108 protein-coding genes (2 of these 108 cut by a window edge) are annotated in these 112,729 nt (G+C 61.7%); 46 read left to right on the forward strand and 62 right to left on the reverse strand.

Annotated features, from left to right (window positions below; genetic code table 11):
- Together AC1Q6C_RS05955 and AC1Q6C_RS05960 are read right to left on the reverse strand one after the other, a co-directional pair.
- Positions 1-140, reverse strand: the 5' end (the start) of a protein-coding gene (locus tag AC1Q6C_RS05955; RefSeq protein WP_003940102.1) for a CoA transferase subunit B. 508 nt of this gene lie to the left of the window's left edge; the window shows 140 of its 648 coding nt (coding positions 1-140); the start codon lies at positions 138-140; the stop codon falls past the left edge of the window.
- Positions 137-883 carry a CoA transferase subunit A gene (locus tag AC1Q6C_RS05960; protein ID WP_007730016.1) on the reverse strand — a complete coding sequence of 249 codons (747 nt, stop codon included), beginning with the start codon at positions 881-883 and terminating at the stop codon, positions 137-139. The genes AC1Q6C_RS05955 and AC1Q6C_RS05960 overlap by 4 nt, the downstream gene beginning before the upstream one ends.
- A gap of 171 nt (positions 884-1,054) precedes the next feature.
- Between AC1Q6C_RS05960 and pcaH the strand changes: the two genes are divergently transcribed.
- From pcaH to AC1Q6C_RS05990, 6 genes are read left to right on the forward strand one after another with little or no spacing between them, the layout of a single operon-like run.
- Positions 1,055-1,774: a protocatechuate 3,4-dioxygenase subunit beta gene (pcaH, locus tag AC1Q6C_RS05965; RefSeq protein WP_007730015.1), complete on the forward strand. Its 720-nt coding sequence runs from the start codon at positions 1,055-1,057 to the stop codon at positions 1,772-1,774.
- Positions 1,767-2,408, forward strand: a complete 642-nt coding sequence (pcaG, locus tag AC1Q6C_RS05970; RefSeq protein WP_030536553.1) for a protocatechuate 3,4-dioxygenase subunit alpha — start codon at positions 1,767-1,769, stop codon at positions 2,406-2,408. Before pcaH ends, pcaG begins: the two co-directional genes overlap by 8 nt.
- A gap of 11 nt (positions 2,409-2,419) precedes the next feature.
- A complete protein-coding gene (gene pcaB / locus AC1Q6C_RS05975; protein WP_030536552.1) occupies positions 2,420-3,748 on the forward strand; it encodes a 3-carboxy-cis,cis-muconate cycloisomerase in 1,329 nt (442 codons plus the stop codon).
- Positions 3,745-4,926 carry a bifunctional 3-oxoadipate enol-lactonase/4-carboxymuconolactone decarboxylase PcaDC gene (gene pcaDC / locus AC1Q6C_RS05980; protein WP_231782582.1) on the forward strand — a complete coding sequence of 394 codons (1,182 nt, stop codon included), beginning with the start codon at positions 3,745-3,747 and terminating at the stop codon, positions 4,924-4,926. Before pcaB ends, pcaDC begins: the two co-directional genes overlap by 4 nt.
- Positions 4,923-5,747, forward strand: coding sequence for an IclR family transcriptional regulator domain-containing protein (locus AC1Q6C_RS05985; RefSeq protein ID WP_007730008.1), 825 nt, complete (start codon positions 4,923-4,925; stop codon positions 5,745-5,747). Before pcaDC ends, AC1Q6C_RS05985 begins: the two co-directional genes overlap by 4 nt.
- 24 nt (positions 5,748-5,771) lie before the next feature.
- Positions 5,772-6,983 carry an acetyl-CoA C-acetyltransferase gene (locus tag AC1Q6C_RS05990; RefSeq protein ID WP_030536550.1) on the forward strand — a complete coding sequence of 404 codons (1,212 nt, stop codon included), beginning with the start codon at positions 5,772-5,774 and terminating at the stop codon, positions 6,981-6,983.
- On the opposite strand, the gene AC1Q6C_RS05995 is transcribed toward AC1Q6C_RS05990, so the two are convergent.
- Positions 6,984-7,523: a MarR family winged helix-turn-helix transcriptional regulator gene (locus AC1Q6C_RS05995; RefSeq protein WP_225320148.1), complete on the reverse strand. Its 540-nt coding sequence runs from the start codon at positions 7,521-7,523 to the stop codon at positions 6,984-6,986.
- 72 nt (positions 7,524-7,595) lie between these two features.
- On the opposite strand from AC1Q6C_RS05995, the gene AC1Q6C_RS06000 reads away from it, so the two are divergent.
- Entirely contained in the window at positions 7,596-8,321 is a 726-nt protein-coding gene (locus tag AC1Q6C_RS06000) for an SDR family NAD(P)-dependent oxidoreductase (protein WP_230359119.1), read from the forward strand.
- On the opposite strand, the gene AC1Q6C_RS06005 is transcribed toward AC1Q6C_RS06000, so the two are convergent.
- Positions 8,322-9,041, reverse strand: coding sequence for a dienelactone hydrolase family protein (locus AC1Q6C_RS06005; RefSeq protein WP_030536547.1), 720 nt, complete (start codon positions 9,039-9,041; stop codon positions 8,322-8,324).
- 46 nt (positions 9,042-9,087) lie between these two features.
- A complete protein-coding gene (locus tag AC1Q6C_RS06010) occupies positions 9,088-10,092 on the reverse strand; it encodes an ABC transporter substrate-binding protein (protein WP_230359120.1) in 1,005 nt (334 codons plus the stop codon).
- Positions 10,093-10,469: 377 nt separating this feature from the next.
- Here AC1Q6C_RS06010 and AC1Q6C_RS06015 point away from each other — a divergent pair, with 377 nt between their 5' ends.
- Positions 10,470-10,673, forward strand: a complete 204-nt coding sequence (locus tag AC1Q6C_RS06015) for a cold-shock protein (protein ID WP_003939930.1) — start codon at positions 10,470-10,472, stop codon at positions 10,671-10,673.
- 58 nt (positions 10,674-10,731) lie between these two features.
- On the opposite strand, the gene AC1Q6C_RS06020 is transcribed toward AC1Q6C_RS06015, so the two are convergent.
- Complete coding sequence (locus AC1Q6C_RS06020) at positions 10,732-11,640, reverse strand: LysR substrate-binding domain-containing protein (RefSeq protein ID WP_042447004.1); 909 nt, start codon at positions 11,638-11,640, stop codon at positions 10,732-10,734.
- A gap of 95 nt (positions 11,641-11,735) precedes the next feature.
- On the opposite strand from AC1Q6C_RS06020, the gene mqo reads away from it, so the two are divergent.
- Positions 11,736-13,178, forward strand: a complete 1,443-nt coding sequence (gene mqo, locus AC1Q6C_RS06025) for a malate dehydrogenase (quinone) (RefSeq protein ID WP_050654569.1) — start codon at positions 11,736-11,738, stop codon at positions 13,176-13,178.
- Here mqo and AC1Q6C_RS06030 read toward each other — a convergent pair.
- From AC1Q6C_RS06030 to AC1Q6C_RS06045, 4 genes are all read right to left on the reverse strand, one after another.
- Positions 13,162-13,890, reverse strand: coding sequence for a Clp protease N-terminal domain-containing protein (locus AC1Q6C_RS06030; RefSeq protein ID WP_080552754.1), 729 nt, complete (start codon positions 13,888-13,890; stop codon positions 13,162-13,164). The two genes, mqo and AC1Q6C_RS06030, sit on opposite strands and share 17 nt — an antisense overlap.
- 70 nt (positions 13,891-13,960) lie before the next feature.
- Complete coding sequence (locus AC1Q6C_RS06035) at positions 13,961-14,746, reverse strand: alpha/beta fold hydrolase (RefSeq protein WP_064687776.1); 786 nt, start codon at positions 14,744-14,746, stop codon at positions 13,961-13,963.
- 83 nt (positions 14,747-14,829) lie between these two features.
- Positions 14,830-15,822 carry an ABC transporter substrate-binding protein gene (locus AC1Q6C_RS06040; protein WP_007729992.1) on the reverse strand — a complete coding sequence of 331 codons (993 nt, stop codon included), beginning with the start codon at positions 15,820-15,822 and terminating at the stop codon, positions 14,830-14,832.
- 428 nt (positions 15,823-16,250) lie between these two features.
- Positions 16,251-16,889 (reverse strand): DUF2461 domain-containing protein, encoded by a 639-nt coding sequence (locus tag AC1Q6C_RS06045; protein WP_003939783.1) that lies wholly within the window; start codon positions 16,887-16,889, stop codon positions 16,251-16,253.
- Positions 16,890-16,969: 80 nt separating this feature from the next.
- Here AC1Q6C_RS06045 and AC1Q6C_RS06050 point away from each other — a divergent pair, with 80 nt between their 5' ends.
- Positions 16,970-17,821 (forward strand): mechanosensitive ion channel family protein, encoded by an 852-nt coding sequence (locus tag AC1Q6C_RS06050; protein ID WP_007729990.1) that lies wholly within the window; start codon positions 16,970-16,972, stop codon positions 17,819-17,821.
- A 94-nt stretch (positions 17,822-17,915) separates the two neighbouring features.
- Here AC1Q6C_RS06050 and codB read toward each other — a convergent pair whose 3' ends face one another.
- Both codB and AC1Q6C_RS06060 read right to left on the reverse strand, forming a co-directional pair.
- Positions 17,916-19,247 carry a cytosine permease gene (gene codB, locus AC1Q6C_RS06055; protein WP_162114564.1) on the reverse strand — a complete coding sequence of 444 codons (1,332 nt, stop codon included), beginning with the start codon at positions 19,245-19,247 and terminating at the stop codon, positions 17,916-17,918.
- The gene (locus tag AC1Q6C_RS06060) at positions 19,244-19,708 is read right to left on the reverse strand and encodes a nucleoside deaminase (protein WP_003940577.1); all 465 of its coding nucleotides are present in this window, start codon (positions 19,706-19,708) and stop codon (positions 19,244-19,246) included. The genes codB and AC1Q6C_RS06060 overlap by 4 nt, the downstream gene beginning before the upstream one ends.
- A gap of 175 nt (positions 19,709-19,883) precedes the next feature.
- Between AC1Q6C_RS06060 and AC1Q6C_RS06065 the strand changes: the two genes are divergently transcribed.
- Positions 19,884-21,404, forward strand: a complete 1,521-nt coding sequence (locus AC1Q6C_RS06065) for a PucR family transcriptional regulator (protein ID WP_492666424.1) — start codon at positions 19,884-19,886, stop codon at positions 21,402-21,404.
- Between the two features lie 224 nt (positions 21,405-21,628).
- Positions 21,629-22,075, forward strand: coding sequence for a formylglycine-generating enzyme family protein (locus AC1Q6C_RS06070; protein WP_370334014.1), 447 nt, complete (start codon positions 21,629-21,631; stop codon positions 22,073-22,075).
- Here AC1Q6C_RS06070 and AC1Q6C_RS06075 read toward each other — a convergent pair.
- Positions 22,058-22,633: a P-loop NTPase family protein gene (locus AC1Q6C_RS06075; RefSeq protein WP_492666425.1), complete on the reverse strand. Its 576-nt coding sequence runs from the start codon at positions 22,631-22,633 to the stop codon at positions 22,058-22,060. The genes AC1Q6C_RS06070 and AC1Q6C_RS06075 overlap by 18 nt on opposite strands.
- Positions 22,634-22,651: 18 nt before the next feature.
- A complete protein-coding gene (locus tag AC1Q6C_RS06080) occupies positions 22,652-23,761 on the reverse strand; it encodes a DUF6670 family protein (RefSeq protein WP_256519990.1) in 1,110 nt (369 codons plus the stop codon).
- Between the two features lie 146 nt (positions 23,762-23,907).
- On the opposite strand from AC1Q6C_RS06080, the gene AC1Q6C_RS06085 reads away from it, so the two are divergent.
- Genes AC1Q6C_RS06085 through AC1Q6C_RS06095 form a run of 3 tightly spaced genes read left to right on the forward strand, consistent with a single transcriptional unit; the run spans position 23,908 to position 26,181 of the window.
- A complete protein-coding gene (locus AC1Q6C_RS06085) occupies positions 23,908-24,750 on the forward strand; it encodes an alpha/beta hydrolase (protein ID WP_019745522.1) in 843 nt (280 codons plus the stop codon).
- Between the two features lie 2 nt (positions 24,751-24,752).
- The gene (locus AC1Q6C_RS06090; protein ID WP_058037946.1) at positions 24,753-25,319 is read left to right on the forward strand and encodes a nucleotidyltransferase family protein; all 567 of its coding nucleotides are present in this window, start codon (positions 24,753-24,755) and stop codon (positions 25,317-25,319) included.
- A 58-nt stretch (positions 25,320-25,377) separates the two neighbouring features.
- Positions 25,378-26,181 (forward strand): transglutaminase-like domain-containing protein, encoded by an 804-nt coding sequence (locus tag AC1Q6C_RS06095; protein WP_030536536.1) that lies wholly within the window; start codon positions 25,378-25,380, stop codon positions 26,179-26,181.
- 6 nt (positions 26,182-26,187) lie between these two features.
- On the opposite strand, the gene AC1Q6C_RS06100 is transcribed toward AC1Q6C_RS06095, so the two are convergent.
- The 4 genes from AC1Q6C_RS06100 to AC1Q6C_RS06115 all read right to left on the reverse strand — a co-directional run bounded on the left by AC1Q6C_RS06100 (position 26,188) and on the right by AC1Q6C_RS06115 (position 29,748).
- Positions 26,188-27,159 (reverse strand): alpha/beta hydrolase, encoded by a 972-nt coding sequence (locus AC1Q6C_RS06100; protein WP_003939690.1) that lies wholly within the window; start codon positions 27,157-27,159, stop codon positions 26,188-26,190.
- A 143-nt stretch (positions 27,160-27,302) separates the two neighbouring features.
- Positions 27,303-27,740 (reverse strand): SRPBCC family protein, encoded by a 438-nt coding sequence (locus AC1Q6C_RS06105; protein WP_007729979.1) that lies wholly within the window; start codon positions 27,738-27,740, stop codon positions 27,303-27,305.
- A gap of 76 nt (positions 27,741-27,816) precedes the next feature.
- Positions 27,817-28,347, reverse strand: coding sequence for a gluconokinase (locus AC1Q6C_RS06110; RefSeq protein ID WP_007729978.1), 531 nt, complete (start codon positions 28,345-28,347; stop codon positions 27,817-27,819).
- Between the two features lie 12 nt (positions 28,348-28,359).
- A complete protein-coding gene (locus AC1Q6C_RS06115; RefSeq protein ID WP_003939838.1) occupies positions 28,360-29,748 on the reverse strand; it encodes a GntP family permease in 1,389 nt (462 codons plus the stop codon).
- A 133-nt stretch (positions 29,749-29,881) separates the two neighbouring features.
- Between AC1Q6C_RS06115 and AC1Q6C_RS06120 the strand changes: the two genes are divergently transcribed.
- Positions 29,882-30,610 (forward strand): FadR/GntR family transcriptional regulator, encoded by a 729-nt coding sequence (locus AC1Q6C_RS06120; protein ID WP_030536531.1) that lies wholly within the window; start codon positions 29,882-29,884, stop codon positions 30,608-30,610.
- Between the two features lie 97 nt (positions 30,611-30,707).
- Complete coding sequence (locus AC1Q6C_RS06125) at positions 30,708-31,715, forward strand: NAD(P)H-dependent glycerol-3-phosphate dehydrogenase (RefSeq protein ID WP_003940093.1); 1,008 nt, start codon at positions 30,708-30,710, stop codon at positions 31,713-31,715.
- Positions 31,716-31,769: 54 nt separating this feature from the next.
- Here the strand turns inward: AC1Q6C_RS06125 and AC1Q6C_RS06130 are convergent, their stop codons facing one another.
- From AC1Q6C_RS06130 to AC1Q6C_RS06145, 4 genes are all read right to left on the reverse strand, one after another.
- Entirely contained in the window at positions 31,770-32,606 is an 837-nt protein-coding gene (locus AC1Q6C_RS06130; protein ID WP_492666426.1) for an SDR family oxidoreductase, read from the reverse strand.
- Between the two features lie 173 nt (positions 32,607-32,779).
- Positions 32,780-33,499, reverse strand: a complete 720-nt coding sequence (locus AC1Q6C_RS06135) for a M50 family metallopeptidase (protein ID WP_003940327.1) — start codon at positions 33,497-33,499, stop codon at positions 32,780-32,782.
- A complete protein-coding gene (locus tag AC1Q6C_RS06140; protein ID WP_007729973.1) occupies positions 33,496-34,683 on the reverse strand; it encodes an ATP-binding protein in 1,188 nt (395 codons plus the stop codon). Before AC1Q6C_RS06140 ends, AC1Q6C_RS06135 begins: the two co-directional genes overlap by 4 nt.
- 118 nt (positions 34,684-34,801) lie before the next feature.
- Positions 34,802-35,863 (reverse strand): NAD(P)/FAD-dependent oxidoreductase, encoded by a 1,062-nt coding sequence (locus tag AC1Q6C_RS06145; protein WP_492666427.1) that lies wholly within the window; start codon positions 35,861-35,863, stop codon positions 34,802-34,804.
- Positions 35,864-36,525: 662 nt separating this feature from the next.
- On the opposite strand from AC1Q6C_RS06145, the gene AC1Q6C_RS06150 reads away from it, so the two are divergent.
- Genes AC1Q6C_RS06150 through AC1Q6C_RS06165 form a run of 4 tightly spaced genes read left to right on the forward strand, consistent with a single transcriptional unit; the run spans position 36,526 to position 41,920 of the window.
- Positions 36,526-38,163, forward strand: a complete 1,638-nt coding sequence (locus AC1Q6C_RS06150; protein WP_134929666.1) for an ABC transporter substrate-binding protein — start codon at positions 36,526-36,528, stop codon at positions 38,161-38,163.
- A 36-nt stretch (positions 38,164-38,199) separates the two neighbouring features.
- Complete coding sequence (locus AC1Q6C_RS06155; protein ID WP_492666428.1) at positions 38,200-39,153, forward strand: ABC transporter permease; 954 nt, start codon at positions 38,200-38,202, stop codon at positions 39,151-39,153.
- Position 39,154: 1 nt separating this feature from the next.
- Positions 39,155-40,006: an ABC transporter permease gene (locus AC1Q6C_RS06160; protein WP_047272016.1), complete on the forward strand. Its 852-nt coding sequence runs from the start codon at positions 39,155-39,157 to the stop codon at positions 40,004-40,006.
- Positions 40,007-41,920: a dipeptide ABC transporter ATP-binding protein gene (locus tag AC1Q6C_RS06165; RefSeq protein WP_492666429.1), complete on the forward strand. Its 1,914-nt coding sequence runs from the start codon at positions 40,007-40,009 to the stop codon at positions 41,918-41,920. It begins immediately after the preceding gene.
- 775 nt (positions 41,921-42,695) lie between these two features.
- Here the strand turns inward: AC1Q6C_RS06165 and AC1Q6C_RS06170 are convergent.
- The 6 genes from AC1Q6C_RS06170 to AC1Q6C_RS06195 all read right to left on the reverse strand — a co-directional run bounded on the left by AC1Q6C_RS06170 (position 42,696) and on the right by AC1Q6C_RS06195 (position 49,887).
- Complete coding sequence (locus AC1Q6C_RS06170; RefSeq protein ID WP_054827042.1) at positions 42,696-43,019, reverse strand: putative quinol monooxygenase; 324 nt, start codon at positions 43,017-43,019, stop codon at positions 42,696-42,698.
- A 122-nt stretch (positions 43,020-43,141) separates the two neighbouring features.
- Complete coding sequence (locus AC1Q6C_RS06175) at positions 43,142-44,608, reverse strand: NAD-dependent succinate-semialdehyde dehydrogenase (RefSeq protein ID WP_054827041.1); 1,467 nt, start codon at positions 44,606-44,608, stop codon at positions 43,142-43,144.
- Complete coding sequence (gene gabT / locus AC1Q6C_RS06180; RefSeq protein ID WP_134929664.1) at positions 44,605-45,993, reverse strand: 4-aminobutyrate--2-oxoglutarate transaminase; 1,389 nt, start codon at positions 45,991-45,993, stop codon at positions 44,605-44,607. Before gabT ends, AC1Q6C_RS06175 begins: the two co-directional genes overlap by 4 nt.
- 23 nt (positions 45,994-46,016) lie before the next feature.
- Positions 46,017-46,778: a maleylpyruvate isomerase family mycothiol-dependent enzyme gene (locus AC1Q6C_RS06185; protein ID WP_065352774.1), complete on the reverse strand. Its 762-nt coding sequence runs from the start codon at positions 46,776-46,778 to the stop codon at positions 46,017-46,019.
- Positions 46,779-46,820: 42 nt separating this feature from the next.
- Positions 46,821-48,470, reverse strand: a complete 1,650-nt coding sequence (locus AC1Q6C_RS06190) for an amidohydrolase (protein ID WP_492666430.1) — start codon at positions 48,468-48,470, stop codon at positions 46,821-46,823.
- Between the two features lie 88 nt (positions 48,471-48,558).
- A complete protein-coding gene (locus AC1Q6C_RS06195) occupies positions 48,559-49,887 on the reverse strand; it encodes an MFS transporter (protein WP_492666431.1) in 1,329 nt (442 codons plus the stop codon).
- Between the two features lie 150 nt (positions 49,888-50,037).
- Here AC1Q6C_RS06195 and AC1Q6C_RS06200 point away from each other — a divergent pair, with 150 nt between their 5' ends.
- The gene (locus AC1Q6C_RS06200; protein WP_492666432.1) at positions 50,038-51,213 is read left to right on the forward strand and encodes a PucR family transcriptional regulator; all 1,176 of its coding nucleotides are present in this window, start codon (positions 50,038-50,040) and stop codon (positions 51,211-51,213) included.
- 54 nt (positions 51,214-51,267) lie between these two features.
- On the opposite strand, the gene AC1Q6C_RS06205 is transcribed toward AC1Q6C_RS06200, so the two are convergent.
- Positions 51,268-52,281, reverse strand: coding sequence for an AraC family transcriptional regulator (locus tag AC1Q6C_RS06205; RefSeq protein ID WP_492666433.1), 1,014 nt, complete (start codon positions 52,279-52,281; stop codon positions 51,268-51,270).
- Between the two features lie 69 nt (positions 52,282-52,350).
- On the opposite strand from AC1Q6C_RS06205, the gene AC1Q6C_RS06210 reads away from it, so the two are divergent.
- The gene (locus tag AC1Q6C_RS06210) at positions 52,351-53,586 is read left to right on the forward strand and encodes an MFS transporter (RefSeq protein ID WP_492666434.1); all 1,236 of its coding nucleotides are present in this window, start codon (positions 52,351-52,353) and stop codon (positions 53,584-53,586) included.
- An 87-nt stretch (positions 53,587-53,673) separates the two neighbouring features.
- Here AC1Q6C_RS06210 and AC1Q6C_RS06215 read toward each other — a convergent pair whose 3' ends face one another.
- The 8 genes from AC1Q6C_RS06215 to AC1Q6C_RS06250 form a co-directional block, all read right to left on the reverse strand.
- Complete coding sequence (locus tag AC1Q6C_RS06215) at positions 53,674-55,050, reverse strand: amidase (RefSeq protein WP_492666435.1); 1,377 nt, start codon at positions 55,048-55,050, stop codon at positions 53,674-53,676.
- A complete protein-coding gene (locus AC1Q6C_RS06220; protein WP_158170424.1) occupies positions 55,047-56,261 on the reverse strand; it encodes a YlbE family protein in 1,215 nt (404 codons plus the stop codon). The genes AC1Q6C_RS06215 and AC1Q6C_RS06220 overlap by 4 nt, the downstream gene beginning before the upstream one ends.
- 71 nt (positions 56,262-56,332) lie before the next feature.
- Complete coding sequence (locus AC1Q6C_RS06225) at positions 56,333-57,220, reverse strand: alpha/beta fold hydrolase (RefSeq protein WP_047271999.1); 888 nt, start codon at positions 57,218-57,220, stop codon at positions 56,333-56,335.
- Between the two features lie 42 nt (positions 57,221-57,262).
- Positions 57,263-58,813, reverse strand: coding sequence for a sodium:solute symporter family protein (locus AC1Q6C_RS06230; RefSeq protein WP_492666436.1), 1,551 nt, complete (start codon positions 58,811-58,813; stop codon positions 57,263-57,265).
- A complete protein-coding gene (locus AC1Q6C_RS06235; protein ID WP_257233137.1) occupies positions 58,813-58,944 on the reverse strand; it encodes a hypothetical protein in 132 nt (43 codons plus the stop codon). Before AC1Q6C_RS06235 ends, AC1Q6C_RS06230 begins: the two co-directional genes overlap by 1 nt.
- Before the next feature lie 483 nt (positions 58,945-59,427).
- Positions 59,428-60,432 (reverse strand): helix-turn-helix transcriptional regulator, encoded by a 1,005-nt coding sequence (locus AC1Q6C_RS06240; RefSeq protein ID WP_047271994.1) that lies wholly within the window; start codon positions 60,430-60,432, stop codon positions 59,428-59,430.
- A 517-nt stretch (positions 60,433-60,949) separates the two neighbouring features.
- Positions 60,950-61,975: a hypothetical protein gene (locus AC1Q6C_RS06245; protein ID WP_054827031.1), complete on the reverse strand. Its 1,026-nt coding sequence runs from the start codon at positions 61,973-61,975 to the stop codon at positions 60,950-60,952.
- A gap of 106 nt (positions 61,976-62,081) precedes the next feature.
- A complete protein-coding gene (locus tag AC1Q6C_RS06250; RefSeq protein ID WP_134929656.1) occupies positions 62,082-63,410 on the reverse strand; it encodes a hypothetical protein in 1,329 nt (442 codons plus the stop codon).
- A 350-nt stretch (positions 63,411-63,760) separates the two neighbouring features.
- On the opposite strand from AC1Q6C_RS06250, the gene AC1Q6C_RS06255 reads away from it, so the two are divergent.
- Positions 63,761-65,716 (forward strand): ABC1 kinase family protein, encoded by a 1,956-nt coding sequence (locus AC1Q6C_RS06255; protein ID WP_492666437.1) that lies wholly within the window; start codon positions 63,761-63,763, stop codon positions 65,714-65,716.
- 14 nt (positions 65,717-65,730) lie between these two features.
- Here the strand turns inward: AC1Q6C_RS06255 and AC1Q6C_RS06260 are convergent, their stop codons facing one another.
- The 4 genes from AC1Q6C_RS06260 to AC1Q6C_RS06275 form a co-directional block, all read right to left on the reverse strand.
- Entirely contained in the window at positions 65,731-66,462 is a 732-nt protein-coding gene (locus tag AC1Q6C_RS06260; protein WP_492666438.1) for a hypothetical protein, read from the reverse strand.
- Between the two features lie 38 nt (positions 66,463-66,500).
- The gene (locus tag AC1Q6C_RS06265) at positions 66,501-66,785 is read right to left on the reverse strand and encodes a hypothetical protein (RefSeq protein ID WP_003939785.1); all 285 of its coding nucleotides are present in this window, start codon (positions 66,783-66,785) and stop codon (positions 66,501-66,503) included.
- A gap of 127 nt (positions 66,786-66,912) precedes the next feature.
- Positions 66,913-68,520, reverse strand: a complete 1,608-nt coding sequence (locus tag AC1Q6C_RS06270; protein WP_162114574.1) for an AMP-binding protein — start codon at positions 68,518-68,520, stop codon at positions 66,913-66,915.
- 103 nt (positions 68,521-68,623) lie between these two features.
- Positions 68,624-68,815, reverse strand: a complete 192-nt coding sequence (locus tag AC1Q6C_RS06275; RefSeq protein WP_039973125.1) for a hypothetical protein — start codon at positions 68,813-68,815, stop codon at positions 68,624-68,626.
- A gap of 25 nt (positions 68,816-68,840) precedes the next feature.
- Here AC1Q6C_RS06275 and AC1Q6C_RS06280 point away from each other — a divergent pair, with 25 nt between their 5' ends.
- Positions 68,841-69,356 (forward strand): CGNR zinc finger domain-containing protein, encoded by a 516-nt coding sequence (locus AC1Q6C_RS06280; protein ID WP_003940315.1) that lies wholly within the window; start codon positions 68,841-68,843, stop codon positions 69,354-69,356.
- Between the two features lie 10 nt (positions 69,357-69,366).
- Here AC1Q6C_RS06280 and AC1Q6C_RS06285 read toward each other — a convergent pair whose 3' ends face one another.
- The 3 genes from AC1Q6C_RS06285 to AC1Q6C_RS06295 form a co-directional block, all read right to left on the reverse strand.
- Positions 69,367-69,999, reverse strand: coding sequence for a hypothetical protein (locus AC1Q6C_RS06285; protein WP_492666439.1), 633 nt, complete (start codon positions 69,997-69,999; stop codon positions 69,367-69,369).
- Positions 70,000-70,086: 87 nt separating this feature from the next.
- Complete coding sequence (locus AC1Q6C_RS06290; RefSeq protein ID WP_492666440.1) at positions 70,087-70,617, reverse strand: hypothetical protein; 531 nt, start codon at positions 70,615-70,617, stop codon at positions 70,087-70,089.
- Positions 70,618-70,772: 155 nt separating this feature from the next.
- Positions 70,773-71,936, reverse strand: coding sequence for an LLM class flavin-dependent oxidoreductase (locus tag AC1Q6C_RS06295; protein ID WP_003940457.1), 1,164 nt, complete (start codon positions 71,934-71,936; stop codon positions 70,773-70,775).
- Positions 71,937-72,093: 157 nt separating this feature from the next.
- Here AC1Q6C_RS06295 and AC1Q6C_RS06300 point away from each other — a divergent pair, with 157 nt between their 5' ends.
- The 3 genes from AC1Q6C_RS06300 (at position 72,094) to AC1Q6C_RS06310 (ending at position 75,884) form a co-directional block, all read left to right on the forward strand.
- Entirely contained in the window at positions 72,094-73,425 is a 1,332-nt protein-coding gene (locus tag AC1Q6C_RS06300; RefSeq protein WP_492666441.1) for an MFS transporter, read from the forward strand.
- Positions 73,426-73,566: 141 nt separating this feature from the next.
- Positions 73,567-74,232, forward strand: coding sequence for a TetR/AcrR family transcriptional regulator (locus tag AC1Q6C_RS06305; RefSeq protein WP_003939987.1), 666 nt, complete (start codon positions 73,567-73,569; stop codon positions 74,230-74,232).
- Positions 74,229-75,884: an FAD-binding dehydrogenase gene (locus AC1Q6C_RS06310; RefSeq protein ID WP_161121048.1), complete on the forward strand. Its 1,656-nt coding sequence runs from the start codon at positions 74,229-74,231 to the stop codon at positions 75,882-75,884. Before AC1Q6C_RS06305 ends, AC1Q6C_RS06310 begins: the two co-directional genes overlap by 4 nt.
- An 8-nt stretch (positions 75,885-75,892) precedes the next feature.
- Here AC1Q6C_RS06310 and AC1Q6C_RS06315 read toward each other — a convergent pair whose 3' ends face one another.
- Positions 75,893-76,030 carry a hypothetical protein gene (locus tag AC1Q6C_RS06315; RefSeq protein ID WP_153211511.1) on the reverse strand — a complete coding sequence of 46 codons (138 nt, stop codon included), beginning with the start codon at positions 76,028-76,030 and terminating at the stop codon, positions 75,893-75,895.
- 47 nt (positions 76,031-76,077) lie between these two features.
- Positions 76,078-78,444 (reverse strand): arylsulfatase, encoded by a 2,367-nt coding sequence (locus tag AC1Q6C_RS06320; RefSeq protein WP_492666442.1) that lies wholly within the window; start codon positions 78,442-78,444, stop codon positions 76,078-76,080.
- A 117-nt stretch (positions 78,445-78,561) separates the two neighbouring features.
- Here AC1Q6C_RS06320 and AC1Q6C_RS06325 point away from each other — a divergent pair, with 117 nt between their 5' ends.
- Together AC1Q6C_RS06325 and AC1Q6C_RS06330 are read left to right on the forward strand one after the other, a co-directional pair.
- Positions 78,562-79,773: a DUF2254 family protein gene (locus AC1Q6C_RS06325; protein WP_064443662.1), complete on the forward strand. Its 1,212-nt coding sequence runs from the start codon at positions 78,562-78,564 to the stop codon at positions 79,771-79,773.
- A 94-nt stretch (positions 79,774-79,867) separates the two neighbouring features.
- Entirely contained in the window at positions 79,868-81,700 is a 1,833-nt protein-coding gene (locus AC1Q6C_RS06330; RefSeq protein WP_492666515.1) for an APC family permease, read from the forward strand.
- A gap of 8 nt (positions 81,701-81,708) precedes the next feature.
- Here AC1Q6C_RS06330 and AC1Q6C_RS06335 read toward each other — a convergent pair whose 3' ends face one another.
- Positions 81,709-82,782, reverse strand: coding sequence for a VIT1/CCC1 transporter family protein (locus tag AC1Q6C_RS06335; protein WP_007729922.1), 1,074 nt, complete (start codon positions 82,780-82,782; stop codon positions 81,709-81,711).
- A gap of 25 nt (positions 82,783-82,807) precedes the next feature.
- Positions 82,808-83,653, reverse strand: a complete 846-nt coding sequence (locus tag AC1Q6C_RS06340) for an alpha/beta hydrolase (protein WP_492666443.1) — start codon at positions 83,651-83,653, stop codon at positions 82,808-82,810.
- A 190-nt stretch (positions 83,654-83,843) separates the two neighbouring features.
- On the opposite strand from AC1Q6C_RS06340, the gene AC1Q6C_RS06345 reads away from it, so the two are divergent.
- Complete coding sequence (locus AC1Q6C_RS06345; RefSeq protein ID WP_492666444.1) at positions 83,844-84,485, forward strand: DUF4232 domain-containing protein; 642 nt, start codon at positions 83,844-83,846, stop codon at positions 84,483-84,485.
- Position 84,486: 1 nt separating this feature from the next.
- On the opposite strand, the gene AC1Q6C_RS06350 is transcribed toward AC1Q6C_RS06345, so the two are convergent.
- Genes AC1Q6C_RS06350 through AC1Q6C_RS06360 form a run of 3 tightly spaced genes read right to left on the reverse strand, consistent with a single transcriptional unit; the run spans position 84,487 to position 86,836 of the window.
- On the reverse strand, positions 84,487-85,557 hold the full coding sequence (locus AC1Q6C_RS06350; RefSeq protein ID WP_228401389.1) for an ABC-2 membrane transporter-related protein: 1,071 nt from the start codon (positions 85,555-85,557) through the stop codon (positions 84,487-84,489).
- Positions 85,554-86,423 carry an ABC transporter ATP-binding protein gene (locus AC1Q6C_RS06355; RefSeq protein WP_492666445.1) on the reverse strand — a complete coding sequence of 290 codons (870 nt, stop codon included), beginning with the start codon at positions 86,421-86,423 and terminating at the stop codon, positions 85,554-85,556. Before AC1Q6C_RS06355 ends, AC1Q6C_RS06350 begins: the two co-directional genes overlap by 4 nt.
- On the reverse strand, positions 86,420-86,836 hold the full coding sequence (locus AC1Q6C_RS06360; RefSeq protein WP_007729675.1) for a GntR family transcriptional regulator: 417 nt from the start codon (positions 86,834-86,836) through the stop codon (positions 86,420-86,422). Before AC1Q6C_RS06360 ends, AC1Q6C_RS06355 begins: the two co-directional genes overlap by 4 nt.
- Before the next feature lie 308 nt (positions 86,837-87,144).
- Here AC1Q6C_RS06360 and AC1Q6C_RS06365 point away from each other — a divergent pair, with 308 nt between their 5' ends.
- From AC1Q6C_RS06365 to cobU, 4 genes are read left to right on the forward strand one after another with little or no spacing between them, the layout of a single operon-like run.
- Positions 87,145-88,104, forward strand: coding sequence for an ABC transporter substrate-binding protein (locus AC1Q6C_RS06365; RefSeq protein WP_020970983.1), 960 nt, complete (start codon positions 87,145-87,147; stop codon positions 88,102-88,104).
- A gap of 7 nt (positions 88,105-88,111) precedes the next feature.
- On the forward strand, positions 88,112-89,146 hold the full coding sequence (locus tag AC1Q6C_RS06370) for a FecCD family ABC transporter permease (RefSeq protein WP_019745569.1): 1,035 nt from the start codon (positions 88,112-88,114) through the stop codon (positions 89,144-89,146).
- On the forward strand, positions 89,143-89,931 hold the full coding sequence (locus AC1Q6C_RS06375) for an ABC transporter ATP-binding protein (protein ID WP_492666446.1): 789 nt from the start codon (positions 89,143-89,145) through the stop codon (positions 89,929-89,931). Before AC1Q6C_RS06370 ends, AC1Q6C_RS06375 begins: the two co-directional genes overlap by 4 nt.
- Positions 89,931-91,253, forward strand: a complete 1,323-nt coding sequence (gene cobU, locus AC1Q6C_RS06380) for a bifunctional adenosylcobinamide kinase/adenosylcobinamide-phosphate guanylyltransferase (RefSeq protein WP_492666447.1) — start codon at positions 89,931-89,933, stop codon at positions 91,251-91,253. The genes AC1Q6C_RS06375 and cobU overlap by 1 nt, the downstream gene beginning before the upstream one ends.
- A 2-nt stretch (positions 91,254-91,255) precedes the next feature.
- On the opposite strand, the gene AC1Q6C_RS06385 is transcribed toward cobU, so the two are convergent.
- Both AC1Q6C_RS06385 and AC1Q6C_RS06390 read right to left on the reverse strand, forming a co-directional pair.
- A complete protein-coding gene (locus tag AC1Q6C_RS06385; protein WP_020909339.1) occupies positions 91,256-92,041 on the reverse strand; it encodes an IclR family transcriptional regulator in 786 nt (261 codons plus the stop codon).
- Positions 92,038-93,576, reverse strand: coding sequence for an APC family permease (locus AC1Q6C_RS06390; protein WP_047271947.1), 1,539 nt, complete (start codon positions 93,574-93,576; stop codon positions 92,038-92,040). The genes AC1Q6C_RS06385 and AC1Q6C_RS06390 overlap by 4 nt, the downstream gene beginning before the upstream one ends.
- A gap of 348 nt (positions 93,577-93,924) precedes the next feature.
- Between AC1Q6C_RS06390 and AC1Q6C_RS06395 the strand changes: the two genes are divergently transcribed.
- The 8 genes from AC1Q6C_RS06395 to AC1Q6C_RS06430 all read left to right on the forward strand — a co-directional run bounded on the left by AC1Q6C_RS06395 (position 93,925) and on the right by AC1Q6C_RS06430 (position 100,426).
- Positions 93,925-94,515 carry a MauE/DoxX family redox-associated membrane protein gene (locus AC1Q6C_RS06395; RefSeq protein WP_007729691.1) on the forward strand — a complete coding sequence of 197 codons (591 nt, stop codon included), beginning with the start codon at positions 93,925-93,927 and terminating at the stop codon, positions 94,513-94,515.
- 44 nt (positions 94,516-94,559) lie between these two features.
- Positions 94,560-95,168, forward strand: coding sequence for a redoxin domain-containing protein (locus AC1Q6C_RS06400; protein WP_007729693.1), 609 nt, complete (start codon positions 94,560-94,562; stop codon positions 95,166-95,168).
- 75 nt (positions 95,169-95,243) lie between these two features.
- Positions 95,244-95,915 (forward strand): methylamine dehydrogenase light chain, encoded by a 672-nt coding sequence (locus AC1Q6C_RS06405; RefSeq protein ID WP_029256402.1) that lies wholly within the window; start codon positions 95,244-95,246, stop codon positions 95,913-95,915.
- The gene (locus AC1Q6C_RS06410) at positions 95,912-97,231 is read left to right on the forward strand and encodes a hypothetical protein (RefSeq protein WP_042925925.1); all 1,320 of its coding nucleotides are present in this window, start codon (positions 95,912-95,914) and stop codon (positions 97,229-97,231) included. Before AC1Q6C_RS06405 ends, AC1Q6C_RS06410 begins: the two co-directional genes overlap by 4 nt.
- Positions 97,228-98,817, forward strand: coding sequence for a multicopper oxidase family protein (locus AC1Q6C_RS06415; protein WP_047271941.1), 1,590 nt, complete (start codon positions 97,228-97,230; stop codon positions 98,815-98,817). Before AC1Q6C_RS06410 ends, AC1Q6C_RS06415 begins: the two co-directional genes overlap by 4 nt.
- Positions 98,818-98,844: 27 nt before the next feature.
- Positions 98,845-99,192: a plastocyanin/azurin family copper-binding protein gene (locus AC1Q6C_RS06420; RefSeq protein WP_003940240.1), complete on the forward strand. Its 348-nt coding sequence runs from the start codon at positions 98,845-98,847 to the stop codon at positions 99,190-99,192.
- The gene (locus tag AC1Q6C_RS06425; RefSeq protein WP_080712742.1) at positions 99,192-99,515 is read left to right on the forward strand and encodes a cupredoxin domain-containing protein; all 324 of its coding nucleotides are present in this window, start codon (positions 99,192-99,194) and stop codon (positions 99,513-99,515) included. The genes AC1Q6C_RS06420 and AC1Q6C_RS06425 overlap by 1 nt, the downstream gene beginning before the upstream one ends.
- Before the next feature lie 74 nt (positions 99,516-99,589).
- Positions 99,590-100,426 carry a hypothetical protein gene (locus AC1Q6C_RS06430; RefSeq protein ID WP_042447112.1) on the forward strand — a complete coding sequence of 279 codons (837 nt, stop codon included), beginning with the start codon at positions 99,590-99,592 and terminating at the stop codon, positions 100,424-100,426.
- A 95-nt stretch (positions 100,427-100,521) separates the two neighbouring features.
- Here the strand turns inward: AC1Q6C_RS06430 and AC1Q6C_RS06435 are convergent, their stop codons facing one another.
- Genes AC1Q6C_RS06435 through AC1Q6C_RS06460 form a run of 6 tightly spaced genes read right to left on the reverse strand, consistent with a single transcriptional unit; the run spans position 100,522 to position 107,717 of the window.
- Positions 100,522-101,211, reverse strand: a complete 690-nt coding sequence (locus AC1Q6C_RS06435) for a SanA/YdcF family protein (protein WP_037128722.1) — start codon at positions 101,209-101,211, stop codon at positions 100,522-100,524.
- A 25-nt stretch (positions 101,212-101,236) separates the two neighbouring features.
- Positions 101,237-102,970, reverse strand: a complete 1,734-nt coding sequence (locus AC1Q6C_RS06440; protein ID WP_492666448.1) for an ABC transporter ATP-binding protein — start codon at positions 102,968-102,970, stop codon at positions 101,237-101,239.
- The gene (locus AC1Q6C_RS06445) at positions 102,967-104,781 is read right to left on the reverse strand and encodes an ABC transporter ATP-binding protein (RefSeq protein ID WP_492666449.1); all 1,815 of its coding nucleotides are present in this window, start codon (positions 104,779-104,781) and stop codon (positions 102,967-102,969) included. Before AC1Q6C_RS06445 ends, AC1Q6C_RS06440 begins: the two co-directional genes overlap by 4 nt.
- Entirely contained in the window at positions 104,778-105,125 is a 348-nt protein-coding gene (locus tag AC1Q6C_RS06450; protein WP_003940254.1) for a plastocyanin/azurin family copper-binding protein, read from the reverse strand. The genes AC1Q6C_RS06445 and AC1Q6C_RS06450 overlap by 4 nt, the downstream gene beginning before the upstream one ends.
- Before the next feature lie 10 nt (positions 105,126-105,135).
- Positions 105,136-106,698, reverse strand: a complete 1,563-nt coding sequence (locus AC1Q6C_RS06455) for a multicopper oxidase family protein (RefSeq protein WP_064112405.1) — start codon at positions 106,696-106,698, stop codon at positions 105,136-105,138.
- The gene (locus AC1Q6C_RS06460; protein WP_492666450.1) at positions 106,695-107,717 is read right to left on the reverse strand and encodes an ABC transporter substrate-binding protein; all 1,023 of its coding nucleotides are present in this window, start codon (positions 107,715-107,717) and stop codon (positions 106,695-106,697) included. Before AC1Q6C_RS06460 ends, AC1Q6C_RS06455 begins: the two co-directional genes overlap by 4 nt.
- 146 nt (positions 107,718-107,863) lie before the next feature.
- Between AC1Q6C_RS06460 and AC1Q6C_RS06465 the strand changes: the two genes are divergently transcribed.
- A complete protein-coding gene (locus tag AC1Q6C_RS06465; RefSeq protein ID WP_064112403.1) occupies positions 107,864-108,595 on the forward strand; it encodes a TetR/AcrR family transcriptional regulator in 732 nt (243 codons plus the stop codon).
- 63 nt (positions 108,596-108,658) lie between these two features.
- On the opposite strand, the gene AC1Q6C_RS06470 is transcribed toward AC1Q6C_RS06465, so the two are convergent.
- Positions 108,659-109,822: an alpha/beta hydrolase family protein gene (locus AC1Q6C_RS06470; protein WP_007729711.1), complete on the reverse strand. Its 1,164-nt coding sequence runs from the start codon at positions 109,820-109,822 to the stop codon at positions 108,659-108,661.
- 174 nt (positions 109,823-109,996) lie between these two features.
- Between AC1Q6C_RS06470 and AC1Q6C_RS06475 the strand changes: the two genes are divergently transcribed.
- Positions 109,997-110,437 carry a VOC family protein gene (locus AC1Q6C_RS06475; protein ID WP_007729713.1) on the forward strand — a complete coding sequence of 147 codons (441 nt, stop codon included), beginning with the start codon at positions 109,997-109,999 and terminating at the stop codon, positions 110,435-110,437.
- 21 nt (positions 110,438-110,458) lie between these two features.
- Here the strand turns inward: AC1Q6C_RS06475 and AC1Q6C_RS06480 are convergent, their stop codons facing one another.
- Together AC1Q6C_RS06480 and AC1Q6C_RS06485 are read right to left on the reverse strand one after the other, a co-directional pair.
- Positions 110,459-111,058 carry a TetR/AcrR family transcriptional regulator gene (locus AC1Q6C_RS06480; RefSeq protein WP_030536496.1) on the reverse strand — a complete coding sequence of 200 codons (600 nt, stop codon included), beginning with the start codon at positions 111,056-111,058 and terminating at the stop codon, positions 110,459-110,461.
- Between the two features lie 58 nt (positions 111,059-111,116).
- Positions 111,117-112,550: an FUSC family protein gene (locus AC1Q6C_RS06485; protein WP_058038280.1), complete on the reverse strand. Its 1,434-nt coding sequence runs from the start codon at positions 112,548-112,550 to the stop codon at positions 111,117-111,119.
- 58 nt (positions 112,551-112,608) lie between these two features.
- On the opposite strand from AC1Q6C_RS06485, the gene AC1Q6C_RS06490 reads away from it, so the two are divergent.
- Positions 112,609-112,729, forward strand: partial view of a MarR family winged helix-turn-helix transcriptional regulator gene (locus AC1Q6C_RS06490; RefSeq protein WP_003940222.1) — the beginning only. The gene runs 395 nt beyond the window's last position; the window shows 121 of its 516 coding nt (coding positions 1-121); its start codon is at positions 112,609-112,611; the stop codon falls past the right edge of the window.

Below are 112,729 nucleotides of genomic sequence, written 5' to 3' on the forward strand. Positions count from 1 at the left end.
GTGATGTCGGTCGGGAGGTAGTTCGGAACCAGCGTCGGCATACCGATGCCGAGGTTCACGTACTGCCCGTCCTCGAGTTCGCGCGCGACGCGGGCCGCCATCTCTTCGCGGGTGAGTTTGGTGGGTAGTACAGAAGTCATGCTCGTACCGTCCGATTCTCGATGCCGACCGTCACGGGGCCGACGTGGACAACACGCTGAACGTGAATGCCCGGCGTGTGGATCTCGGCGGGGTCGAGCTCACCCGGCTCTACGAGGTGCTCGACCTGCGCAATGGTGATGCGCCCCGACGTTGCTGCAGCCGGATTGAAGTTCTGGGTACTCGCGCGGTAGACGAGGTTGCCATGCCGGTCACCTTTCCAGGCATGGACCAGTGCATAGTCGGCGACGATGCCGCGCTCCATCACGTAGGTGACGCCGTCGAAGTCACGAGTTTCCTTGGGCGGACTGGCAACTGCGATGCCGCCGTTACCGTCGTAACGCAGTGGCAGGCCGCCGTCGGCGACCTGGGTGCCGACGCCGGCCGGGGTGAAGAACGCGGGGATGCCCGCTCCCCCGGCGCGCATGCGCTCGGCGAGCGTGCCCTGCGGCGTGAGTTCGACTTCCAGCTCACCGGAAAGGTACTGACGCGCGAACTCCTTGTTGGAGCCGACGTACGAGCTGACAGTACGACGGATACGCCCCTTCTCCAGAAGCACTCCGAGCCCGAACCCGTCGGTGCCGCAGTTGTTGCTCACCGTTTCGAGTGATGTCGCGCCCTGCTCGAGGAGCGCATCGATGAGGATTTCCGGCACTCCGACGAGCCCGAAACCTCCGACAGCGATCGTGACGCCGTCCGGCACGTCGGCGACGGCCTCGGCAGCAGTGGGAATGACTTTGTCCATCATGTCGATCACAGTAGCGCGACCCGTACGTATTGTGAACCCCCGTCCGCATAACGAACATTTTTCACCCCCGGCATTGCCTGGGTCACATCTACGAACTATTCTGTTCGCAGAGCGCAACACGTGTACACATTGCGAACAACTTCACGTAACCGAACGACGAGGTTCCCTATGCTGCATCTACCGCCGAGGTACCAGCGGCCGACTGGCGTCAACGCCCCGGCCGATTTCGCGGACTACAAGACGACTTCCCTTCGCCACCCGAAGCAGCCGCTGAAGCTGCTCCCCCAGCGGCTCACGGAGCTCACCGGGCCGGTATTCGGCGAGGATCGCGTCGGCGCCGGCGAAAACGACCTGACCATTGCCAACGGCGGCGAAGCACAGGGACAGCGCATCGTCGTTCACGGCCGCGTACTCGACGGCGACGGAAAACCCGTCCCCCACACACTGCTCGAGGTGTGGCAGGCCAACGCCGGTGGACGCTACCGCCACACCGGCGACAACTGGCCCGCGCCGCTGGATCCGTTCTTCAACGGCCTGGGTCGCTGCGTCACCGACGCGAACGGCCACTACAGCTTCACCACGATCAAGCCGGGCGCCTACCCGTGGATGAACCACGACAATGCCTGGCGACCGGCACACATCCATTTCTCGCTGTTCGGCACGGCATTCACGCAGCGCCTCGTGACGCAGATGTACTTCCCCGACGATCCGATGTTCTTCCAGGACCCGATCTACAACGCGGTACCCGAAGCAGCACGTCACCGCATGGTCAGCGTCTTCGACTACGACGCCACAGTCCCCAACTGGGCTCTCGGGTTCCGCTTCGACATCGTCCTGCGCGGCCGTAATGCCTCCGTATTCGAGAACGAGGAAGACCACGATGACTGATCACACCGCGAAGCCCGCACCCACTTATCCGGTCGTCCCCGGCGACTTCACCACTGCCCCCTTCGGGGTCACGCCCTCTCAGACCGTCGGGCCGTACTGGCACATCGGCCTCCCCTGGACGGACGGCCCCGACGCTGCCCCGAGCGATACCCCCGGACGAATCACGCTGGCCATCACGGTGATCGACGGCGCCCGTACACCCGTCGCGGACGCGATGATCGAAACATGGCAGGCCGATACGCTCGGACGCTTCAACCATCCGGACGATCCCCGTGGCGCAGTGGAGCTCACTCCGGCTGGTTTTCGCGGATTCGCCCGCAGCGCAGCGGATCCCACGGGCACTGCATTGGTCCACACTGTCAAGCCCGGTGCGCAGCCCACTGAAACGGATGCGGACGAGGCCCCACACGTGAACGTGTCGGTCTTCGCTCGCGGCATGCTCGACCGCCTGGTCACCCGCTTGTACTTCCCCGAAGACGCCGACGCACACGCAACAGATCCGGTGCTGTCCTCACTGAGCGAAACCGAACGCGCGAAGCTGGTTGCAACCAAGGTCGACGGTGGGTACTCCTGGACGGTCTATGTTCAGGACGAGGACGCGAACGGCGTCGAGACGCCCTTCTTCGAGCTGTAAGAGGAGTACACATGCCCACTCGCGGCGCACTGTTCGACCCGGTGTTCGGGGCCACCCGCGTATCGGAGCACCTGTCCGACCAGGCGTGGGTCACCGCGTTGCTCGACGTGGAGGCCGCACTGAGTTGTGCGATGGCCACAGTCGGGTTGGCGGACGGGGAACATTGCGCCGCGGTGGCTGCTGCCGCGGCCGAACTCTCACAACCGGGCGGTCTGGACATCGTGGCGCTCGGCCGCGCGTCGGCCGCCGGCGGAAATCCCGTCATTCCGCTGGTGAAGATGCTGCGCGAAAGGGTGGGACAGGAAGGTGTGCCTGCCTCCGTGGTGCACCCGGGCGCCACCAGTCAGGACATCATGGACTGTGCGCTGATGCTGTTGACGCGACGCGCGGGCGCGGTGGTTCTGGCCGACCTGACCCGCGCCGCCGATTCCGCCGCCCACCTCGCCCGCCTCCATCGCTCCACTCCGATGGTCGCGAGAACTCTGGGCCAGCAAGCACTTCCGACCACTTTCGGCCTTCTGGCCTCGAGTTGGTTCACGGCACTCGACGCCGCCGCGATCCGCCTCGAGATCGTGCTGTCCACGTTGCCGGTTCAGTTCGGCGGCGCCGCAGGCACACTCGCTGCGTTGTATCCCGACGGGCTCAGGATCGCCGACGCACTGGCAGACGAACTCGGCCTGGCCAGGCAGGTTGCTCCCTGGCACACCGACCGCGTGACCATCGCAGAACTCGCGACCACCCTCGGTATCGTCGCCGGCGCTGTTTCCAAGCCCGCCACCGACATCACCGTCATGGCGTCCACCGAACTCTCCGAGGTCGCCGAAAGCGCTCCGGGCGGCTCATCGGCCATGCCGCACAAGCAGAATCCCGTCGCGGCGATCACCGCCCGCGCAGCAGCGCGACGTGCTCCCGCACTGGTCGCCACAGCCCTGTCGAACATGGATCACGAATTCGCCCGCGCTGCAGGCCCCTGGCACGCCGAATGGGAAACCGTCACCGATCTCCTGCGTCTGGCAGGCGGAGCGGCGCACCAGCTTTCCGTCAGCCTCACCGGCCTGCAAGTACACACCGAGTCGATGGCTCGCAATCTCGACATCACCGGTGGCCTGATTCTCGCCGAGCGTGTCACCAAGGCCCTGTCCGCACACACTGATCGAGCGCGCGACATCGTCACCGCGGCAGCCACTTCCGGAACCAGATTGGATCGTGATCCCGCCATCGCAGAGCACCTGAGCGAAACCGAGATCGCCGAACTACTCGACCCCGCACACTATCTGGGCCACGCCACCGATCTGGTCGACCGCGCCCTCGCCGAACGCCCCACAGGAGGATCTCGATGAGCGTCGCGCTCAACTTTCAACAGACCGGCAATCCTGATGCTCCCGCAGTAGTTCTCCTGGGTTCACTCGGATCCGATCTGTCCATGTGGCAGCCGCAGATTCACGCGCTGTCGAATCGGTACCGCGTCATCGCCGTCGACCATCGCGGCCATGGCAAGTCACCGGTGCCTGCGGGCCCCTACTCAATTGCCGATCTCGCCGGCGATGTCATCGCTCTCCTCGATTCGCTCGAACTCGAGTCCGTACATCTCGTCGGGCTCTCCCTCGGCGGCGCTGTCAGCCAATGGATCGCCGCGCACCACCCCACTCGCGTCGAGACGTTGACGTTGATGTGCACGTCCTCGCAGTTCGCCCCGGCTCAGCCGTGGATCGATCGTGCGCAGGCTGTCCGTGCGGACGGCATCGCGTCCATCGCGGCCGCCGTCGTCGGACGCTGGTTCACGCCGGGACTGGCCGAGAATGATCCGGAGCTTGTCGCCCGTCACGTCGCGATGGTCGAAGCCACACCTGACGAGGGCTATGCCGCCTGCTGCGAGGCGCTTTCGACGTGGGACGGCCGCAACGACCTGGCCCGCATCGTCGCTCCGACGCTCCTCGTCGCGGGCGAGCAGGATCCGGCGACGCCTCCGTCGACGTTGGGTGCGATCGCCGACGGCATCGCCGATGCGGTACTGCACGTGGTCGATCCGGGCGCACACCTGGCCAACGTCGAACAAGCCGGGCGCGTCACCAAACTACTTGCAACGCATATTGCCTCGCACACATCTGCGCTCGCCCAACGTAGCGCCGCGGTGTCGGCCGGCATGACCGTACGACGCCAGGTGCTCGGCGACGCCCACGTCGACCGTTCCATTGCCGGTGCCACCGAGTTCACCGCCCCTTTCCAGGACTTCATCACTCGCACGGCGTGGGGTGACATCTGGTCGCGCCCCGGCCTCGATCACCACACCCGCAGGCTCCTCACTCTCGCGATCCTCACTGCCGTCGGCAACGAACACGAACTCGACATGCACATTCGCGCTGCGCTGCGTGCCGGGATCGATCCCGACGAACTCGTGGAAGTATTTCTCCATACCGCGGTCTATGCGGGTGTGCCGAACAGCAACTTGGCTTTTGCGCTGGGAAAGCAAGCACTCGCGGACCTCTCGGCCGAACCTGAGGAGAACGAGACAACATGAGTGAGAACAGCAGCGAGCAGGCGCCGGGACCGTCCCCGGACTACGTGCAGTCGCTGGCCCGTGGGCTTTCCGTCATCAAGGCTTTCGACGGTGAGCACCCGCGTCGCACCCTCAGCGAGGTTGCCCGGCACACCGATCTCACGCGTGCGACTGCTCGCCGCTTCCTACTCACGCTCGTCGAACTCGAATACGTACGTACTGACGGTTCGGTGTTCTGGTTGACGCCTCGCGTCCTCGAACTCGGCTACAGCTACCTGTCCAGTCTGTCTCTCCCCGAGATTGCCGGGCCGCATCTGGAAGCTTTGTCCGCCAAGGTCCGTGAATCCACGTCCGTGTCGATCCTCGACGGTGACGACGTCGTGTACGTGGCTCGTGTTCCGGTCAGCCGCATCATGACGGTGTCCATCACCATCGGCACGCGCTTTCCCGCGTACGCCACATCCATGGGTCGAGTTCTGCTCGCCGGCTTGCCGGACGACGCACTGGACGCCTACCTCGCCCGAGTGTCCTTCGCCCGCCTGACCGGCAAGACCATCTCCACCGCCGACGGACTGCGTGCCGAACTCGAGAAGATTCGCGCCGACGGGTTCGCGATTGTCGATCAGGAACTCGAAGAGGGTCTGCGCTCGCTCGCCGCACCCATCCGGGACGCGACCGGTGACGTGGTCGCGGCCGTCAACATCTCCACCCAAGCCGCCCGCTACAGCGCCGAAGCTGTTCGCGGTGAACTGGTTCCGGCCGCAGTCGCCACCGCGGACGCCATCTCCGTCGATCTCGGACGTACTCAGTCGTCCAACAATCACTCGGCTGCCACCCGCTGACCGAGCAGACCCAAGGAAGAACCAATGCCTGACGTTGTCATCTGTGAACCGCTCCGTACCCCTGTCGGCCGCTTCGGCGGTGTCTTCCGTGACGTAGCCCCGGAAGATCTCGCCTCGACGCTGATCACCGAACTCGTCACGCGTACCGGCATTTCCGGCGCGGAGATCGACGACGTCATTCTCGGCCAGGCTTCGCCGAACGGTGAGGCTCCGGCGATCGGACGCATCGCGGCGCTCAACGCGGGTCTGGGCATCGATGTTCCCGGCATGCAGGTGGATCGCCGGTGCGGGTCGGGATTACAGGCAGTCATCCAGGCCGTCATGCAGGTTCAGTCCGGTGGCAGTGACCTGGTCCTCGCCGGCGGTGCCGAGTCGATGAGCCAGGCCGAGTTCTACGCAACCGGAATGCGTTGGGGCGTCAAGGGTGAAGGAGTTGCGCTCAGCGATCGTCTCGCGCGCGCCCGCGTCACAGCCGGCGGACGTGACTTCCCGGTTCCCGGCGGAATGATCGAAACGGCAGAGAACCTGCGCGCCGAGTTCTCCATCAGCCGCGAGGATCAAGATGCACTCGCGGTTCAGTCCCATCAGCGTGCAGTCGCAGCACAGAAGAACGGCGTCTTCGCCGAGGAAATCGTTCCGGTATCCGTTCCGCAGCGCAAGGGCGAGGCCCTGCTCGTCGACACCGACGAGCATCCACGCGCCGACACCTCGATGGAATCGCTTGCGCGCCTTCGTCCCATGCGCGCAAAGATCGACCCGGACTCCACCGTGACTGCAGGTAATGCCAGCGGGCAGAACGACGGCGCAGCACTGGCGATCGTCACCACCGCCGACAAAGCTCGTACCCTCGGACTGCGACCGCTCGCACGCCTCGCGAGTTGGAGCGTTGCGGGCGTTCCGCCGCGCACCATGGGCATCGGCCCCGTACCGGCGTCGGAGAAGGCACTCGGCCGCCTCGGATTGACCCTGGCGGACATGGACGTCATCGAACTCAACGAAGCCTTTGCGGCACAAGCACTTGCAGTCCTGCAGAGTTGGAATCTCGAGGCCGACGACCCACGCATCAACCCCAACGGCTCCGGCATCTCCCTCGGACATCCGGTCGGAGCTACGGGTGGACGAATCCTGGCCACCCTGTTGCGCGAGATGGACCGTCGCGAAGCGCGTTACGGCCTCGAGACGATGTGCATCGGCGGCGGGCAGGGCCTGGCTGCGGTCTTCGAGCGCCTGTCCTGATCAAGCCCCGACGTGCGCGACGCCGGAGTCACCGAGTTCGCCGCGTAGGCCGTCGAGAAAGACACGCAGCAGGTCGGTGAGTTCGGCCTGCTGCTGCTCGGTGAGAATCGACGTCAGTTCGGCTTCACGGCCGAGGACTCGGTCCACCAGTTGCTCCACCAGTTCGTGACCGGCGGCAGTGAGGGTCACGAGCACTATTCGTGACCCTTCCGCGGCGGAAGACCTCTCCACCAGACCCGCGTTCTCCGCGCGCGCGAGTCGCTGCGAGATTGCACCGGCCGTGACTCCGGTCTGCTCGGTGATCTGGCGAGTCGTCAACTGATACGGCTCGCCGGATCGGCGCAGGACACTGAGCAGGTCCAGCGTCGCTGTGTCCGCACCGGCCGAGGCGAGTACCCGTCGGCGATCCTCACCGAGCAGCTTGGCGCACATCCACAGCCTGGTGACGATGCCGATACCCTCTACGGGCGTGCCCGGCCTTTCGCGAAGCCACGCCAAGGCAACCGCGTCCACCGCGTCGTCCGGGTTGTAGTCGCCCACCACTGCACACCTCGTTTAGCTCTAAATGATACGTTCTTCGTATAGGTCTAAACGTAGCTCACGGAGGTAGGCATGACACGCACAGTTCTGGTAACCGGCGGCGGAACAGGGATCGGACGCGCAGTTGCAGCGGCGTTCGCCCGAGACGGAGACACCGTTTTTGTCACCGGCCGACGCACGGAACCACTCGAAAAGACCGCGGAGGAGTTGGGCGATATTGTTCACGCCTTGACTTGTGACAATTCCGACCCGAAAGACCTGAAGCGGCTGCAGGATTCACTTCCGGGAACCATCGACGTCGTGGTGCACTGCGCCGGCGGTAACACGGACTTCGATCGCGAAGCGCCGTCAGATCTGGAATCCCTGGCCGCCGGGTGGCGGGCCAATCTGGACTCCAATCTGATCTCGGCAGTGTTGACCACAGCAGCAGTTCGAGATCGAATCCCCAGTGGCGGTGCCGTCATCACCATCGGATCGATTGCCGCCGACAAGGGAGCTGGAGCGTACGGCGCTGCCAAAGCAGCAGTTGCGACGTGGAATGTCGATCTGGCCGCCGAACTGGGCCCAGAAGGCATCACGGCGAACATCGTCTCCCCCGGTTACATCGCCGACACCGAGTTCTTCCGGGACTTTCTGACGGACGAGCGTCGCGCGATGCTGATCGAATCCACCAGCACCAAGCGCGCCGGAACCCCGGACGACATCGCATCAGCCGTCCATTTCTTGGCCTCACCGGGTGCCCGGCAGATCACCGGTCAGGTATTGGCAGTCAACGGCGGTGAGAGAACCAGTCGCTGATCACGCCAGGTGGCGCTCGAAGAACGAGTCGATTCGCTTCCAGGCATCCTGCGCTGCAACAGGATCGGGACCGATTCCGAGGATGCGCTCCAAAGGACGAAGCACCTTGGGTCCGGCCTCCGCGTCGTTGAGGAACGCGTGGCCGGCGGTGGGGTACTCTTTGACGTCGTTCTCGATACCGGCATTGCTGAGCGCCGTCTCCAGCTTCGCTGCCGCGCCCCGGAGCGAAAAGTCCTTGCCTCCGAAACTCCCGACGATCGGGCACGCATCCACCACGGCCTCATCGAGTTTGCGTGGAAGCTGACCGTAATTGACCGAGGCAGCGTCGAAATCTCCGGCGCTGACCATCGCGAAGCCGCCGCCCATGCAGAATCCGATGACACCAATCTTTCCGGTGCAGTCCGGGGATTCCACCAGCCAACTGCGAGCGACTTCGATGTCGGTGAACGCCTTGCCGTGTCCTCGAAGCATCGACGTCATGGTGGGCACTAGGCACCGCTTCGCCCCGCCCGCGCTGTAGAGGTCGACAGCGAGCGTCAGGAATCCCGCAGCGGCCAGCCGCTTGGCTTGCCGCTGCATCACCTCCTCGAGCCCGAAGGCCTCGTGAATCATCACTACCCCCGGCCACGGGCCGGGGGTAGTGGGGGTTTCGAGTATCGCTCGCAGCGGTTGTGATCCGCCGACTACTGCGGCGCGGCCCGTCAGATCTATGTCCACCATGTTTCGATGCTAGGCCGACGCGGCGTCAATAGGCTCGGAAGCGAGGTCAGGGGAGCTGTTTTCCCTGGCCCGCCGCAAGCCCGGTCAAGACCCCGGCGAGCTGCGGCAAGGCGTACGGCGCGCTCAGTGGACCGAAATTATCGACAAAGGCATTCGAGAGCAGAAGTTCGACCGGCACATAGGATCGCGCCTTCACCGCGGGGAGGTTCTGGAAAACTGCGAAGTTCTCCAACCTCGTCGTCGCTTCCTGATCAGAAGCGAGGCTGAGCAAAATGTCTGCGGGTGCGAGTACCTCCGCCTGCTCCATCGACAGCGCAGTCATCTGCTCGGCGTTGTATCCGCGATAGTCGAGTCCGAGTTCGCGCAGCAGAACCCCGGGCGCACTGGCATCCCCCTGCACATACAACTGATCGCCGTACATCGAGCCGATCATGATCGTCTTGCCACCCAAGCCGTTCAGGGAAGCTGCGGTGTCGGAGATCAGAGCGTCGGTCCGGGCGATCGCTGCAGCAGCAGCCTCGTCGACAAATGCGGCCTGCCCGACCGTGGCGACGCCGTCACGCCACGAGGTGGTCCAGTCCAGCGCGATAACCGGCGCGATCTGACTCAGCCTCTCGGCTGCCGGTTCGAGATAAGTCTTCATTCCGATGATGAGGTCCGGCGAGTAGCGCGCGATGATTTCCGGGTTGATTTCGCCTGTGGTGCCGAAGCTTTCGAGGTCGGCTATTCCCGCGGTGCTCTGCCAAGGCAGTGAACCGCGGTCCCACGATCCTGTGTTGCCGTAGGCGACTGGGTGAACGCCGAGCGAGAGCAGGAATTCCAGATCCGTGAAGTCGCTGGCAACAACGATCCTTTCCGGCTTCCCCGAGATCGTGGTGGTGCCGAGCGCATTGACGACTTGGCGTTGCTCACCGGCGTCTGCGGCATCTGACGCCGTCGAACAACCCGCAAGGATGGCGGCCGCTGCCACTGCGCCGACCCCGAAGAACCCACGGCGACTGAGCTGGTCCACCAGTTCAGACGTCGTAGATTCACAAATCGTACCGTACATGTATGCACTCTCCTTCTAGGCTGCTGCGCGCGCCGAGGGCACAGCGAAAGAGAGGTTAGCCCACCCTCATCTTCCATAGGGTTCCTACGTTTGCGATTCCGAGAGATCGGAGCGATCAAAATGGACCGTTCTCGAGCGGACAAGTACATTCCCGCTGATCTATCACCGCAGGCAGTTGGGCGAGCCACCAGTCCCTGCCTTCGGCGATCGGGTCGCTCCAGCGTCGAAAATCAGTTGCCATTCCCTCCTCGAAAGCTTCCGAATTACCGTCTTTTGCACGTCGCCCACCGTTCGACTTGCGCGGCGTGGGAGGATAGACATATCGAGATCGGGACTTCGATGTGAGGGCCCGGATCGAGTTTGTAGGGAGTATCGGTATGGCACAGGGCATCGTGAAGTGGTTCAACGGCGAAAAGGGCTTTGGTTTCATCGCTCCCGACGACGGAACACCGGACGTGTTCGTTCATTACTCTGAAATCTCGGGCAACGGCTACAAGTCGCTCGACGAGAACCAGCGTGTGGAGTTCGAGGTTGGCCAGGGCCAGAAGGGTCCTCAGGCCACCAATGTGCGCGCTGTCTGATCAGTGACACAAGAAGAGGGCCGCACCCGCAAGGGTGCGGCCCTCTTCTGCATTGTCCTTACGGCGACCCGAGAAGCGCTGTTGCACGAGCAATCAGGTGATCACGCAGTCGAATTACGGCGGGCGTCAGGCGGTAATTGCCGACGGCCAACGCGATGGTTCGATCGCGAACGCCCGTTACCGGAACAGCGACGAGATCCGGGTGATCGACCTCGGCGACGGGGAGCAACGCGATACCGAGACCACGCGAGACCAGGGCACGAATCGTTTCGAACTCCGTGATCTCGAATGCAACCCTCGGCTCGAATCCGGTTTGCATACAGCAAGAGTCGAGCAACATCCGAAGGTGATAGGTGGGCGGACTCGCGATGAATGTCTCGTCGACCAGTTCCGCGAGGTCGACACAATCTCTCGCCGCTAATCGATGTCCAGTACCCACATGCAGGAGTATTTGCTGATGCCCCAACAGCGTTGTAGGCAAGTCCTCCGGCGCTGGAATCATCACGGCAAGATCCAGACGCCCGTCTCGGACCATTTGCGCGAGTGATTCCCCATGCGCTTGCACAAGGTTCAATCGCACCCGCGGCGCCGCCTCGTGAAACTCTGCGAGCAGCGACGGGACGCTGATCGGGCCCAATGTCAGTGGAAACCCGAATCGTACGAGGCCACCCTCCGGATCCGCGTTACTACGGACCAGACCTACTGCGTTGTCCAGCTCCTTGACGAGGCGGCTAGTTAGTTCGTGTAATTCGCGCCCTGCCGAGGTCAGTGCAACCCGGCGCCCAACCGGCTGAAAAAGCTGAAATCCCAGCGTCTTTTCGAGCGTCTTCAATCTCCGGCTGAGCGAGGACTGAGGAATCCCGAGCAGGTCGGAAGCTCTCGTGATGTGGCCTTCCTCCGCGGCCACATCGAAGGCCGCCAGAAGCGGCGCCAGCCCTTCTACTTCAGCCGATCGAAACTCATCCATATTCGGATCATAAACCGATGGTTTCTTCATTGGACGGATGAGTCTGTTTGGGGCCACGATGCACATACACCCCAACCTCTGAGGAAAGGCCGCCCATGTTCACGTCGCCACCGTCGGGATTGAAACCTGGTTCCGAAGAGCCCCCACTCGACGCAATACTCATCGGCGCCGGGATCATGTCGGCAACGCTGGGTACATTGATTGCAAGACTCCAACCCGATTGGTCCATCGAGGTACTCGAACGGCTCGGCGAACCCGCCGGCGAAAGCTCCAACGCGTGGAACAACGCAGGAACCGGCCATTCGGGCCTATGCGAACTGAACTACATGCCCGACCCCAGCGACCCCGCGAAAGCTGTAGAGATCAGCCACCAATTCCACCTGTCTCGCCAATTCTGGGGATCACTCGCGGAAACCGGCGAGCTGAAACAAACCCCATCGTTCGTCAACCCAACCCCTCACATGGACGTCGTTTTCGGCAAACGAGACATCGAATATCTACGTCAGCGCCACGCCACGCTACATGGATTACCCGAATTCTCAGCCATGGAGTACACAGAAGATCCTCAGACGGTCAATAATTGGGCGCCGCTGATGATGCGCGGCCGAATGGATTCCGAACCGATAGCTGCGACTCGATACGCAGCAGGTACAGACGTGGACTTCGGTGCTCTGACCCGAGAACTGCTTCACACCATGACAAATCGTGGTGCACGCATCCGCACGAGCCACGACGTAACATCACTCCAGCGCATGACAGACGGCACGTGGCTCATCTGTGGGCGAAACACTATCTCTGGCATTCAGTTCCAACTGAGATCTAGATTCGTCTTCGTCGGCGCAGGCGGGTACGCGCTCAGGCTTCTTCAGAAGGCGCGAGTTCCCGAGGTTCGAGGCTATGCGGTGTTCCCACTCGGAGCCCAGTTCCTGCATACCGAAAAACGCACCGTCGTCGACTCCCACAACGCGAAGGTGTACAGCCAGGCCGCGATCGGAGCACCACCGATGTCGGTCCCCCATCTCGACAGGCGTGTGGTCGACGGCTGCCCGTCATTGATGTTCGGACCGTATGCCACCTTCAGCACACGACTCCTCAAGCATGGCAAGCTAACTGACTTGTTCGCTACGATCCGATTCCGAAACGTCGCAGTATTGCTTGCTGTCGGAATACAGAACATCTCGCTCGTCCGATACCTGTTCAGCCAATTACTGTCATCGAAACGGCGCAAGTTTGCCGCACTGCAACGCTTCTATCCCGAGGCCGATCCCGCAGACTGGAAGCTGATTCAGGCCGGGCAGCGCGCCCAATTGGTGAAGCCTCACCCGAGAAAGGTCGGGATGCTGACATTCGGCACAGAGGTAATCACCAGCGCAGAGGGATCGATTGCCGGTCTCCTGGGTGCATCGCCGGGAGCTTCGGTTGCACCATCTGTGATGACGGACGTACTCGCCAAGTGCTTTCCGAGCCACATCGAGCAATGGATGCCGGCACTTAAGGAATTGATGCCGGCACTGACACCGATCACTGATCCTGAATGACGGCCAGTGCTCCAACGATGTTCGACTCCGCCACCGACTTCGAGATTCCGAGATCAGCCAGAACACCTGATCCGTCTTCGAGTTCGAGCAGCGCGAGCAGGATGTGCTCGGTTCCGATGTAGTTGTGGCCCAGGCGAAGAGCCTCACGGAACGTCAGTTCCAGGACCTTGCGCGCACGAGCGTCGTACGGAATGAGTTCTGGTAGTTCGGAAGTCGGAGTCGGTAGTACACCGGCCACTGCAGCTCGGACGGATCCGAGCTCCACCCCTTGCGCCACTATCGCCTTCGCAGCCAACCCGGCAGGCTCCTCGACGAGCCCCAGGAGCAGGTGCTCCGGCTGGATCTCTGCGTTACCGGCGGCGCGGGCTTCGTTCTGCGAGGCCATGACGACGTTCTTCGCCCGGGGAGTGAACCGGTTGAACCCTTCGTTCGGATCCATCGGCTTCTGATCACTCGGCGCCTTGGGAACAAAACGCTTCTGCGCAGCCTGCTTCGAGACACCCATGCTCGCGCCGATCTCCGTCCACGACGCTCCCGACCGGCGCGCCTGGTCGACGAAGTGACCGATCAGGTGATCTGCAACTTCACCGAGATGATCAGCGGCAATCACGGCGTCGGAGAGTTGGTCGAGAGCATCGGTGTGCACCTTCTTGATCGCGTCGATGAGGTCGTCGAGTCGAACCTTGTTGGTCATTTCCACTGGTTTACTCATGCGTCAACCATAGGTTGACGCAATCGAAAACGTCAACCCTAGGTTGACGATCGTTTTCGCCGCCCAGTGCTCAGCCGGAAAAGAATTCACGCAGAGCCGGGACAATAGCGTCGTCGGCGACGCCGTGGCCCTGACCGGGGATCTCCAAAGTCTTTGTCCCCGAGACTTGTGCGGCAATTCGCATTGCCGAAGCAGGCGCCCATTGACCACTGTCACCGCCGTACATGACCAACGTGGGGACGGTAATCGAGGCCAGCCAATCGAGCGACTCGCAGCCGTGATCACACACCGCGACGTCGTAAGGCAAGGTGTGCGCGATGGCGCACATGTCGGGCCAATCGGCACTCCGCTTGATCTCGTCGACCATCTCCGGAGACGCGCCGGTCAGATCCAGAAAACGCGTCACAGCACCTTCCCTGTCGCCGCCCGCAATCAATCGCTCCAGGTCACTTTGGGCAGTCTCGTCACGCTGGTCGTCGTCCATGTACGGCGCCTCGTAGACGGCGAGCTTACGCATCGGAACGGCCTGCGCAGCGGCTTCCAAAGCCAGCGCGGCACCCGACGACAATCCGTAAACGAGCGGTGTTTCACCGGTGGCAGCGACGACCGCTCGCAAGTCCTCCACCTCGGCGTCGATCGAGAACGCGCGACTGTCACCGCTGTCCCCGCGTCCGCGCCTGTCGTACGAGTACACCGTGAAGTCCGCCGCCAACTCTGCAGCCAGGGAATCGAACCATCCGCGGTCGCAGAACGCTCCGGCGACCAGGACCACTGCTGGTCCGGCACCGGAGCGTTCGTATGCGATGGTCGTACCGTCGCGGGATTGCACTACCGCTGGGGATTGCTCTGTTTGCACGTCGATCTCCTCAGGTCTGGTCAATGCCTACCTGATTAGACCGCCCGCGTTACCTAAACTCATCGGTCCGGTCGGCAGAGGCTTCAGCTGATCTTGTTGTACAGGGCATCCCAACCCTGTGCCACGTACGAAATCGTGTAGATCGAACCGTAGAACGTAGAGCCACCCAGACTGGTGACGTTGCCCGCCTGCACTGCCGGGAGTCGCTGCCACAGCTTGCTCGCCACCAATGCCTGGTACGCGGCACTGTCCTCGTTCTCGGTGATCATGAAGCCGTCGACGCCGGCCAGCACGTCGAGGCCTTCGAGGCTGACGCCGCCCTCGGGATCGAGCCCCTCCGAGGTGGCGGTTTTGCCACCGATGTCGCCGAGCGTCATGTCGCTGGGCTTGTCGCCCTTCTCGGAGGTACGGATGCTCGTGACGTACAGCGTGTTCGTGTCCGGCATGAACGAGACACTGGCGACGGTCTTGGACGCAATCTTCTCGGCATGACGACTGCGGATGTCGGAAATCAGATTGTCGTAGTCGAGCGTCAATCGATCGAGTGTGGCCGTTCGACCGAGCCAGCCCGACAACCGCGAGAGGTTTGTGCGCCAGTCGTCGGTGAACTCTGTCGTCAGAACCGGTGCGATGGTGGACATCTCGGCCACCGGCCACCACTCGCTCTCGTAGTTCAGGCACACGATCAGGTCGGGCTCGAGCGCCAAGATCTGCTCGCGGTTGGGGATCTCCGACAGGAACGGTACCGACGAATCGATAGGCACCCACGGTGTCGCCTGGGCGTACGTGTAACCGACGAGCGGAAGTTCCAGCGCTACAGCAGGTTCCAGGTCGAGCCGTGAGTCGATCGCGACAACCCGCTTCGGATTGACAGGAATGTCGTACGTTCCGAGAGGTGTCGTCACAGAACGCATTTCGGTTTCACCCGAACTGCTCCCGCTGTCACCGCAGGCCGCCAGGAACGCGCCCAGCCCGGCGATCCCGGCACCGAAGCCGAACTGCCGACGTGTGAGGTCCGAAACGAGGCGGTTGTCGGAGTAGCCCTCGGGAAGCAAGAGCGTGGATTGAGCGGGCATGCGTGTCGAACCTCCAAAAGAAATGAATCATCCACTGTTGCGAGCGGATAAGGATGCCCTAACAGCGTACGCAGGGAGGGTCGTCGCGATCGGCCCAGAAATAGTCGAATCAGGCCAATTCGCACCCCTTACTTGTCGAGTTTGCGCATCTCGACGAAGTAGACCGCACTGAACGCGAGGTAGGTGCCGACGATTCCGAGGACCGAGATGATCAGGACGAGAGCGAGAAACATAGCCATGATGGTCTCCACTGACACGGGTTGTTCACGATGTCGATCGAGAGAAAATGGCTTCGAACTGCGGCGCTGCGACTCGAAGCGGGGCCGAAACTTTCGGTTACACACACCACGCTAGCCCCAGGCGTCTCGGGTTTTGATGAACTCGAGGTGAACTCTCCTACGGCTACGTCACACTTTTCTGTCGGACGGTCAGTTCGGTCCGAGCACCTGTCCGGACCATTCGACCAAAGGCGTCAGTGCGCGCCACGCTGTGCGAACTTCCTTCAATGTCCTGGCGCTGTCCAGCCACGACGGGCTTGGGTAACTACGACCAGCAGTCAGCGACTTGTGACGCAGCAATTCGATCCGCGGGTGATCGACCGTGTATCCGCGAGGCGCCGTCTTGAGCTTGTCGCCGCCGATCGTGAATCCGGCCTTCTCGACGGAGGCCAGGATCTTCTCGAGCTCCGGGCCTCGAACGTCGTCGTCGACAGCCGCACGATAACGCGCGATGGTCTCCGAACTGCTGGCGTAGAAACCACCGGCCACCATCAACCCTGCCGCGTCGATCTGCACGTAGTAGCCACAGCTCTCGGCGAGACCGACGAACGCTCCCTGGTGCGTCTTGTACGGGATCTTGTCCTTCGAGAATCGAACGTCACGATACGGCCGAAAGAGCTTGGCCGTGCCGAATTCGTCCTCCAACGCTGCGGTCAACGACGCCATCGGACGACGAACCACTTCGTCGTACGTCTCCTTGTGCGCTGCCCACCAGGTCTTGCTGTTGTCGGCTTCCAGGTCTTCGTAGAAATCGAGTGCAGCAACGGGTATGCCAGTGAACGCAGCCATGACGTAAGCCTAGCTGCCTGTTCGGCTTTGGACCGTCTGCCCTGCACCGATGCCCGGATCGGCCCGAATCCGTAGACTGCATGGAGATGATTTCCGAAATACAAGCATGGGAACTGACCGATACCAACCGAGACTGGTTGATTCACCGACCCGTCGAGATCGCGATCTACGTGGCACTCGCAGTCGTTCTGCGCTTCGCACTGCACCGCGGGATCGATCGAATGTCGAAGCCTCGCAAGTCTCCGAACGCCAAGGTGAACGAGCGCAGATCGCAGCGAGCCCGGACCATCGGTTCGGTACTCAAATCGACGGTGTCCATCGTCATCCTGGTCTGGTGTGTGCTGCAGATTCTCGGCATCCTCGGGATCAACGTCGCGCCGTTCATCGCATCCGCCGGAGTCATCGGCCTTGCCATCGGTTTCGGTGCACAAAACCTGGTGCGTGACTTCCTCTCCGGCATCTTCATGTTGCTCGAGGATCAGTACGGTGTCGGCGACGTCGTCGATCTCGGCGACGCGGTCGGCACCGTCGAAACAGTGGGCCTGCGCGTCACCACGATTCGAGATGTGAACGGCACCTTGTGGTACTGCCGCAACGGCGAAATCCTGCGAGTGGGCAACATGAGTCAGGGTTACGCCACTGCAGTTCTCGATCTCCCGATCGCCCACAATGCGAACGTGCACAAAGCGTGTGAGGTGGCGACGCGAGCTGTCCTCGAGGCGGCAGAGTCCGAACCGATCAGGGCGGACATGATCGACAAGCCGGAGATGCTGGGAGTCAATTCGGTTACTGCCGAGGCAATTACCATTCGAGTGACGGCGCAGGTCAAGCCTGGGCGCCAATGGGCAGTCCAGCGCGCATTTGCGCGCTCGGCTCTGACTGCGTTCGAAGAGCAGGGTATCGAGGCACCGTACCTGCCTGTTCTGCGATGACGGTTGAGACGGAAGCGTCTGCCCTTTCCATCAAGTGCGCGAGCCCCCGGCGCGGTCGATACCGCCGGGGGCTCGCTGGTGCCTGAAGCATGATTCAGACGGTGGAGGTCGAGACCTCCCGATCTGCCGATCTGTTGCCAAACGCCTTGTGCAGGAACATCGTCAGTGCAATGGCTACCACGATTCCGATCAGCGGCGGGATTCCCACCTCGAACTCACCGGAAAGCCAAGCGAGGAACGCTGCGACGGCATAGACGGCCAGGTTTCGCCAGTGGACCGGCTGCGGGGTGTACCCCTCGGGGATGCCTCGCCGCCACCGGCACAGGAAGTCAGCGATGATCACGCCGCCCAATGGCGGGATGAAAGTTCCGAGCAGGCTCAGGTAGTCGACCAGATGGTTGTGCACACCGGTCAGAGCGAGCGCCGTGCCGATCACACATCCACCGATGACGAACGGGGTCTTGCGGGGCTTTCTGAACAGTTCGGCACCGGCCACTCCGAATGCGTATGCGGTGTCTGCGTTGCTCTTCCAGAGGTTTCCGAACAGCAAGACCAGGCCCCAGCCGACAAGCCCGAGGTTGTAGAGGATCAACACGAAGTCACCCTCGTGGAACGTGATGGCTCCGATGGCGCCGAACAGGATCATCAATCCGTTTCCGAGGAGGAACCCGATAACGCAGGCCCACACCGCTTGTGATCCGGAACGGGCAAACCTGGTCCAGTTGGGCGCTTGCGTTCCCGCCGATACGAACGTGCCGACGACAGTGGTGATTGCGAGCGCGATCGTCATGGTCGTCTGCGGTTGAACCGAGACCAGGCCGGAGAATCCACCGACCTCTTCGAGGGACCTGAACACGACCCAGCAGGCCAACGCCAGGATCAAGGGCGTCGAGACGAGCGAGACCCAATACATTCCGCGGTAGCCGTAGCAGGCGGTGACGCACATCAAGATGCTCGCCGCGATCATCACCGACGCCCTGGCGAGGTAGGAATCCCAGCCCAGCGCCTGGGCGGTGAGATCGCCGATCGTGCCGATGATGACGCCGTACCAGCCGATCTGAGTACCGCCCAGCAGGATCGAAGCGAGCTTGGACCCGCGAGTGCCGAAACTGTAGCGCGCCATCACAACTGTGGTCAGTCCGGTTCGGGCTCCGACGAACCCCATCATGGCGACGTAGACCCCCAAGATGGCGGATCCGGCGGCGATCACCACCATCAGTTTCCAGAACGAGAACGCGGTACCGAGCGCTGCTCCGGCCAACATCGTCGGCGTGAAGATGGTGAACCCCAACAACACGACTGCGAGCGAGAAGAACGGCTTTCGTGCATGAAGCGGAACCGGAGTGACGGGATAGTCTGGATCGACCGGGGGGCCTGGGCTCTCCGAATCGCCTGCGACCGTCGCAGGTTCGACGGCGCTGCTCATACAACTTCGCCGATGTCTTCGAGCCACAGGCTCGGGCGCTCGGCCAGCATGCGGTCCATCAGTGCCACACACTCCGCGTCGTCGACGACGTCGACCTGAATTCCGCTGCTGCGCAACCATTCCTCCGATGCCTCGAAGGAACGATTTTCGCCGACCACGATTCGAGGGATCTCGTACAGGCGCGCCGTTCCGGCGCACATGAAGCACGGCGACAAAGTCGTGTAGAGGACACACTCGCGATACACCGAGGCCGGCAGTCGTCCGGCGCGCTCGATGCAGTCGGTCTCTCCATGACGGATGGCGCTGTTCATCTGGACCCGACGGTTACGTCCGACTGCGAGAACCTCGCCCCGGTGAATCAGCGCCGCGCCGATCGGCACGCCGCCCTCCTCCCAACCGATCTTCGCCTGTTCGATCGCAAGTCCGAGAAAATACTCATCGGTGTGTGCCGGATGATTCATGTGCGCTCCTGGAGTCTGACCAAAATCGTCGATTGTGGCTCGTGTCACAATCCGACCACGGTGGTAACAGCCCGACAAGGGACAACCTGTCAGTTCGGCAGAACTAGCTCTATGACGAAGTGCCCCCTCGGCGGACGATATAGAAATGCTCCCGACTCTGCGACAAGTTCTTGCGATGCCCTCGTTCAAGGCCGCCGCAATCGAGGTGCTCGCGGGCGACATCGATACCGCGGTGGTCCGCTGGGTCCATTCGTCCGAGGTGTACGAGATGGGTGGGCTGCTGTCCGGAGGTGAGGTCCTTCTGACCACGGGCCTCGGTCTGCACGGGCGATCTCCCGAGCAGCTCACCGCCTACATCGACCAATTGGCGGACGCGGGATGCGTCGCACTCGCGATGGAAGTCGGGCGCTCGTTCCTCACGGCCCCTCCCGAACTCGTCGAAGCTTCGCGCCGACGGGGACTCGCGTTCTTGGCCCTGCACGCAGTAGTGCCCTTCGAGCGGATGGTCGAAGACTTTCACGACCTCATGCTCCGCCGCACTCTCGGTTCGGCGCAAGCGGGCGAGCCTGTCTGGCAAGAACTTCTGAGTCTCGTGGTTGCAGGCCAGGGCATGACCGCGCTGCTCGACAAGGTGTCACGACTCGCGGGGTGCGGCGTCGATCTGCTCGACGCGGATGGCAGAACCGTCGAGCGCAGCACAACCGGCGCAGAGCGATCCGAGACCGAACGCACTATCCACGACGTACGCGGCCCGACGAACTCACTCGGTCGACTTGTCCTGTGCGGGCCGGCAACCAGACGCCGAACCGCCGTCGCAAACTGCGCCGCCGTCGCGGTAGCTCTGGAACTCGGCCGTCACGGCGATCTCGGCCCAAGACAGTCACTCGCCCAATCGGTGATCACCGACGTGGTGGGCGGTGTGCTCACATCGCACGGCGACTTGTCCGAGCGACTGACAGCGGCCGGGTGGACGCCGTTGTCGGAGGGGCACCACGTCCTCGTCGCCGCTGTCGACATCGATCGGCAAACCCCGGTTCGGGAGCTCGCTGACCAAGTACGCGACGCCGTGCGGGCCGTGCTCGGCTCCTGTGTCGTCGGGACTGCGGCCAATCACGTCATCGTGCTCGCGCATGGGTGGGCGTCCGCATCCCCCGCTCGAGTGCGGACTGCGTTCACCGAAGCCGACGAGCTGCTACGCCGCGGGCCGGGCGGTTCCGCGGTACGCACGCTCGGAGTGGCGACGCCGGTCGCGGACCTGTCGGGCGTCGGGGCGGCGGTCGCGCAAGCTCGCGAAGTCGTCCAGATCGCGCGGCGCTTCGGCACCCGGACCGGAGTGATCCTCGCGAGGGACGTCGGCGTCCAGCGACTGCTCGCCGTCGGAACGACTCCCGCTTCGCTGTCCATGTTCGTAACCGAGCAACTCGGTTCGCTGATCGCATACGACACAGCACATTCCGCCGATCTCGTCCGAACGCTCGACGCGTACCTCGCACATCGGGGCGGCAAGGCGAGAACCGCGGATTTCCTCGGCATTCGGCGTCAGTCGCTTTATGCACGGCTCACGCGTATCGAGAAGCTGATGGGTGTTTCCCTCGACGATCCGGCACAGGTGGTCTGCCTCGGGCTTGCGCTGACCGCATGGCGCATGCGCACCGGCCTTGATCCACAAGCAGCGTTCGAGCGTCTCCCCGGGTGAGCGACAACCTCTGCGATGATGAACGAATGACCGGAGCAGCGGAGTTGATGATCGAGATCCCTGCCGGCGAGGTGCACCTTCGGGACGACCGCAAAGGTACTGCGTAGACCTCGAAAGTCGAATCCTTCCGCCTCGCACGCCATCTCACCACCAGGGCGCTGCTTCACGGAGATTCGTCGGACGATTCGAGCAAACCAGCGGTCGACCTTTCATGGAAGGACGCCATCGCAACCTGCAACACACTTTCGGTCGCGGACGGTCTGACACCCGCATATCGAGACGTCGACACCGATTCTCCGCAGTGGGACCGGGGCGCAACTGGCTACCGGCTCGCCACCGAGGCTGAGTGGCAGTACGCATGCAAGGCCGGCACCTCCGGCTACCGCTACGGCGAGATCGACGAGATTGCCTGGTACAGCGACAATTCAGAGGGTAGAGCGCATCCCGTCGGAACCAAGACACCCAACAACTGGGGCCTGTACGACATGATCGGCAATGTCTGGGAATGGTGCTGGGATCTCTACGACCCCGAGGTTTACGGCACGTACCGGATCTTCCGCGGCGGCAGTTGGGCCGAAAGTGAGCGCGGTTGCGGCGCTACCGTAAGGCGGCGAAGCCACCCGACGTTTGCTATCGACGACCTGGGATTTCGCCTAGCTCAAACGATCTGAGGGCAGACGGCCGAGGACTTCGAGCACAGCCTCGATCTCTTCTCGACTGCGCAGCCGAACTATCGGCAACGACGGCACATCGACAAGAACCGTGGCCATTCGCTCGGCGTTGCGTCCGTCGCTTCGCCAGGCCCACCGAACCACATGATCCGGATCGAAGAGAATGGTGTGCAGTGGCGGCTCCATGTTGCGATTCCACAACACCTCTCGCTGCAATCGCCGACGCACGGTTCGTGTGATCACCTGGCGCATCACCGTCCGCCGAGGCAGATCCAACCACAGCATCAGGTCCGCACGCTCGGCCAGAAGTCGACGCACCGCACCGTACTGCCACTCGGTCACCCAGGCCGGCTCGCTGGAAAAGCGTCGTACTTCGGTTTCGAAACTGTCGAGCGGAATCCAGTCGGGCCCGTGGAACAGCGAGTCCAGCTCAGTGTGTTCGATCTCGAGAAGCCGCCCGATTCGACCGGCGAGAGTCGTCTTTCCGGCACCGGAAGTCCCCGCGACAAGGATCTTCTGCGGACGAATCGTCAGCGCGGCGGGGTCTACGAAAGGCACCGATACACCCTAGGGGCCTTACACTTCGCAGTCCACCCATTCGATGTAACCGGTACCGTTGATCGACGCACCGTCGAAGCTTCCCCGGTAGGTGTACGCGCCGACGTATCCCTTGCCGTGACCGTAGCGCCACTCCGAGTCGATCTCCGCCTCGAACTCCACGACCGTCCTACCGTAATCGCGCACCTGCCAACGCAGTACGCGCGGCACACGCATCTCGCGACCCTGTGGGTCGACGTGCAATGCGTCGGCGTACTCGAGCACGTCGAACTCGACGTCGTCGAAGACCTTCGCACTACCGTCGACAGTCCGAATGTAGGCGAGCTTGCACGCCGAAACCCCTGACGCTCGAACATCGGTGAGCAACAACTGATGCCGGTCGTCCAGTTGAACGATCTGGTAGGTGAAAAAGTCGGCCGGGAGCTTCCACGACTCGGGAAGCGCGCGGCGAGTCAACGATTGCGGTGTCATGCACCGCGCGTACTCGACGGTGCACGGAGCCGAAATACTCACCGGTCCATCCGGACTCGCAATTGTTCCGGAGCACTGTGCCAGCAGACTGACGTGGTCGTAGACGGGATTACGCACGAACCACGACGCTTGGTCCGTTGCCACGATCTCGAGATCGACGTCGAATGAGTCGTATCGCCCGGTGACACGGAAGTTCGGATAGCTGTTCTCGATGATCAGGTTGTCACCGAAGGCGATTCGCGAACCATCTTCTTCGAATGCACACTCATCGGCAGCGTCGTACGCCCGGTAGAAGTGATGGCCCGGCGCTGCGGTGGAACTCAGCACGGTTGCGGTGTTTCGCGCGTCTGGTGCAGCGAGATAGTCGTTGTCGAACACCACCGTCCCGGTTGCACCGATCAACGTCATGGTGTTGAGGTAACGGAGAGGCCCTGGCAGCCGGGGAACGAAGATCCCGTAGTGCGTCCACGCGAACTTCCGCGAAGCCAGGTGCGGACGCATCATGTCGGGCCGATCGAACGGGCGTACCGATTCCGCCATTCGCTTGTCGATCAGCGGTAGCGCGCCGTCCAGCAAGGCCCGAACCGCGGGTCGCCACAATCGGCGCGAGCGGGTGGCGGGAACAGGGTCGGAACGATCAACGGTTTGTCCGGTCACGCCCCTAAGTTAATGTAACCAGACGTAACAAACAAGTGTCGAATTTTCCTCGACGACCTCACACCCTGAACACCCGCGCCCTGCGCACGCGGCGAATAGCATGTGAGAATCCGCGTACCGGAACCGGTCGCAGAGAGGGCGCAACAATGCAGCACGAAGAGTCGTCGTTCACCGGAGTGGCCGGCACCAAGATCGTCTACGACGTGTGGACACCGGACCGCGAACCCACCGGGGTTCTCGTCCTGTGCCACGGACTCGGCGAACACGCGAGGCGCTACGACCATGTTGCTGCGCGGCTCGGGGAACTCGGGCTCATCGTGTACGCACCCGACCATCGCGGGCACGGACGCTCTGGCGGCAAGCGCGTTCACCTCAAGGAATTCTCCGACTTCACCGACGACGTCCACACGTTGTTCTCGATCGTGACGGCGGCACATCCCGGCAAGGACAAGTTCCTGCTCGGGCACAGCATGGGCGGCGCGATCGCCCTTTCCTACGCCCTCGACCATCAGGCCGATCTCAAAGCCCTCGCCCTGTCCGGACCTGCGGTGATCATCGCAACCGGCACTCCGAAGATCGTGATGCAGCTGGGCAAGATCGTCGGCAAATACCTCCCGGACGTGCCCGTCGAGAACCTGGAAGCTGCTGCCGTATCGCGTGATCAGAAGGTCGTCGACAAGTACAACGCCGACCCGCTGGTTCACCACGGCAAGGTTCCCGCCGGCATCGCGCGCGGCATGATCACCGCCGCGGAAGGCTTCCCGGCGCGCCTGCCCTCGCTCACCATTCCCGTACTGCTTCAACACGGCTCGGACGACCGTTTGACGGACCCGGCCGGCAGCAAGCTCGTCGCAGATCTGGCCGGCTCTTCGGATGTGACCTTGAAGGTGTACGACGGCCTGTACCACGAGATCTTCAACGAGCCTGAGCAGGAAGAAGTTCTGAACGATCTGATCGAGTGGCTGCGTCCGCGGGTCACCGGAGCATAGTCATGTCTACGTGCGGGATCCTGCTGGCGGCCGGGGTCGGATCCCGCATGGGCAAGCCCAAAGCGCTCGTCACAAACGCCGAGGGTCAGTCTTGGCTCCACCACGGGGTGACGACACTGCAGTCCGCAGGCCTCTCACCGGTCATCGTGGTCCTCGGCGCGCAGGCAGAGGACGCCCTCGAACTACTGCCCACCACCGATGTCATTGTGGTGATATCGGATTGGCAACACGGAATGAGCGCGTCACTGCGCTGCGGACTCGAGGCCGCCATGCGAATCGACGACGCAGATGCGGCAGCGATCTCTCTGGTCGACGTCCCGGACCTCAACGCCGACACCGTGACGCGGATCGTGGGTCACAGCTCCCCATCACGAAACATACTGCGAAGAGCTGTCTTTCACGGCCGTCCCGGCCATCCCGTCCTGATCGGACGCGACCACTGGCCGACGCTTGCAAAGTCACTCACCGGGGACGGCGGCGCCAACACCTACCTACGCGAACACGGGGTCGAGTTGGTGGAGTGCAGCGACCTCAGCAGCGGCGTCGACGTCGACTACCCCGAAGCCTGATCGCACGTCACAATCCTCCCAGGTGGTGGGTGTCCGTATTCGGTGTAAAGATGGCCCGATGAAACGTACAGTCGCCGCCCTGCTCGACATCGAGATCGACGAGGCGACCAACCTGGAGTTCAAGATCGCGGTGACGCGCGCGCCGGGTGTCGAACTGCTGGAAACGATGTCGTTCGTCCATGACGGCAATCCGCTCGAACCCCGCGAGATCACCGCCGAACACGGTACCCGGATTCACCTACTCGACTGTGCCCCAGGCAAACTGATCGTCAGCTACGACGCAACCGTCATCGGCCGCGCAGAACCGGCGTCGGTCAGCGACTACGACGTGTCGAAATATCTGCGCCCCAGCCGGTATGCCGAGGCCGACAAGTTCTTCGGTTTTGTCGCCGGGCAATTCGATCTCGCCACTCCCCCGGCCGAACTCCTCCTCGAAGTCACTCGCTGGGTGAGTACACATTTGAGTTATGTTCCCGGCACCAGTCGCGGCACCGACAGTGCGGTCGACACCTTGCTCGCCGGCGCCGGAGTGTGCCGCGACTACTCGCACCTGACCATCTCACTGCTGCGCGCCGTGGGGATTCCCGCTCGACTGGTGGCCGTCTACGCGCCGGGCTGCGATCCGATGGATTTTCACGCCGTAGTCGAAGCCAATATCGACCACGTCTGGCGCGTGGTCGATGCAACGCAATTGGCGCCGCGCAGCAATCTTGTGCGCATCTCGACCGGCCGAGATGCCGCAGACACAGCCTTCCTCGACAATCACGGCGGTTCGATCACGTTGCACGCCTCGGAAGTTCGCGCAGTCGTCGACGGCGTTCTCGACAACGACGACTACGCAACACTCACATCGATCGGCTGAAAAGCGTCAGGCGCTGATCTGGTTCTGCGAGGCCATCGTTCGCTCGAGGAACTTGATCGTGAGATCGACGATCGCCTTCCCCTCCCGAAGAGCTTTCCCGATCACCGGGAAAGCATGGATCTGCCCACTCCAGATGTGCGTTTCGACGGCTTGTCCTGCCTTGATCAAGTTTTCGGTCATGATCTCGACGTCCGGACGCATCAGTTCGTATTCGGCGGACACCAGGAACGACGGCGGAATCAGACTGGCGTCGGCGTTGATCGGCGACTGCGCACCAGGAATCTCGTCCGGCCCCTCGAGCCACCGGTCCTTGAGCTTTTCCACCTGTGACATCGGTAGGTAGGCATCACGTTTCATGAAATCGGGATCATGGTCCTCGAGGTTCACGTTGAGAAGAGGGGAATATCCCACCACGGCAGCGGGCCGCGTGATTCCGCGCAGTGCGGTAATTTCGGCGACCTTCATGGCCAGGTATCCGCCCGCCGAGTCACCGGCAACCACAATCTTGTTCGGGTCTTCGGCTGTCTCGAGCAACGCGGTGTACGCGGCCATTGCGTCCTTGACGGAGGTGCCGATGGAACCTTCCGGCAGCTGGCGGTAGCGCACGGAGATCACCGGTACTCCGGCCTTCGCAGAGAGCAAACCGCACAGTGCCCGGTGCGTTGCCAGACCGCAGAAGACGAATCCCCCTCCGTGGAAGTAGAGGATCGTGGCGCCGGCCAACTCGCCCTGCGCTTTGCGTGGATGCTGCACCTTCTCGCTGGGCACACCACCCAGCGTGAAAGGCTCGATATCGAGGTTCTTCGGCTTCGGCAGTTTGTCCGCCATCGCGTCGAGTCGCTCGAGTTGGCGGATACCACGTTCGGTGGTCGGCCAGAGGGTGAACATCGGCTTCACGAACGTCCTGGTCAGGCAGAAGATAACCCGCGCTCGCGGACTCACGTTCCAATGCCATACCGTCGAATCTCGCGTCCGCATAGCGTCCTCCCAGGTCAAGCCGTTTTGTGCATTTGAGTTACACATACTTGTCGGCTGCTGATGTGAACGATAACTGACGCTGCGTCAAATTGACACGACGGGTATGGATCAATTGCTCGAGCGTGTGCAAGTTCTGGTCGCGATCACGGCCGGGAGAGATATGCGCACAGTCCGCGGTGCCCTCCACGCATCATCGCTTCATGATTCCACTCGAACAGCGGCTTCGCGACCTTCGCGGCCAGACCAAGCGCTCCGGACACCGCTACCTGTTGCCGAAATTCGGCTGTGCAACCAGATCCAGCGGGGCGCACCGCCCAGCTACTCCACCCGGTCATTGCGCCGGTGAGACGCACTTTCAGAAAGCGGTCAACTGAGTCTTCCACCTCGCGTCGCCCGAAGACCAGCAGCGTCAGAGGGACAGCGCTGCGGATGGACATGGAGCCTGAATGCTCGTCGATCGTCCCGACTCGGCGTATCTGAGGCCACCACTGCGAGTACCGTTCGGCATCCGCGAGAACCTCGTAGACGCGGTCAGCAGAGGCAGGAAGCGTCCAGACGCTGTGGAAGTCGAAGTCGGTCACGGTTCAGTCCGTCTGCGCAGCAGCAGTCACCCAAGCACCGTAACCCGAACCTCGGGTGCTTACACGCCGGGCTTGCTCAGTATTCGAATGTCTCCACGCGTCGCAGGATCTCCTCCGCGATCTTGGCGGGACTCCCGCCCACGTCGACGACGATGGCCTGTTCGTCCGGGTCGACGGCCTCGAGTGTCGAGATCTGGGAGTCGAGCAGCGAGGCGGGCATGTAGTGATCGAGGCGAGCGGTCAATCGCTGGCCGATCTGATCCCGCGAACCGGCGAGGTGCACGAACACGACGTGCTCACCGCGAAGCACGTCGCGGTAGCTGCGCTTGAGTGCCGAACACGTGACGATGCCCGGCTGACCGGCGTCGGTATGGCTCTTGATCCAGACGGCGATCTTGTCGAGCCAGGGCCAGCGGTCTTGGTCGTTCAACGGATGCCCGGTCGCCATCTTGTCGATGTTCGCCTGCGGGTGGAGATCGTCGCCTTCTTGAAGGTCCCAACCCATCGCTCCGGCGAGCATGCCGCCGACCGTCGACTTTCCCGAACCCGAGACACCCATCAGGACGAGCACGGGATACTGCTTCTGCTGTGCCGCTTCGCTGTTCATGTGCTCGCCTACCTAGATGAATGCGCTCAACACGAGCACTCCGGCCAGGCCCGATACCGAGATGATGCATTCCATCACGGTCCAGGTCTTGAGGTTCTGTACCACGCTGACGCCCAGATACTCCTTCACCAACCAGAATCCGGCGTCGTTGACGTGCGAGAGGAAGAGCGAGCCCGCACCGATCGCCAAGACCATCAGCGAGACATGTGCGGACGAGAGGTCTGCCGCAACCGGAGCAAGGATGCCCGACGCCGTCACCGTTGCCACCGTTGCCGAACCTGTTGCGACGCGGATCAATACCGCTACCAGCCAGGCCAGGAACAGCACGGGGAGGCTGCTGCCCTTGATCGCGTCGGCGATCACTCCGGCGATACCGGTGTCGATCAGGACCTGCTTGAAACCGCCACCGGCGCCGACGATCAACAAGATGCCTGCGATGGGAGGTAGGGAACTCTCGAGTGACTTCGAGATGGCCTTGCGGTCCATTCCGCCGCCGCGACCCAACAGCACCATTCCAACCAGAACCGCGAGACCCAAAGCCACAACGGGTGTTCCGAGGAAGTCGAGGACGGACTTGGGTAGTGCCTCGGAATCGGGTGCGATCACGTCTGCAAATGCCTTGCCCAGCATGAGAACAACCGGCAGGAGGATCGCTGCGAGAGTAGCCGCGAACGAGGGACGCTGCTTCTTCTCTTCCTCGCCTCGATCTTCGCCTGTGACAAAAAGATCCGGGACCTTCACGTCGACCCACCGCGCGGCGTACTTACTGAAGACCGGTCCGGCGAGAACAACAGTGGGGATCGCGACGAGGACACCGAGCGCGAGGGTGAGGCCGAGGTTTGCGTTCAAAGCCGAGACTGCAACCAGCGGCCCTGGGTGCGGGGGAACCAACCCGTGCATGGCCGAGAGGCCGGCGAGGGTGGGGATCGCGATGCGCATCAGGGACAAGCCGGAACGCCGCGCGACGAGGATGATGACCGGCATCAACAGGACGAGACCGATTTCGAAGAACATCGGCAGACCGATCACTGCGCCGACCAGAGCCATGGTCCACGGAAGCGCCTTGGTGCTGGAGCGGCCGACCAGCGTGTCGACCACTCGGTCGGCACCGCCGGAATCGGCGAGGAGTTTGCCGAACATCGCGCCGAAACCGATCAGGATTCCGACGCTTCCCATGGTCGACCCGAAGCCGGTGGCGAACGCCGCGACCGACTCGGCCGATCCGAGGCCGGCCGCCAGACCGACACCAACCGCACCGATGGACAGTGCGAGGAAGGGGTGCAGGTCGAGCCAGGTGATCAGCGCGATGATAACCGCGACGCCGGCGACTGCAGCGATGATCAATCGTGCGTCGCTACCAGCGGGGACGACCTCGGCCGCCAGCAATGCTGTGGTGTTCATAGGGACTCCCAGTCCGATGAGTGATTGAGGTCACTGTTCCTTAATTAACCTACAATTTCAAGAGCAGACACTAATTTGTAGTATTTATTCGGCTTCCACCGGGCTTACTCCATACGCATGGGACGATCTACGTATGCCTTCTGTCCCGTTTCAGCAGTTACACGACTCGATGCTGGAACAGCTCGGCCAAGACATAGTCGGTGGTGTGCTCGCTCCGGGTACCACGATCTCCGCCGATGAGGTGGCAACGCGCTACGACGTGTCGCGAACCGTCATCCGCGAAGTTGTCCGCGTTCTCGAATCCCTCGGACTTGCCTCGGTTCGTCGACGCGTCGGAATCACCATCCTGGGCTCCGAACACTGGAACTCGCTCGACCCCAATGTCATCCGCTGGCAACTGGCCGGTCCTGATCGGTTCGAGCAGCTGTCTATCCTCAGCGAACTCCGTTCCGGCATCGAACCTCTGGCTGCGCGACTCGCCGCAACTCGCGCCACACCTGAGCAGTGCGGCGCTCTCACTGCAGCCGTCATCGGCATGTCAGCTACCTCTCGCGCTGCCGATACCGGCGCCTATCTCGGCCATGACTCCGACTTCCACCGCACCCTGCTCGCCGCCTCCGGTAACCCGATGCTGCGGGCGATGTCGCAGATCGTCGTCGAGATACTCGAAGGCCGCACCCGCCACTCGTTGATGCCCCACGAGGCCGACCCCGAAGCGATTCACCTGCACGGAGTGGTCGCATCTGCTATTCAGGCCGGGGACGCCGACGCCGCGGAAGCCGCCATGCGCTCGATCGTCGCGGAATCCGCAGAAGCGGTCGAAACAATGCGCGAAAGCCCCGAACCGCCGCCTCATCTGTAAGTCGAGCCACAGACTCGGCGGAATTGGCCCGCAACTGCTCCGCAAGTGGAACGCTTGGCGCCATGACAGCACTCGCTACCCAGAACAGCGCACTCTGATGGCCCGCCCGGTACGCGTCGTCGTCCTCGGTGCCGGATCGTGGGGAACCACGGTGGCCGGCCTCGCTGCCCGCAACACCCCGACCCTGTTGTGGGCACGCAATTCCGAAGCAGCCGACGAGATCAATTCGCAACGGACCAACTCCAAATACCTTGGTGAGCGCAAACTTCCCAAGGGGCTCAAGGCAACCTCGGATCTGGTCGAAGCCGCCCGCGAAGCGGACGTACTCGTATGCGGGGTGCCATCGCACGCCGTTCGCTCCACCCTCGCCGAGATCGCCAACGAGGTTCGGGCGTGGGTCCCGGTGTTGTCACTGTCCAAGGGTCTCGAGCCCGGCACCCGGCAGCGCCCCACCGAAGTGATCGCCGAGTGCCTGCCCGGCCATCCCGTCGGATTGCTCGCAGGCCCCAACATCGCCAAGGAGATCGTCGACGGCATGGCCGCGGCATCGGTCGTGGCCACCCAGGACGATCGCGTCGCCGCCGCGCTGCAACCCCTGTTCGCGTCGTCGGTCTTCCGCGTCTACCGCAACACCGACGTGCTCGGCTGCGAACTCGGCGGCATCCTCAAGAACATCGTTGCCATCGCCTCGGGCATGGCCGACGGCCTGGGAGTCGGTGACAACACTCGTGCGATGGTGCTCGCACGCGGCCTCGCCGAGATGACTCGACTCGGTGAAGCGATGGGCGCCAACCCGCGCACCTTTGCCGGCTTGACGGGCGTCGGCGATCTGATTGCCACCTGCATGGCTCCGACTTCTCGGAACCGTCGCGTCGGCGAAGCTCTGGCGCAGGGATTGACCGTCGAGGAGGCGGTCGCCAAGCTCGGCCAGGTTGCCGAGGGCGTGAAGACTGCCCCTACCGTCATGGATCTGGCCCGTGAATACGGTGTCGACATGCCGATTGCCGCGGAGGTCGAGGCCGTCATCGGCGGTCGCCAAAGTGCCAGCGACGCATATCGCGGACTTCAGAAGGTTGCCCCGGGCGGCGAGCACGAAGTGGCGTGAGGAAGATCTACAGGTATCTAGCGATTTGGCTAGATACCTGTAGATCGCCCGAGATCACGAAATTGGAGCGTCGACGAAGATGTCGATCGCCAACGGTGACCGACCGCCGTACTGCGAGAAATCCGAGATCCCCGCCTCGCGCAAGATCTCGACGTCGAGCACTGTACGACCGGTATCCGTGCCGGCGGGACGCCCGAGAATCTCGACAGCCGCATCGGCCATGATCTCGGGTGAACGCGAGTGCTCGATACTGTCGTCTCCCCCGAGCAGGTTTCCGACAGCGGCCGTGGCGATCATGGTCTCCGGCCACAGGCAATTACTCGAAATCGGTGCACCTGAATACTCTGCGGCGATGCCCAAGGCCGCCAATGTCATTCCGTATTTGGCCAACATGTAGCCCGGATGAGCACCCAACCAGTGCGGCGAAAAGTTGAGCGGCGGCGACAGCGTCAACACGTGCGCATTGGCCGAAACCCGAAGGTACGGAAGGCACGCGCGGGTGAGCGCGAAGGTACCACGGACATTGACCTGCTGCATCAGATCGAATCGCTTCATCGCGAGATCTTCGGTTTTCGAGATGTCGAGGACGCTCGCGTTGTTGACCACGATGTCGATGCCACCGAAGTGCTCTACCGCTGCAGCCACGGCCCGCGCGATGTCGTCGTCGTTCCTCACGTCGCCGACGACCGGAACGGCATGACCCTCGAGATCGTTCAACTCGTCCACAGCCGTGTGGATAGTTCCGGGCAGCCTGGGATCCGGCGTATCGGTCTTGGCGAGCAACACGATGTTTCCGCCGCGGCGCGCTATCGCACGGGCGATGGCAAGTCCGATGCCACGGCTTCCCCCGGACATGATCGCGGTTCTTCCGCGGAAGTTCTTGTCGTCCAAAACGAATCCTTGTCATCGTCGACGGTCTTCGTCGCTGCGGGTGTGGCCGCGTGAAGTCCCCACACGACCACTCGTCGACTTCCACGATATGAGCGCCTTCATGCGATGACTACGTCCGCAGAGCATCAACAATCGTTGGTCCGTTGTCCTGACGGGACAAAGGCTCAATCCGGTCAGCCACCCACCGGGCGCAGAATCCACCATCCGCCGAGCACGAGCACCGCGACGTTCACGAGCAGGAACAACCCGACCCAGACGATCGCGGGTATCGGTGAGAGCCTGGCCAATTGGTCGGCGTCCGAGTCCGGTGCCCCGCCTCGTCGCATTCGCTGCCGTTGAAGTTCCACGACCGGGCGTGGTCCGGCAAAGAGGAGAAAGAGCGTCAGGAAGTACGCTGCGGCCACTTGCTGCTCCTGGGTCCCCCACCAGACGAGTCCGAACAACACGGCTCCCACCACGGCAAGTGAGAAGACTCCGTAGAGGTTTCGGATCAGGACCATCATCACCGCGATGACGAATACGCCGATCCACAGCACCGAGACCGCGCGCTGCGCGCCCAACAACCCGGCCGCGCCGAGTCCGAGAATCGACGGACCGACGTAACCCGCGAACGTCATCAGAATGACGCCGAAGCCGGTCGGTTTGCCCGACGAAATAGCAACACCCGACGTATCCGAATGCAGGCGAAGACCTTTCAACCGTCGACCGACCAGGACTGCGACGATCAGATGAGCGCCCTCGTGTGCGATGGTGACGACGTTGCGGGCGATCCGCCACAGGTGCGGTTCGAGAACGATGATCACGGCGATCAACGCGGCCAGTTGAACCACCCAGGCCGGCGGATTGGGACTGAGCGCCGCCACCCGATCCCACGCGGTTTCGAGCGCGTTCACTCCGCTTGTCCGCGCAGGTATCGGCCGAAGTGCGGGACCGTGAATCCGATGGATCCACGTTCTGCCGAATAGATCAGTCCCTTCTTGATCAGTCCATCGCGTGCCGGCGACAGGGAAGCCGGTTTGCGCCCCAACTCGACGGCGATCTTCGCGGTTGCGACGGGTCCGTCGTCACCGGCGAGATCGGCCATGGCGCGCATGTACTCACGCTCCGCGGGCGTTGCTCGCTCGTATCGCGATCCGAAGAAACCGACAGCGAGTTCTTCCTCAGCCGTCGGCGCGCCGACGCGCACGTCTTCTGCCGTGATCGGACTCGACGCCGCCACATCCCACGTGGCCTTTCCGTAGGCCTGAACGAAGTACGGGTACCCGTCAGCCGCTTCGTACAGAGCGTCGAGCGCGGATTCGGTGAACTCGACGTCCTCACGCTCGGCAGGTGCGATCAGTGCCTGATCTGCAGCTTCACGCTCGAGGCGGTCGATCCGGTGGTAGCTGAACAGGCGCTCCGAGTAGCTTTTCGACGCCGACAGCACAGCAGGCAGATGCGGAAGCCCTGCACCGACGACGATCAGCGGTGCCGCGTCCTGACTCAACTCGTGGCAGGCCCCGCAGATCGCCGAGACATCCGCTGCTCCGAGGTCCTGCATCTCGTCGATGAAGATGGCGATCCCGACGCCGACATCTCTGGCCAGCGACGACGCGTCGAGCAGCAACTCGACCAGGTCGATCTCGATGTCGCCGCTGTCCGCGCGACCTTTGATCGCAGGTGCGTCGATGCCTGGTTGCCAGCGCTCGCGCATTCCCTTGTCTGCAGTGGCGCGTAGGGCAAACGATTTGAGGACTCCGAGGAACTGCTCGACCCGCTCCGGATCGCGATGGGAGACCGCGATCTCTCGGACTGCCATGTGCAGCGCCGACGAGAGTGGGCGTCGTAAATCCTGATCGGGGCGCGCCTCGATCTTGCCTGTCCCCCAGCTCCGGGAGATCGCGGCCGAACGCAACTGATTGAGCAGGACGGTCTTGCCGACGCCACGCAATCCGGTGAGGACAACACTTCGTTCCGGGCGGCCACGCGCAATTCGCTCGAGAACGACGTCGAAGGCGTCGATCTGCTTGTCGCGCCCAGCGAGTTCCGGCGGGCGTTGACCGGCACCGGGGGCATACGGATTGCGCACGGGGTCCATGCCCATCGACGGTACAAGCCGAGTAGACGAATATCCCGCTCTCTAGCGCGTGTCCTAGAGAGAACTAGGAACCGCAATATCGGCTCGACCTTGTCGAACCGGGCTCCGGCGTCGTCGTCTAACCGTCCAGGGTTGACGCTCGGGCGAAGTCCCCGGCCACGTGGGCTCCAATTGCTCCGGCCAGAATGATCGCCGGATGCGTCGCGGCCAGATAGAGCCCCGACACGCCTTCGGCGAAGCCCAGCAGCGGGCGGCCACCACGCGGGATGGGACGGTCAGCGACTACCGCCTCGATCAGTTCCACTTGGTCACCGTCCTCGAGCTGACTGCGGATCGCGTGCAGCGTCGGCCCCGCAAGCTCACGAGCATCTCCGGAGAAACCGACCGGAACATCTTCAGCCGCAATCAGTGTCGTGTCGTCCAATTGCCGGATCTCGAAATCCGGAGAGGAGAGTATTCCGTTCACCAATGGGTGGGGCGTCGAGAATCTGATGAGGCAACACGGGGAGGCGTCGACCTCGACGTCGACTCCCGCCGACGCCGCGAGTCCAGGAATCGCGGTACCCGCAGCGAGCACGGTGGCCGATCCGTAGACGGGACCGTCGGCAGTCATTACTCCGCACACTCTCATGCCCTCCGCGAGCACCCCGAGCGCACTGACATCGGAATACACTGTGGCACCGTACTCTTCGGCACCTCGCAGGAGCGATCGAGCGAACGCAACCGGGTCAACGCCACCGTCATCAGGCGCGTACGCTGCCACCACCGGGGCCGTCCGCAATCCCGGCTCACGAGCAAGGATTTCCTCTTTACCGATGAGGTCGACGGGATGGCCGAGTGCTCGATGCGCGTCGACGAACTTTCGAGTCTCCGCTTCCGTCGTCTCCCACGTGATCGCGCCTCTGCGGCGCAGACCGAATGGCTCGACGAGTTCGCGCTCCAGTCGGTCGAGCTCGAGTGCGGCGCCATGTCGGAACGGATCGGAGTAGGTTTCTGCTGCACTCTTCGAGAGGCCGACCCAGGCAAACGAGTTGCCGGTCACCCCTCCCGCCACCGAGCCCCGCTCGAGCACGGTGACTCGGAGACCAACGCGCGCCAGGTGATACGCGATCGACGCGCCGACGACACCGGCACCAATCACCAGGATCGGGCTGTCGTTTCGACCATTCGGATGCGTCACCAGTGGACCATATCTGCGAGCCGCAACCTGGATCCACTCGATTTGGATGCGAGGACTTCGGCGGTTAATGGAGGACTAGGCCTGTTCCCGCTCGGCGGCGAGAGCGACCGCCCGTTCGAAGGTATGGACGAGCACTGCACGCCGAGCACCCTAAACTCGAGCCACTCCCCACGCGGTGAACCTGCGGTCACCAGTCATCGGAGTACACGCAGCAGTTCCCAAAAGAGAACAACAACCGCCCGTGGGCACCGACAGGCCCGCCAGACCGGGCGTAAAGCCCGCCCAGTCTTGTCGCCAAGTCGCCGATCAGGTAACCCGAGGTCATCCGCGCGCTGATGCTTTGAGGCTGTCGACATTGGCGACGGGTCGCACTGGTGAACGCCCAGTCGTGGCCGAGGCCCTAAAGAAGCCCTCCAACAACCGATCCCGACTTCAGGTCGCATCACCCCCAGAACACCGATACTGAAATCCCGGCTTCCGTCTGAACGCGTTGGCGTGCAATCTTTGCTCTGACTCTGTATCTCGGGACTTTCCAAAGCACTCTTCCGATCGTCGAAAAATATCCGCGCTGGATTCGACAATCGTCTAACGATATGTGACCTACATCTCCGTAGCGTTACCCGTCATATCCGGTTGGGTTTTCGTGAACAGGGAGTTGACGCTTGAAGAAGCCAGTTCTACATCGCGCGATGCGCGCTTACACGCGAACCGCCACGTACGCGGTATCGGCAACAGCACTCGTCCTCGTGGTTTCCGCGTGTGGCTCCGCACCGGGCGCCACACAGACTCGAACGATCACCGACGATCCGATACCCGCCTTCACCTTCGCTCTTGCAGCGGCTCCGATCTCCTTAGATATCACTAAGGATTTCGGTCCTTCCATGCAGGTTCAGACCCTGTTCACCGAACCGCTGGAACGGCTTTCCGGTGAAGGAGAGTTGCGACCTCATCTCGCCGAAGCCGTATCGGTTCCTGACCCGACGACCATCGACTACGTCATCCGGTCCGACGTGCGATTCTCCGACGGAACTCTACTGACCCCGGAGGACGTGATCTGGAGCCTTCGGCACGTCTCTGATTCCGCAGCCGGGGCGCAAACTGCCGGCGAGCTGGAAAGTCTCGAAAGCATCGAACAAACCGGACCGATGCGGGTGACTGTGAAGTTGTCGCATCCCGATCCGGTTGCCAGGCAGAGCATCGCGCTATTCGGACTGATCCAACAGGCAAGGTTCGCTGAAGAACATGCTGCCGAATTGGGTACTGCGCAAGCGGTTCCGGTGGGCACTGGCCCGTACCGGGTCCAAGAATATTCAAGTTCCGGTGTGCAACTTGTCCGTAACAATGACTACTGGTCGGAGCAACCTGCACCGGAAACGCTGAAGTTCGACGTGATTCCGGACGGCAACACCGCTCAGTTGGCAATGCGATCCGGCGACATCCAAGCTGCGAATGTGGCCGACATCAAGAAGCAGTCACAGTGGAAGCAGATCGGTGGAATCGACACGATCGAGGTCCCTCTGACCAAGCTCACGTATTTGACGTTCGATACCAGTACGAGTCCGTTCGACGATGTCCACGTGCGGAAGGCCGTCGCGCACTCGATCGATCGAAAAGGAATCGCAGAGGCGGCATTCGGCAACGACTCCGCGATATTGAAGGGTTTGGCAACTCCGGAAATGTTGACCGGTGTCGCCGGTTCCCCTGGGAACGCGCAATCCTTCCTGGACGGAATCGGCGGAATCGAGTTCGACAGTAACCTTGCGGCGCAAGAACTTGCCGCCTCGTCGCACCCCCAGGGATTCACGGTGGAGGTCCCCTACACCGACAACGTGAACTGGACGGAACTGACGGTACTCAACCTGCAACAAAACCTGGCGCCACTCGGTGTGACCGTTGTTCCAAAGCCCATCACCCAGACCCAATGGATTTCCGACCTGTACGCCCACAAGGTTCCCGGAATCGGATTCCTGTCGATTACCGCATCGACGCCCGACCCCAAATTGATCGGCTCCGTCGTCGGAAAGGAGAACGCTGTCGCACCGAAATTCAACGCCTCGAATTGGTCTACCGATTCCGTCGAACAGGCGCTGCCCGTCCTGAACGGATCGACCTCACCCCTGGACCGATGGACTGCCGCCCAGACCATCTTGACCGGCATCCACGAACAACTTCCGTACGTCCCGCTGTTCAATCCGAATCTGGTCTACGCAATTGCCGACGGGTTCGCCTTCGATCGCGACATGTCCTTCTACGACTTCGTCAACGGTTCGTGGGTTACCGCGGTGAAGGCAACGTCGTGAACGACTATCTCTCCCACACAACGAGGTTCGATTGAGATGGCAGTAGGGGCGTTCATCGGCAAGCGACTCGTGGTGTCGGCCGCGCTGCTTCTGGTAATCAGTTTTCTGGTGTTCAGTCTGCTGTCGGTGACGCCAGGCTCTGCAATTGCCGTCCTTGTCGGCTCTCGTCCGAGCACACCCGAACTGATCGCGGCCCTGGAGGCACGACATCACCTCAACGATCCTTTCCTTGTTCAGTATTGGCACTGGTTGGTCGATGCACTGCAGCTCGATTTCGGGACGTCGACCAGATCAGGTGCGCCGGTGACCGGCATCATCACCGATCACCTACCGGTCTCGATCCAACTGGCGGTGTACACACTTGTTTTGGTGGTCGGGATCGGGGTCCCCTGCGGAATGTCAGCGGCGTATCAGCGCGATAAATGGGTGGACAGAGGTATCTCGATGGCTTCCGTAATAGGTATGAGTGCACCAGGTTTCGCAGTCGGAATGTTGCTGATTTTCGTATTCGGACTCGAGCTCGGACTGTTCCCCGTTTACGGCGTGGGCAATGGATTCTTCGATCGCTTGGTGCACCTCACCCTGCCAGCAACAGCACTCGGCATCGCGCTCATCGCACTGCTGATCCGGCAGACACGCGCCGGAGCGCTCAACGTGCTCCGGCAGGACTACATGACATTCGCGAAAGCTCGTGGTCTCGACCCCTCACGGGTCTTCTTCCGATATGCGTTACGGAACTCCGCAATGCCGGTGGTGACTGCGGCCGGTCTGATACTGATCGCTGCGCTGTCCGGCGCCGTACTCGTCGAGACCGTGTTCTCCGTACCGGGAGTCGGTTCGCTGATGGTGCAGTCGGTCACCGAAAAGGACCTACCCGTCGTACAAGGGTTGGCCGTGTGTCTCGGCGCCTTCGTGATTGTCGTCAACCTGGCGGTGGACGTGGTAGTTCTCCTCGTCGACCCGCGCATGCGGTACGCAGGAAAGGGATGACATGACTGCACTCACCGATCGCGAAAAGAGCAGGCAGGGATCGCGAATTCCCATCACCGTTGTGATTGCACTGGTGATCCTCGGTGTGATGGTATTCGCGGCTGTCGCCGGTCGGCTCATAAGCCCTTACGACCCTTACACTCAGGATCTTCTCCGCGGTGTGACCGGTTCCGATCGCACACACTGGTTAGGCACCGACGATATGGGACGCGATGTCCTCTCCCGTTTGATCGACGGTACCGGCCGCTCCGTGCTCGGACCGCTGTGCGTAGCGATGGGAACAGTGATAGCCGGCGCATCCGCGGGGCTGGTCGCCGGATATAACGGCGGTGCACTCGACAACGTCCTCAACCGATTCGCAGACCTCGTGTATGCCCTGCCCGCGCTCCTCGTCGCCATCGTGCTCCTGGGGATTCTCGGCGGGAGCTACTGGCTGACTGTGGCGATTCTGGTTTTCCTGTCAGTACCGAGCGCCATCAGAATAGTCGGCAGTGTGACGCGCGTCCAGGTTCGTCTGCCGTACATCGACTCTGCGAAGACCCTCGGATTGACCGACTCACGGATCATGATCCGCCATGTGCTGCCCAACATCGCGCCCACCGTGCTCGCCGTCTTCCTGCTGGATTTCGTCGGAGCGTTGGTCGCCTTCTCGTCGTTGTCATTTCTCGGTATCGGTATCGCCCCCGGGGCTGCAGATTGGGGATCGATGCTCTCCCAGGGGCAATCGATGATCTCCGAGAACCCCTGGGTCGCAGTTGCCCCCGCAGCCTGTCTCATCCTGACCGGCAGCGCCGCAACTATCTTCGGCGACTGGTTCTTCAAACGGCTGTCAGACTCAGGAGAACGGAAGTAGATGACTGTGGAAGATGTGACAGTACAATCGGAAACGGCCGATGCGAATGGCCCCCTCCTGAAAGTTTCCGGGCTATCGGTGTACGCGAACAGGTCGCAGGTGCTCGTCAGCGATGTCAACATCACGGTCCCCCGAGGCGAGACTCTCGGGATAGTCGGCGAGTCTGGCAGTGGAAAATCGATGGCAGTTCGTTCGCTTGTCGGTTTGCTACCGCCGGGAATCTATGCACGAGGAGCAGCAGATTTCGACGGAATCCCGTTGATCGGCACACGCGAACGTGAACTGCGATCGTTACGGGGCTCCCGAATCAGTCTTTTGATGCAGGACCCGTTCAGCATGCTCAACCCCATCCACACGGTAGGCGAGCACGTGCGGGAGACACTCCCGCCAAATGTCAGAAAAGGCGGACGCCAACAAGTTCGGGCCGAAGTTGCTGCGCGTCTCGCGGAGGTTGGCTTGGATCCCGCCGTCGCACAAAAGTACCCCTTTCAGCTCTCCGGGGGGATGCGGCAACGAGTTGCCATGGCGGCCGCGCTTGCCGGCGATCCGGAGTTGCTGATCGCCGACGAACCGACAACTGCACTGGACGTGACCACCCAGGACGAAGTCCTCCGACTTCTCGCCGGTCTACAGAAGTCACGAAACATGGCGCTCATCTTGATCACTCATGATCTGCACGTGGCGATGGACGTCTGCGATCGGATCCAGGTCATGTACGCCGGACGCGTGGTGGAGGAGGCTACGGTCGCCGATCTTGCCCGCACCCCGACGCATCCCTACACACGTGGGCTGATGTCGGCCAGTCCCCCTGTCGATCGTCGAGTCGAACGGTTGACGTCGATTCCCGGCAGTGTGCCCAGAGCCGCAGCCGTCGAGGCGATCTGCGCATTCGCTGACCGATGCGAATGGTCTGTCGGCGAATGCTTTTCAGCCCGACCAGCTCTTACTCCCATCACGATCGAACACGCTTCGGCTTGCATCCGGATCGATCGGATTCACGACGAGTTTCCCCGCGGTTCCGAGTTCGAACCACCTCTACCTCAACAATCCGAGTCACGATCTTTCGACACCATCGGCCCACCGATAGTCGAGGTTGCGAACGTACACAAGGTATATCGCGCCAAAGCGATGTTCGGCATGCCCAAGGACTCGCACGCCCTCCGCGGCGTGACTTTCTCGATCCGCGCCGGCGAATCAGTGGGACTGGTAGGTGAATCCGGCTCAGGGAAGACAACTATCGCTCGTGCTCTCCTAGGTCTGGAGCACGTCACCTCCGGCCGGATATCGGCATTCGGCAGAGAGCTCGCGCCCACTGGATCCACTGCGCGAAAAACCAGAGTCGAGTTGGCCCGGGAGATCCAAGTAGTGTTTCAGGATCCGTACGCAGCGCTCAATCCATCCCGAACCATCGGTGCAGCCTTGCGAGAAGCTATAGCCGTACGAACCGGAGCGGACAAACGCGATAGCGATTCCGTAGCCTCGGAAGTCTCGGAGTTACTCGGCAAGGTGGGACTACCAGGCAGCTACGCCGCTCTCCGTCCGGCTGCGCTCTCGGGTGGCGAACGTCAGCGCGCCGTGATTGCCCGGGCAATTGCCGTTCGACCCAGGCTGCTCATCTGCGACGAACCTGTTGCCGCCCTGGACGTGTCCGTGCAGGCCCAAATTCTCGAGCTGCTTCGCTCTATCAGAGCGGAAAACGGGATGAGCATGCTCTTCATCACTCACGACTTAGCAGTCGTGAGGCAGATGACCGATCGAACAGTGGTTCTCTACCGGGGTGAAATCGTAGAAGCCGGCGAGACAGAGGCCGTGCTCGACGCACCAAATCACCAATACACACAACGACTGCTCGCATCGGTTCCATCCTCCATTTCAGCAGTTGTGCAACGTAGTTCAAATGCAATCCCGAGGTAGCACTGCTGGATACGGCGACCGGGCACCCACTCTTGAACTGCCGGCACGCAACACGAATGCCGACCTCGGATTTGCATGGAACATCCGCCGATCCTGCACCTCCCGACGGACCGACACGGATGCACGGACTGCCACAGAAAACACCACTTCGTGAACCCGAAGCCGTGACGCCGAAAGACATCGACGTACAGCATCGCCAAGGCCTTGCAAGGCTGCAGACGATATCCAGCTTGAGATCGGATAGTCACCGCGTCCGACGAAAGAGGACCACCCACCGTCATCGGCCATCTCGGCGAGCCCGTAGGTCCGTCCCACGTGGCGGGCGAGCACTGTTGCGCGTTGTACCCAGCGCCCGTCATCTACACCCAGTGACGATCCTGGGCGATCCTGCAAACAGGCTGCCGGTTCCGAACACCACGGGCACGGCAGCGAACCTGAGAAGCATTGCCGTCGAACCGTATCGGAGGCCACCCTGCATCTGGTTGGTGGTGGAACGCGTGTCGGCAAACTGCCGACGAAGCTTGCGCCAGCGGCGAACTTTTCGTTCGGAACGTACGTGACTCGTCTGATTTCGGCTCCGTTGAACCCGACGCCTTCCGCCGGTTCGAGTGCCAGTCGGCTGCAGCAATGCTCTTGCCGAACATCGCGTGAGCGTCGTCGGAGGACACGTCTACTCGTCGGGATCTCTTGGCGAGAAAATTCGGTCCTCCATCATGCCACCAGCCAGGCCGATCACTCTAAGAATGCTGGGACGCGGCTCGGTGGCCTTAGGCCATCAGCGACCACTCTCGTCTGAGTACGTGCGCACAATGCGATCGGTGAGAAGTGGAAGGATCTTGTCCGTGCCGATAGATGCAAAGTGCGGCGAAGTTCGGTGCGCTTCGAAGCCGGCTTCGTCGATGTACATCTCGAGGATGGTTACGTGTAGCGGATTCTCGACGTTGCGGAAGTACTCGTAGCCGAGATTGGCGGGCTCGTTCCGGCTTGCCTCAGCGAGTTGGGCCAGATGGCCGAGCACCTCGTTCGCGGTTTCCTCGTCCAGCCGGTATTCGGCGATTACCCGAAAGTTCGACGTAGCGGGCCGTGCGTTCTCAGTCACGAAAATTACTCTCTAGTAGTAGATTACGAGCAAAAGACAGTGCCTGACTGCAACTCAACGACGACCACGTGCGGTACGAGTCCTGACGCCTACTGACGCTTTTCGCGCGGTCGATTCAAGTGTCATCGGGGTGTCAATGTGTACTTCGTGGACAAAAACTCGCGAATTCCTTCGAAGCCGCCTTCTCTTCCGATCCCCGAATGCTTGATGCCGCCAAAAGGCGCTGCTGCATTCGAGACGAGACCGGTGTTGAGGCCCATCATCCCGGTTTGAAGTTTTTCTATCATTCGCTGGCTTCGGCCGACGTTCTCTGTGTAGACATAGCTGACCAAGCCGTACTCGGTGCTGTTGGCAATGTGCACGGCCTCGTCCTCGGACGAAAAGCGAGTTATTGCCAGCACTGGTCCGAATATCTCCTCGTTCACCATCCGAGCTTCAGGCCCGATCTTGTCGATCACGGTCGGTTGAAAGAAGTTGCCCGGGCCGACGACGGCCTGACCGCCGGTGACAATCTCCGCGCCGGTGTCCACCGCGTCAGCGACGAGACCTTCTGTCTTCGCGATGGCTTTCTTGTCGACCAGTGCACCGATGTCGTAACCTTCGTCGGCCCCACGACCAATTTTCAACGCAGCAACCCTTTCACTTACTCGACGAACGAATTCGTCGGCCACGGAATCGTGTACCAATATGCGGTTTGCGGCGGTACATGCCTGACCGATGTTGCGGAATTTCGCGAGCATCACGCCGTCGACCGCTCGGTCGATATCTGCGTCCTCGAAAACCACGAAGGGTGCGTTGCCGCCGAGCTCCATCGAAGTACGCAATACGTTCTGCGCAGCAGCTTCGAGCAGTTTGACGCCAACCGCCGTCGAGCCTGTGAAGCTCAGCTTGCGAAGGCGTGGATCCGATAGCAGGGCACTGGACTGAGCGCTGGGATTCGACGTGGGCACTACGTTCACCACACCCGGCGGAAGTCCTGCCTCTTCCAGCAGCTGCACCAGGTAGATCGTGGTCAGCGGAGTGAGTTCCGCCGGCTTGATGATGGTGGTGCAACCGGCGGCGAGTGCCGGAGCAATCTTGCGGGTTGCCATCGCGAGTGGGAAGTTCCATGGTGTGATGAAGTAGCAGGGCCCCACAGGGAGGTGCGACACTGTGATGTTGCCTGACCCTTCGGGGTTTCGGCGATAGTCTCCGCTGACGCGTACGGCTTCCTCGGAGTACCACCGAAGGAACTCTCCACCGTAAACGACCTCACCGCGCGCTTCGGCGATCGGCTTCCCCATTTCCAGGGCGATGAGCAGAGCAAACTCTTCTTTGCGATCCATCAGCAAGTCGAATGCTCTGCGGAGGATGTCCGAACGTAGGCGGCTAGGTGTTTCGGCCCACTCTTGTTGTGCTGCAACGGCTGAATCGAGGGCGCGAATGGCGTCGTCGACCGTTGCGTCGGCAATCGTCTTGATCACATGCCCGGTTGCAGGGTCTTCGACGGCGAAGGTCGCGCCCGAACTCGATGGCGCCCATGTTCCGCCGACGCCGATACCGGTTTCGACACGGTTGAGTAGGTCCTGTTCATGTGGCTTCAATGTCATGACTGGCTTTCCTTTGTGGCTGAGACCGGGGCGTGCGCACGGAATCCGTCGACCACGACGCGTAGACCTTCGCGCAGCAGTTCGTCCGAAATTGCGAGCGGAGGGAGAACTCGGATGACGTTTCCGTAGGTGCCGCAAGTAAGAACCACTACGCCATGATCCGCGGCGAATTTTGCGACGGAAGCGGTCAGAGCCGGGTTCGGATCTGTGCTGTCGGGGTGTACTACTTCGATGGCCTTCATCGCGCCGCGGCCACGGATGTCACCAATACGGTCGTCCGAGGCGCCCAGTTCGGTGAAGACCTCATCGATGATCGCCGCGATTTCACGTGCACGAACAACCAGGTTGTTCTTTTCGTACGTTTCGATTGTGGCGAGCGCCGCGGCGCAGGAAATCGGGTTTCCGGCGTAGGTGCCCCCGAGAGCGCCGAATTGTGGTGAATCCATGATCTCTGCGCGGCCAGTGACCGCGGCCAGTGGCAATCCACCCGCGATACCTTTTCCTGTTGCGATGAGATCAGGTACGACTCGCTCGTGGTTCGCAGCGAAGAGATCACCGGTACGGGCGAACCCGGTTTGGACTTCGTCGAGGATGAATACGACGCCGTTGGCAGTTGCCCATTCGGATAGAGCAGGCAGAAAACCGGTCGCGGGTTCGATGAATCCACCCTCGCCCTGGATGGGCTCGATGACGATTGCTGCGAGATTGGAAGCGCCGACCTGTCTTTCGATCTGCAGGAGCGCAATTTCTGCCGCCTCCACTCCGCTCAGCCCATCGCGATATGGGTACGAGGTTGGAACACGGTAGATCTCGGGTGTGAACGGACCGAAGCCGTTTTTGTAAGGGGTGTTCTTCGCAGTCATGCCCAAGGTGAGGTTGGTTCTGCCGTGGAACGCGTGATCGAAGACCACAACCGCATGTTTGTTGGTGAAGGAGCGTGCGATCTTGATCGCGTTCTCGACGGCTTCGGAACCGGTGTTGAACAGTGCTGTGCGCTTCTCGTGGTCACCGGGGGTGATCGAGTTGAGTTTCTCAGCGACCGCGACGTAGCCGTCGTATGGGGTGACGGTGAAGCAGGTGTGAGTGAACAGTTTCGCTTGGCGAGTTATGGCTTCGACAACGGCTGGAGCTGAATTGCCGACGCCGGTGACGGCGATGCCCGAACCGAGATCGATCAGAGAATTGCCGTCGGCATCGATCAAGATGCCGCCTCCGGCTGCGACGATCGATATGGGTACAACGTGCCCTACACCGGCCGCAACGGCCGCCTCTTTTCGACGCATGAGCACCTGCGATTGCGGTCCTGGAATTGCGGTTACGAGTTCTCTGTGTTGCGACACCAGTGGGCCGCCTGTTACTGACGAGACTGACAATTCGTTCCTCATTTTCGTGTTGTCGATAGTGAGCGTCAGAGCCAGCGCGGAGCTGTCGGGGCTGTGCCGATCTCGCGGCCCGACGTGTCGACCGCGGACACTGCGATGTTTCTGCGGCCGGTCACCCACATCAGCAGATTCGGAAGCGACCCGGACACAGCCGTGCGTGCCGTGGTCGAATCGGCGGTGGTGATGTGACTCGAAGCCGGTTCGAACTCTTCACCGGTGTCCGCAACTGTCATGTGCACGCGATAGTCGTCTCGGGTGGCCCATGTATCCAGGACATTGTGAATTATTCGTCGCTGCACCGCCGGCGGTATGTCCGCTGCACTCGCCGAATAGTTGAGATCGATTGCGTGTAACCACAATTCGCGAGATCGCATCCACACTGTATCGACGACCGGTATCCGCACACCTTGAGCGTTGTTTACCTCGGTAGACCAACGATTGTCGGGGACTGCGCTCCAGGCGATTTCGAGCGCTCTCGCCTCCCTGTCGCCGAGTTCACGGAGTTCGACTTTCGACAGTGGTGCTGCACTGTCGATTTCCCGGCTCCGCGCATGGGCAGACTCGTACATCGGTTTCTCGATGCCTGTCGTCGCCCAATCCACCAGGCGGCCGAGGGCGCGGGCGTTGAAACCGACGTGCGCGACCACGTGCGCGCGAGTCCATCCTGGAAGCAACGAGGGTCCACGCAGTTCGTCGTCACCGAGTTCGCGCAACGTCCGGTCGAAGTGCATTTGTCCGGCTTTCACGTAGCCGAGATCGACGGCGAGTTCGTCAGCCGGCTCTCGCATCACGTTCACGGCATTCTCCTTCACAAGATTACGAGTAATTCTTCAGCGAGTCGGTCGGGCATCATGGGTGAGGTTTCCTCCGAGTATTGTTGCGACGACGTCGATCTCCGATATGTTCGGCGCCGTGAGCGGCGACGACGAGAACACGGCAAAGTCCGCAAGTTTTCCCCGTTCGAGGGTGCCTTTGTCGTCGATCTGACCGGTCGCGCGCGCAGCCCATTCCGTGTGCGTTCGAAGGGCTTCCTCCGGTGTGATCGCCTCGTTCGAGCCCAGGACGAATCCGGTGTCGGTACGACGATCGACGGCCGACTGCATACCTCTACGAAGATTGTTGTCGGCGACAGGAAGGTCTGATGAGCCTGCGAGTATTGCTCCCGCATCGATGACCGATCGCCCACGGTAAAGCCACGGTTCACGGTCGGTCCCGACAAGATCGACAATCTGATCGCCGAGCGGCCCTATGAAACCTGCCTGGGGGGTCACAGCAATGGCAAGATCGCCGGCACGCCGCACTTGATCCGGTCGAGCGATGCCGAAATGTTCGATACGGCACGGAGCTGTGTGGCGGCCGTAACTCTTCTGCGCCTCCTCGATCAGATCCAGGGCCAGGTCTATTGCTGCGTCTCCAATCGCATGCAGCGCAAGCGGCCACCCCGATCGATATGCCGCGAGTGCACGCTCTCGATACAGTTCCGGCGTGTCGAGGAGGTATCCCCGATTATGTTCATGGCCACAGAAGTCCTCTGTCACAGCGGCGGTCGCCCCGAGCAAAGAACCGTCGAGAAAGACCTTGACGTGCCCCAACTGAACGTGGGAATCGCCGAAGCCGTAACGAATCCCGAGGTCCAAGCCCACTCCTGTCCCCTCGCCGCAGAAGTCCGAAGCGTTCGCAGCAAGGGGATGAAGAGCGTCGATTGCCGGCATCAACTGTGCACGAGCGTGCAGATGATCGCGATCTGCGGCCAATTGATAGGCCGCGATTTCGATGGAGCTGTGGCCGATCCAACCGCCACCGACACCGGCTTCGGTGAAGCTGGTTATCCCCTGTGCAGCAAAGCGTTTGGTTGCTTCGTCGATTGCCTCGGCGAGCCGCTCGGTGGAGTAGGGCAAGAGCAACGCCTGCACCAACCCTTGCGCCGATTCTTCGACTACACCGGTAGGGCGGCCCTCGTCATCCCGCACGACGACACCTCCGACGGGAACTTCGAACCCGTCGTCAAGCGCACCGATGAGACGCAACGTAGCGGTGTTCGCAATCGCAGCGTGACCAGAGGTGTGCCGTAAGTACAGTGGGCGGTCTCCCGTCACGGCGTCGAGCCGATCGATAGCAGGGAATTCGCCGCCATAGTGCCCCTGGTTGAAACCTGTGCCGTGGACCCAGGCATCGGCGTCATCACCGATACGCTCTACTTCGGCCTCGATCAGCCTGTAGAGATCTTCGAGAGTGGCGGCGCGGCTGAGGTCTATCGACGCCAATCCAAGTCCCCACCAGACGGTGTGACAATGAGCGTCGATCAGACCGGGCGTCACACAGGCGTCTGCGAAGTCCAGGGTTCGTATCGCCTCGATACCGGCGACCTCGTCGTCGAACCCGACGATCCGGTCACCGATTACCCCGACAACCGACGCGATCGGCCGATGAGGATCCATGGTGATGATTTCGCGCGCCCGCACAATGAGGTCGAGTTGCATAAGAGAAATGTCCTTGTCCAGTAATCGAGCCGCGTCTGATCCAGCGGTACGAGGTGCGATGTTTCGAACACCAGCCGCGCTACGTTTCTCAGTGCTTGAAGCCGGGGAGGTCCACGCTGAATTTCGGCGCGATCGCTCCTGCCGATGCGGTGATCAACGAAATCAGCGCGAGAACCAACGCAGCTGGCCACCAGTGATCATGAGCTGCAGCCACGAGGCTGGTAACCAGAAGTGGAACGAATCCTGCAATCATCGCGGCGGTGTTGTTCGCGACGGCAACACCTGTGAATCGAGTTCGCGCCGGAAAGAGTCCGGTCAGAACAGCTCCTGTACCTGCGTAGGGAAACGACAACGTCGCCACTGCCAACGTCATCGACAGAACGATGAGCACGGGAACGCCCGAAGTCAGTAGCAGAAAGGCCGGCAAAGCGACTACGGCAGAGGCGATCCCGCCCCAAAAGATCACTCGACTCGAACCGAATCGCGCGCCCAACCGCCCGCTCAACAAGATCACGAAGATCTCGACTACGGCCGCGACGATAGTTCCGAGCAGCATCAACGATCGGCTGTATCCGAGTACGTTCACTCCGTACCACACACAGAATGTCGTGACGAGGTAGAACCCGCCCATTCCGAGAAGTGAAGCCGCCATTCCGATCAAAATCTGACGCCAGCTGTGTTTGAAGGCTGTGCACACGGGATTGGTCGCCAACTCCCCAGCTTCCTCGAGCTGACGGAAGACAGGGGATTCTTCGAGTTTGCGCCGAATGTAAACCGCGACAAGAAGTAACGGTAACGAGAGAAGGAAGGGAATGCGCCAACCCCAGGATTCGAAGTTCTGCTGCGAAATTGCAATGGTGACCAGAAAAAATCCACCAGAAGACAGAATTGTTCCGATCGGAGATCCGATGAGGGGAATCACTGCGTATCGCGCCCGCATATGCAGTGGCGCGTTCTCCACCACCAGGGTCAAGGCACCTGACCATTCCCCTCCTACGAAGAGGCCCTGCACGATTCTCAGCAGCACGAGCAGCACCGGCGCTGCGATGCCGATCGCTGCGTAGGTGGGCAGTATGCCGATCAACGCGGTAATGATGCCGATACCGACGATGGTGATCATCAGCGTCTTTCGGCGGCCGATCCGATCGCCCATTGCACCGAAGACAATGCCGCCGATCGGTCGGGCCGCTACCCCTACTCCGAAAGTGGCGAACGAGGCAAGTGCGGCCAAGGTTGCGTTGCCGCTGGTGAAGTACTGAACATTGAACACGAGAGCGGCCGCGGCACTGAACAGGAAGAAGTCGTAGTACTCGAGCACGGAACCGACCAGAGCGCCGAGTGCGACCTTGTTTGCGCTCTTCTTGTCGAGCTCATGAACGGCTCCGAACTCGATCGACGTCGATTGTGTGTACGTCATAACTCTCCATCAGGGATGAGGGATTCGGTCTGCTTCTGTCCCCAGGGGATTTCGGCCTGCCGCAAGCATTTCAGGTTATTCGCTCACTGTCCCTAGGCATTCCCCGCCGATTAGCGCTGCGAATTTGTGCATATGCCCTATTCTTACTTGGTGAACCATTTCGCCCCTTCACGACCGGGCAACGAGCCGGACGCCCGCGACTCAGGAAGATGGCAAGAGCTGCTCGACAGCCTCGACGTCGCCGAACTGACCGACACCTTCGTCAAACGTGTCGCCTCGATCGCGGGCTACGACTCGTCGCCGCTACCGACGTCCGAGATCGAACGCACAGGCCGCATGGCCTTCTCCGCCATGCTCCAAGGTCTGCGCGCGGGAGGTCTGCCCGATTTCGTCCCCGTCGCAAACGATGTCGGCATCTCTCGTGCACGGGCAGGGATCCCCATCACCTCATTGATGACCGCGATCCGATTGGACTACAACGTGCTGTGGGAGGCCCTCACCTCCGCGTCGTCAGCGAGGGATGCCGAACTGTTGGTCCGACACACGTGGATCGTGCTTCGCACCGTCGACGAGTACGCCGCACAGACACAAGCGGCCTACATGGCCGAACGAGAACGCATGCTGAGAGAGGAATCGTCTGCGCTGCAAGGACGCATCGCAAACCTGTTCCAGGATCCCCGATCCACAGACGCAGATCAACTGGAGGCAATTGCAGCCGAACTCCGAATCCCACAACGCGCCCCCCTTCTGGTCATCGGAGCTGCCGGTGACGACATCCCGGCGCTACGTGTGTACATCTCCGAAACCGAGCGCTCCGGACGAACGGTGTACACCCACTACCTCGGCGACGTCCTGATTGCCTTCACACGCAGATTCGACCTCGACGGACCGCAAGCCACCGATGTCGGCCGGAACCTCCTCAAGCTTCGAGTCGGAATTGTCAACGCCGACACCGGTCTGTCAGCCCTTCGCGCGGCGGCCAATACCGCACGAGCTCTCACACGAACAATCACCAGCGAAGACCACGCGGCTCTCACCTGGGACCGAGGGTGGGCAAGACTGGCCAAACTAGGCCTACAAGAATCAGGAAACGGGCTACTCACCGATGTCGATGACGCCTTGGTGACCTGCGGAGACGCGGAGCGGGTCCGTCTCGAAGAATGCGTGCGCAGCTATATGAAAACAGGCAGTATCGGGGAATCGGCCAACGAGCTGTTCTGTCACCGCAACACCGTTTCCAATCGTCTTCATCGATTTGCGAAACTCACCGGTTTGGACCCCACGATTCCTGAACAATCGGCGAGACTCGTCGTGGGTTGGGCCTAGAAGCACTCGAACGCCTTCCCCTTTACCTTATCGGGGCGATCGCCGTCGGAGGCGTCACGCAACGAACTGTATGGGCGAGGTAGCTCTGCGTGCGCTGGGAGGTTGCCCGGTAACGCGCTTGAAAGCGCGGCTGAACGCAGCTTGAGAGGTGTAACCAAGATTTCGAGCCATGGCTTCCACCGACATCGTGTCCTGGGCCAACCACTGGCTGGCAAGAAGCATTCTCAGTTCCGTCGCGTACCGCAGAGGCGGTACGCCGATCATCGCATGGAAGCGCTCCGCGAACACCGATCGGGAAACATGGCACTGCGATGCCAACTCCGCTACCGTCCAATAATGTCCGGGATCCCGGTGGACAGCCAAAATGGCTCCCGCCAGTCGCGGATCGCGCAGCGCCGCCACCAGTCCAGAGGCATTGTCGCAGCCACATTCAACCCACCCTCGCACGATCATCGCAGCCACGACTTCAGCGAGACGCGCTGAAACACCAGCAAAACCGACACGCGCCGAACAGGTCTCACGCCTCATCGCAGCAAGGATCGGCAAAAGCCCGGGATATCGCTCCCCCTGGGCGTCGGCGATCATGATCTCGGGCATGATACGACTCAGGCCTTGCATCCCGCCGAGATCGAATTCCATGTAACCGGTGAATAATACGGCGCTGGGAGACAGGTCGGCGGCGAGGCCGACATTCACGTCCCCCACCGCATCGCCGAGGGGTTCGGAGTCGTAGCTGTCGATGCCCTGAACCACTACGCCCGGCCCGGACAGCCACTGATGGGGTCGACCGTGCGGGATGAACACAGCGTTGCCCGCTGACAGTTCATGGACGGTGCCGTTCTCGGCACGCAGGAACGCGTGACCGACTGCGAGAAAGTGGAAATAGGCACGACCCGGTTTCGCATCGAAATCGATACCGAATCGCGGACCGGCATGGACACGACGGTACTGCACTCCACGCAACCGCATACTCGTCAACAGTTCGCTGATGAGATCGGAGGACGAGGCGAACGTCCCGGCAGCCGACTCGGCCGGACTCTTGATCAAAACGGCCGGATCCTCAGTCATAGATCATCCTGAAAGTCGTATCTAGTGTTGACTCAAAGCCTTTCATGCGATCCAGGAGAAGTACAACCGTTGTCCAGTGATGTGTGCAGCACCGCGCCCGATTCCCGACCCGTCCGAGCAGCCGCAGTTGTCGACCCGCCACCGCTGCCGGTAACACCGAAGTGGATGGCGGTGATGTCACTGGCTCTGGGCGTATTCGGACTGCTTACGGCCGAGTATCTTCCGGCTAGTCTGTTGACCCCGATTGCCGATGATTTGGGTGTGCCGGAAGCACTGGTGGGCCAAGCAGTCACCGTCACGGCTGGAGCAGCAATCCTCTCTGGACTACTGACGGCAAGCCTGACACGACGGATGGACCGGCGGATTGTTCTGCTCAGCTTCACTGTGCTGATGATCGCGTCGGACTCGCTCGTGGCCCTGGCCCCGAACATGGTGGTGCTGTTGGCGATGCGGATCCTGCTCGGTATTGCGTTAGGTGGTTTCTGGAGCATGGCGGCTGCCACGGCGATGCGCCTGGTACCGGAATCGTCGGTACCTCGCGCTGTATCAATCATTTTCAGCGGTATCGCCGTGGCAACCATCGTGGCCGTGCCGCTCGGTAGTTACCTCGGTGAACTGTCCGGTTGGCGCAGTGCCTTTTGGGTCACCGCGGCCCTCGGGGTCGTGACGCTTGCCTTCCAACTGTTCGCGTTGCCCCCGATGGCACCGCGGCACGAGGCACGGTTGAGAACTTTGTGGTCGGTGTTGGTACATCCACCCTTCGGGATCGGCATCGTCGGCATGTTGCTCGTCCATATCGGGCACTATGCACTGTTCACCTACATTCGGCCGGCGCTCGAAACCATGGTCGATGTCGGCGCCTCCACCTTGACTGTTCTATTGTTCGCCTTCGGAGTGGCGAACTTGGCAGGCACACTTGTCGCCGGATGGCTCCTCCAACTCAGCCTGCGTCTGACATTGGCGCTGATGCCCTTACTGATCGGGATAGCTGCTCTAGGTCTGGCACTGGTGCCTGCAACTCAGAGCGTAAGCGCAGCCTTGGTGGTGTTGTGGGGCTTGGCATTCGGCGGAGTTTCGGTGGCGTGGTCGACGTGGGCGACCAGTACCGTGCCCGACAAGGCGGAAAGTGCAGGCGGGATCGTGGTGGTCGGTGTCCAATCCGGAATCGCTGCAGGTGCCGCAGCAGGCGGTGCAATATTCGGAGCCGGGGGTGCCATGGCGGTGTTTTCGGTTTTCGGAGTCGTGCTGATTGCGTCAGCATTGTTTATCACATTGTCCGTGAAGAACCCCGATCACCTTGCGTGACATCGGTTACCTGTATGCGGCGGCAGACTGGGACTACGAATCAGCGAGGTCCGCTGATCGGTGCGCGAGCAGCGTGATCTGGCCCGGTCAGCTCTCGAACAGTTTCCGCGCCTCGAGCTTCGCCGCGAACGACAGAAGACCAGCCTCGGTGTGTGGGCGTCCGACGAGCTGTACACCCACAGGCAAACCGTCGACGTCGGCTGCCGGAATGGACACTGCGGGCAGTCCGATCAGACTCCACGGCGCGGTGAGCGAGAGCAGACCACTTGGAACGTCGACCGGCTGATCCTCGACACTCACCCGACGGCTGAACAGGGGCGGTGCCGAAAAGGGAATCGTAGGCAGCGCAATGAAATCGACCGCACTCAGTAGCTGAGCAACACCTACACGGAACCGTTCACGAATCGCAATCGCCTGCAAGAACTCCGAATCGGTGTACGCGCCGCCCATCTCGAGACGCTCACGCACCTCTGGGTCGTAAAGATCGGGTGCAAGACTGAGCCGTTCGGCGTGGACCGCATGAGCTTCACGCCCTTGGATGACACGATAGGAGAAGCGAAACGCCTCCGCGCCGTGGATATCTATTTCGTCGGTGAGGAACGGTGCGACCAGATCGCGGGCAGAACGGGCAATCGATGGTTGAGTGGCATGAATTGATCTCGGCGATATCCAGCGAACGCGCACACCGGCGACGGAGCTGCACTCCGCCGGTGGTGAGAAATCGTCGATCAACGCCGACAATACGACGTGTGCATCAGCCGCACAGCGAGCCAGAACGCCCACAGTGTCCATCGAACTGGCCAGAGGAAGTACTCCGCGCGTGCTGATCACCCCTTGCGTGGGGCGAATACCGACGACGCCGCAGCATGCGGCGGGGATACGTACGGAACCACCGGTATCGGTGCCGAGTGCGACTGGAATGACACCGGCAGCGACGGCGGCCGCCGAACCGCTACTAGATCCTCCGGACATGTGCCCCAATGCATGTGGGTTACGAGTGGGTCCAGTAGCAGCACGATCCCCCATCGGACCGTTCGCGAATTCATGCGTCGTTGTCTTCCCGATCACTATCGCACCTGCTCGTCTGAGCCGCTCGACGCAATCTGCATCGCGAGTGGCGATCCGATTCACGAAATGGCGCGAACTAGCGGTCGTCGGCAGACCTCGTACATCGATCATGTCCTTCACCGCTATCGGCACCCCGTGCAGCGGACCCCGGTCAGCACCTGCGGCCAATTCTCGATCGGCGGCGGCTGCGGCGGCACGAGCTCCGGCCACGTCGATGGTGACGAACGCGTTGATTGTCGATTGCGAGCTCTCGGCCTCCTCGATGGCAATCCCGATCAAGTCCGCTGACGTGACCCGACGTGCCCGAAGGTCCGCAGCCAGGTCCGTGATGGTTCTTCGGCTGAAGTAGCCGCCAGTTGCGGATACGTGGACGGCCGAAGGGGGATTCTCCGTCATGCCGCCGACACGGTGAGCGCCGCGATGGCCTCGCGGAAGGGTTCGATCGGGGCGATGAGCAGACCGGCGCCCGCGTGTCCGCCCTCACGCAGGGCGGCACCCATGTGGATACGTGGAGTGATCGCGGTGGAAACCACACGTGCCGCGTCGATTCCGAACGGAACGCCACGAAACTCTAGATACGGAATCTTCCACTGGGGGTGCTCAGTGTGAGTAATGCCGTACATTGCCTCCGTCGTTTCGACCATGTTCTGAGCCGATCCGCCGCTGTAATCCTGAAGCGAAAAAGCAGCCGCCGCCGAAAGGCCGCCGAGTCCCACCGTCTCGGTGATCAGGCTCTCCCCGCCCATGTACGCAGTATCCTCAGCGGTGATCCCGTCGAAATATTTCGCCTGCAACGTGGGAATCGGCGCGCGAAACCATCGCTGGCCGGTGCCAGCTGTACGAATCGCGAACTCCTTCCCGCTCAACGCCATAGCGGTGACGATGCTGCTGTGCGGTGTATTGCTGGCGGTTGTCGCGATGCTCTTACCCGTCGCCATCGCGACATGGAGAAAGAACAGATCGTTCTGACTGAGGAAGTTCAGAACGTCGCGGGTTGCTGCGGTGAAGCCGTTGGCCTCGAGAACAGACTCGTAGATCTGCTCGAAGAACACCGCTGTTGCCGCTGTATTACGGCTGTGCAAGTCATCGCCCATGCCGAGGGCACGCCGAATGATGGGACTGGTGTGTAGACCGCCGTTGTGTCGTAGTGCCGCTGAGAGGGCTGGTCCGAGCACGTCCTTGATCCAGGTCAATTGTTGGTGTACAGCCTCGTTCCATACCCCGTAGGTGAGGCGTTCGCGGGCACTTCCCTCGTAGAGAACGCAGTGTCCGCGCGAACCCGACATCGAATCTTCGACAACGAGGACAGGCATCGACGCCGTCGTCACCCCGGTCAGCGAGCCTACGCACCCGTAGTCATGGCACGGCCGGACGAGGATGTCTCCCGCATGCAGGAGAGCGTCGGCCTCTTCCACCGAGTTCGCGAGCCCCTCGAAGAGTGCTGCTCCCAGTATCGCTCGGCGCTGGCCTCCTTCGTATGCAGGCCAGGGCAACGGGGCTCCCGAGGTGAGGATGGTGTGGCGGGTCATGCCGGGCAGCGCATCGAGTGCCGGGGTGACATCGATCAAGACGGGGTCTGCTTGCAGCATCGCATTCACTGCGACCATATTTGCATGAATTCGCCTGTCCGACAATAGGTCTTGCATAGAATCTGCCTTTTGCTCGCGCTGTGTGTCGGTCATGCCCACCGACCGAGGAAATCGATCACAGCAGCATTGACTTCAGCGGGTTTGGACGCACTCAGGAAGTGATGCCCGTTCGGGATCGTCTCGAGGCGCACTTCGGCCGCACGGGTGAACAGTTTGATTTCGTCCTCGGCGTTGGCCACTGAATAAACCTGGTCTGCCGTGCCGTGGAGCCACAGAACCGGCTGCGTCACTTCGTCCAATCGCCCGAACAACCCGTCGCGATCACGGAGATTGATCGTGGCGAGCCGCAGTCGGTGCCGGCCCGCGTCGCCGGAGTAGTTCGTGCGGTAGATCTCGAGCCACCTCACTCGGTCTTCCGGGCTCAAGCCTCCCAGCGCAGCGTCGAAGGTGGCATCGACGAAATCATCGGGAACAACCCAGTCGTCGTCGACCGGCTCGCCGAAGGCCTCGATGTAGGGGGTGCAGAATCCCGGCCCGTCCCAGCACCCGAGGTCGCGGCTGCGTTGACTCTCGACGTCCAGCGAGGTACCCAACGGAATCAGGCCTTTGACTACCTCTGGTGCCAGCAAGCCCATTCGGGTGGCAATCCACCCCCCTTGCGAAGTCCCCAAGACGAATGCGTTCGGAATGTCCAGTGCCGCAAGAGCCTGCAGGTTCGCAACTGCGCTGTCCCAGTAGGTGAAATGCTTGTATGTCGAACGGGTTCGGCCATGACCGTACGGCTCGAGGGCCAGTAGGTTGGCCCTGTCGGTCAGCGCAGTATCCGCGAACTGGTCGCGGTACAACTCCGCAGAGGTGGTGTACGAGTTGATCATGACCAGGGTCGGCAATTCGGGGTTGTAAGGTCGCCCGAACGTGGCCCCTATGACCGAGCCGCCGAGGTGGGGGATGGTGATGGTTTGATCGAACGTGCTCATGAACTCAATTCCTCTTCTTTGTGGGGCAGTCCCGAGATCGGGTCACGGTAAAGGTGCGGGCGCTATCTGGCCGGCACTCGGTATGGGTGTTGTCTGGCCTGGGCTGCGGGACGGCTCTCGGGCCGACTCGAAGAGCTGATCAACTCGTTCCAACTCTTCCCGGTCACTGGCTCGAAGGAGGCTGACCGCGACGAAGACGACAAGATTGGCTACGAGGCCGACCAGTCCGGAACCTAACCCCTCAAGCCACGGCACTGCCCCGCCTTGGTCCATGTACGGAACCGTCAGCGCCAGAGCGATTACCGCACCGACGAGCAGCCCGGCGATTGCGCCGTCCCTGTTACCTTTGCGCCACATGAGTCCGCCGAAGATCGGTACGGCAAGTTGGATGATGGCTTGATACGCCAACTGCGTGACGCCGGCCAAGTTGGGTGAATCGTAGATGCGGTACGCGATGATCGCGGCAACTATTGCGGTAACTGCCATCGCAGCCTTGGCGAGGTAGAGCTCCTGCTTGTCCCGCAGTGGGTGAACGACAGCAACGATGTCGTTCGCAACTTGAGTGCCGATCGCTTGGGTGACGCCGTCGACGAAGCCCATTCCCGCCGCGAAAACTATGACAAGCGCGATCGCCAACAACCAGGTACCACCGGCGTCCTGCGCGATCGCGAAGAACGACGATACTGGATTGGCAGCGGCGAAAGGGATCGGCGCCGCGCACAGCGCGACAAACATGAGTAGAACGCAGAACACGAAGCCGATCGCCATTGTTTGCAGCGAGCCCTTTTTCACTTCACGCACGCTGGCCGCAGTGTAGATTCGCGTGAATATCATAGGCCAGCAAAGACTTCCAATGATTCCGGCGGCAACGATGCCGAAGTAGTAGAGTCCGCCTTCATCGGATCCGAAGCCGGGCAGGCTCAGTTGAGCGTCGGTAAGCTTGCTCATGTTCGAGATGCCACCGAAGTAGAAGAACAACAGGCCCAGGCACAAAATGGCCGATCCGATGTAGGCAACAATCCCCTGGACCATATCGGTGAGGATGAGACCCCTCATACCCATCTGGACGGTCCAGAACTGACGCACGACCAATACTGCAATCCCGATCAGGATGGAGTCGGCGTCAGAGAGTTTACCCAGCGATGCCCACTGAACTACCGCGCCCATTGCAATGAGCCCGAGAACGAGCCAGGGCACGAGGGCGACGACACTGATGGCGCTTCCGATCAACTTCAGGCCGCGGCTGTTGTACCGCAGGTCCAGTAGATCCGCCTGGGTCCGCAAGTCGAACTTCTTACCCCACTTCCATACTGGCCGGGCGATGAAATACATCGCGAGAACACCAAGGACGGAGTAGACGAGAAAGTACAACCCGATCACGCCACTAGCAACGGTCAGACCGAAAACCGCGGTAAAAGTCGAACCGGGCCACCACGAATTCGTGTACGCCATCGACACGAACCAGCTCGAAAACGAGCGCTCGCCGACGGCGTAGTTGCTGAACGTCGCGACGCTTTGCCGGTTCTTGGAGATGTGAAGGACAACAACGATGACGACGAAGAAGACGCCTAAGGTGCCAAAAGTGACGATCATCAGTCCACCGCTCCCTGACGACACTCGGTGACCCAGAGACCGGTGACTGCTGCGATCGCAGCTGCGGACACGAGTATCAGGTACCAGACCGAAATCGGTACGCCGATGACCAGACCGTGCTGGTGGGACATTGCGATGTACAAAGGTGGCCAGAGCGCGATCATATTGATCAGCGCGAATAGTGCGCCGAAGGCGATGTTCCTCGCTGGGGAACGACTGAATAAGCCAGTGCGTTTCATTGGTACTCTTTTCGTCTCTGCAGGCCGTCAACAGGGCCGGCTGGGCGGCGTATAGCCAGATGAAAAGCGTATGAACAATCACACTCTTCGACCATCGGTCAGTTGACGTATTTTCCGCATACCTCCGGTCGGACATCGCATGCGGACACAACAAACCGAACGGGCGAAATGTACTGGGGCATCGAGAATTTCATAACCGGAACTGAACGGGCGAGAATCCGCCACTAAAGACGCGACCGCTGCATCATCAACGGAGATACATCTTCCCTCACAACGCCTTTGGCGCTACCGTAGGGCTTTGGTTTACGCCCGTTCCGGCTACCCCGACTCGCTGGTCGTTGCGGTCACCCTGCCCGACGGTTGCACTCCGGGTCCTCACATCTCGCTCGCGAGCAACAGTCCTGCTTCCACAGCAAGCGCGGCGAGCTGCACCCGAGATTGGCTCCCAAGTTTGACGAGAAGATGCTCGACGTGGGTCGAAACGGTTCTAGGACTGATGAACAGCTTCTTCGCGATCTGGGGATTGGAATAGCCTCGGGTGACCCAGTGAAGAATCTGCACTTCCCGGCAGCTCAACCCGAACGGCCACGGAATCCGACGTTCAACAACCACGAGGGACGTTCCGGGACCCGCCGACAACTCGATCCGATGGCACGAACCATCCGACTCGGCCCACAAGTACTGCGCAGGTCGGCCAGCCCAATCCCGGATCGCTGACGCCAACCACCTGCGCGCAGACTCTCCAAGAACCGGACCCGCCGTATGACCGGGCAGCTCCGAAATTGCGCCTGTATCGGTGACTATGGCGGCGTGCGCTGCCACCCCAGCCCGTTGCACGGCACCATGAGCGCTCCGGAAGAGATCACAGACGTCAGCGAGTACAGGACGGAACCTCTCGATCACGCGAAGTGCCTCGTTACTGGCGTCTTTGGGGCGCGCCCAACTCACGTGCAGAGCACCGGTATATCGCCCACCAGGCAACCTCAGACACATGGTCGCCCCCTCCTTGAACCCAGCGGGAATCAAGAATCCCTCGGCTGACTGAGTCTGCGCGAACGGAATGTGCCAATCCCTCTGCAAGTCCAGCCAACGAAGGGCGTGCGGAACCTGGGTATGCAACAAATGAAAGCCCGGATTCCCATCGACGAACGCATCGTTCATATGTTCGTCGAGCTCCCGCGTATAGCCTTCGCTCGCCAACGTGACGTGCCTATGACTTCCTGAACCCGCATCCCATGCCGTCAATGCGTATCCATCCCATGGAATCGAATCACGCAGGACTCTCATTGCAGCAGAAGCGCGCACGTGGACATCGGATAGTTCGACGAAACGGCCATCGTCCGGCGGGATCATGGCCGGAAGCAAAGCGTGGATCTGCATACGATACTCCTGGATCCGACTCCCCCAAGTACGTATAGGCTCTCATTGTCTCGCCAGTCAGGCAACATCGGGGAACGAGAGGGAAACCGGCGGCAGAGCCACACGCAGTGGTCGAAAAGTGGCTGGGTTTACGCCCACCCGGCGATCGGCTCGACCAAGCTGGGGTCGCTGTCCCCGGCATTTTTGGCGGCAGTCGAGACTTCGCAAAGCTCAGATGCGGCACCCGCAATCGAACTGTCACTGGCGGCAACCGCTGACAAACAGTGCGCGCAGATTGGCTGCAAGTTGACCACCAATGGTGAATCGGCAATCGTTCGGGCAGCGATCAAGGGTATACCGTTCGGCACCATCACAATTCACACTGAATCAGGGCCGATCCACACCGAATCGTTGTCGAACACCGGGACCGGCGGAGGTGCGTTCGTCGCCGCGGTGGGCAGTGCAGCAAGTTTCCGGCCATGTTCGATGACGCTGCCAGATGCCCGTTCTCCTTGAAGAGTGCCTATCGCCCTCAGTCTCAGTCGCCGTTCGAACCGCCGAATACAAGTTCAGGCGTGCCCACTACCGATAGGCCGGGGTGTAGTTGCTGCTGTAGGGACTCGATCCCGGCGGTGTCGAGTGTTCCGTGGTGAATCTGGCAGACCCAGTCGAAATCTTCTGTAGACCAGGCGATCTGATATCCGTAAGTCTTGGTTTTCCACGGCTGGTTCGATCGTGGCCTCCGGGCGATCCATCCCGCTTTATCACCGAGTTCTGCGGCGAATGCGCCGGTTTCGGGTTCGATCGAGTGAACGAAGCGTGGGGTCAGGTCCGTCAGCATGGGCACCCTGATGGGTTCGGCGGCGATCTCCTCATGAAACCAGCTCATCGACTCCTGCGCCGGCGTTACTGGTGGCCCGCCGCGACCGGTGAGGCTCCTCGATTCTGCATCGGTGGTGACCGGACCGTCCCAGGTGAACAGGGAGAGTTCGAGGTGCTCCCCCACTCTGAGGTCGGTGTATGCGGCGCCGTCGATACCGTCGCCGGAGTGTTGGGCAAGTACCGCACCGGTTTCGGCGTCGACGACAAGCCGCAGCGACGGCTTCGGCAGATTCCGGCTCTCGCGTGGGGCGAGATCCACCGACCAGCATCGACGGCCGAGGAACTCGACGTCTGTGACCGGCCCTGTCGGGCGTGAATGATCGTTGCCGACCCAATGCTCAACGCGCGGGGTGATCGCAAGGTATCGGCCCGCGCCGGGCGAGTGCACGTGATGGAGTTCGGTGCAGCGCGGTTGGTCTGGGTCGGCGGTGAAGTCCCAAGCGGTGGTGCCGTCGCTGACGAACATCACCTGCCCGTCGAGTGACTCGATCCTCGATCGGCGCCCCCACCGATACAGATGCACGCCGGGGAGGCGAACGGGAAGAAACACAGGTTCTTCACCGTAGCTGCCGAAGTAATAGTGAAACGGTTCGTCGGAATTGCGGTACGGGACCACGACCCCGTGGACCGGTTGCCGCGGTCCGTCGGCCAAGGTCACCAACATCTGCACCCATTCGGTCATCACTGCCTCCGTTATGCATTCGGGTATCGGTCGTCTGCGGCCTAGGTCAACGCGCCTCCCACTGGTTTCGGTGAGCTTTCCGGCCCGATCGCCTGCGCCGCTCAGCTCAGACATGCAGGACTCCCGCGATCGCTTCGGAAGCCGCGGGGTAGGCGCGGGTGTCGGCTTGTTCCCTCAACTCTGCCGAGGCGTAGGACAGGAGATTGTCGAGACGAACACCAAGCTCGTCGTACAGATTCAGCCGAGCTGTCAACATCAGTCCCGGGTAGTCACGATGCCGGAATCGGACATGGATCCGGCCGCTCGGCCAGTGGCCGACGTACGTGGCGCTCACCTGATCGACTTTGTCCGAGAACCGCATTCGGTCGAGACCGCGCAGGCAGTACTGCACGTACCCGTGATGATCGAGTGGCTCAGGCCCGACAGGCCAGCACCGATCGGTGATGTCGATGCCGCCGGTGATCAGCGAATGGATGCCGCCATCGACCCCGGTGGAAAGTACCGACCGACCGCCGGCAGGACGGGTAGCGGTCCTCGCGACCAACCACAGCCTCCTGGCCCCTGCGACCCCGTGGGCGACATCCATCCCGGGCAGCATCAAAGTCGTCACCGGCGACGGAACCTCACCACGGTAGGCCCGTACAGTTGTGGCGCCACGCGCAATGGGGTCTTTGCCCCAGTACCAGCGCACGTTGCCATCGAATGCGCGCTTGCGGCGATGGTTTTCGTTGTACGACACATCCGCATACTCGCTGGCGTACCCGACCTGCCGATTTTCCGCGCACAGGTAGGTGTTGCGGTCGATGCGCAGCGGGGCCGGATCATGCAGAGGTATCTGCAATACCGATGAGCTGTAACGCAACTCGAACCCGGCCCGCTTTCCTCCCGTGCCGTCCACGCGCGGCACCCGTTCCCACGGATCGTGCTCGACACCGAGATAGAGCGAGGATTCGTCGAACTCGGCCGACACGATCGCCGCGGCATCCACTTCGACCAGACGCATCCCACCACCCGGCTTGCTCACCAGCAGCGCCGGTTTGCGCCTCAGCGTCCGTGGCGGAATATCCGGCGAGGGTGAGATGTCGTTGTGCCTGCGTGTAGTCGTCATACACCAGGCGCCGGCGCGTCCCGCGCCGATCAGATGGTGCCCTTCGGTGTATTCGGACCGGTCGATGCCGTCGGTACCGACGTGAACCAAAGGGCCGTCGCGGTGATTCTGTATCCACAAACCGGACTCGTCGGCAGAGATCTGTGCTGGGCCGAATCCCGGCGGGGTCGGAGGAAGATCGGTCCACGCCACCAACCCCGCCAACGATTCTGTGTGCGGATCAATCAGTGCCGCAACGGGTTGACGCTCGTCGACCACCCACAGGTGAGCAGCGGCGAAGAAGACATATCGAGGGCGCAGGAACCTACGCCGGAGGTGGGCGCTCATGCGCCTTTCTGCAGAGTCATGACATCGACGGTACCAGCGAAACCGCATCGTGTACCGCAACGGTCGCCCGACTGGTTCGATTTCAGGGCTGCCGATCGCGCAACTCCTCGACGATAATCCACTGCGATCGAGGGTTGAGCGCACCGTGCGCTGTGATTGTTTCTTTGCTGCGGTGCACTATCTTCTTTTTGGACGTTCGATCAGGACGGGTCGACATCGGAGCGAATGAACTCCAAAGTGCCCGAGCACGTTCGACGCTTGGGCACTGTCGGACTTTGTTACCCGTCAGTCGGGGTGGGCTCAGGGTTTTCCTGGATGAATCGCAGATTGCAAACCCGTACGCTATCGCAATGGACTTGATGGTCTGGATCGTCACGACGCCATTTCTTGCAGCAGCACTGGCGGGCGTGATGCGACGAACGCTGGGGACGAGGGTCGGTTGGCCACGGACACTTGTGATCGCGGTGATAGCGCTCTCGGTGGGTGTCCCACTCTCGGGCTACGCCGCGACATTCGCAGGAATTGCCAGCCAGGACGATCAACTTCTGGTGAGCGTAGGAACAGCGCTCATATTCTTCGGAGTTGTCGCGCTCTGGGTGTTCGCAGCATGCCTGGCCGCATTGGTTTTCCTCGAAGTTGTCCTTCCAACAGGGTCCATCCCCGGACCGCCAGAAGCATTGCAGCGCAGCCGCAAATCGTGGCGACGAACCAAGCGATACGTCCAGATCATGGGCATCGTCGTGCGAGCGGGAGGCGGGCCGGCTCTCCGTGCTGGGCCATCAGCGCCTCAGTTCGGGGACGCGCTGGTGGAAGTAATCAACCGGTGCGGTGTCACTTTCGTCAAGCTGGGACAGATCCTCGGCACGCGAGACGACCTCATACCACCCGAGTTGGCTCGCACTCTCTCGTCTCTGCAAAGTTCGGCACGACCGGCTGATCCAGTCCGCATTGCGGAGCTACTGGCATCGGAACTCGGCGACGCACCAGAGTCGGTGTTCGCATGGTTCGATGTGGAGCCGTTCGCCGCCGCCTCTGTCGCACAGGTACATTCCGCGCGCACCGTTGAAGGCGTCGACGTTGTGGTGAAGGTTCAACGGCCCGAGGCGAGCGCACAAGTGAGCGTGGATTGCGATATCTTCCTTCGCGTGTCATCCCGCGCGGAGACCCGTTTTCCCTGGGCACGCGATATCGGCGTTCACCGACTCGCCGGGGGCCTCGTCACGTCACTGCTCGAGGAACTCGACTACCGCACCGAAGCAGCGAATACCGGCGCGATTGCTTCCACCATGTCGAACCGCCCGGATATCGTCGTTCCGCACATCTACCCCAACCTCAGTAGCGGACGGGTGCTCGTGATGGAACGTCTTCACGGCACACCGCTCTCCGACGGTGAGTCGGCGCTCACCGGCCTCGACCGCGACACCCGCAGCAGCATCGCCAACGAACTTCTTGCGTCGTTGCTCGACGGGATCTTTGTCCACGGCGTGTTTCACGCGGACCTGCACCCCGGCAACATCATGATCCTCGATGACGGCCGGGTCGGGCTCCTCGACTTCGGCGCAGTAGGGGTTCTGGACGGCGAGACACGGATCTTGTTCGCCGTGCTCCTCAACGCTGCCCTCGCAGGTGATCCGGTGGCGACAGTCGACGCGATGCTGATGGCATTCGACGTGCCGCCCGAAGTTGATCGCGGAGCACTACGTCACCAGGTGGGCCGAGAGATCACCCTGCTCAGTGTCCAACCCAATGTTTCCATGGCATCGTTCGCGCGAATGTTCACTGTGCTTCGCGAACACCGAATCGGAGTGCCGGGAGACGTCGCCGCCGCTTTCCGTTCGCTCGCGTCTTTGGAGCGCGCCCTCCGGCTCCTGGATCCGCAGATCGACCTCGTCGCTGCTGTTCGGGCCGAAGTACCCCGACTGTTGACCCAGGTCGCCAACCCGACTGCAGCCGCGCAGGCCATCCTGTCGACGACGACGGTCACAACCGCGGTGGTCAGGCGCCTGCCTGGTCAGCTCGACCAGATCGCGACCTCGATCGCCTCGGGAAGCTTCACACTTCGCACTCGCTCGGTTGCACACCCCGACGACAGGCGATGGCTGCGACGGTCGGCGAACAACGCCCTGGGTATGGCGGCGGGAGTGACCGCGCTGATCGTCGCGGCGATCCTGCTGTTCGTACCTGGCGGACCACAACTCACACCTCAGCTGTCGGGCTATGCACTCGCGAGTGCGGTACTGGGCTTCGTCGGCGTCGTTCTGTGCATGCGGACCGTGTTCCGTTTGTTCACACTCGACAACAGGTAACCGAGAACTGATTTTCATCGCTTGATCTCGATGTCGTCGAAGTCGAGCGCCAGGAGGGTCGGCCGCGAGAGAACGCGACTGCCTGGGCCCCGCGGGAGAACGCGCCGTCGAGTGGGAAAGGTGAGACCGTCGAACTGACGGTGATGGTCACAGTAGAGAGCAGCTTTCGCCCAGCTGCCTACCGGTTCGGCGACGAAGTCGTGACGGCGGATGAGGCCACCGTTGTCGACATAGAAGGTCTGCTGCCGGCAATGGGTGTCGATTTCTGGCGCAAATGTTGCTTGTAGTCGTCGCCATTGCTGCCCGGATTCCTGCCAAGGTTCGGCTTCGGTGACAGTGATGTCGTCGCGGGCGAGCAGCAGCGGTGCGTTCAGATAGTTCCAAAAGGCGTAGCCGGCAAAGTAAGCGGTGTCGAGCGCGTCCCAGTGGAGGTTGCGCCGGACTCCACTCAACCCGAAAAACTCTGGACGTGGGTCGGTTCGACTCCCGAGTTCTTCGCCGTCACGAGTTTCGATCCGCACGACGCCCTTGTCGAACACAGCGCACTCGCCGACACGCGGAAAGTCTTGGAGGACAGTGCGTTGCTCGGCGACTTCAACCTCGACCGTGAACTTCGCCAGCTTCTTGCCGGGGAAGCGCTGAGGCAGCAGACCGCCCAAACGTCCCCGTGCCGTGATCGCTGAAACAGACTGCCAATGTTCGACTCCGCCATGTGCGGTGAGGACTTCATCGAGTAGTTCGGTCATATGTCGACGCTCTCCGTCTCCTGACGGAACTGTGGAAATCAGCGATCAGACGGACGCGTAGTTGTAGTTGCGTTCCTCCCGCGGTACCACTGCCACCCCGCGGTGATGATGACAGCGCCGGCAAGGGACCCGAGGATGCCGCTCGGGCGCAATGATAATCCGTCGCCTGCAATCAAACTCACGAGCAATCCGCCGACCAGCGAACCACCGATTCCCGCGATGAACGCGAAGGTCCAGTCCACTCGTGCGGTCGTTTTCCCCAGAATCAGCTGGGCTCCCGCTCCGATGACGATCCCGAACAGGAGTATTCCGATGATGAGCATGAGACAAGGCCCTTTCGTGGAGTGACGACGCAAGGCGCGAACGACTTACTCTGCACCATCTTTCCGGTATGTCTCTTATGTCGTGGTGAAATCCGTGTGAAAGATCGTCGTCGCCCATTCCACGTTGCTAGGTCGATGCCAGTGTCGTCGCCCAGCGGTAGTCCGCCTTACCGGCCGGGGTTCGCTTGACTTCATCGACCAGCACGATCGTGCGCGGCACCTTGTAGCCGGCCAACGTCTTGCGGCAATGTTCCTGTACCGCTTCGAGAGTCAACTCGTCGGATCCGGGGTAGGTCGCGATCACCGCTGCGACCTGCTGCCCCATACGCGGGTCGGGCGCGGGGACAACGAGTGCGTCCGATATTGCCGGATGCGCGTGAAGGGCGGCCTCGACCTCTTCGGCGAAGACCTTCTCGCCACCGGTGTTGATGCACTGCGAGCCACGACCCAGGAAGACAATAGTGCCGTCCGCTTCGACCTTGCCCATGTCGCCGAGCACCGAAAGGCGGGTGCCGTCGGCGCGGGTCGGAAACGTGCGGGCGGTCTTCTCTTCGTCCTTGTAGTACCCGAGCGGGACGTTTCCGATACGCGCGATGTAGCCCACGTCGTCGGAGCCGGCGGGGATCTCTTCGAGCCGCTCGTCGACCAGGATCATGTTCGGCGAGGGCGGCATTCGCAGATTCCCCGCCTCGTCGATGGAGAAGGCGCCGTCGTTACCGGACTCGGAGGCTCCGAAGTTGTCGCGCAACAGCAGGTCCGGCTTCACCGCCAGCATGCGATCCCGAACGCTGGTGGACCAGATCGCACCACCCGACGTGATCGAGAAGAGACTGCTGAAATCGACCTCGTCTTTGCGTCGTTCCATCTCGTCGACCAACGGCAATCCCATGCCGTCACCGACGATCAAGATCACCTGTACCGAATCCTTCTCGATCGCTTCGACGACCTTCTCCGCAACGAATTCTCGTCGTAGAACCACGCGCGCGCCGAGGGTGAGGAACGTGAACAGCGAATACAACGCTGCGCCGTGCATGAGGGGGGCGGCAATGAGGAACGAGAGTTCCGGAAATTCCTTTGCAGCGCTGGCTATCTCGGCGAGGTCCTGTCGAGCTTCCTCGCCGTACGGATTTCCGCCGGAGAGCGGCTTACGAAAGAAGTCGTCGTGACGCCACATGACGCCCTTCGGGTATCCGGTGGTCCCGCCGGTGTAGAGCAGGTACACGTCGTCGCCCGAACGAGAATCGAACTCCCCTACCGGTGACATCTCGCGAGCGTCGTCGAAGGAAACCACGGAAACTTCATGCGCTTTCGCTGCGGCGACCAGGTCGGCCTCGACCTCGCCGATCACGATCACCGTCTTCACCTTCGGGCATGCACCGAAAAGGGAAGCAAGGACACGCTGATGCTCGGGGAGTTCCACGACCACTGCGACCGAGTCGGAGTTGGTGAAGATGTACTCGAGCTCGGCGGGTGTGTACCGGTAGTTCACGTTGATCGGGACCGCACGGATCTTGATCAACCCGAGGATCGACGTGACATGTTCGACGCTGTTCTTCAGGAACAGGGCTACATGATCGCCGCGCGAGATGCCGGCTTGCGCGAGCAGGTTGGCCGTTCGGTTGGCTTCCGCGTCCAGCTCAGCGTAGGAGAAGTTCTCTCCCTCGTAAGTCAAGGCGACGCGATCAGGCACCGAGCTGGCGACGGTTTCGAATACATCAGCGAGGTTGAACTGCATCGTCTTCCCTTTCAGAGTCTGCGCCGCGATACCGAGGCATACAACCCTGAATCTAGAACACGTTCCATGTCACCCGAGGCAAAACGGAGCGATTAGCTGACCATTACCTGGACCTGACCTTGATCGGCGCAGCGACGGCCGAGCCCGCACCGCCCGACACCCATTCGGCGAGCAAGGTCTGCCACGACCCGCAATGGCAGCGCAGGTAGGTGACCGTCCCCTCGCTGGTCCGATGCCGAGATTCGATCTCCCAGCGGTGGATGCAACTTATCGGCGCGAAATCTGTTTTCTTCATACGACGAGCATGATGTAATGGCATTGTGCATCTCAACCCTTACGGCGAATATGCGGTGACGCTGGCCGCCGACCTGGCCAATCGAAATCCCGAGACCTTGGCCGAACTCGTCGAACGCTGCGTCGATGCAGGCATCATTCTCGATTTCCCCATCGCCGAGAAGGACCTCGACGAGACCCTCGACCTTCTGATCGAGTGGTCGAAAATCGTCGACGTCACGGAGGAGGCAGCCCGCGCCGAGTTGGTGAACGTCATGCTCGAGCAAGCGTCGGCGTATCCGCGCATGACCAACCACGCAAACGACGGGTGGCATCTGCACTACCGCGATCCGCAACAGTCGCTCGCCGAGGTCCTCAAGGCCCTCTTCTCGGTAGGCACGGCGCTGCACCTCGTCGGCCGCGGAATGCACAGATTAGGTCGGTGCACCCTGGACGAGTGCACCAACATCTACGCGGACACCTCACGCAACGGCAATCAGCGGTACTGCTCCCCCACGTGTGCGAATCGCGACGCGGTGCGACGCCACCGCGCGCGCAAGTGAGCCGGACCGACTACGACGTGGGACCCACTACCTCGAAATCCGAGCCACCCTGGTAGTCGAACTGGAAGCTGCCGCCGCTGCTTCCCGAGCTGATTCGATTCCACGCGTCGATCAAGTCCTGGACCGTGTTATATCCCAGGTCCTCCAAAGAACCTGAGAGACTTCCGGTTCCGGCGCCCTCGAACCAGCCGCCGACCACAACGGCCTGCGGAATCGCGATAGTGGGGTTGGTCGGATCGAGCAGTCGAACGCACGCTCCCGCAACGGCGTACACCCCGGCCGGCAGATTGCCGACGGTCCGCGTGATCGTCTGCCCAGGCGAAACAGCAAACAGATCGAGGATGTTGCTGACGGTCGGATACACCAACACGCCGGACTGGAGCAGCTTTGCCGGATCACGAATCACGTCGGGGACATCTCTGGCGTTGAGGATCGCCACTGTGCAGTTGATGAAGCTGAACCGCGGGTTCGGGTTGGTGATGGTGAAGGTGATCGCATTGTCCGCTGCGCTCACCGACATCGGAGGCGGGAGAATCGCCGGTGCTGCCGACGCCGTCGCCGGAGTCATGACAACAAGTCCCACGACGGCGGCCGACGCCGCGACAATGCTTCCGAGAACGCGTTTGAATCCACGACTTCGCATTTCCGAACCTCCAGGCAAGTCGGTCAGATCACCAGATGCCTGAAGAATAGACCGCTCAGTCGGAAAATTGGGGAGACAGACGGTGAGCTACCCGAAAAGTCCTTCGAGGCTGCCGCTGCCGAACAGGTCGCTCAGGCTTCCGGTATTGATGCCGCTGAACGGTCCACCGATGACAACGAGGCTCGGCACGCCAGGAACAGGCTTACCCAACGTCTCCAGATCGAGAAGATCGGAGCAGGCACCGAGCACGGCGTAGGTTCCGTCCGGAACATCGGTCACGGTATTGGTGACCGTCTGGCCCTTACCGACGGCGAACAGTGAGGACGGGTCGGTGATCTTGGGGTACACCACAAGGTTCGGATCGAGTAGCTTGAGCGGATCATCAAGCACAGCAGCAGAATCCGCGGCGTTGACGACAAACGCCTGGCACAACGGGGCAATGCCCGTGTTGTTGTTCGTGATCGTCAGTGCCAGATCGTTTCCGGTCACCTTGTACGAGACGACCGGCGGGACCACCTCGGCCGACGCAGTTGCAGGATTGACCATCGCGACGCCTGCCGCGGTTGCAGCGGCGACTGCCACGGTTCCCACGACGCGACGTACTCCACTCGTGCCCACTTCATCGAGGATCCTTTCGTACTGCGCCTTGAGTTCGGCAACAGTGCGCAGCCTAGAACGGATCTACTGACCGAATTGCGTGAATAGTCCCGGAGGGAGGCCGTGCCCGAAAGATCGGGACAAACGTCCCCTTCTCGAAGAGCTCGCTGTTCGACTCAGTTCCCACTGGAGACGAAGGGCGTCCGCACCGGTCCGCCGACCGAACCGTGCGGTGCTACCAATCCACGCTTTTCGAGGATCGGACGCACACCCTCACCGAACTGATACGCCTCTTCGAGATGGGGATAGCCCGACAATACAAAGTGATCCAGGCCGATCGCCGCGTACTCGGCAATCCGATCAGCCACTTCTTGGTGCGAACCTACCAATGCGGTGCCTGCACCCCCTCGCACCAATCCGACGCCGGTCCACAGGTTCGGCGCAATCTCCAGCGACCTCGCTCCGACGCCCTCCTTGTAAGCCGAACCGCCGCCGTGCAATTCGAGCATTCGACGCTGACCTTCGGAGCCGGATCGCGCAAGACTCGCCTGAGCCTGCTCGACGGTCGCCGGATCGAGCGCACTGAGCAGCCGATCCGCTTCTGCCCATGCCTGTTCCGAGGTGTCCCGGCTGATGACATGCAGACGGATTCCGTAGTCGAGGTGACGACCTTGGACTTCCGCGAGGTCGCGGATCCAGGCGATCTTGGCGGCAACAGCGGACGGCGTCTCACCCCACGTGAGATACGTATCCGCGTAACGCGATGCGACGGTTCCGGCCGCCGGCGACGATCCGCCGAAGAAGATGGGCGGTACCGGATCCGGAATACGCTGCAGCGTAGCCTTTTCCACGTTGACGTACTCGCCGGAGAAATCAACCGGACCGTTACCGGACCACAACTGGCGGATCACGTCGAGGAACTCGCCGCATCGTGCGTACCGTTGGTTCTTGTCGAGGAAGTCACCGAACGTGCGCTGCTCGTGGTCCTCCCCGCCGGTCACGACGTTGAGCAGCAGACGACCGCCCGACTGCCATTGGAAGGTTGCGGCCATCTGGGCGGCCAGCGTCGGGCTGAGCAATCCCGGTCGCAGAGCAACCAGAAACTTGAGCGTCTCGGTGGTCTCGAGCATCATCGCCGTCGTCAGCCATGCGTCTTCGCACCACGCGCCGGTCGGCGTGAGGACAGCTTCGAAGCCGTTCGTCTCGGCGGCCGCGCCGATCTGATTGAGGTATTTCAGCGTCGCCGGACGATCACCGGACATCGAGCTGCCGTGCCCACCCGCCATCAGATTCCGGGAATCACCGTAAGTAGGCAAGAACCAGTGGAAGCGCAGTGACACGGTGATTCCTTTCGTCGACGAACAGGCAGAACTCTTCTGTCATTACAACCACAGTCCACCTCGAAGAACAGGGTTGAAATCACCCTGATCGCTAGGGGTGCCCACTTTCGGCTCCGGCGATACCTTCGTGAATTTGCACCGCGACCCGGGGGCTCCGATGACCACGTTTGCCGAAGTCGAGCACAATTCACCGTTCTCGAACGAGACCGACGACGAGCGGCGATCCAGATTGAGAACCGTCGTCGCCGCGAGCCTGCTCGGCACGACGGTCGAGTGGTACGACTTCTTCCTCTACGCAACGGCCGCGAGTCTGGTCTTCAACCAACTGTTCTTCCCGAACCAGAGTTCGTTCGTCGGGACCATGCTCTCTTTTGCGACCTTCGCGGTCGGCTTTCTCGTTCGCCCCATCGGCGGAGTGGTGTTCGGTCACATCGGCGATCGCATCGGGCGCAAGAAAACGCTTGCCCTCACGATGTTCATCATGGGTATCGCGACGGCGCTCATGGGTGTCCTTCCGACCGCAGCTCAAATCGGGGTCGTTGCACCGATTCTGCTTCTGCTGCTTCGTATCCTGCAGGGATTTGCTCTCGGTGGTGAGTGGGCCGGAGCCGTTCTTCTGGCGGTCGAACACAGTCCGGAGAAGAAGCGCGGGCTATTCGGCAGCATCCCGCAGATCGGACTGGCTCTCGGCTTGGCTTTGGGCACAGGAATGTTCGCACTACTTCAAACGGTCTTCGACGACGAACAGTTTCTCCGTTTCGGCTGGCGCATAGCCTTTGTTCTGAGCTTGGTACTCGTGATCGTGGGGTTGGTGGTCCGTTTGAAGGTCGACGAGACGCCGGCATTTCAGGCCGTTCGCGACCTCGAACAGCGCTCATCCGCCCCGCTCAGGGAAGTCTTTCAAGGAAGAGTCGCGCGAAACACCGTACTCGGCATGCTGTCTCGCTGGGGCGAGGGCGCCGCGTTCAACACCTGGGGCGTCTTTGCAATCACGTATGCAACCAAGACTCTGCATTTCGAAAAGGTTCCGGTACTTCTTGTGGTCACCGTGGCCGCAGTAGTGATGGCGATCTTGCTGCCGTTTTCCGGTTTACTCACTGATCGGTTCGGCCCGCAACGGGTCTACATCGTGGGCATCGCCGCGTACGGCCTCGCGATCTTCCCCGCCTTCGCACTGTTCGGTACCGAGAATCTCCTGCTCTTCGGAGTCGCGATGGTCGTGGTCTTCGGAGTGATTCACGCCTTGTTCTACGGCGCCCAGGGAACGCTGTATGCGAGCCTCTACCCCACAGAAATCCGGTACACCGGGTTGTCGGTCGTTTACCAGTTCTCGGGTATCTACGCCTCCGGCGTCACACCTCTGATTCTGACGGCACTGATCGGCGCCAGTGGCGGTTCGCCCTGGCTGGCATGTGGATATCTGGTGGCCACCTCGGCGATCAGCGTCGTCGCCACTGCGGCGATCAGGAAGCGTGATCTGCATCTGTAGCGATCACACCTGAATATTCACTTCTCTTGGACATTTACTAGATACGCATAGAAATACCTGCGAAGAAGGACAGATCGAGATACGCCTACGCATCGGATACATCCGTGTATCGTTTGGGGTCCCACCCTGACGGAGGCGCCGATGACGACTGGAACGGACAACTCGCCGGCCAAGCGTGTCACCAAACGCCGTGGTCAGACCCGGCAGCGCCTGCTCGACGCGGCTGCAGATGTCTTCTCCGAAGCCGGGTTCGGGCACGCCACGGTCGAGCAGATCTGCGAACGCGCCGGATACTCCCGAGGCGCGTTCTACTCCAACTTCGATTCACTCGACGAATTGTTCTTCGCGATGTGGGAGCAGCGATCCGCAGCAATGCTCGCCGATCTGCGGTTGGCGACGGAGTCGATCACCGCCGGTAACACCGTCGACATCCATGCCGCTGTCGCCCGGATCGTGGCGGTGGTTCCGGTCGACCCGCAGTGGTACCGGATCAACGCGGAATTCACAGCCCACGCGCTCCGCAACCCGGCACTTCGCAAAGCCCTTGCCGACCGTGAAGACGCGATCCTTCGCACCCTGTTGCCCATCGTGGAGTCCGCACTCAGCGACGTCGGGCGAACAATCGTCGGCGACCCGACGGCGTTGGGACGGGCATTGGTTGCAGTGCACGACGGCACCAGCGTGCAGTGCCTCGTCGATACCGACACCAACGCCGCCTTTGCACTGCGCCGCGATATCTTCACTCGAATTCTGCTGTCCTACAGCGAAATAATCCAGAACAACCAATCGGAAGAGGAGTTGTCGTGAGCGAACAAGCTGACGTCATCGTTGTCGGGGCAGGGCTGGCGGGACTGGTCGCCACCTACGAACTGACGCGCGCGGGCCGCAAAGTCCTTGTCGTGGAACAGGAGAACGCTGCCAACCTCGGCGCGCAGGCATTTTGGTCTCTCGGCGGACTCTTCCTCGTGAACAGCCCCGAACAACGCCGACTCGGCATCAAGGACTCCCTCGAGTTGGCGATGCAGGACTGGATGGGCACAGCCGGATTCGACCGCGACCGCGAAGATCACTGGCCGCGTCAGTGGGCCAAGGCGTACGTCGAGTTCGCGGCCGGCGACAAGCGTCAGTACCTGCACGATCTGGGGCTTCGCCTGATGCCGAATGTCGGCTGGGCCGAACGCGGCCGCGGAATGGCTCTCGGACACGGAAATTCGGTGCCGCGCTTCCACCTCACCTGGGGCACCGGACCTGGCGTCGTCGATGTCTTTCTGACCAAAGTGATCGCCGCTCAGAAGCGTGGACTGGTCACGTTCAAGCACCGCCACCAAGTCGATCAACTCGTCGTCACCGATGGTGCGGTCACTGGTGTACGCGGAACCGTCCTCGAACCTTCCAGTGATCTGCGCGGCGTGAAGAGCTCGCGCACCCCCATCGGCGAATTCGAGTTCGCCGCACAGGCCGTCGTAGTGACATCCGGTGGAATCGGCGGCAACTACGAACTGGTGAAGAAAAACTGGCCCGAGCGACTCGGCAAGGCACCCAAGCACATGCTGACGGGAGTACCGGCGCACGTCGACGGGCGCATGCTCGAAATCACCGAATCCGCGGGCGGAAACATCGTGAACCGCGACCGCATGTGGCACTACACCGAAGGCATCCAGAACTGGAATCCCATCTGGCCCAACCACGGAATCCGAATCATTCCCGGACCGTCCTCGATGTGGTTCGACGCCACCGGCAAGCGTCTGCCGGTCCCCAACTTCCCGGGCTTCGACACGATGGGAACTTTCAAGTACATCCTGGACAGCGGCCACGAGTACACGTGGTTCATCCTCGACCAGAAGATCATCGAGAAGGAGTTCGCACTCTCGGGATCGGAACAGAACCCTGACTTCACCAACCGCGACTTCAAGCTCCTCCTCGAACGAATCAAGAAGGGCGCGCCGGGACCGGTCGAGGCGTTCAAGCAGAAGGGCGCGGACTTCGTGGTGCGCAACAACCTTCGTGATCTGGTCGACGGCATGAACGCCCTCACCGACGAACCGCTCCTCGACTACGAGGACATCGAGCGCGAGATGATCGCCCGCGACCGCGAAGTCGATAACAAGTACAGCAAGGACTTCCAGGTCACCGCCATCCACGGTGCCCGTAATCTGTTGGCAGACAAGATCGTGCGCGTCGTTGCACCGCACAAGATCCTGGACCCCAAGAACGGCCCACTGATCGCGGTCCGGTTGCACCTACTCACACGCAAGACCCTCGGCGGCTTGGAAACCAACCTGAATTCGCAGGTCATCAAGACCGACGGCAGTGTCTTCGACGGCCTGTACGCAGCCGGTGAAGTCGCGGGCTTCGGCGGCGGCGGAGTCCACGGTTACAGCGCACTCGAGGGGACCTTCCTCGGCGGCTGCATCTTCTCGGGCCGCGCAGCCGGACGAGCATTGGCGCGCGACCTGTAGCCCCGAAATCAGGCGAGCGAATGCGTGACCAGAATGTGGTGGGCACGCATTCGCCGCGCCTCGTGCACGGATTGATGGTGGTGATGGTGCGTCGGCCCGCGCGCGTGGCGGACCAGATCGTGAACAGTACGGATGACGGTCGGCATTGCGACCCTCCCTCAGGAGATTGTGACTGCTGCTCTTGCCTGTGGAATCACTGTCTGGACACCGCCACTCGCGCCACCTCCTCCGGATCGATGAGGTGGGTATGGTCGTCGTCACCGACATCGATCTGCACGACGTCGATACGTGCGTTGAATGTGGTTGCGCCACTGTAATCAACACTGACAGGCATGCCGTAGTCATCCCCGATGTCGGTGGTCTCGTCCGCGGAGAAGACCATCGGTTGCGTCTGCTCGACGCGACCTGAGCCCACTTCGCGACCGTCGTGATAGATCGTGACCCCACCGCCTCTCGCGAGACCACCTCCGTCGTAGGTGAACTCAGCTCTGATCTGGTGTGATCCTGCCGGAATGTCAACGTCGGAACCGATGACGAACTCGGTCATGCCCAATAGGTTGTAGACGAATTTGGCGCGGCCTTCCCGCGCGTAAAGTGCCCAGCCACCAAATCTGCCTCCCTGCGCGATCATCACACCGTTGGCAGTAATGCCATCCGCGACGTCGACTGCTGCTGTGACACTGAACGATCGGTTCTTGATACTCAGCACGCTGTGCTCGCTCAGCCGTTTCATTCCGGGAAACAGAACCTGTCGATTCCCGGACACCAACTGCGGACGCCCCGCGATGTGAGGGTTGAACCTCTCGAATCTTCGGTCGTCGATCGGAAGCACGTTGTACTTGACCGCTTCGATCAACCACAAGCGTTGCAGTGCAGCGAGTTTCTCCGGCATCTCAGCCGCCAAGTCTTTGGACTGCGTCCAATCCTGAGACCCGTCGTAGAGCTCCCACACGTCGTCGTCGAGTGCGGGGAGTGCCTCCGCGAAAAGCCATGGAGTGCTGTGCCTGGTGACCGCACTCCAACCCTTGTAATAGATTCCACGGTTGCCGGCCATCTCGAAGTACTGCAGATCGTGACGTTCGGCGACTTCGGCGTCGTCGAAGGTGTAGACCATGCTGGTCCCCTCGATGGGTGATTGCTGGACGCCGTTGACAAAGGTCGGTTCCGGTAGTTTCGCGACCTCGAGGATCGTCGGTGCAACGTCGATGACGTGGGTGAACTGCGACCGCGTCTCCCCCTTGGTCCGAATCCCTGCAGGCCAGTGCACGATCGTCCCGTTACGGGTGCCACCCCAGTGTGACGCAACCTGTTTCGTCCACTGGTACGGCGTACACATTGCCCACGCCCACCCCACGGAATAGTGGTTGTATGCGTCCTTGGTACCGAATTTGTCTTTCACTTCCGCCATGAACTCGGGCGTCTCGATGGCGGCGAGTCCGTTGAAGTTGGCCATCTCGTTGAAAGCGCCGTTGATCGTCCCCTCTGCGGACGCTCCGTTGTCTCCGATGATGTAGTACACGAGGGTGTTGTCGAGAGCTCCGAGTTCTTCGATCGCATCGACAAGCCGGCCGACATGGAAATCGGTGTGTTCGAGAAATCCTGCATAGACTTCCATTTGGCGTTCGAGGACGGGCTTCATCTCCTCACTCATGTCCTCCCACGCCGGGATGGCCTCGGGACGCGGGGTGAGGACCGCATCCGCGGGAACGACCCCCCGCTGTATCTGCTGCTCGAGAATTGATTCGCGTTGAGCGTCCCAACCTCCTGCGAACCGGCCCTCGTACTTGTCGGCCCACTGCTTCGGAACATGGTGCGGCGCATGGGTAGCGCCGGGTGCAAAGTAGACGAAGAACGGCTTGTCCGGAGCCAATGACTTCTGCATCCGAACCCAGTCGATCGCGTGATCGGCAAGGTCTTCGGTGAGGTGGTAACCCTCCTCCGGTGTCTTGTCCGGCTCGACAGGCGCGACGCCCTCGTACAGCGCCGGGTAATACTGGTTGTTCTCCCCGCCGATGAATCCGTAGAAATGCTCGAATCCGCCTTCTCCCGTCGGCCACGACGTGAACGGTCCCACCGGGGATGTTTGCCACGGCGGAACCTCGTGACACTTGCCGAACTGCGCCGTCGAGTATCCGTTGAGTTTCAACGTCATCGGCAGTGCGGCTTTGGTATTCGGCCGCAGGCCGGAAAGACCAGGAGCCGAGGTAGCGGTTTCGGTGATCGATCCCATGCCGACCGAATGATGGTTGCGCCCGCTCAGAAGAGCGGCGCGGGTCGGAGCACACAGTGCCGTCGTGTGAAACCGCGTGTACGTGAGCCCATTACTTTGCAATCGCTCAGCAGTCGGTGTGTCCGCTGGTCCGCCGAAGGCACTGCTCGCGCCATATCCCACGTCGTCCAACAGGACCACCAGAACATTGGGTGCGCCGGCCGGCGGTAGTAGCGGAGTGATCGGCGGAAACTCGGTGTCCGGATCCTTCGCGTCGTACGTCACCAGACCAAGATGTTGTCGATCCGGAATCGGTAGTACGGCGCGGCTCTGGTCTGTCGGATCCGTCATGACGTCTCGCCTTCTGTCTCTCACATGGCTCTTTCAAGCGTTTCAGGATCACGACGACGTCGACATCATCCGTTTCGGGTGAAGGCGCACCATTGCCGCAGCGTGGAGGCTTGAAGTGTGGATCAGCCCGGACGTTTCGCTCCCACCCCGATCGGGCATGCCTTCCTCGTCCCCCGGCGCCGTGTACGTGCCGGCCTGACCCAGATCCTGTGCGTCGTCGTGGGACTGGCTGCCGGACTGGGGATGCCGTACGTCCGGAGCGGCCCGATGATTCCCGCCCGTCAGGTCAGCGAAATGCTCGTTGCCCTCGGCCTGGGGCTACTGGGTGTAGTGGCAGTGATCTTCTCGCTGCTGTTCCTCGTCGTCCAATGGGCCGCGACCACCTTCACCCCTCGCTTGTTGTTGTTCCGCGACGACCCCATCGTGTGGCGGACGTTTGCCTTCGCGATAGGCCAGTCGGTTTTCGACATCACGGCGGCGCTCGCCATCAGCAACGAAACGGATGTGTCCGTGGTTGTGCCAAGTCTCGCAGTGCTGGCGCTCTTGGCCACGCTGACGCTGATCAGGCTGCTCCAGCTGCGCGCATTCTCGGCCATCCAGTTGGCTCCTGTACTGACCACGATCTCGAGTCGTGGCCGAGCAGTCTTCGCCGCCGTGTACCCCACCACCGATCTGGAGTTGCCTCCTCTACCAACACTTCCGGTGATCACGACAATCGAGTGGCATCGACCGCCGGCCGTTCTGCAGCAGATCCTCGTCGAAGATCTGCTGCAGAACGCTCGGAACTGCCGATCCATGGTGGTCCTCCGAGTGTCGCCGGGTAGCACGCTGCGAGACGGATTGCCGCTCGCCGACGTCTACGGCGGACCCATGCCCGCCAACACGATCCTTGACGCCTTGGTCAGTGGGAGTGAGCGGACCTTCACCCAGGACCCCCTACTCGCGATTCGGTTGTTGGCTGACATCGCGCTCAGAGCGCTCTCACCCGCTATCAACGATCCTGCGACGGCCGTGCAGGCTCTCGACGAGATCGAGGACCTCCTCTCTCTGGTGACCTCCGTACGCGCAGATTCGATCCGGGCCGTCGACGAGCGTGGTGATCTGCGTGTGGTGATTCCACTGCCCGACTTCACGAGCTTCGTCAGAACCGGACTGGACGACGTCATAGCCTCGGCATCGAACTCGCCACTCGTTCTGGGCCGACTTCGCGACCTACTTTCGCACGTCGCCGCCCAATCGGAGTCTCGGAACCGCGATATTCTCGCCAAGCGCGCTCGCTGGATTGATCAGCTGTCACAAGGCTTCCCGCGACTCGAACCCCCGTTGTGAACCCGTACAGATTTGCGGGCCATCGCGTCAAAGCATCGTCAAGATCAGTCTCAGAGCTACGGGAAATGACGATACTGACTCGGTGAGACATGCAGTGATACTCGGACACCGTGGAGTCATATCGTCGACCATCCGCGCCGGCGGCGAACCTGAGAAGCAAAAGCTCTCCGTCGCAACCGGACTGGCGGGTCTGTCGCTCGACGCGATGGCCTCGGTGTCGTACGGTCCAGAGGCCATCGTTTTGGTGTTGGCCCTCGCAGGCGGCGCGGGGATCGGCTTCACCGTGCCGGTGACGATCGCCATCGCAGTGCTGCTTGCAGTCCTGGTGGCGTCGTACCGCCAAGTGATCGCCGCATTTCCCGAAGGCGGTGGCGCCTACGCCGTCGCGAAGAAGCATCTGAGTCCTCGCGCAAGCCTGACTGCCGCCGCATCGTTGATCGTCGACTACACCCTCAACGTCGCGGTATCGATCGCAGCCGGTGTCGCGGCTCTGACCTCCGCCTTCCCTGCGCTTCTTCCCTACACGGTCTGGATCGCACTGGCGATACTCGGCGGCATCACTGCACTGAATCTGCGGGGCATCGCAGATTCCGCGCGGGTATTCATGTTGCCCACCGTGGTTTTTGTCGTCAGCATCTTCACGGTGATCGGTGCCGGACTGCTTCGGGAAAACCCTGCTGCCGCAACGGCTCACTTCGTCGTCGACAACGCACGCACGATCGGCATTCTCCTTCTGCTCAAGGCATTTTCGAGTGGCTGCGCCGCATTGACCGGTGTCGAAGCCATCGCCAACGCGGTACCCAGTTTCAAGAAGCCTCGCGTGCGTAGCGCTCAGCGTGCCGAAGTAGCTCTGGGAATCCTGTTGGGCACCATGCTGATCGGCCTTGCGGTGTTGATCGAAAAGTTCTCACTGGCCCCAGTCCCCGGAACAACGGTCCTGTCGCAACTCACTTCCGCTGCTCTCGGAAATGGTGTGGGCTACTACGTCGTCCAATTCTCCACCGTAATTCTGTTGGCGTTGGCCGCGAACACCTCGTACGGCGGACTTCCCAACCTGATGCGGATCCTCGCCGACGACAACGTGCTCCCGCACCGCTTCAGCCGAAAGTCGACGCGCGACGTCTTCACGTATGGCGTCTTGTCGCTCGGTGGCGTCGGCGCTCTCCTGCTTGTCGGATCGGGCGGAAACATGAACACCTTGGTGCCGCTGTTCGCCATCGGTGTGTTTATCGGATTCACGCTCGCGCAGTTCGGCATGGTGCGCCACTGGCTCGCCGAACGGACACCGGGCTGGAAGTGGCGATTGGCGCTCAACGGTTTCGGCGCTGTGTTGACTTCGATCGCAGCAGTGGTGACAACAGCCATGAAGTTCACCGAGGGAGCCTGGCTGATCGCTCTCGCGCTCCCTGCGCTCGTCCTCGGCATGGAACGCATCCGCGGGGCATACACACACATCGGTGCCCGACTGACCGTTCAGAGTGAGAACGCTTCTCTGTCCATCGGATACAAACCAGCGGTGCTCGTCCCCGTGTCCGAAATTACGTCACTCTCCACCCGCGCGATGGCCGCGGCAACAGCGATGTCGTCACAGCCCATCGCAATTCGAGTCTGCCTTGCTCACGAATCGACGACGGACTTCACCCGCCGATGGCAAGCTCGACATCCGAATTCGCGTTTGATCGTCATCGAGGACACCGAGAATTCGGTGGGGAACACTCTCGCTCGATACGTCCGTATGCACTTCCCCCACCGAGAGACCTTTGTCGTAGTCGCCACCATCGACCCGGCAACCAGATGGCACCGGTTCCTCCCGAGCCAACGGACCGACGAGATCGCTCATGCACTGCGCAAACACACCGAGGCCGTGGTATGCCAAATTCCGGTCCGGATCGATCCGGCTCACCGCGATCCCGCCCTACGCGCGTAAGCAGACGCTCAGAGCGAAGTCCCGAACAGCATGCCGAGCAGATACGTCGCGCCGGCAGCGCCGTAGCCGATCGCAAGTTGGCGTAGAGCCCTCTTGAACGGCGGCCCGCCCGAGAGCAATCCGACCACAACGCCCGTCGTCAGCAACGCGATCCCCACGAGAACAGATGCGACGATCAGAGCCGTCATGCCTTCCAGGCCGAACAGATACGGCAGCACCGGAATGATTGCGCCCGAGGCGAAGAAGCAGAAACTTGCCGCCGCTGCGCCCAACCCGGTTCCGACGGCTTCATGGTCGTCGACAACGTCCGCGGCGCCGAAGGTGCTGTTCGCGAGGACCTCGGCGGCGCGCTGGTCCGCTTCCTCGGCGGACATACCGCGGGCCCGGTAGACCAGGGCCAATTCGTTCGCGTCGACGTCGAGCAGGCCGACAGCTTCGCTGGCAGCCGGACCAGGATTGGACGCTTCCAACAACTCTCGCTGCGAGCGGACTGAAACGTACTCGCCGGCGCCCATCGACAGGGCGCCGGCCAGAAGCCCGGCCATGCCGGTGATCAGAACGATCTGGTTGGAGACGCCGCTACCGCTGATGCCGAGCACGAGAGCGAGATTGCTGACGAGGCCGTCGTTGGCTCCGAAGACGGCGGCACGAAACGTCCCCGAAAGTCTGTTCCGACCCCGAGTGGCCAAGGCCCGCACCACTTCTTCGTGGATCTTCTCGTCCGCGCCCATCGATGCAGTCGCGTCGGCGTCGTTCGGATACGGGGATCGCGTCTCCGCGCGCTGTGCAAGAGCGAGCACGAAGACGGAGCCGAAGCGCCTGGCCAGAAAGCCCAGTATCCGAGTGCGGATATCGCCGCGAAGTGGTTTGCCGACGTGATCGCCGAGTAGCGCTCGCCAGTGCGCCTCGTGTCGCCCCTCCGCGTCGGCCAGTGCGAGAAGGATTTCGCGCTCCTCGCCGCTGCGCCTACTCGCGAGGTCTCGGTAGACGGCGGCCTCGGCTTGTTCGTCGGCGAGGTATCGTCTCCAGCGCTTGACATCTCGCGGGTCTGGATCGGGTCGTGCGGCCGGAACTGTGGACATCGTGTTCCCCTTTCCGGTGAGGCGGTCATGCTTCGAGTACGCGGTCCATCCACGTCGTCAGATCGTTGATGACGTCGTCGCGGTTGGTCTCGTTGAAGATCTCGTGTCTGGCACCCGGATAGGTGTAGTAGGTGACGTCTTCGATCCCCGCCGAGTTGTACCGTTCGACTGCGACGTCGGTACGGCTCAGTGCGGCGTTGAGAGGATCCGAGGTGCCGACGAAGACCAGGATCGGAAGGTCTTGTCGCACGCCCTCGACGTCGACGAACCTCGGTCCCGCTGCGATAAGTCCACCCATGCCGGCGTCGTCCAGGCTGAAACCGCACAGCGGATCGTTGATGTACAAATCCACCTGCGCTTCGTCACGGCTGAGCCAGTCGTGCGGAGTACGGGCCGGTTCGAATTCCGCATTGAACTGGGCGAGGACGTCCGGGCCGTCGTTGACGAGGCTCTCGATCAGTTGATCGACCGCGGTGGTCCCCGACAGTGCGACGGCGTCGATCAGGTGCGAATGATCGAGGATGTACTGCTGCGAAGCGAACGAACCGAGGCTGTGGCTGAGCAGTACGACGGGCAGGCCGGGGTGTTTGTCGCGGATGATGCCCGTGAAGTTCACCATGTCTGCAACCAAGCGGTTCCAGCCGTCGTCGCCGATGTTGCCTGGGCCGGCGTGCATGCTCTCACCGTGGCCGCGGTGGTCCGCCGCGTAGACGTGGAAACCGCGAGCATTCAGGGCTTCGGCAACGTGTGCGTAGCGTTTTGCGTGCTCACCCATACCGTGCGCGAGTTGAACAACCCCTCGAGGTTCCTGCTCGGTGGGCCATTCGTGGACATGAATGACCACTCCGTCGTCGCTGGTGAAGGTGAACATGCGCTACTCCCGGTGGTCGCGATCCGGACAGGTCATTTCTCATGCTAGATCCGCAACGGCAATCCATCCGGGAAGTAGGTCCTGATCACCGGCGAGCCTGATTCGTTTCTGCACATCCGGCTTCAAACTCGGATATACCGGACACGGATGTTCGGAAACAGTTGTCGACCAGCCTGAGGAGTACAGAGCGATGAATTCGAACCGCATGCGCAACGTCGTCTTGTTGGCGGCTCCACTTGCTGCTCTCGCCCTTCTCAGCGGTTGCGGCTCGGATGAAACGGGAACGGCCGAGAGTTCACCGGCACCCGCCTCAACGACGACCGCCTCTGCGCCGACGACCCAGACCGGCACCGCTTCACCTTCGACGACCCATACCGATCACACCCAAACCACAACCTCGACGGCACCCAATCCCGAAGGCTGCGCGATCGGGGAACTGAACGTCACCCTCGGCGAGTCGAGTGGCGCCGCCGGTTCTGTGGAGCTTCCGGTGGTCTTCACCAACACGGGCGGCCGCACGTGCACGCTCGACGGTTTCCCCGGCGTCTCGTATGTCACGGGAGCGTCCGGAAGCGAAGTGGGTGCTGCAGCCGGCCGCTCCGGATCCGGTTCACTCGTCTCCCTTGCCCCTGGCTCTGCCGCAACGTCTTTGGTGCGAGCTACGAACGTCGAGAACTACCCGGCAGATCAGTGCGGCGTGACCGACGTTGCGGGACTGAGGGTTTACCCGCCCAACAGCTACGACTCGGTCTTCCTTGCCTATCCCACCAAGGGTTGCTCGATGACCGGCGCGAACATCAACCAGCTGACGGTCGCGCCGGTCGCCCGCTGAGTCACGGCTTGAGACGTCGTAGACCCCAGAGCGCCGGCAGGAGGAACAGGCCTGAAAGGATCAGGACGAGTGCAGCTTCCGTGAACTGGAAACGCCAGAACCGATCATCCGAGTGGTAGCGAACTTCGTAGTGGTCGACGCCGTGTTCCCGCAAACAGATCTCCATCTCTCTGTTCTGCTGCGCTGAGAGCACATCCATGCGGAGGTTGTACTCGGCGCCGGTCTCCTCCGGGCGCTGGTCGTACGGGTCCTCATCGCCTGATCCACCCCACGTGCACTCGTCGTATTTGACGTCGACCCAGTTACCTCGGAGGTCGACATATCCCTGCGCGAGTTCCCAATTGACCGCGGGGATACTGGTATCGCTCGAATAGTAGGAACTGAATCCGGCGACGGGTGACGTTCGGACACTCGGCTCGGCGTAATCGGGTCGTGCAACCAACTGAAATGCTGCCAGGATCGCAACAACACCGACCATCGTGATCGCCATTGCGCCGATCGAACTACGCACCAGCAAAGCCAGTGCTGCTCCGAGCATGAGTGCCATGAATGTGTATGCACCCAAGACCAGTCCGCTGGATTGAAAGAGCGGATACGACAGGTTCGATATCTCGACGAAAGTCGAACGCCCGGCAACAAATGCATACCGGGAGTTGTCCGGGAGAGATCGAGCCCATTGCAGTGCAAATCCGAGCAATGACGAAGCCACAGAAATCGGCAGGAAGACGATTAACACCCGGGTCCAGAACCAACGAGTCCGACTGACCGATTGAGTAAGCCCCAATACGTGTGTTCCTTGTTCGACATCCCGCGAAAACACGGTGACACCGATCAACACGCCGAGGAACACCGGCAGAGCAGTAGCAACCACTGTCGTCAGTGTGAGAGCAGTCTCTGCCGTGCAGATAGCGGTGATGTCATCGAAGCAACTGAGAGGCGATCCGAAGAGTTGGGCTTGTCCGCCGCTCTTGATGATCGCACCACTCGACAAGACAATGACTGCTAATGCCGCGAGGAATCCCAACGACACAACGAGCGATGTCCGGTGGTGCCGCCACGTAACCCAGATCATGCCGCCACCATCGTTTCTGCGCTCAGGTGCCCGAGCACCACGTCGTCGAGAGTTGCGTCGTCGATCACCCAGCCGTCCCGAGGGCTCGGACGCACGCCCTCCACCACATGAGAATTCGACCGCATCCCCTTGTCGGTATGAATGACCGCACCGGCGCCGACCACGTCCGAGGGGTCGCCGTCCCCGATCAATACGTAATGGGCAGAGATCAATTCATCCAACGGACCGGACAATATCGCGTTTCCGCCGCCCAGCAGAAGAAGTCGATCCGAGACGTCTGCCAATTCGGAAACGATGTGTGACGACAACAGAACTGTGGTGCCGTACTCGGCAACGTCTTCGAGCAGAGTGGTCGCCACAGACCGCCGCGCCACGGGATCGAGATCTGCCAGAGGCTCGTCGAGTAGAAGCAACTGCGGCCTGCGTCCGAGCGCCAAAGCCAGTGCAACCCTAGTTCGTTGACCTGGTGACAGAGTCTTCGCCTTTGCATCGAGAGAAATCCCAGCGCGCTCCACCAGATCCAGAGCGTACTTCGCATCCCACTCGTCGTTGGTGTATGCGCCGAATCGAAGAAGTTCTGCAACAGTGAATTTGGGGTACAGGGGCTTGTGCTGAGCGAGGTACGACAGGCCTGGGCAGATGCCGTCCTGATCCGGCGTGCTGCCCAGGACGGAGATCGAACCATGGTCAGGCATCGTCAACCCGACCGCCAAGGACATCAGTGTGGACTTGCCCGCTCCGTTCACCCCGACCAGGGCAGTGATGCTTCCTGTTGCGATCTCGAATGTGCAGGCGTCGAGCACCTTCTTCTTGCCGAAGCGCTTGTCCACGTCCTGCATCGTCAGTGCCAATTCTTGCGCAGTCATGATGTCTCCCCCTGCTTTCCGGACGGATCCGATTCGATGAACGTCTTCTCGAGCTCCAAACTCACCAACGCTTCGATGTCCGTGCGCTCGAGTCCGGCGGCCACGGCATCTGCCACCCAGCGGGCCAACTCGCGCCGTAGCGCAGAGCTTTCCGCCATACCGGGCTTGGCCAGGGACTTGACGACGAACGTGCCCAATCCGGGCCGCGGAGCAACAAGTCCGTCGCGCTCGAGTTCCTTGTAGGCCTTCAGGACTGTGTTCGGGTTGATCGCGAGCGCTCCCACGACGTCCTTGGCTGTGGGCAGCCGATCCCCGACTTGGAGATCACCGAGCCTGAGCGCCTGCTTCACCTGAAGGACCAATTGCACGTAAGTGGGAATGCCGGATCGGCGGTCGATACGGAAGTCGATCATCCGAACCCTTTCACTAGTTCATTAGTGGAATAGATATTTACCCTGCCTTGACCTCCCGGGTCAAGCCAGACGACCCCTGTAAAGTGCAGATGCCCCGGTTCACCGGGGTGCCACGCTGCTCGTGTGAAGTTCGGTGAAACCCCGGCACTGTCGACGCAACTGTGAATTCGCCCGTCACTACTCGAGGCGAACGAGTCAGGTCACCGGCCTCGTGGCGACACGATGGTTCTCGGACGAAGGACCGCTCGTGGCGCTTCGCCTCGCGGCCGCGCTGCTCGCGACCCTTCACCACTAGCGGAGGGGTGGCTGTGAGTACTCGGCCGACACGTAGATTCAGATCTGTACTTGCAGCACTGACGGTGAGCACCGCACTGCTTGCCGGTGCGTGCAGTAGCTCGACGTCCGATGCACCCGCAACCACAGCGGCCTCGGACGGCTCGTTCCCGGTGACTGTTGTTTCCGGTCCCACGGATTCCGGCACGGACATCACCATCGAGTCACGTCCGCAGTCGATCGTGTCACTCAGTCCCAGCGCCACCGAGACCCTGTGGGCCGTCGGCGCGGGCGATCAGGTGAAGGCCGTCGACAATCAGTCCGACTACCCGGCCGGTATCCCGGTCACCGATCTCTCGGGCTTTCAACCGAACGTCGAAGCCATCCTCGGCTACGCACCGGATCTGGTGATCGCATCGGATGACATGAACGATCTTGTCTCCGGGCTGCAAAAGGCGAAGGTGCCGACCCTCCTACTACCCGCAGCCACAAGCATCGACGACGTCTACGCCCAGATCGAGCGCGTCGCGAAGGCCACCGGCCACGAGGACAAGGGCACCGAAGTTGTCGACACCATGCGCTCGGACATCGACGCCGCTGTCGCCAGTGTTCCTGCGCGCCAACAGCCGCTGACGTACTTCCACGAACTCGACTCCTCGCTCTACACCGTCACGAGTTCGAGCTTCGTCGGGCAGATCTACTCGCTGTTCGGAATGAAGAGCATCGCCGACGCCGCGGGGCAGGGTGACTATCCGCAGTTGTCCGCCGAATTCGTGGTACAGGCCAATCCCGATCTCATCTTTCTCGCAGACTCCCAATGCTGTGGAGTGACAGCAGAATCCGTCGCCGCTCGACCCGGGTGGAGCGGCATGAAAGCGGTTACCGGCAACCAGATCCATGTGCTCGACGAAGACCTCTCCAGCCGCTGGGGACCTCGTGTCGCCGACCAGGTGAAGGCCGTCGCGGCCATCGTTGCCCAAGTTCCCGCGGCCTGAGCACTCGATGATCAAAGCCGGTATCTCCCAACATCGGACCGCCGTTCTGCTCGGCGCCGCGCTCATTCTGTGCGCTGCCTTGCTGATCGGTGTTCTGGTGGGGCCGGCCGGATTGACGCCTGATCGGACCATTCTCGAACTTCTGGACGGAATACCCGGCATCCACCTCGATTCCGGCCTCACCGCAACACAGCAGGCCATTCTCTGGCAGATCCGGCTTCCGCGAGTAGTCCTGGGCGCGTTGGTCGGAGCAATGTTGGCGGTAGCCGGCGCCGCCTACCAGGGCGTGTTCCGAAATCCCTTGGCGGATCCGTATCTCCTCGGAGTTTCCAGCGGAGCCGGACTGGGCGCAACCCTCGCCATCGTTTCGGGTGGAGCGCTGGGCATGTTCGGAATTCCCATGGCCGCCTTCGTCGGTGGTGTGCTGGCAGTGTTCGCAACTTATTCGCTCGGCCGAAGCATTGGCGGGCCGCAGAACGCGGTAGTCATCATCCTCGCCGGTGTCGCAGTCGCGGCGTTCACGAATGCAGCACAGACTTTTGTTCAGCAGCGGTTCGACGATTCACTGCGCGAGGTCTATTCCTGGCTGCTCGGCGGATTGTCCACCGACGGTTGGTCGGAAGTTCTGGTTGTCCTGCCGTACGTTGCGCTGGCCTCAGCCGTCATCCTGGTACACCGACGCGTACTCGACGTGATGGCCGTAGGTGACGTCGAAGCCGCCAGCCTCGGCGTCGACCCGGCCAGATCACGCCTGGTGCTGGTGCTCGCCGCAACTCTGGGAACGGCGGCGGTCGTGAGTGCAAGTGGACTGATCGGCTTTGTCGGAATCGTTGTTCCCCATGCGGTTCGACTGGTCGTCGGCCCGTCGCATCGACTGCTTCTCCCCCTGTCACTCATGCTGGGTGCGGCGTTTCTCGTCCTCACCGACGTTGCCGCCCGCACGGTCATGGCACCGGCCGAACTCCCCATCGGGGTTGTAACCGCGATGATCGGCGCTCCGTTCTTCCTTCTGGTTCTGCGCCGCAGCCGGGTCTCGGCATGACCGACAGCGCAGTGTGGTGCCGCGACCTCCGAGTCAACCTCGGCGGCAAGGACGTCGTCGACGGCATCGATCTCGATGTGACACCAGGCGATTGGGTTGCCGTGGTCGGGCCGAACGGCGCCGGCAAGACAACCTTGATGCACGCCCTCGCTGGATTGATTCCGTCCACCGGTGAGCTCTCGGTCGGGGGACTGAGTCCTCGCAATTCCAGCCGCAAGGCTATGTCCGCCGTCGTCGCGTTGATGCCACAGCGTCCGGTAGTACCCGAGGGCTCAACGGTCAAGGAACTGGTTGCGCTCGGCCGCACTCCCTATCTACGACGCTTCGGAACCGAAACCGCTACTGACCGTTCGGTGATCTCTTCGGTGATCGAGAGGCTCGACCTCACCGAGTTCGCAGATCGACGAGCCATCGAACTTTCCGGCGGCGAATTGCAGCGCGTGGTCCTGGCTCGGGCACTGGCCCAAGAACCGCAGGTACTGCTCCTGGACGAACCCACCAGCGCGCTCGACATCGGTCACCAACAGCAGGTTCTCGACTTGGTGGAGGAACTGCGTGAAGCCGACAACATCACGGTCATCGCCGCGATGCACGACCTCACTCTCGCGGGTCAGTACGGTCGACGAATCGTGTTGCTGGACAAGGGCAGCGTGGTTGCCGACGGCACTCCCTCATCGGTGCTGAAGGCAGACCTCCTCGGCCGCGTGTACGGCGCTCGGGTCGAAATCCTGGACCGGCCCAGCGGTCCCATAGTTGTTCCGATTCGGCAGGAAGGCACCCGCTGATGGAATTGGTGATGCTCGGCACCGGTGCTGCCGACGGTTGGCCGAACCCGTTCTGTACTTGCCCTTCCTGCCTGGCCGCCCTGTCGAGTGAAACCATCCGCGGGCACACTGCCGCCCTGGTGGACAACAGAATCCTGTTGGACTGTGGACCCGAAGTACCGCGTGCCGCGTCGCGATTCGGTCGCACGCTGGCACACGTCGAACACATCCTGTTGACGCATTCTCATCCCGATCACCTCGGCCCGATGGCATTGCTGTTCCGGTCCTGGGCCTCGCGCACCGAACCACTACAGGTTCTCGGACCACCCGACGCGCTCGATCTCTGCCGAGACTGGGTAGGCCCGGATGACCCGGTGACCTTCACACCGCTCGAGACCGGCCAGTCGATCATGTTGGGCACCTATCGTGTTCGCGCACTCGAAGCCGCGCACGAAGTACCCACCCTTCTCTACGACATGACCGACGCATCCGGAACCCGAATATTCTGGGCCACCGACACCGGGTCTTTGCCCGAATCAACTGTCGACGCCCTTGCCGACGCGCGTTTCGACGCCGTCTTTCTCGAAGAGACCTTCGGCTACAAGACCGACCACGGCACCGGGCACCACGATCTGTCGAGTTTCGCGGAGACGGTGTTGCGGCTCCGCAACTGCGACGCGATCACCGATCGAACCGATGTGGTCGCCGTACACCTCGGGCACCACAACCCGGTCGAAAACGAACTCTCGGAAGCACTTCGCGTGTCCGGGGCGCGAGCGGTTCCGGATGGAGCTGTGCTCGAGATCGGGGTAGGACAGAGCCATCGAACTCTGGTCACCGGTGGCGCCCGCTCGGGCAAGTCCACTTACGCGGAGGGCCTGCTTGCCGGCTACCGGCACGTCACGTACATCGCCACCGGGGATCCGCTGGACGACGATCCCGACTGGATCGAACGAATTGCGTCGCATCGCGCGCGGAGGCCGCCGACGTGGACGACGGTAGAGACCTCCGAGGTCGCCGAAATTCTCGTGGCCGCAACAACACCGATCCTGATCGACTGCCTCGGCACGTGGCTGACCGCACGTCTGGACCGACATCAGGCGTGGGCGACAGAAGATCTCAGCGACATCCACGCAGATATCGACCGGTTGGCCGACGCCTGGACCGCCTGTCCGGTTCCGATTGTCGCCGTCACGAACGAAGTGGGAAGCGGCGTCGTCCCGGACACGAAGTCCGGGAGACTGTTCCGCGATCTACTCGGTCTGGTGAACAGCCGCATCGCCAGTGAATCGGAGTCCGTGGTCCTGATGACCGCCGGGCTCCCCCTGAGCCTGCGCGTGTGACGTCAGAGCAATCCGGTGAGCTGACGCGCGCAATCGAGTAGGAAACCGACCAACTCTCGATCCTCGTCCGTCACTCGCCCGCTCGCTCCCTGAACACACAACCCGCCGGCCACCTGGTCTGCGTGATCCCGAACCGGTACTGCGACCGCGGATCGACCCAGGCGACATTCCTGGTTCTCGAATGCAAAACCCTGCAGGCGAACAGACCTCAACTGCTCATACAACGCATCGAAATCACCGAGGGTGAACTCCGTGACCCGGCGAAGTTCCAAACCCGAAAGCAGCCGCTCGTCGTGCGCCAACAGAACCTTCCCCAGCGCATTCGCGTGAAGGTTCTTGGCCAGTGCCGCTATTCCGATGATCTCGTGATCCGGATCCTTGTCGACGAACCTCAAGCGCCCACCAGCGAATGAGGCGACGTGCAATCCGAACCTCGTGTGTGTCCGCATGTCCTCGACGCGCTCGTGCAGCGTCGGCGCCGGACCACTCGACGACGCCGCATGCGAGAGCTCGGCAGTCCGACGCCCCAACGCGAACCCTGACAGGTCCGGCACCCGCACGAGAAAGCCCTCCGCCACCAGCAGATTCAGCATCCGGTACGCCGTGGCCGATGGAACGCCTGCAAAAGTGGCGATCTCCTTCGCGGTTGTTCCCGGTCCCAGATGAGCCACCGCCTCGAGCATCCCCAGCGCCTTCTGGACCGCACGCGGTTGTTGTCCACTGAAGTGGGTCTCGTCGCCGATCTGTTTGCCTGATCGTGGACCAGCGGTTGCACGGTCCGCGGTCACCGCCCATGCTCCGGCGAGTCACCCTCGGCGGTCCCACGATCCGGAACGAGTCGCCTTCGCCCGTCACCGTCGATCAGCAGAGTGCCCGCACCGGGCAACAGGTCCGCCGTCTCGACGCTGTCGAAAGCGCCCACCATCAGAAGGCTTTCCGGTCTGGCTCTTCGAAGCAATGAACTCCACACTGTCCCCGACACAGCAACAGCAAGAGCAGCGATCGGCAGTGCCCACATCCCGTGAACCGCACCGTCGAGAACGATGTAGACCAATAGACCGGCACCGGCGACGCTCACGGACACAGTGCATATCCGGGTCAGCGAAGTATGTTCCCCGATTCGGCGCAAGAACTTCCACGAAGCAAAGGCCACCAGCGTGTAAGCGCAGACCAACGCGGTCTCCACCACGCCGTCGAAGGATCCCGAATCGTCGCGAACCGTATCCGAATAGATGAATACGCCCGCCGCACTTACCGCGACGAACGCAAGTACCGCAACGTACGGGGTGCGGAACCGTCTGTGTACGCGAGCGAGCGGCGCAGGCAGTACCCGTTCGATCCCCATCGAGTACAACAACCGCGAACCCGCCTGCGCACAACCGAGAGTGGATGCGAACCAGGAACACGTCATTCCGATCTTGACTGCCAGAACCACTTCCGCGCTGGCTCCGGATGCCGTTCCTTCGAAGTACGCTCCGACGATCGTTGCGCCGTGGCCGGTCATCGCCGCCCAGGCCGCAAAAACGAAGAGGACCCCGCAGATGATCGGCGAAATGAGAACCGTGCGTGTGACGCTGATGAGTGGTCGTTTCGCTTCCGGGCCGAAGAAGGCCGAGCTTTCGAAGCCCGCCATGCTGAGCACCGTCAGCATCGCGAGAAACGGAACTGCACTCAGCGACGGATTCGGCAGGGCAACAGCAGTTGTCGTGTCACTGTGCGTCGCCAGCATGACCACGACGATGAGAATCAACGAGCACGCTTCGACGACCAGGATCGCTCGGGTGGCGAACCGGACGCCTCGCACTGCAATCCACGCGACGGCCAGGGCAATCGCCACCGTCGTGATCACCGTCGCGGCAGGCCCTCGCACGTCGGGGCCGACAATGGCGATGGTATCGAGCAGACTCGGAACTGCCTGCGAGAAAACCGAAACCGAGATTCCGAGATACCCGAGTACCAGTGCGGCGCCCGCCGTCAGTGTCGCCCGGATACCGGAGCCTTGGAAGACGAAGCTGTACAGCGATCCTGCTGCGGCCAGTCTCCGCGTGAACTGAGTGATGCAGAACGCAACGAGAAACACCGCCGAAGTTGTCGCAGCAATCGCAGCCAACCCGACGTAGCCGGGACTGTAGGTGATCATCCACAGGGCGATGAACACCATTCCCGTTGCCGGAGCGATCGTGGAAAGTGATTGCCCCAACAGGTCGATCGGGGTCAGACGTCCTCGTCCGAGACCACGGAGCGGGGAGAACACGGGCTCACTGTGTTGATCCGCATTCTGCGCTCGCGTGATCGCCGCACGCAGTGCCGCACTCACGGCCATGTGTCACCGTCCGTCGCGTCCAGGCCCGAACCTACGAGCGAATTGTCAGAATTCGGTCAAGTTAGTCCGCTTATGTTTCCGCACAGTTTCCACGATGGCGCGCACAGAACTTTCAAGTGAGAATCCGACTCTGTTTCCCCCCAGCGTCATGCCGGATCAAGGGCGGCCGACGGTATCCGCCCCCCTCCGGCAGCACCTTGACCTGCAATTTCTCCGATTCTCACACGACAACTGCTCTCTCAGTTGCACCTCGTCCAGGCGTAGCGCGGTCGACGCGGGTTCGCAGCATCGCCCGTACAGGATGTGTCCCACACACCACCGGCACTACCCGAGAGGAACGGAGGAAGCATGGACTTGGTCAGCGCCACCACTTCGGCGATCATCGGATTTGTTCTCCTGCTCGCCGGCATTCCCAAGCTGAACGACCACGATGGGGTGCTTCGTTCGGTGCGCGGATACAAAGTGTTGCCCGTGCGACTCGAAGTACCGATCGCTCGCATCCTTCCCGTCGCGGAAACCGTCGTAGGCATCCTTCTGGTTCTCGGCGTGGCCCATCGCCTCGCCGCCTTGGTTGCTGCCGTCATGTTCGCGTCGTTCTTCACGGGCCTCACGATCAACCTCCTGCGTGGGCGACGCGATCTGGACTGCGGATGTTTTGCATTCGGAGTCGGCGAGATTCCGCGTATCGGATGGTTCCACGCCGTTCGCGCCGGAACACTCGCGGTGATCGCTGTGGCACTGTCGGTCACCGCCGGACAGGCTGAGATCGGCGTCCAGGTCGTGGCGGCGACCTTCGGATTCCTCCTCGTCCTGGCTGGAGTTGCTCTCGCACAGATTCGTTCGGTGGTCCACCTCGGACGACGCCCAGTCGACGACTATCTGTCGAGCGCCTCCATCCGCCTCCGAACCGCCGAAACCGCGTCCCGGTACGGCTCGTGAACTTACATCCCCACCACTGAAAACTCGAAGGCAGGACTACCACGATGACCACTTTCCTCCTTGTCGCGACAGTGATCCTGGTGATCGCCGTAGCCGTACTGTTCTTGATGGTTCTTGCTCTGGCTCGTGAAATCGGCCGCGTACAAGTACGTCTCGGACCTCTCGGTGCCCGGATGATGGATACCGGCCCCAAGGTCGAACAGGCCGGCCCGTCGTTTGCCGGTCTCATCGATCAGGAAGGACGGACCGTCGGAGTCGGTGGTCACCGCGACAAACCTCAACTCCTGCTGTTCACAGCACCGAGTTGCTCGACGTGCAAGAGCCTTCTTCCCGGCGTAAGGGCAATGGCCCGAGCCGAATCGGATCTCGACGTGATCATCATCTCCGACGGAACAACCGAAGAGCATCGCGAGTTCCTGGCCGGTAGCGGGATCGGTTCCGAGCTCAGTTACATCGACGCTCGAGACGTCGGTATCGCGTACCAAGTGGGCACCACTCCGTACGGCGTGATTCTCGACGAGCACGGCAAGATCCGAGGAAAGGGCCTGTGCAATCACATGGCTCAGGTGGAAAGCCTGCTCAATGCGCTCGAATCCGGCACCCCCTCACTCCAGCACCTTCATGCCCAGGCGAAATCCGGCAGCGCGGCCTGATCTTCCTGCACAGTTCGATCCTCTTCACGAATCAGGAGAAAATCGTTGGACGACAATGAATTCCCGCAGCACAACATGACGGAGAATCGATATCCCGTCGACGAGGCGACAGTTCAGGCCCAGGCCGAATGGATGGCGGGCCAGGGCGGTTCGCTTACCAGCCGAACCGGACGTAAACTCTCCGAACGAGTTTCGCGGCGATCCATGATCAGTCGGATCGGCAAGTGGACCATGGGTGTGTCAGGAGTGGCACTGATCAGCACACTTCCCGTGACACGTAGTGCCTTCGCCCAAGAGCCCGAGGTTCCTGCGCCGGCACCTGGCCCCGAACCTCTTGTCCCTGTCTACGACGGTAAAGATCCGGCCGAGTGCGAGTACTGGCGCTGGTGCAACATGGACGGAACGTCCTGTGCCGCATGCAACGGCGGCGGTGTCACCACCTGTGCCCCCGGCAGCAAGCCCGGCGCAGAGTTCTGGGTCGGATGCTGCACCAACCCTGATACCGGCAAGACCTATCTGATCGCCTACTACGACTGCTGCGGTGCGCCTTCGTGTTCCAACGCATTCTGCGGCGAACCGGACATGCAGGCCGTGATGTACAACCCGGTCTCCGGAAGCTACGACCAGGAAATCATCTGGTGTGTCTCCGACGAGTCCCAGGCATACACCTGCACGATGGCGCCCATCATCGGTGAGGACTGCCAGACTCGACCGGCCGAGCGCCCCAAGGTCGGTGCCGGATCATGAGCAGTCCGCGAACCCGAAAACTGGCGCGACCCGCCGTTGCCGTCATCCCACTCACCGTCGTACTCGCGCTGGCCGGTTGCAGTTCGTCCGACAACGACGAACCCTCCAGCGCAGGTGATGTCACCTATCCGACAGTTCCGTTCACTGCACCGGGCGAGGGAATCTCCCTCGGTCACGACGACCAGGAAATCGGCGACACCATTCCCGAGCCGTTGCACGTCGGTTCGATCACCCCGATCGCAGCTGACCGCTTGCTGGGCGTCGAAGGTGGATTCGGCCAACTCGAGCTCAGCGTCAACGTCATCGATCCGAAAACCGGTGTGGCCGAGAGCCGGATCACCGTCGGCCCGGGTATCTGGGATCCGGTCATTCACGGATTCGTCGGGGATTCCGCCGAGGATCCTGCGGTGCTCGCTGCCGAGGTGTGGCGGCCCCGAGGTTCCCGCGGCGCGGCAGATTTCACGGTCAGCACCTACTCCGGGAACCTACTGGAACCAGCCGAGGTCATGCTTCCGGACGTCGCACGCGTACATTCCCGTCCCGGCTCGAACGCCGTGACCTCCGACGGCAAGTTCTTCGTCACGTGGGACGACGGTTTGTACGGCATCAGAGTGGTCGACCTCGAGAAGAAGGAAGCGACCGGTGCACTCCAGATAGTCGGCTGCGGTCCGTTCACGTGGATGGTCGATCACGAGCTGTACAGCGTCTGCGAGGACACCCGGGAACTGCTGCACGTCACGATCGGTGACGACGGAGTTCCGAAGGAAACCGCCCGAAGCAAGGTCCTACCCGAGGATTTTGTCTCCACCCGCAAGGTCACGTGGGCCTCGGAAGCACAAAAAGCCTTGCTGGTCAGTGAGAACGGCGATGTGTACGTCTTCGACTTCTCCAACGGACTGCCTCAGGAAGGTGTCAAGCCGATCGGAAACGCCGGGCAGGACTCCGGTCGATTCTCGGAGAACGTCATCAACGCCGACGCAACCCGGCTCGCAATCGCGTACACGGACACGGCTATTCATCCGGACTCTGCTCGGGGAGGCTCACTGGTCAAGATCGACTTGTCCGATGCAACGACCTTCGCCCCGGTGAAGAGCTTGACGCTTGCAGACCTCGGCCTGACAGACATCAAGAGCATGACCTTTTCCGTCGACGGCGCCACGTTCTACGTGCTCGGTACCGGACCTGAGGTCGAAGGCTCCGCTCCGCAGAAGATCGTGGGTTACAACGCGAGCACCGGCGAGCAGGTCAGTTCCGTCGATGTCTCGGGCAACGTCGGGGATGTCAGCGGGTTGATCACACCAGAAGTACTCCGATGAGTCGTCCCGGATCCGGTGTGGTGATGGGCCGGCGCCGCTTCCTGAGTTTGGGAGCACTCGGCGCCGGAGCACTCGGGCTCGGCGCAATGGGGACGATTGCCGGATGCAGTTCCACTGCAGCATCTCCGACGCCGACGACCGATCTCGACTACATCCTGCCCACCGACCCGGAAGTTGCCGCCGCAGAATCGGCGCGAGCCTGGAACGGGACCACCGCTGCGTTTGCCCTTGCCGCCGGATTCTCGACGGTAGATCTTGGCGGACGCCTCGTGGACACGTGGACGTACGGAGGCGCTGCGGTGGCTCCGGAACTTCGCCTGAAGTCCGGTGACCGGGTGAACGTCAGCGTCCAGAACGGCCTCGACGCCGAAACAACACTGCATTGGCACGGAATTCGAATCCGCAACGACATGGATGGCGCGGCACCCACCACGCAGGCTCCCATCGGCGCCGGTTCGAGTTTCGAGTACAACTTCATCGCACCGGATCCGGGAACGTACTGGTACCACTCGCACAGCGGATTACAAGCCGATCGGGGGCTGTTCGGCGCCTTGATCGTCGAGAACCCGAACGACATCACCGGGGCCGACATCGATGCCGTTCTGGTGCTCGACGACTGGCTCGACGGATTGGGTACCACACCGGATTCCGTCCTGATGGCCCTGAACCCGGCAATTTCGGGCGGGCACGGCGGACACGGCGGTGGGGCAACAACTCCGGCGGAACACTCGGAAGCCGACATGTCCGTCGCGCAACAGTTGGTGAGCGGCGGACACGGTTCTTCCGAACCACTCGGCGGGATGACTCAACACATCGCGTATCCACTGCACTTGATCAACGGGCGGCCACCCAACGATCCTGCTGTCGTCACTGCAGCGCCCGGTTCGACCCTGCGACTGCGAATCATCAACGCAGCGGCCGAAACTCCGTACCGGTTTGCTGTGGCCGGTCACGAGATGACAATCGTCGCTACCGATGGCTACGACGTGGAACCAACTCCCGCTGACACCATCATCGTCGGAATGGCCCAACGCTACGACGTACTGGTGACGGTGAAGTCGGGAACATGGCCGGTGGTGGCGAAGGTCGAGGGCCGAGATGGTTATGCGTCGACCGTCCTACGCAGCACCGACGCGTTGGCCCTGGCGAACCCGGATGTGGGCGGAAACCTCTCGGAACTGGCCGGCCGACTGGTCACCGAAAGCGAACTCCGGCCCACGGAATCCGCACGGCTCGAGACGAAATCGCCTGATCGCGACTACCGCATCGAGTTGATCCAGGCCGGCGATCGGTACGTCTGGGGAATGGCGGGGGCCGATGCAGGCAAGCTCGTCATGAAACAGGGCGAACGGGTCCGGATCACGATGAAGAACGCGTCCACGATGTGGCACCCCATGCACACCCACGGCCACACGTTTGCGGTACCGGATTACGGCGGACTTCGCCGCGACACCGTCAACGTCCTACCCGGCACCGAGCTTGCCATCGAGTTCGACGCCGACAATCCCGGCGAGTGGATGTTCCACTGCCACAACGCCTACCACTTCGAGGCCGGCATGACGGCAAATCTGCGTTACGTCCGCTGACAAGTCGAAGAATGGAGAGAACACCTCATGAAGAAACTCGTTCCCGCTTTCCTGGCCGCGTGCGCTGCCCTGAGCCTCACCGCCTGCAGTAGTGATGCCGGTGCGTCGTCGGACGAACCTGCAGTCGTGATCGAGGTGAAGAACATGGCGTACACACCGGCATCGGTCACCATCGAGAAGGGACAGACCGTCGAATGGAAGTTCGACGACAGCGGACTCCCCCACGACGTGGTCGGCAACGGTGATCTCGACGGGAAACTGAAGAGCGAGTTGCTCACCGAGGGAACCTTCTCGTACACGTTCGACGACGCCGGAACCTTCACCTACCACTGCACGCCCCACCCGATGATGGTGGGCACCGTGATCGTTCAATAGTGAGGAGGTGGATCGCCGGCTTCGGCCTCGCCGTCGCGGCGACGTGTGTCCCAGCTTGCGGCACAGAAGATCCCGTCCCCGACGTGGTGGTCGAGATCAGCAATGTTCAGTTCAGTCCGATGGACGTCACCGTGGAGCACGGCGGCACCGTCGAGTGGCGCTTCGACGACGGCGGACTCCTGCATCACGTGGAATCACCCGGCCTGTTCGACAGCGGTATCACCGGAGACGGAACTTTCCGGCATACGTTCGAGAGCGTCGGAGTCTACGAATATTCGTGCTCCGTCCACCCGTACATGATCGGAGTCATCACAGTGCTGTGAACTCTGGCTCATCACTTTTCGCTGCGACTTCGGCTCGACACTTTTCCTGAACCACAAACACTTCGGAGGATCTGATGACTACTGTTCTCTCACACGGCCCACTGCAGACCGACGTCCCTGACATCCGGCCGACCCTTCAAGGATCGGTCGGCACCGCGACCCGTGTCAGCCTCGTCGCGGCGGGCGCCGCTGCGGGTGCCGGCCTCGCACTCGTGGCCACGCCATCTGCGACAACAGCTTTGACCACAGCTGTTATCGGCGCCGGGCTGGTTACGTCGCTGGCCGCGAACTGGTCGACCTGCGGAATGTCCGTCGCCGGAGTTGTTGCGGCGCCGAAGCAAGTCGATCGGAAGGGATCCTCGACTCCCGTCCGCCGACTCGGCTGGCACGCTCTGGGTTCGGTCACGACGGGAGCCGTCACCGGGGCATTGATCGGCGCTCTCGGTGCGGCGATGTCCGGGTACGTGCCGGTCGGCTGGGCGCTGGGCGTCTGGGCCGTCGTCGCGGTTGCATACGGGCTGCACGAGTTGGGTGCGGTGAGCATGCCGACTCCGATGCGGCGCCAACAGCTTCCGCGCCATCTGCGCCGCACGATGGCGCCCTGGAAGGTCTCGCTGATCTTCGGCGCGATCATCGGTCCGGGATTTCTGATCTTCATCCGCTCGAGTGCGTACTACCTCCTGGCACTCGGCGTCATGGCTTCGGGTTCACCGGCTCTCGGGGCGGCGCTGTTCACAGTCGTATCCCTTGGCCGCTGCATGCCCAGCCTCGCGGCAATCGTGCACACCAAGCGCGGTGGCTCGATGCCGGGATTCCTCTCGATCATGTGCGTCGTGGACCGTCGCGTGCAGAGCGTCACCGGCGCGGCATTGATCGCACTGGGAGCATTCGCCGCCGCAGCACTGATCTGACTCTCGACCGAGCACCCTTCACCTCGAGTGAACACACGCTCCGACTCTCCGGAGCGTGTGTTCACTCGACAGAAACCGTGCGCACTCACCCCGCGTCAGGGAATCGACAGCGCCACCTGGACCGAGTCCTCCGACGGCGACGTCACCTTTGCGTCCCGGCTCCACAGCATGTCGAGCGCCGCCTTGGGCTTGGCAAGGACCCACTCCCGCGCGGCGTTCTTGATCAGCGTCGGAGTTGCGCACCCGCAATCGCTGTTCACCCCGTCTGCGTCGATGCCGACGTCTCGGCACAATGCCACGGCGCGTGGCACGTGATACCCCTGAGTGACGATCAACGCCTTGGTCACCCCATACGTATGTATGGCCCGGAAGCAGGTGTCGTAGGTGTCGAGGCCGTACGGATCCCCCACGATGCGACGCGCATCGATTCCCTGCTCCACCAGGTAGTTCGTCATCGCGGCGATCTCGTCACCCGAGCCGCCGTTCGCGTCGCCGGAGACCAGGACCGCTTTAGCCTTTCCCGCTTCCACCAGTTCTACTGCTGCGTCCAGCCGCCCTTTCAGGAAAGCCATCGGCTTGCCGTCCTTGATCTGCGCGCCCAGCACGATCACGACCGGAGCATCGGGAGCATCGGCGGCGTCCGACGTGTGGCCGGCCGACGCCACGGAAATCCACACGATCGAGCCCGCGTAGACAACCGCTCCGAGCACCGCAATGCCTGCGACCCAACGAGGCCACCGGCGCTTGCGCGGCGGTTTCACTGGATCTGCAGCGGCTTCGTCCATTCGTCGATCAAACCACACGGTTTCTTCACCGCTTAGGCGCTCGGTCGATCCTCCATCCCTCCGCGCCACTGCGCTCGGCCCACAAATCCGAGTACTTCCCACCTCGCGCGATCAGGTCTTCGTGGGAGCCGACCTCCTCCACCCCACCGTCTTCGAGGTAGACGATGCGATCTGCTCCCTCAATAGTCGACAGGCGATGAGCGATGATCACCACCGTTCGACCACGGGCCAATCGATGAATTGCCTCGGTGATGGCGACTTCGTTCTCTCCGTCGAGGGCGGAAGTCGCTTCGTCGAGAAGAACAATCGGAGTGTCCTTGAGGAATGCCCGCGCAATCGAGACCCGCTGACGTTCACCGCCGGACAGCAGTGATCCGCCTTCACCTACCCTGGTCTCCTCACCGCTCGGCAAACGGTCGATCACTTCGCCTAGTCTGGAATCCACCACTGCTTGACGGACCTCCGACTCGGTGGCATCCGGACGCGCCAACCGAATGTTCTCCAGGATGGTTCCGTCGAACAGGTAAACCTGCTGTGAGACAGTCGATATCCGAGACATCAATGCTCTCGTTCCGATCTCGCGAACATCGGCTCCCCCGATGGTTACCGCACCTTCGTCGACGTCCCAGAATCTGGAGATCAGCCGAACCAGAGTTGTCTTTCCGGAACCGGAAGGACCGACCAGAGCAGTGACCGAGCAGTCCGGGAATTCGAGACTCACGTTACGAATCACGCGATCCGGGCCGTAGCCGAAGGAGACCGAATCGAACCGAATATCATACGACGTAGGCTCTTTCGGCACCTCAGGTTCCGCCAGCACCGGTACATCGATCATCTCTCGGACAGATCCGAGCGACACCCGGGCCAGTGAGATACCTTCACCGAATCCTGCGAGCATCTGCATCGGCTCCACGAACCTCACGGCCAACACGAGAACAACGATCACGCTTGCTGTGTCGATGGACCCGGTGGTGACCAGCAGTGCCGCCAGAACCAGGACGGTGAGAAAGGCAACCTGAACGACGATCATGAAGCGCAGCAGATACTTGTCGACCGATCCGATTTCCTGCAGGTGTGCGTCCCGGTTGGACACAAGAGCTTCGTCCAACCGAGTCCAGCCTTCGCCGCTCTTACCGGCCGAACGTAGAACTTGCTGCGCCTGTGCATATTCGACGACGCGCGATGCCAACTCGGATTCGCTCTTGCCGATCGCCTCGTATTCGGGAACAACCGCACGCTGCACGTTGCGGTAAGCCCGAATCCCCAGTGGAACGAAGACGACCATCGCGAGGGATAGTCGCCAGTCCACAAACAATACAGCGATCGCCACTGTCGCTGGAGTCACCGTGACGGTGACGAGTTGCGCGATGATCATTCCCGGGATGCTCATCAAGATAGCCGTGCCCTCGGTGACCAGGCGAGTGAACGCTCCACGGTTTGCCTTGCTGAACCACCCGAGCGGAACCTGCACCAAGTGCTCACCGAGGCGATGCATGATTCCACCGGCAAAACCCTCGATTCCGATGCGGTACGCCCGATTCTCGGCGATCCACCGTACGGCGCCACAGGCCACCGCCACGAGAGCAGCCGTGACAACCCACGGCACTGCGGCGTCGTAATCGCCGCGAACCACCGCTTTCAGGATCGGAATCATCAGTGCAAAGACGACACCCTCGAGTATCCCAGCGAGGGTGAAACCTGCTATCTGACCTCGCATCCCATTGCCGCGCCCGAGGATTTCGTCCAGGTCGCGAATCATTGCAGCGCCTTTCGCGGAGAGATGTCTTCGACGAGGGGGTTCTGGAGCGCCCACATCCGCGCGTAGGTTCCGCCGAGCGCCGACAACTGTTCGTGCGTACCGTTTTCCACGATCCGTCCGGCGTCGAGAACGAGTATCTGATCTGCGTATCGGACGGTGTGCAGTCGATGAGCGATCACCATCAGGGTGCCGCCGTCTGCACTGATCTCGCCCAGTGCGCGTTGAACGGCCGATTCACTGTGGGGATCGGCCTGCGAAGTCGCCTCGTCCAGGATGACGATCGGCGGGTTCTGAAGGATGGCGCGGGCGATCGTCAGGCGTTGCTTCTCCCCACCCGACAGCTCACCGCCCGAACCACCACCGATCTCGGTGTCATACCCGTCCGGCAGTCGCATGATCACGTCGTGAATCTGCGCCCGCCTCGCCGCTGTCTCCACTTCCAGATCCGTTGCATCCGGTCGACCGAGCCGAATATTCTCGCGCACGCTGTCCCGCAGGAGCACAACATCTTGGAAGACGATGGCCATTGATCTCAAGAGTTCGCGACTGGACTGATCTCGTAAATCACTTCCGCCCAGTCGAATAGACCCGTCCGTGACGTCCCAGAACCGCGGAAGTAGACGCGCCAAAGTGGTCTTTCCGGAGCCGGAGGGGCCAACGATCGCGGTCACGGTGCCCGGTTGCATCTCGAAGGAGATGTTCTCGAGGACGCGCTGCCCAATGGTGTATTCGAAGCCGACGCTGTCGAATTCGACCAAAGTGCTGCGAGCAGGCACTGCATCCTGAGGTTCGGCCAGCTCTGGTTCGCCGAGGATGCTCTCGACGTGAGTCGCTCCCAGTTGGCCTTCGCGGTAGAGGTTGGCCATCGTTCCCATGTGCAGAACCGACGACGGAACACCGATTCCGACGACCAGAAAGGCAACAAGAGCTACCGGGGTAATCCAACCCCCGGACAACATTGCAGTTCCCGTCGCCGTGATGACCACGATGAGTACCGCCGGTGAGAGGAGGATCGACATCGCGATCACCGGCCTTCCCATCCCCGACATCCATCGCACGCACACCGCAACCATCGAATCGACAGCGCTCGAGTAGCGCGCGAATGCGCGACTCCCACTCCCGTACGTCTTGACAACCTCGATACCGTCGCCCAGTTCTACTGTCGCAGAGGTCAATGTCGACATTGCAAGATTCCAGGAGTCGACGTTCGTTCGATAGGCTCTGCGCATCGACGGCGCGGCGAGAGCGAGACACACTCCGATGTAGCCGACCAGGACCAGGCTGAACTTCCAGTCCATCGCCACCAGATAGATCAGGGCCACTATCGGCGACAGTATCGCTGGTACCACGTCGGCGGGAAGGTGAGCGACGAGAAGATGCATCCGCTTCACGTCGTCCGTCATCGCCTGCTTCACTTCACCGGTGCCACCATTTGCAAACCACCCCAGAGGAACTCGGGACAGATGCCGAGCGATACGCGAGCGGATCGAGTATTTGAAATGCGCGTCGGCGGTGTGACAGACGGTCAGTGCTGCGTTGTAGACGACAAAACCGAGAATTGTGCCCGCTGCACCGATTGCGGCCCACATCCAGACCAGGTTCAACGACGAGCCGGTCAGGAGCACCCGCGCGATCTCGACCACCGCAACGTAGGGCAGGAATCGCAACGGCACCGACAGTGCCGACAGACCCGCCCCTAGGAGGAGTTGATTTCTCACCGGCGCGATCATCCTGCCCAAAGCGTCTCGGTCGACGAGTCCAGGCGAGTCTTCCGGGGCTGCGGACTCGTTCACTTTCATTGCCGCACTCACTCTTCGACGATGATCGTGCCGGTCATGTTCGGATGTGGTGTGCACGTGTAGGTGAACGTTCCGGCTTTGTCGAAGGTCTGACTGTAGGTTCCGCTTCCTTGGAGATCGCTCTTGATCCCCAACTCGGCGAACACGACATCGTGCGGCATTCCCTGGTCCTCGAAAATCCACGTGACGGTCTGTCCTGTGTGCACGGTGACGGAGTTCGGTGTGTACGCAAGGTTTTTCACCGAGATCTCGACCGGCGCTTGCTCGGTAGATCCCGTCGAATCGTTGCCGCACGACGTCAGTGTGAATACCGCTGCAACAGCGATCAATGTGGTCAATCCGGTGCGAACTGACATTCTGCTCTCCTCATCGAACGTAGTTGAGGTCGGCAGTCATCCCGGCCTCGAAGTGGTACGCGTTGTGACAGTGAAACATCCACCGTCCTGGATTGTCGGCGTCGAAGTCGATCGCCATTTGTGTACGCGGAAGTACGATCACGGTGTCTCGGCGAAGCCCGCCGTAGGAGGGAACCGAGAAGGTGTGCCCATGGGTGTGCATCGGGTGCCACATGTCGGTGTCGTTGTTCATGACGATTCGTATTCGCTCGCCCTGCTTCATTCTCAACCGACCTGCATCGGCGCCCGCCATTCCCCAGAGGTATCGATCGCCGGCCTGAATGAGATCCACCGAATACGCACGATCCGGTGCCCTCTGCTCCAGCGCTCCTGACGGGCGAAGCTCCGATTCCAGAACGAGCCGACCGCCGGAACCTGACAGCACTGCAGGCGAAGTCAGGTCGACGACCGCTACCGAATCCGGCGTCCGAAGCAGGCACGCGACGCCACCTGACTTCCCTTCCACCTTCGCGGCGATGGGCCACGAGCCGGACTGCACCGTCACCAATACGTCGTATCGCTGCGCGGGTGCGATCAGAATCTCGTCTCCGGCTGTGTAGGCAACGTCCTGCCCGTCAGCACTGACAACGGTCATCTCGTGCCCGGCGACCGAGAAACGGTACGGAGTCTCCGCCCCGGCATTGATCACCCGCAATCGAAGCCGAGTTCCGGCCGTCGCACTGACGACGAAGGGATCTTCCACAGGCCGTCCGTTGATCAGATGCAGTGGATACGTGATGTGCGTTGCCATTCCACCGAGCGCCTTGGAATTTCCGTGACCACTGCCGAGAAGTCCTGCGGCAGAATCAATCTCTGCACCATCGACTTCCGGTGGAGTGCCGCCGTGCCCGTGGTGTCCTCCCTGCACGTCCGGTGACAATGCGCGAAGCACTGCATCCGGGGTTGTTCCCAGCCCGTCGAGCCAGTCGTCGATCACGATGACGACGTCCTCGTCGGCTCCGGTCCGGTCGTTCGGGTCCTCGACCACGAGTGCACCGAATAACCCTCGATCGGCCTGCAAGCCTGAATGGGAGTGGTACCAATATGTTCCGTGATCCGGGGCCACGAAGTCGTAGGTGAACTCGGCACCTGGTTGGATTCGTTCCTGGGTGACCGGCGGGACGCCGTCCATGTCGTTGCGGATCGCAATGCCGTGCCAGTGCACCGAGGTCTCCGTCGGAAGGTCGTTCTGCAAAAGAACGTTGAGCCGGTCTCCCTTGGAGATTCGAAGCTCCGGGCCAACTGCTTCCGCACCGTACGACCATGTGTCGACCTCTCTGGCGCCCAGACTCACCCGAGCCGGTGCAGCTGTCAGATTCCGTTCGACTGTGCGCCCGCTATGAAATCTCGCCTGTTCGGCAGCACGAACTTCGTCGTCGAACGGTGAAATCTCAGAACTGGATTCGTTCGCCGAACCACGGCTGCACGCACTCAATGCCACAGAACCCAAAGCCGCAGAACCCACAGCCGCAGAGCCGAGCGTCACCGCTCCCCATCGCAGAGCCAGGCGCCGACTCAACGCACTCGAACTCATGCCGTCAGCGCCGTGAATTCCTGATAGCGCGTCGCGGCAACATCTTCGGTTCCGGTGCCGGTCAGATTGCCGGCAGCCATGGCATCCATGTCCTCGATCATCCAGAAGGTGGCGAAGGGATGAGTGGCAAGCCACATGTCTCCGTTGACCTTGGCCACTCGGTTCTCCTGCACCGCTGAAAGACTCAAGAATCCGGGAACACCGGCAACCTTGCCGAACTCGTACACGCCCTCGTCGAACACGGCTATGATCCGAGCATCCTGCGCCGGGATCGCCTCGTCGGACAGGGGCGCATACGGCAGTCCTCCAGCGGCATTCGATCGCTGGGATTCCGGACGCCCGAAGCCGCTCTCCGCCAACAACAACGACGGCGGCGCCTGCTCGGTGGTGGTGGCAAGGATTCCAGAACTGCTCATCAGCACCGACACGGTGTTCGCTTCACCACCGGACCGAGCAGAGACGTCAGCGATCTTGCCCTCCAAGGCGACAGTCAGCTTGTCGGCAACCGACTGACGATCAAAAGCGCGTCCGAAGAAGGCAAGATTCTCACGCCACGGAGTGGTGACGGCTGGGACCGGCACTGTGGGGACGGTCGACGCGAGGGAGTCGTAGTAGCTCCGATCGCCCATCGACGTGAAGATGACCAGTCCGGGATCCTGTGCGAGTACCTGCTCGATCGGGGGTGCACCGAGCGGCGGCACCGTGACCACCTCGGTACCAGCTGACGCCAAGATGTCCTGGCCGATCTCCGATCCCCACGACGTGAAGACCACGTCAGGGGTGATGCCGACGGCAAGGAGACCGAGTGCGGCGTATTCGTCGAGGGAAACAATTCGCCCGAGGTCGCCCGGAACCGACGTTTCACCGAATTCATGGGACACAACACGCGTTCCCTCGGCAGGTTCCGTCGTCGGTCCCGCCTCACTCGAGCTACAGGCGGCCGCAGTCAGGGCAACGACACTGACCAGCAGCGAAGCACCCAGCCTCGATAGGTAACCGGGTCGCGTTTTCAACTTCATGGTGTCCTTCAGCTTCGAAAAATCGGGGGGTTCGCATAAATCCGTGCACTGCTCGGATTTGGCAAGTAAACCTCACCTAAGTTCATCCGTCAATCGCTTGCGTCGACTACGCGACGCGATCCGACGCCACTAAGCTCGGTCGGACCATGACTGCGCCATCACCTGACAAGAAGTCCGCCGCGAAATCACAGCGCCGCCGGAGTTACAACACCGGGATCACTGCGGACGCGGTGCTGACCGTGGCGTTCGGGCTCAGTCGCGAGCACGGAGTCGAGGGCTGGTCGCTGCGGCAGCTGCTCGGCGAACTCGATACGTCGTTCTCCGTCGTCTATCGACTCGTCGGAGATCGGGACGCACTCTCGGCTGCGGTGGTCGACAGTGCGGTGTCGGCCGTGAACGTGCCATCCGCACAAGAAGATTGGCGTCAATGGCTGACGCATCTGCTCTTGCAGATGCGAGAGGCCTTGATCAAGTGTCCAGGCGCGGCACAGTGGCTGCTGATGAACGGAGTTGCCACCCAGCGCAGCCGGGAACTCATGGAGGCCGGATTGGCATCGCTGATCGACGCCGGGTTCGGGGAAGAAGCCGCTCAGGCTTACACCGTCGCCTTCACCTCGACAACCACACTGATCGCCATGAACGACGCCAGGCGCATTCCCAGCGGACAGCCTTCACCCGATCACAGCGCGATGCTGGAACGACTGAGTAACGACAGACCCTCAGATCCTCGTTCATCGATGGAGACACTGATCGGGAAGTTCGCCGGTCCACCGGATGCTGCGGAAGCAACACGGGCAGAACACTATCGCTACACACTCGACCGTGTCCTCGACGGCCTCGAGGCGCGGCTGAACGCAATCAAGGAGTCACAGAAATGACCGAGGGTCGCTGTCGCAGTTGTGCGACAGCGACCCCGCGGATGATCTGGATTCTCGGTATGCCTAGCGGAACAGGTTCGCGACGAACGGAATCGTGTCGGCCTGTGATTCGACCAAAGCGCCGCTGTGATCGGTGTTGTAGGTCTTGAACGTGACCGGTTCACCGTTGGCGACCAACGCTGCAACCAGCGAAAGTGCAGACGGTGCAGGGACATCCACGTCAAGCAGGCCCTGGCCGATGAAGATAGGGCGGTCGTATCCACTGGTCGGTACACCCATGTAATCGTTCAGCAGACCCTGGAAGTTCGGGATCTGACTGAGCGGGCGGGAAAAGATGTCACCGAGGACCAGATCCTTGGATGCCTCGTCCAGGTCTGCGGCGCAGAGCTTTTCGGCCGAGTCGACCTTTTCCCTTCCCAAGTCGTTCAGGTAGGAATTCAAGTCGATCTCGGGGTGCGCTTCCCGCAAGCCCGCGAGGATGTAGAGCGCGTACGACGTCAACCCGCCGCCGAGGGCGATGGGAGGGAAGCCCGGACCGGCAGGCAGGAGGGTCAACTCGATGTTGGCCGGCACTCCGGTACCCACGCCACCGCGGTAGTCGAGCGAATCCCCTCCATACTCGGTTGCGTAGCGGGCCGTCGTGATGGCCGCACCGCCGCCCTGCGACTGCCCGACCACTGCCCAACGATTCGAGATCGAGGAGTCGATGACCCGTGCCGCCTTGACCGAGTCGACTACGCTGTGCGCCTCCACCTTTCCGTCGAGGTACGGCATCAGCCCTGGTGTACCCAGACCGACGTAGTCGGTGGCGACGACGGCGTAGCCCTCGGAGAGCCAACGCCCCAGGTAGGGGTAGTCACGCTCGGGCAGGCCAGGACCGACCAGCGAAGGGGCACAGGAATCGTCGAGTCCCGTGGTGCCGTGCGCCCAGGCGATGACGGGCCACCCGCCTTCCGGTGCCGGACCGGCCGGGACGTAGTACGCGCCACTGCTCAGCGCAGGCCCGCCGTTGGAACCGATGGTCCAGTACGTGAATCGCTTGGCGTCGGCGGTACCCGGAATCCACAGATCTTTCGGTAGCGGCTCACTCGACACCACAGTGCCAGTGGCTTGCGACGCGCTCGGTGCCTGTGCGGACGCGATGGGCGCAGCAACGGCGGAGCCGATCGTTGCAGCACAGAGGGCTGCGATGGATATGCGGGCAAACGACTTCGACTGGAATTTCACGTCTGACGACTCCGGTTCGTGCGGTGGGCGACCTCGTTGGACGTTATCGTAGATTTTGTTTAACCGATCGGTCAAGCAAAATCTTGCAGCTTCGTGAAACGTATATGTCGAGATTCCGGCCCCAACTCCGACCTAGCATCGAACCGCACGAAAAAACAGTAGGAGGATGTGTCCATGGCACACGTACAGCGTTTCGACCACATCGGCATCACCGTCGCGGACCTCGAATCAGCGACGGCATTCTTCGTCGGTCTGGGTCTCGAGGTGGAGGGCACCGGATCCGTGGAGGGTGAGTTCGTGGAAACCGTCTGCGGTATCCCTGGAGCCAAGTGCGAAATCGCCATGCTGCGCCCGCCGGGCGAAGGATCACGGCTCGAGCTCTCGTCCTTCGTCACGCCCGAGCACGTACCCGGATCGCCTGCTCCGATGGCCAACGAGATCGGGATACGCAACGTGTCTTTCGAGGTGGGCGATCTCCAGGTTGCGGTCGACGCGGTGGCTGCGGACGGTTACGGACTCATCGGCGGGATCGGCGAGTACGAGAACAGCGTGCGCATGGCCTACGTCCGGGGGCCTGAAGGGATCATCGTGTCCCTGTTCGAGCAGATCGCCTGAAGCGTCACGGCATTCGGAGCGTCAGATCGCCTTCCAGGAGCTGGCCAGAGCGCCCATCGCAGCCGCGAATTCGGCGAACGCCGCGTCGATTCTGACGCGGTCACCGGTGGTCACCAGATCGAGCGTCAACCCGCGAATCTGCGCCAACACGATCGTCGCGTAGCGATCAGCGCGATCGGGTGGACATCCGTGCGCGAGCGCAGCTTCCGCCAAACCACCCAACCAGTCCCCCACCACATGGTCGAGAAACTCGCGATACCGCTCCGGATGCAACAACGCCTGTCCGTAGATCTCGAACATCAAGCGAAAGTTCGGCAACGATTCCGCTGATGTGCGCCCATTCCAGTAACTCGTCAACATCTCGACGATGTCGGTCCCGGAAGAGATGTCGAGAGAAGAGCTGTCTCGCAGGGTGGCAACTACTTCAGTGAGCAGTTGTTCCTTCGAACCGAAATGATGGATGAGTGTCGCATGACTGATCCCCAGATCCTTGGCCAATGGCCGCATGGACAGTTCACCGACGCCGTTCGCCGTGACGTACGCGGTTACCTGCTCGAGCAATTCGGCACGGCGATGCTGGTAACGCAGTTTCCGGCCGTCGACCGGCGTGCTGTCCTCCACCTGCAGGAGCCTACGCAGTACCGGAAACACAGCAGTACCGGAAACACGGCAGTACCGGTTACACGGTGACGTGGTGGCGATCCGATCGACTGATCGTCACAGCGGCGACGACAACACCGATCACCACGCCGATGAGAGTGTCCGCGACGCGAGCCACTGCCGCTTCGGTCCCGATCGGAGCACTGAAACCGATGAGGAGCAGTGCCATCGGGGTGACGGCCAGTGATGTCAGTGCATAGTTCTTGATCACGAGCAGCTCAGCAGCAGTCTGCAGAATCACGACCACGGCAACCGCTTGCCAGTAGCCGAGCGTCAATGCGATGAGAGCAGCAGCGACGACGGCGCCACCGACATTTCCCACCAACCGCTGAATCCCACGCTGGACGGTCTGCTTGTAGTTCAGCCCCTGCATCGCGGCGATGGCACCCATCGACGCCCAGAGCGGATGCTCCAACCCGGCTCCCGCCGCGAGCCAACCGGCCAGAGCCGACGCTGCCACGATGCGGAGAGCATTCATCCGCACCGGGCGCGAATACAGCCGATTCAATCCTTCGAGAAAATAGCCTTCGGGCGCGGCCAGGTTCTTTGCCGGTGCGAGATCGTGTTCGATCATGCTGGAACGCTTGAGCTTCCGAAGCTCCTTCTCGTGCCGAGCAATGCTGCGAATCAGGGTGGCGTCGCCGTGCAACTGCCACTCCTGAACTGCCGCTTCTGCTTCGTCGAGCACCGCCACCAGTTCGCGTCCGTGATCGACGGTCGACTTGATCCGGCCACTCGACGCAATAACCAAGCGGGCGTTGGCAATCGATCCGAGCGCCGGTTCCACTCCGCCTGCGCCGGACTGTTCGAGACGCCCCACCGCAGAAACTGCACGGGCAACTGCCAGGCGGGCAGGTCCCATCGGCAGTACGAGCGCTGGGAGCATCGCGGCCGCCCAACCGACCAGAACTCCGAGCGCACCGGCAGTGACCAACCGCGCCAAATCATCAACGCTGGAGGCATATCCGGCTGCACCGGTCGCCGCGAAGACGAGGATGACGGGCCCTGGTCCGGTGATCCGGAAGCCCGACATGAAGCAGTACGACGCACCCGCAAGCAAAGAGAGGATGCCGATCTGCAACCACATCGGAACGCCCGCGACACCCATGGCGCCGCCGAAGGCAATCGAAACCACCAGTGCAGCACCCACCATTGCCAGCTTGCCGGCCAACCGTGGATACGGCTCGTACCTGCCGAACGCGGCGCACAGCGCGCCCAAGGCCGCGAAGCCGGCCAATTCCCGATGCCCGAGCAGTCCGCCGACCACGAGGACTACGGCGGTGGCGAGCCCGACCCTGATCGCGGGGGCGATGGTCGCGTCGGCAGATCCGACGCGAAAAGCCGCTCGCCACGTCGCCCCGGAGACGGTATGTGCAATTGCTTCACTCGAATGAGTGAGACGGCTGGGCGTCCTGGCTGCGGTTTCGGTTCGGCTCACCCAATCAGCATACATTTATTTCACTAGTAAATTACTTGTGAAGTAATGTGAATTCTGTCGCTAAGATAGGGACATGGGCGCGGCGAACAGATCCGAAGACGACTTCATCGACAAAGTCCGTCGCGAATGGAAGCGCGCCTACCCCGAGTTCGACACTGCTCCCGTCGAGGTGATGGGCCGGATCGCCCGCATCA

The sequence above is a fragment of the Rhodococcus sp. MT28 genome (genome assembly GCF_058792695.1).

Excerpts from the sequence above, each read along its gene's own strand:
- AC1Q6C_RS06305 (WP_003939987.1), top strand. The coding sequence starts at position 73,567 with ATGACGACTGGAACGGACAACTCGCCGGCCAAGCGTGTCACCAAACGC.
- AC1Q6C_RS06215 (WP_492666435.1), bottom strand. The coding sequence starts at position 55,050 with ATGACGGAGAATCCCCCTTCGGCCGTCCACGTATCCGCAACTGGCGGC.
- AC1Q6C_RS06050 (WP_007729990.1), top strand. The coding sequence starts at position 16,970 with ATGGAGATGATTTCCGAAATACAAGCATGGGAACTGACCGATACCAAC.
- AC1Q6C_RS06185 (WP_065352774.1), bottom strand. The coding sequence starts at position 46,778 with ATGCGAGAGCCGGCTGACGAACTCGCCGTCGATCTCGGCTACGTGAAA.
- AC1Q6C_RS06115 (WP_003939838.1), bottom strand. The coding sequence starts at position 29,748 with ATGAACACCACAGCATTGCTGGCGGCCGAGGTCGTCCCCGCTGGTAGC.
- AC1Q6C_RS06085 (WP_019745522.1), top strand. The coding sequence starts at position 23,908 with ATGCAGCACGAAGAGTCGTCGTTCACCGGAGTGGCCGGCACCAAGATC.
- AC1Q6C_RS06465 (WP_064112403.1), top strand. The coding sequence starts at position 107,864 with ATGACTGCGCCATCACCTGACAAGAAGTCCGCCGCGAAATCACAGCGC.
- AC1Q6C_RS06320 (WP_492666442.1), bottom strand. The coding sequence starts at position 78,444 with ATGACGGATCCGACAGACCAGAGCCGCGCCGTACTACCGATTCCGGAT.
- AC1Q6C_RS06125 (WP_003940093.1), top strand. The coding sequence starts at position 30,708 with ATGGCCCGCCCGGTACGCGTCGTCGTCCTCGGTGCCGGATCGTGGGGA.
- mqo (WP_050654569.1), top strand. The coding sequence starts at position 11,736 with ATGTTCACGTCGCCACCGTCGGGATTGAAACCTGGTTCCGAAGAGCCC.
- AC1Q6C_RS06415 (WP_047271941.1), top strand. The coding sequence starts at position 97,228 with ATGAGTCGTCCCGGATCCGGTGTGGTGATGGGCCGGCGCCGCTTCCTG.
- AC1Q6C_RS06030 (WP_080552754.1), bottom strand. The coding sequence starts at position 13,890 with ATGAGTAAACCAGTGGAAATGACCAACAAGGTTCGACTCGACGACCTC.
- AC1Q6C_RS06455 (WP_064112405.1), bottom strand. The coding sequence starts at position 106,698 with ATGAGTTCGAGTGCGTTGAGTCGGCGCCTGGCTCTGCGATGGGGAGCG.
- AC1Q6C_RS06090 (WP_058037946.1), top strand. The coding sequence starts at position 24,753 with ATGTCTACGTGCGGGATCCTGCTGGCGGCCGGGGTCGGATCCCGCATG.
- AC1Q6C_RS06100 (WP_003939690.1), bottom strand. The coding sequence starts at position 27,159 with ATGCGGACGCGAGATTCGACGGTATGGCATTGGAACGTGAGTCCGCGA.
- AC1Q6C_RS06225 (WP_047271999.1), bottom strand. The coding sequence starts at position 57,220 with ATGAGCACGTTCGATCAAACCATCACCATCCCCCACCTCGGCGGCTCG.
- AC1Q6C_RS06410 (WP_042925925.1), top strand. The coding sequence starts at position 95,912 with ATGAGCAGTCCGCGAACCCGAAAACTGGCGCGACCCGCCGTTGCCGTC.
- AC1Q6C_RS06255 (WP_492666437.1), top strand. The coding sequence starts at position 63,761 with ATGGACTTGATGGTCTGGATCGTCACGACGCCATTTCTTGCAGCAGCA.
- AC1Q6C_RS06275 (WP_039973125.1), bottom strand. The coding sequence starts at position 68,815 with ATGAAGAAAACAGATTTCGCGCCGATAAGTTGCATCCACCGCTGGGAG.
- AC1Q6C_RS06370 (WP_019745569.1), top strand. The coding sequence starts at position 88,112 with ATGATCAAAGCCGGTATCTCCCAACATCGGACCGCCGTTCTGCTCGGC.
- AC1Q6C_RS06270 (WP_162114574.1), bottom strand. The coding sequence starts at position 68,520 with ATGCAGTTCAACCTCGCTGATGTATTCGAAACCGTCGCCAGCTCGGTG.
- cobU (WP_492666447.1), top strand. The coding sequence starts at position 89,931 with ATGGAATTGGTGATGCTCGGCACCGGTGCTGCCGACGGTTGGCCGAAC.
- AC1Q6C_RS06250 (WP_134929656.1), bottom strand. The coding sequence starts at position 63,410 with ATGAGCGCCCACCTCCGGCGTAGGTTCCTGCGCCCTCGATATGTCTTC.
- AC1Q6C_RS06485 (WP_058038280.1), bottom strand. The coding sequence starts at position 112,550 with ATGTATGCTGATTGGGTGAGCCGAACCGAAACCGCAGCCAGGACGCCC.
- AC1Q6C_RS06045 (WP_003939783.1), bottom strand. The coding sequence starts at position 16,889 with ATGGCTGCGTTCACTGGCATACCCGTTGCTGCACTCGATTTCTACGAA.
- AC1Q6C_RS06155 (WP_492666428.1), top strand. The coding sequence starts at position 38,200 with ATGGCAGTAGGGGCGTTCATCGGCAAGCGACTCGTGGTGTCGGCCGCG.
- AC1Q6C_RS06355 (WP_492666445.1), bottom strand. The coding sequence starts at position 86,423 with ATGACTGCGCAAGAATTGGCACTGACGATGCAGGACGTGGACAAGCGC.
- AC1Q6C_RS06420 (WP_003940240.1), top strand. The coding sequence starts at position 98,845 with ATGAAGAAACTCGTTCCCGCTTTCCTGGCCGCGTGCGCTGCCCTGAGC.
- AC1Q6C_RS06340 (WP_492666443.1), bottom strand. The coding sequence starts at position 83,653 with ATGTTCACCTTCACCAGCGACGACGGAGTGGTCATTCATGTCCACGAA.
- AC1Q6C_RS06015 (WP_003939930.1), top strand. The coding sequence starts at position 10,470 with ATGGCACAGGGCATCGTGAAGTGGTTCAACGGCGAAAAGGGCTTTGGT.
- AC1Q6C_RS06390 (WP_047271947.1), bottom strand. The coding sequence starts at position 93,576 with ATGGCCGTGAGTGCGGCACTGCGTGCGGCGATCACGCGAGCGCAGAAT.
- codB (WP_162114564.1), bottom strand. The coding sequence starts at position 19,247 with ATGAGCAGCGCCGTCGAACCTGCGACGGTCGCAGGCGATTCGGAGAGC.
- AC1Q6C_RS06300 (WP_492666441.1), top strand. The coding sequence starts at position 72,094 with ATGACCACGTTTGCCGAAGTCGAGCACAATTCACCGTTCTCGAACGAG.
- AC1Q6C_RS06240 (WP_047271994.1), bottom strand. The coding sequence starts at position 60,432 with ATGCAGATCCACGCTTTGCTTCCGGCCATGATCCCGCCGGACGATGGC.
- AC1Q6C_RS06335 (WP_007729922.1), bottom strand. The coding sequence starts at position 82,782 with ATGTCCACAGTTCCGGCCGCACGACCCGATCCAGACCCGCGAGATGTC.
- AC1Q6C_RS06345 (WP_492666444.1), top strand. The coding sequence starts at position 83,844 with ATGAATTCGAACCGCATGCGCAACGTCGTCTTGTTGGCGGCTCCACTT.
- AC1Q6C_RS06040 (WP_007729992.1), bottom strand. The coding sequence starts at position 15,822 with ATGCCCGCTCAATCCACGCTCTTGCTTCCCGAGGGCTACTCCGACAAC.
- AC1Q6C_RS06140 (WP_007729973.1), bottom strand. The coding sequence starts at position 34,683 with ATGGACCCCGTGCGCAATCCGTATGCCCCCGGTGCCGGTCAACGCCCG.
- AC1Q6C_RS06010 (WP_230359120.1), bottom strand. The coding sequence starts at position 10,092 with ATGTACGGTACGATTTGTGAATCTACGACGTCTGAACTGGTGGACCAG.
- AC1Q6C_RS06020 (WP_042447004.1), bottom strand. The coding sequence starts at position 11,640 with ATGGATGAGTTTCGATCGGCTGAAGTAGAAGGGCTGGCGCCGCTTCTG.
- pcaB (WP_030536552.1), top strand. The coding sequence starts at position 2,420 with ATGCCCACTCGCGGCGCACTGTTCGACCCGGTGTTCGGGGCCACCCGC.
- AC1Q6C_RS06260 (WP_492666438.1), bottom strand. The coding sequence starts at position 66,462 with ATGACCGAACTACTCGATGAAGTCCTCACCGCACATGGCGGAGTCGAA.
- AC1Q6C_RS06195 (WP_492666431.1), bottom strand. The coding sequence starts at position 49,887 with ATGACGTACACACAATCGACGTCGATCGAGTTCGGAGCCGTTCATGAG.
- AC1Q6C_RS06430 (WP_042447112.1), top strand. The coding sequence starts at position 99,590 with ATGACTACTGTTCTCTCACACGGCCCACTGCAGACCGACGTCCCTGAC.
- AC1Q6C_RS06095 (WP_030536536.1), top strand. The coding sequence starts at position 25,378 with ATGAAACGTACAGTCGCCGCCCTGCTCGACATCGAGATCGACGAGGCG.
- gabT (WP_134929664.1), bottom strand. The coding sequence starts at position 45,993 with ATGAGGAACGAATTGTCAGTCTCGTCAGTAACAGGCGGCCCACTGGTG.
- AC1Q6C_RS06440 (WP_492666448.1), bottom strand. The coding sequence starts at position 102,970 with ATGATTCGCGACCTGGACGAAATCCTCGGGCGCGGCAATGGGATGCGA.
- AC1Q6C_RS06435 (WP_037128722.1), bottom strand. The coding sequence starts at position 101,211 with ATGGACGAAGCCGCTGCAGATCCAGTGAAACCGCCGCGCAAGCGCCGG.
- AC1Q6C_RS06165 (WP_492666429.1), top strand. The coding sequence starts at position 40,007 with ATGACTGTGGAAGATGTGACAGTACAATCGGAAACGGCCGATGCGAAT.
- AC1Q6C_RS06110 (WP_007729978.1), bottom strand. The coding sequence starts at position 28,347 with ATGAACAGCGAAGCGGCACAGCAGAAGCAGTATCCCGTGCTCGTCCTG.
- AC1Q6C_RS06005 (WP_030536547.1), bottom strand. The coding sequence starts at position 9,041 with ATGGTGGACATAGATCTGACGGGCCGCGCCGCAGTAGTCGGCGGATCA.
- AC1Q6C_RS06400 (WP_007729693.1), top strand. The coding sequence starts at position 94,560 with ATGACCACTTTCCTCCTTGTCGCGACAGTGATCCTGGTGATCGCCGTA.
- AC1Q6C_RS06450 (WP_003940254.1), bottom strand. The coding sequence starts at position 105,125 with ATGTCAGTTCGCACCGGATTGACCACATTGATCGCTGTTGCAGCGGTA.
- AC1Q6C_RS05960 (WP_007730016.1), bottom strand. The coding sequence starts at position 883 with ATGGACAAAGTCATTCCCACTGCTGCCGAGGCCGTCGCCGACGTGCCG.
- AC1Q6C_RS06235 (WP_257233137.1), bottom strand. The coding sequence starts at position 58,944 with ATGTCCCACCAGCACGGTCTGGTCATCGGCGTACCGATTTCGGTCTGG.
- AC1Q6C_RS06205 (WP_492666433.1), bottom strand. The coding sequence starts at position 52,281 with ATGACTGAGGATCCGGCCGTTTTGATCAAGAGTCCGGCCGAGTCGGCT.
- pcaDC (WP_231782582.1), top strand. The coding sequence starts at position 3,745 with ATGAGCGTCGCGCTCAACTTTCAACAGACCGGCAATCCTGATGCTCCC.
- AC1Q6C_RS06405 (WP_029256402.1), top strand. The coding sequence starts at position 95,244 with ATGACGGAGAATCGATATCCCGTCGACGAGGCGACAGTTCAGGCCCAG.
- AC1Q6C_RS06460 (WP_492666450.1), bottom strand. The coding sequence starts at position 107,717 with ATGAAGTTGAAAACGCGACCCGGTTACCTATCGAGGCTGGGTGCTTCG.
- pcaG (WP_030536553.1), top strand. The coding sequence starts at position 1,767 with ATGACTGATCACACCGCGAAGCCCGCACCCACTTATCCGGTCGTCCCC.
- AC1Q6C_RS06060 (WP_003940577.1), bottom strand. The coding sequence starts at position 19,708 with ATGAATCATCCGGCACACACCGATGAGTATTTTCTCGGACTTGCGATC.
- AC1Q6C_RS06220 (WP_158170424.1), bottom strand. The coding sequence starts at position 56,261 with ATGGTCGCAGTGAATGCGATGCTGCAAGCAGACCCCGTCTTGATCGAT.
- AC1Q6C_RS06350 (WP_228401389.1), bottom strand. The coding sequence starts at position 85,557 with ATGATCTGGGTTACGTGGCGGCACCACCGGACATCGCTCGTTGTGTCG.
- AC1Q6C_RS05990 (WP_030536550.1), top strand. The coding sequence starts at position 5,772 with ATGCCTGACGTTGTCATCTGTGAACCGCTCCGTACCCCTGTCGGCCGC.
- AC1Q6C_RS06375 (WP_492666446.1), top strand. The coding sequence starts at position 89,143 with ATGACCGACAGCGCAGTGTGGTGCCGCGACCTCCGAGTCAACCTCGGC.
- pcaH (WP_007730015.1), top strand. The coding sequence starts at position 1,055 with ATGCTGCATCTACCGCCGAGGTACCAGCGGCCGACTGGCGTCAACGCC.
- AC1Q6C_RS06190 (WP_492666430.1), bottom strand. The coding sequence starts at position 48,470 with ATGCAACTCGACCTCATTGTGCGGGCGCGCGAAATCATCACCATGGAT.
- AC1Q6C_RS06315 (WP_153211511.1), bottom strand. The coding sequence starts at position 76,030 with ATGCCGACCGTCATCCGTACTGTTCACGATCTGGTCCGCCACGCGCGC.
- AC1Q6C_RS06120 (WP_030536531.1), top strand. The coding sequence starts at position 29,882 with ATGCCTTCTGTCCCGTTTCAGCAGTTACACGACTCGATGCTGGAACAG.
- AC1Q6C_RS06000 (WP_230359119.1), top strand. The coding sequence starts at position 7,596 with ATGACACGCACAGTTCTGGTAACCGGCGGCGGAACAGGGATCGGACGC.
- AC1Q6C_RS06285 (WP_492666439.1), bottom strand. The coding sequence starts at position 69,999 with ATGCGAAGTCGTGGATTCAAACGCGTTCTCGGAAGCATTGTCGCGGCG.
- AC1Q6C_RS06395 (WP_007729691.1), top strand. The coding sequence starts at position 93,925 with ATGGACTTGGTCAGCGCCACCACTTCGGCGATCATCGGATTTGTTCTC.
- AC1Q6C_RS06475 (WP_007729713.1), top strand. The coding sequence starts at position 109,997 with ATGGCACACGTACAGCGTTTCGACCACATCGGCATCACCGTCGCGGAC.
- AC1Q6C_RS06265 (WP_003939785.1), bottom strand. The coding sequence starts at position 66,785 with ATGCTCATCATCGGAATACTCCTGTTCGGGATCGTCATCGGAGCGGGA.
- AC1Q6C_RS05985 (WP_007730008.1), top strand. The coding sequence starts at position 4,923 with ATGAGTGAGAACAGCAGCGAGCAGGCGCCGGGACCGTCCCCGGACTAC.
- AC1Q6C_RS06175 (WP_054827041.1), bottom strand. The coding sequence starts at position 44,608 with ATGACATTGAAGCCACATGAACAGGACCTACTCAACCGTGTCGAAACC.
- AC1Q6C_RS06245 (WP_054827031.1), bottom strand. The coding sequence starts at position 61,975 with ATGACCGAATGGGTGCAGATGTTGGTGACCTTGGCCGACGGACCGCGG.
- AC1Q6C_RS06160 (WP_047272016.1), top strand. The coding sequence starts at position 39,155 with ATGACTGCACTCACCGATCGCGAAAAGAGCAGGCAGGGATCGCGAATT.
- AC1Q6C_RS06065 (WP_492666424.1), top strand. The coding sequence starts at position 19,884 with ATGCCCTCGTTCAAGGCCGCCGCAATCGAGGTGCTCGCGGGCGACATC.
- AC1Q6C_RS06360 (WP_007729675.1), bottom strand. The coding sequence starts at position 86,836 with ATGATCGACTTCCGTATCGACCGCCGATCCGGCATTCCCACTTACGTG.
- AC1Q6C_RS06230 (WP_492666436.1), bottom strand. The coding sequence starts at position 58,813 with ATGATCGTCACTTTTGGCACCTTAGGCGTCTTCTTCGTCGTCATCGTT.